Annotated in this window: 104 protein-coding genes, 3 pseudogenes and 1 riboswitch (1 of these 108 running past the window's edge); of the genes and pseudogenes, 57 read left to right on the top strand and 50 right to left on the bottom strand. The window is 71.9% G+C overall.

Going from position 1 to position 110,318, the window contains the following annotated elements:
- The 4 genes from ACGFMP_RS16035 to ACGFMP_RS16020 form a co-directional block, all read right to left on the bottom strand.
- On the bottom strand, positions 1-33 hold the start of the coding sequence (locus ACGFMP_RS16035) for an urease subunit alpha (protein ID WP_393672946.1). It extends 1,689 nt beyond the left edge of the window; the window shows 33 of its 1,722 coding nt (coding positions 1-33); its start codon is at positions 31-33; the stop codon falls past the left edge of the window.
- On the bottom strand, positions 26-337 hold the full coding sequence (locus ACGFMP_RS16030; protein ID WP_393672945.1) for an urease subunit beta: 312 nt from the start codon (positions 335-337) through the stop codon (positions 26-28). The genes ACGFMP_RS16035 and ACGFMP_RS16030 overlap by 8 nt, the downstream gene beginning before the upstream one ends.
- A 9-nt stretch (positions 338-346) precedes the next feature.
- On the bottom strand, positions 347-649 hold the full coding sequence (locus tag ACGFMP_RS16025) for an urease subunit gamma (protein ID WP_327292840.1): 303 nt from the start codon (positions 647-649) through the stop codon (positions 347-349).
- A gap of 71 nt (positions 650-720) precedes the next feature.
- Complete coding sequence (locus ACGFMP_RS16020) at positions 721-1,011, bottom strand: type II toxin-antitoxin system Phd/YefM family antitoxin (protein ID WP_393672944.1); 291 nt, start codon at positions 1,009-1,011, stop codon at positions 721-723.
- Between the two features lie 58 nt (positions 1,012-1,069).
- On the opposite strand from ACGFMP_RS16020, the gene ACGFMP_RS16015 reads away from it, so the two are divergent.
- The 3 genes from ACGFMP_RS16015 (at position 1,070) to ACGFMP_RS16005 (ending at position 3,084) form a co-directional block, all read left to right on the top strand.
- Positions 1,070-1,705 (top strand): ATP-dependent Clp protease proteolytic subunit, encoded by a 636-nt coding sequence (locus tag ACGFMP_RS16015; RefSeq protein ID WP_393672943.1) that lies wholly within the window; start codon positions 1,070-1,072, stop codon positions 1,703-1,705.
- A gap of 6 nt (positions 1,706-1,711) precedes the next feature.
- Positions 1,712-2,029 carry a hypothetical protein gene (locus ACGFMP_RS16010; protein ID WP_393672942.1) on the top strand — a complete coding sequence of 106 codons (318 nt, stop codon included), beginning with the start codon at positions 1,712-1,714 and terminating at the stop codon, positions 2,027-2,029.
- 398 nt (positions 2,030-2,427) lie between these two features.
- A riboswitch (cyclic di-AMP (ydaO/yuaA leader) is annotated at positions 2,428-2,601 on the top strand.
- Positions 2,602-2,604: 3 nt separating this feature from the next.
- On the top strand, positions 2,605-3,084 hold the full coding sequence (locus tag ACGFMP_RS16005; RefSeq protein WP_393672940.1) for a C40 family peptidase: 480 nt from the start codon (positions 2,605-2,607) through the stop codon (positions 3,082-3,084).
- A gap of 121 nt (positions 3,085-3,205) precedes the next feature.
- On the opposite strand, the gene ACGFMP_RS16000 is transcribed toward ACGFMP_RS16005, so the two are convergent.
- On the bottom strand, positions 3,206-3,973 hold the full coding sequence (locus ACGFMP_RS16000; RefSeq protein WP_393672939.1) for an ABC transporter permease: 768 nt from the start codon (positions 3,971-3,973) through the stop codon (positions 3,206-3,208).
- Complete coding sequence (locus ACGFMP_RS15995; RefSeq protein ID WP_393672938.1) at positions 3,963-4,877, bottom strand: ABC transporter ATP-binding protein; 915 nt, start codon at positions 4,875-4,877, stop codon at positions 3,963-3,965. Before ACGFMP_RS15995 ends, ACGFMP_RS16000 begins: the two co-directional genes overlap by 11 nt.
- Before the next feature lie 49 nt (positions 4,878-4,926).
- On the opposite strand from ACGFMP_RS15995, the gene ACGFMP_RS15990 reads away from it, so the two are divergent.
- Positions 4,927-5,568: a TetR/AcrR family transcriptional regulator gene (locus ACGFMP_RS15990; protein WP_393672937.1), complete on the top strand. Its 642-nt coding sequence runs from the start codon at positions 4,927-4,929 to the stop codon at positions 5,566-5,568.
- Positions 5,569-5,716: 148 nt separating this feature from the next.
- Here the strand turns inward: ACGFMP_RS15990 and ACGFMP_RS15985 are convergent, their stop codons facing one another.
- Together ACGFMP_RS15985 and ACGFMP_RS15980 are read right to left on the bottom strand one after the other, a co-directional pair.
- Positions 5,717-6,835 (bottom strand): DUF1996 domain-containing protein, encoded by a 1,119-nt coding sequence (locus ACGFMP_RS15985; protein WP_393672936.1) that lies wholly within the window; start codon positions 6,833-6,835, stop codon positions 5,717-5,719.
- Positions 6,836-7,118: 283 nt separating this feature from the next.
- Positions 7,119-7,547 (bottom strand): ATP-binding protein, encoded by a 429-nt coding sequence (locus ACGFMP_RS15980; protein WP_393672935.1) that lies wholly within the window; start codon positions 7,545-7,547, stop codon positions 7,119-7,121.
- 277 nt (positions 7,548-7,824) lie between these two features.
- On the opposite strand from ACGFMP_RS15980, the gene ACGFMP_RS15975 reads away from it, so the two are divergent.
- A complete protein-coding gene (locus ACGFMP_RS15975) occupies positions 7,825-8,709 on the top strand; it encodes a helix-turn-helix domain-containing protein (protein WP_393672933.1) in 885 nt (294 codons plus the stop codon).
- Positions 8,706-8,951, top strand: a complete 246-nt coding sequence (locus tag ACGFMP_RS15970; protein WP_393672932.1) for a DUF397 domain-containing protein — start codon at positions 8,706-8,708, stop codon at positions 8,949-8,951. The genes ACGFMP_RS15975 and ACGFMP_RS15970 overlap by 4 nt, the downstream gene beginning before the upstream one ends.
- Positions 8,952-9,026: 75 nt before the next feature.
- On the opposite strand, the gene ACGFMP_RS15965 is transcribed toward ACGFMP_RS15970, so the two are convergent.
- Complete coding sequence (locus ACGFMP_RS15965) at positions 9,027-10,193, bottom strand: 8-amino-7-oxononanoate synthase (RefSeq protein ID WP_393672931.1); 1,167 nt, start codon at positions 10,191-10,193, stop codon at positions 9,027-9,029.
- A gap of 182 nt (positions 10,194-10,375) precedes the next feature.
- Here ACGFMP_RS15965 and bioB point away from each other — a divergent pair, with 182 nt between their 5' ends.
- The 3 genes from bioB to bioD all read left to right on the top strand — a co-directional run bounded on the left by bioB (position 10,376) and on the right by bioD (position 13,686).
- Entirely contained in the window at positions 10,376-11,551 is a 1,176-nt protein-coding gene (gene bioB / locus ACGFMP_RS15960) for a biotin synthase BioB (RefSeq protein ID WP_393672929.1), read from the top strand.
- Positions 11,544-12,866: an adenosylmethionine--8-amino-7-oxononanoate transaminase gene (locus ACGFMP_RS15955; RefSeq protein ID WP_393672928.1), complete on the top strand. Its 1,323-nt coding sequence runs from the start codon at positions 11,544-11,546 to the stop codon at positions 12,864-12,866. Before bioB ends, ACGFMP_RS15955 begins: the two co-directional genes overlap by 8 nt.
- 88 nt (positions 12,867-12,954) lie before the next feature.
- On the top strand, positions 12,955-13,686 hold the full coding sequence (bioD, locus tag ACGFMP_RS15950) for a dethiobiotin synthase (RefSeq protein WP_393672926.1): 732 nt from the start codon (positions 12,955-12,957) through the stop codon (positions 13,684-13,686).
- Between the two features lie 52 nt (positions 13,687-13,738).
- Here the strand turns inward: bioD and ACGFMP_RS15945 are convergent, their stop codons facing one another.
- Together ACGFMP_RS15945 and ACGFMP_RS15940 are read right to left on the bottom strand one after the other, a co-directional pair.
- Positions 13,739-14,116 (bottom strand): fic family toxin-antitoxin system, toxin component, encoded by a 378-nt coding sequence (locus tag ACGFMP_RS15945; RefSeq protein WP_393672925.1) that lies wholly within the window; start codon positions 14,114-14,116, stop codon positions 13,739-13,741.
- Positions 14,113-14,364, bottom strand: a complete 252-nt coding sequence (locus ACGFMP_RS15940) for an antitoxin (protein ID WP_393672924.1) — start codon at positions 14,362-14,364, stop codon at positions 14,113-14,115. The genes ACGFMP_RS15945 and ACGFMP_RS15940 overlap by 4 nt, the downstream gene beginning before the upstream one ends.
- A gap of 100 nt (positions 14,365-14,464) precedes the next feature.
- On the opposite strand from ACGFMP_RS15940, the gene ACGFMP_RS15935 reads away from it, so the two are divergent.
- The 3 genes from ACGFMP_RS15935 (at position 14,465) to ACGFMP_RS15925 (ending at position 17,339) form a co-directional block, all read left to right on the top strand.
- Positions 14,465-14,902 carry a GNAT family N-acetyltransferase gene (locus tag ACGFMP_RS15935; RefSeq protein ID WP_393672923.1) on the top strand — a complete coding sequence of 146 codons (438 nt, stop codon included), beginning with the start codon at positions 14,465-14,467 and terminating at the stop codon, positions 14,900-14,902.
- Positions 14,903-14,994: 92 nt separating this feature from the next.
- Complete coding sequence (locus tag ACGFMP_RS15930; RefSeq protein WP_393672922.1) at positions 14,995-16,326, top strand: hemolysin family protein; 1,332 nt, start codon at positions 14,995-14,997, stop codon at positions 16,324-16,326.
- Positions 16,323-17,339: a hemolysin family protein gene (locus ACGFMP_RS15925; protein ID WP_393672921.1), complete on the top strand. Its 1,017-nt coding sequence runs from the start codon at positions 16,323-16,325 to the stop codon at positions 17,337-17,339. Before ACGFMP_RS15930 ends, ACGFMP_RS15925 begins: the two co-directional genes overlap by 4 nt.
- Before the next feature lie 39 nt (positions 17,340-17,378).
- On the opposite strand, the gene ACGFMP_RS15920 is transcribed toward ACGFMP_RS15925, so the two are convergent.
- Complete coding sequence (locus ACGFMP_RS15920; RefSeq protein WP_393672920.1) at positions 17,379-18,089, bottom strand: SDR family NAD(P)-dependent oxidoreductase; 711 nt, start codon at positions 18,087-18,089, stop codon at positions 17,379-17,381.
- 104 nt (positions 18,090-18,193) lie between these two features.
- On the opposite strand from ACGFMP_RS15920, the gene ACGFMP_RS15915 reads away from it, so the two are divergent.
- Positions 18,194-19,024 (top strand): helix-turn-helix transcriptional regulator, encoded by an 831-nt coding sequence (locus ACGFMP_RS15915; RefSeq protein WP_393672919.1) that lies wholly within the window; start codon positions 18,194-18,196, stop codon positions 19,022-19,024.
- Positions 19,025-19,073: 49 nt separating this feature from the next.
- Positions 19,074-19,910, top strand: a complete 837-nt coding sequence (locus ACGFMP_RS15910; protein ID WP_393672918.1) for a GDSL-type esterase/lipase family protein — start codon at positions 19,074-19,076, stop codon at positions 19,908-19,910.
- 62 nt (positions 19,911-19,972) lie between these two features.
- Here ACGFMP_RS15910 and ACGFMP_RS15905 read toward each other — a convergent pair whose 3' ends face one another.
- Entirely contained in the window at positions 19,973-20,161 is a 189-nt protein-coding gene (locus tag ACGFMP_RS15905) for a hypothetical protein (RefSeq protein ID WP_393672917.1), read from the bottom strand.
- Between the two features lie 172 nt (positions 20,162-20,333).
- Here ACGFMP_RS15905 and purB point away from each other — a divergent pair, with 172 nt between their 5' ends.
- The 3 genes from purB (at position 20,334) to ACGFMP_RS15890 (ending at position 23,615) form a co-directional block, all read left to right on the top strand.
- The gene (gene purB, locus ACGFMP_RS15900; protein WP_393672916.1) at positions 20,334-21,767 is read left to right on the top strand and encodes an adenylosuccinate lyase; all 1,434 of its coding nucleotides are present in this window, start codon (positions 20,334-20,336) and stop codon (positions 21,765-21,767) included.
- Positions 21,764-22,318, top strand: a complete 555-nt coding sequence (gene mug / locus ACGFMP_RS15895) for a G/U mismatch-specific DNA glycosylase (protein ID WP_393673332.1) — start codon at positions 21,764-21,766, stop codon at positions 22,316-22,318. Before purB ends, mug begins: the two co-directional genes overlap by 4 nt.
- 139 nt (positions 22,319-22,457) lie before the next feature.
- Positions 22,458-23,615 (top strand): ROK family protein, encoded by a 1,158-nt coding sequence (locus tag ACGFMP_RS15890; protein WP_393672914.1) that lies wholly within the window; start codon positions 22,458-22,460, stop codon positions 23,613-23,615.
- A gap of 79 nt (positions 23,616-23,694) precedes the next feature.
- Here ACGFMP_RS15890 and ACGFMP_RS15885 read toward each other — a convergent pair whose 3' ends face one another.
- Positions 23,695-24,456 carry a GntR family transcriptional regulator gene (locus ACGFMP_RS15885; protein ID WP_393672912.1) on the bottom strand — a complete coding sequence of 254 codons (762 nt, stop codon included), beginning with the start codon at positions 24,454-24,456 and terminating at the stop codon, positions 23,695-23,697.
- A 262-nt stretch (positions 24,457-24,718) separates the two neighbouring features.
- Here ACGFMP_RS15885 and ACGFMP_RS15880 point away from each other — a divergent pair, with 262 nt between their 5' ends.
- A complete protein-coding gene (locus ACGFMP_RS15880; protein WP_393672911.1) occupies positions 24,719-25,465 on the top strand; it encodes an SDR family NAD(P)-dependent oxidoreductase in 747 nt (248 codons plus the stop codon).
- 53 nt (positions 25,466-25,518) lie between these two features.
- Here the strand turns inward: ACGFMP_RS15880 and sigJ are convergent, their stop codons facing one another.
- Entirely contained in the window at positions 25,519-26,319 is an 801-nt protein-coding gene (sigJ, locus tag ACGFMP_RS15875; RefSeq protein WP_393673331.1) for an RNA polymerase sigma factor SigJ, read from the bottom strand.
- Between the two features lie 364 nt (positions 26,320-26,683).
- Here sigJ and ACGFMP_RS15870 point away from each other — a divergent pair, with 364 nt between their 5' ends.
- The gene (locus tag ACGFMP_RS15870; protein ID WP_393672910.1) at positions 26,684-28,144 is read left to right on the top strand and encodes an NCS2 family permease; all 1,461 of its coding nucleotides are present in this window, start codon (positions 26,684-26,686) and stop codon (positions 28,142-28,144) included.
- A 246-nt stretch (positions 28,145-28,390) separates the two neighbouring features.
- Here the strand turns inward: ACGFMP_RS15870 and ACGFMP_RS15865 are convergent, their stop codons facing one another.
- Both ACGFMP_RS15865 and ACGFMP_RS15860 read right to left on the bottom strand, forming a co-directional pair.
- Entirely contained in the window at positions 28,391-29,347 is a 957-nt protein-coding gene (locus ACGFMP_RS15865; RefSeq protein ID WP_393672909.1) for an EamA family transporter, read from the bottom strand.
- Positions 29,348-29,457: 110 nt separating this feature from the next.
- On the bottom strand, positions 29,458-29,736 hold the full coding sequence (locus tag ACGFMP_RS15860; protein WP_393672908.1) for a hypothetical protein: 279 nt from the start codon (positions 29,734-29,736) through the stop codon (positions 29,458-29,460).
- Between the two features lie 117 nt (positions 29,737-29,853).
- Here ACGFMP_RS15860 and ACGFMP_RS15855 point away from each other — a divergent pair, with 117 nt between their 5' ends.
- Both ACGFMP_RS15855 and ACGFMP_RS15850 read left to right on the top strand, forming a co-directional pair.
- On the top strand, positions 29,854-31,398 hold the full coding sequence (locus ACGFMP_RS15855) for a PLP-dependent aminotransferase family protein (RefSeq protein WP_393672907.1): 1,545 nt from the start codon (positions 29,854-29,856) through the stop codon (positions 31,396-31,398).
- Positions 31,395-31,949 carry a GNAT family N-acetyltransferase gene (locus ACGFMP_RS15850; protein ID WP_393672906.1) on the top strand — a complete coding sequence of 185 codons (555 nt, stop codon included), beginning with the start codon at positions 31,395-31,397 and terminating at the stop codon, positions 31,947-31,949. The genes ACGFMP_RS15855 and ACGFMP_RS15850 overlap by 4 nt, the downstream gene beginning before the upstream one ends.
- Positions 31,950-31,958: 9 nt before the next feature.
- Here ACGFMP_RS15850 and ACGFMP_RS15845 read toward each other — a convergent pair whose 3' ends face one another.
- Together ACGFMP_RS15845 and ACGFMP_RS15840 are read right to left on the bottom strand one after the other, a co-directional pair.
- Positions 31,959-34,931 (bottom strand): tetratricopeptide repeat protein, encoded by a 2,973-nt coding sequence (locus ACGFMP_RS15845; protein ID WP_393672905.1) that lies wholly within the window; start codon positions 34,929-34,931, stop codon positions 31,959-31,961.
- Positions 34,928-36,766, bottom strand: a complete 1,839-nt coding sequence (locus ACGFMP_RS15840; protein WP_393672904.1) for an HSP90 family protein — start codon at positions 36,764-36,766, stop codon at positions 34,928-34,930. The genes ACGFMP_RS15845 and ACGFMP_RS15840 overlap by 4 nt, the downstream gene beginning before the upstream one ends.
- A gap of 280 nt (positions 36,767-37,046) precedes the next feature.
- On the opposite strand from ACGFMP_RS15840, the gene ACGFMP_RS15835 reads away from it, so the two are divergent.
- Positions 37,047-38,399 (top strand): GNAT family N-acetyltransferase, encoded by a 1,353-nt coding sequence (locus tag ACGFMP_RS15835; RefSeq protein WP_393672903.1) that lies wholly within the window; start codon positions 37,047-37,049, stop codon positions 38,397-38,399.
- Positions 38,400-38,568: 169 nt separating this feature from the next.
- Here the strand turns inward: ACGFMP_RS15835 and ACGFMP_RS15830 are convergent, their stop codons facing one another.
- A complete protein-coding gene (locus ACGFMP_RS15830) occupies positions 38,569-39,720 on the bottom strand; it encodes a trans-sulfuration enzyme family protein (RefSeq protein ID WP_393672902.1) in 1,152 nt (383 codons plus the stop codon).
- A 59-nt stretch (positions 39,721-39,779) separates the two neighbouring features.
- On the opposite strand from ACGFMP_RS15830, the gene ACGFMP_RS15825 reads away from it, so the two are divergent.
- The 3 genes from ACGFMP_RS15825 (at position 39,780) to ACGFMP_RS15815 (ending at position 42,645) form a co-directional block, all read left to right on the top strand.
- Positions 39,780-40,253, top strand: coding sequence for an Lrp/AsnC family transcriptional regulator (locus tag ACGFMP_RS15825; RefSeq protein WP_393672901.1), 474 nt, complete (start codon positions 39,780-39,782; stop codon positions 40,251-40,253).
- 105 nt (positions 40,254-40,358) lie between these two features.
- Positions 40,359-42,047, top strand: coding sequence for a DUF885 domain-containing protein (locus tag ACGFMP_RS15820; protein ID WP_393672900.1), 1,689 nt, complete (start codon positions 40,359-40,361; stop codon positions 42,045-42,047).
- Positions 42,048-42,120: 73 nt separating this feature from the next.
- Positions 42,121-42,645, top strand: coding sequence for a GNAT family N-acetyltransferase (locus ACGFMP_RS15815; RefSeq protein ID WP_393672899.1), 525 nt, complete (start codon positions 42,121-42,123; stop codon positions 42,643-42,645).
- Positions 42,646-42,751: 106 nt separating this feature from the next.
- Here ACGFMP_RS15815 and ACGFMP_RS15810 read toward each other — a convergent pair whose 3' ends face one another.
- A complete protein-coding gene (locus ACGFMP_RS15810) occupies positions 42,752-43,165 on the bottom strand; it encodes a hypothetical protein (RefSeq protein ID WP_393672898.1) in 414 nt (137 codons plus the stop codon).
- A gap of 138 nt (positions 43,166-43,303) precedes the next feature.
- The gene (locus ACGFMP_RS15805; protein WP_393672897.1) at positions 43,304-43,819 is read right to left on the bottom strand and encodes a rhodanese-like domain-containing protein; all 516 of its coding nucleotides are present in this window, start codon (positions 43,817-43,819) and stop codon (positions 43,304-43,306) included.
- 94 nt (positions 43,820-43,913) lie between these two features.
- On the opposite strand from ACGFMP_RS15805, the gene ACGFMP_RS15800 reads away from it, so the two are divergent.
- Positions 43,914-44,360: an Lrp/AsnC family transcriptional regulator gene (locus ACGFMP_RS15800; protein ID WP_393672896.1), complete on the top strand. Its 447-nt coding sequence runs from the start codon at positions 43,914-43,916 to the stop codon at positions 44,358-44,360.
- A 30-nt stretch (positions 44,361-44,390) separates the two neighbouring features.
- Here the strand turns inward: ACGFMP_RS15800 and ACGFMP_RS15795 are convergent, their stop codons facing one another.
- On the bottom strand, positions 44,391-47,909 hold the full coding sequence (locus ACGFMP_RS15795) for an AAA family ATPase (protein WP_393672895.1): 3,519 nt from the start codon (positions 47,907-47,909) through the stop codon (positions 44,391-44,393).
- Positions 47,909-49,069 carry an exonuclease SbcCD subunit D gene (locus ACGFMP_RS15790; protein ID WP_393672894.1) on the bottom strand — a complete coding sequence of 387 codons (1,161 nt, stop codon included), beginning with the start codon at positions 49,067-49,069 and terminating at the stop codon, positions 47,909-47,911. The genes ACGFMP_RS15795 and ACGFMP_RS15790 overlap by 1 nt, the downstream gene beginning before the upstream one ends.
- A 338-nt stretch (positions 49,070-49,407) precedes the next feature.
- Here ACGFMP_RS15790 and ACGFMP_RS15785 point away from each other — a divergent pair, with 338 nt between their 5' ends.
- The gene (locus tag ACGFMP_RS15785) at positions 49,408-50,385 is read left to right on the top strand and encodes a 5-dehydro-4-deoxyglucarate dehydratase (RefSeq protein ID WP_393672893.1); all 978 of its coding nucleotides are present in this window, start codon (positions 49,408-49,410) and stop codon (positions 50,383-50,385) included.
- Positions 50,382-51,650, top strand: a complete 1,269-nt coding sequence (locus tag ACGFMP_RS15780) for a glucarate dehydratase family protein (RefSeq protein ID WP_393672892.1) — start codon at positions 50,382-50,384, stop codon at positions 51,648-51,650. The genes ACGFMP_RS15785 and ACGFMP_RS15780 overlap by 4 nt, the downstream gene beginning before the upstream one ends.
- Before the next feature lie 15 nt (positions 51,651-51,665).
- Here ACGFMP_RS15780 and ACGFMP_RS15775 read toward each other — a convergent pair whose 3' ends face one another.
- The gene (locus ACGFMP_RS15775; protein WP_393672890.1) at positions 51,666-52,292 is read right to left on the bottom strand and encodes a YigZ family protein; all 627 of its coding nucleotides are present in this window, start codon (positions 52,290-52,292) and stop codon (positions 51,666-51,668) included.
- 96 nt (positions 52,293-52,388) lie between these two features.
- Between ACGFMP_RS15775 and ACGFMP_RS15770 the strand changes: the two genes are divergently transcribed.
- Positions 52,389-52,796, top strand: a complete 408-nt coding sequence (locus ACGFMP_RS15770; protein ID WP_393672889.1) for a CoA-binding protein — start codon at positions 52,389-52,391, stop codon at positions 52,794-52,796.
- Positions 52,797-52,863: 67 nt separating this feature from the next.
- Here the strand turns inward: ACGFMP_RS15770 and ACGFMP_RS15765 are convergent, their stop codons facing one another.
- Entirely contained in the window at positions 52,864-53,394 is a 531-nt protein-coding gene (locus ACGFMP_RS15765) for a YbaK/EbsC family protein (RefSeq protein ID WP_393672888.1), read from the bottom strand.
- Positions 53,395-53,437: 43 nt separating this feature from the next.
- A complete protein-coding gene (locus ACGFMP_RS15760; RefSeq protein WP_393672887.1) occupies positions 53,438-54,241 on the bottom strand; it encodes an acyltransferase in 804 nt (267 codons plus the stop codon).
- Positions 54,242-54,300: 59 nt separating this feature from the next.
- Between ACGFMP_RS15760 and ACGFMP_RS15755 the strand changes: the two genes are divergently transcribed.
- A complete protein-coding gene (locus tag ACGFMP_RS15755) occupies positions 54,301-54,867 on the top strand; it encodes a gamma carbonic anhydrase family protein (RefSeq protein WP_393672886.1) in 567 nt (188 codons plus the stop codon).
- Between the two features lie 84 nt (positions 54,868-54,951).
- Here the strand turns inward: ACGFMP_RS15755 and ACGFMP_RS15750 are convergent, their stop codons facing one another.
- Positions 54,952-55,614: a DedA family protein gene (locus tag ACGFMP_RS15750; RefSeq protein ID WP_393672885.1), complete on the bottom strand. Its 663-nt coding sequence runs from the start codon at positions 55,612-55,614 to the stop codon at positions 54,952-54,954.
- A gap of 112 nt (positions 55,615-55,726) precedes the next feature.
- The gene (locus tag ACGFMP_RS15745; protein ID WP_393672884.1) at positions 55,727-56,179 is read right to left on the bottom strand and encodes a DUF4442 domain-containing protein; all 453 of its coding nucleotides are present in this window, start codon (positions 56,177-56,179) and stop codon (positions 55,727-55,729) included.
- Between the two features lie 72 nt (positions 56,180-56,251).
- On the opposite strand from ACGFMP_RS15745, the gene ACGFMP_RS15740 reads away from it, so the two are divergent.
- Positions 56,252-57,412, top strand: a complete 1,161-nt coding sequence (locus ACGFMP_RS15740) for a hypothetical protein (protein ID WP_393672883.1) — start codon at positions 56,252-56,254, stop codon at positions 57,410-57,412.
- Positions 57,413-57,491: 79 nt separating this feature from the next.
- A complete protein-coding gene (locus ACGFMP_RS15735) occupies positions 57,492-58,796 on the top strand; it encodes an MFS transporter (protein WP_393672882.1) in 1,305 nt (434 codons plus the stop codon).
- A 39-nt stretch (positions 58,797-58,835) separates the two neighbouring features.
- On the opposite strand, the gene ACGFMP_RS15730 is transcribed toward ACGFMP_RS15735, so the two are convergent.
- Both ACGFMP_RS15730 and tuf read right to left on the bottom strand, forming a co-directional pair.
- Entirely contained in the window at positions 58,836-59,747 is a 912-nt protein-coding gene (locus ACGFMP_RS15730; protein WP_393673330.1) for a spermidine synthase, read from the bottom strand.
- A 130-nt stretch (positions 59,748-59,877) separates the two neighbouring features.
- Positions 59,878-61,056 (bottom strand): elongation factor Tu, encoded by a 1,179-nt coding sequence (gene tuf, locus ACGFMP_RS15725; RefSeq protein ID WP_393672881.1) that lies wholly within the window; start codon positions 61,054-61,056, stop codon positions 59,878-59,880.
- A 532-nt stretch (positions 61,057-61,588) separates the two neighbouring features.
- On the opposite strand from tuf, the gene ACGFMP_RS15720 reads away from it, so the two are divergent.
- Positions 61,589-62,824: an MFS transporter gene (locus tag ACGFMP_RS15720; RefSeq protein WP_393672880.1), complete on the top strand. Its 1,236-nt coding sequence runs from the start codon at positions 61,589-61,591 to the stop codon at positions 62,822-62,824.
- A 151-nt stretch (positions 62,825-62,975) separates the two neighbouring features.
- Positions 62,976-63,770 carry a TVP38/TMEM64 family protein gene (locus ACGFMP_RS15715; protein ID WP_393672878.1) on the top strand — a complete coding sequence of 265 codons (795 nt, stop codon included), beginning with the start codon at positions 62,976-62,978 and terminating at the stop codon, positions 63,768-63,770.
- Here ACGFMP_RS15715 and ACGFMP_RS15710 read toward each other — a convergent pair.
- From ACGFMP_RS15710 to ACGFMP_RS15700, 3 genes and pseudogenes are all read right to left on the bottom strand, one after another.
- On the bottom strand, positions 63,724-64,338 hold the full coding sequence (locus tag ACGFMP_RS15710; RefSeq protein ID WP_393672876.1) for a flavin reductase family protein: 615 nt from the start codon (positions 64,336-64,338) through the stop codon (positions 63,724-63,726). The two genes, ACGFMP_RS15715 and ACGFMP_RS15710, sit on opposite strands and share 47 nt — an antisense overlap.
- A gap of 435 nt (positions 64,339-64,773) precedes the next feature.
- Positions 64,774-64,878, bottom strand: a pseudogene (locus ACGFMP_RS15705) (phosphatase PAP2 family protein); the annotation flags it as partial.
- Between the two features lie 30 nt (positions 64,879-64,908).
- On the bottom strand, positions 64,909-65,397 hold the full coding sequence (locus ACGFMP_RS15700) for a carboxymuconolactone decarboxylase family protein (RefSeq protein WP_393672875.1): 489 nt from the start codon (positions 65,395-65,397) through the stop codon (positions 64,909-64,911).
- Between the two features lie 120 nt (positions 65,398-65,517).
- Here ACGFMP_RS15700 and ACGFMP_RS15695 point away from each other — a divergent pair.
- From ACGFMP_RS15695 to ACGFMP_RS15650, 10 genes and pseudogenes are all read left to right on the top strand, one after another.
- Positions 65,518-66,495, top strand: a pseudogene (locus tag ACGFMP_RS15695) (pirin family protein); the annotation flags it as partial.
- Between the two features lie 27 nt (positions 66,496-66,522).
- Positions 66,523-66,858 (top strand): GNAT family N-acetyltransferase, encoded by a 336-nt coding sequence (locus ACGFMP_RS15690; RefSeq protein ID WP_393673329.1) that lies wholly within the window; start codon positions 66,523-66,525, stop codon positions 66,856-66,858.
- 380 nt (positions 66,859-67,238) lie between these two features.
- Positions 67,239-67,649, top strand: coding sequence for a Fic family protein (locus tag ACGFMP_RS15685; protein ID WP_393672874.1), 411 nt, complete (start codon positions 67,239-67,241; stop codon positions 67,647-67,649).
- A gap of 1,244 nt (positions 67,650-68,893) precedes the next feature.
- A complete protein-coding gene (locus tag ACGFMP_RS15680) occupies positions 68,894-69,226 on the top strand; it encodes a MerR family transcriptional regulator (protein ID WP_393672873.1) in 333 nt (110 codons plus the stop codon).
- Between the two features lie 60 nt (positions 69,227-69,286).
- A complete protein-coding gene (locus ACGFMP_RS15675; protein ID WP_393672872.1) occupies positions 69,287-70,090 on the top strand; it encodes a hemolysin III family protein in 804 nt (267 codons plus the stop codon).
- A 1,171-nt stretch (positions 70,091-71,261) separates the two neighbouring features.
- Complete coding sequence (locus ACGFMP_RS15670; protein ID WP_033176054.1) at positions 71,262-71,465, top strand: cold-shock protein; 204 nt, start codon at positions 71,262-71,264, stop codon at positions 71,463-71,465.
- Positions 71,466-71,718: 253 nt separating this feature from the next.
- On the top strand, positions 71,719-73,236 hold the full coding sequence (locus ACGFMP_RS15665) for a DEAD/DEAH box helicase (RefSeq protein WP_393672870.1): 1,518 nt from the start codon (positions 71,719-71,721) through the stop codon (positions 73,234-73,236).
- A 66-nt stretch (positions 73,237-73,302) separates the two neighbouring features.
- Complete coding sequence (locus ACGFMP_RS15660; RefSeq protein WP_393672869.1) at positions 73,303-73,593, top strand: SCO5918 family protein; 291 nt, start codon at positions 73,303-73,305, stop codon at positions 73,591-73,593.
- Positions 73,594-73,801: 208 nt separating this feature from the next.
- On the top strand, positions 73,802-74,005 hold the full coding sequence (locus ACGFMP_RS15655; protein WP_393672867.1) for a cold-shock protein: 204 nt from the start codon (positions 73,802-73,804) through the stop codon (positions 74,003-74,005).
- A gap of 452 nt (positions 74,006-74,457) precedes the next feature.
- Positions 74,458-74,673, top strand: coding sequence for a DUF5133 domain-containing protein (locus ACGFMP_RS15650; RefSeq protein WP_393672866.1), 216 nt, complete (start codon positions 74,458-74,460; stop codon positions 74,671-74,673).
- A gap of 299 nt (positions 74,674-74,972) precedes the next feature.
- Here the strand turns inward: ACGFMP_RS15650 and ACGFMP_RS15645 are convergent, their stop codons facing one another.
- Entirely contained in the window at positions 74,973-75,404 is a 432-nt protein-coding gene (locus ACGFMP_RS15645) for an ASCH domain-containing protein (RefSeq protein WP_393672865.1), read from the bottom strand.
- A 287-nt stretch (positions 75,405-75,691) separates the two neighbouring features.
- On the opposite strand from ACGFMP_RS15645, the gene ACGFMP_RS15640 reads away from it, so the two are divergent.
- Both ACGFMP_RS15640 and hisS read left to right on the top strand, forming a co-directional pair.
- Positions 75,692-76,414, top strand: coding sequence for an aminoglycoside phosphotransferase (locus tag ACGFMP_RS15640; protein WP_393672863.1), 723 nt, complete (start codon positions 75,692-75,694; stop codon positions 76,412-76,414).
- A gap of 15 nt (positions 76,415-76,429) precedes the next feature.
- Positions 76,430-77,758 (top strand): histidine--tRNA ligase, encoded by a 1,329-nt coding sequence (gene hisS / locus ACGFMP_RS15635; RefSeq protein ID WP_393672862.1) that lies wholly within the window; start codon positions 76,430-76,432, stop codon positions 77,756-77,758.
- 23 nt (positions 77,759-77,781) lie between these two features.
- Here hisS and ACGFMP_RS15630 read toward each other — a convergent pair whose 3' ends face one another.
- Positions 77,782-78,423, bottom strand: coding sequence for a maleylpyruvate isomerase N-terminal domain-containing protein (locus ACGFMP_RS15630; protein WP_393672861.1), 642 nt, complete (start codon positions 78,421-78,423; stop codon positions 77,782-77,784).
- Between the two features lie 53 nt (positions 78,424-78,476).
- Positions 78,477-78,995: a LuxR C-terminal-related transcriptional regulator gene (locus ACGFMP_RS15625; protein WP_393673328.1), complete on the bottom strand. Its 519-nt coding sequence runs from the start codon at positions 78,993-78,995 to the stop codon at positions 78,477-78,479.
- Positions 78,996-79,148: 153 nt separating this feature from the next.
- Between ACGFMP_RS15625 and ACGFMP_RS15620 the strand changes: the two genes are divergently transcribed.
- Positions 79,149-79,838 carry a carbon-nitrogen hydrolase family protein gene (locus ACGFMP_RS15620; protein ID WP_393672859.1) on the top strand — a complete coding sequence of 230 codons (690 nt, stop codon included), beginning with the start codon at positions 79,149-79,151 and terminating at the stop codon, positions 79,836-79,838.
- Positions 79,751-80,218, top strand: coding sequence for a TetR family transcriptional regulator C-terminal domain-containing protein (locus ACGFMP_RS15615; protein WP_393673327.1), 468 nt, complete (start codon positions 79,751-79,753; stop codon positions 80,216-80,218). Before ACGFMP_RS15620 ends, ACGFMP_RS15615 begins: the two co-directional genes overlap by 88 nt.
- 961 nt (positions 80,219-81,179) lie before the next feature.
- On the opposite strand, the gene ACGFMP_RS15610 is transcribed toward ACGFMP_RS15615, so the two are convergent.
- Positions 81,180-81,626, bottom strand: coding sequence for a DUF4240 domain-containing protein (locus ACGFMP_RS15610; RefSeq protein WP_393672858.1), 447 nt, complete (start codon positions 81,624-81,626; stop codon positions 81,180-81,182).
- 313 nt (positions 81,627-81,939) lie between these two features.
- On the opposite strand from ACGFMP_RS15610, the gene ACGFMP_RS15605 reads away from it, so the two are divergent.
- Positions 81,940-82,920, top strand: a complete 981-nt coding sequence (locus ACGFMP_RS15605) for a TDT family transporter (RefSeq protein ID WP_393672857.1) — start codon at positions 81,940-81,942, stop codon at positions 82,918-82,920.
- A gap of 29 nt (positions 82,921-82,949) precedes the next feature.
- Here ACGFMP_RS15605 and ACGFMP_RS15600 read toward each other — a convergent pair whose 3' ends face one another.
- On the bottom strand, positions 82,950-83,459 hold the full coding sequence (locus tag ACGFMP_RS15600; protein ID WP_393672856.1) for a winged helix-turn-helix transcriptional regulator: 510 nt from the start codon (positions 83,457-83,459) through the stop codon (positions 82,950-82,952).
- Positions 83,460-83,593: 134 nt separating this feature from the next.
- Here ACGFMP_RS15600 and ACGFMP_RS15595 point away from each other — a divergent pair, with 134 nt between their 5' ends.
- From ACGFMP_RS15595 to ACGFMP_RS15575, 5 genes are all read left to right on the top strand, one after another.
- Positions 83,594-84,370 (top strand): SDR family oxidoreductase, encoded by a 777-nt coding sequence (locus ACGFMP_RS15595; protein ID WP_393673326.1) that lies wholly within the window; start codon positions 83,594-83,596, stop codon positions 84,368-84,370.
- 31 nt (positions 84,371-84,401) lie between these two features.
- Positions 84,402-84,758: a nuclear transport factor 2 family protein gene (locus ACGFMP_RS15590; protein WP_393672855.1), complete on the top strand. Its 357-nt coding sequence runs from the start codon at positions 84,402-84,404 to the stop codon at positions 84,756-84,758.
- Positions 84,759-85,144: 386 nt separating this feature from the next.
- Positions 85,145-85,729 carry a TetR/AcrR family transcriptional regulator gene (locus ACGFMP_RS15585; protein WP_393672854.1) on the top strand — a complete coding sequence of 195 codons (585 nt, stop codon included), beginning with the start codon at positions 85,145-85,147 and terminating at the stop codon, positions 85,727-85,729.
- A gap of 252 nt (positions 85,730-85,981) precedes the next feature.
- A complete protein-coding gene (locus ACGFMP_RS15580) occupies positions 85,982-86,968 on the top strand; it encodes a zinc-dependent alcohol dehydrogenase family protein (RefSeq protein WP_393672853.1) in 987 nt (328 codons plus the stop codon).
- A gap of 161 nt (positions 86,969-87,129) precedes the next feature.
- Entirely contained in the window at positions 87,130-87,996 is an 867-nt protein-coding gene (locus tag ACGFMP_RS15575) for an alpha/beta fold hydrolase (protein WP_393672852.1), read from the top strand.
- A 245-nt stretch (positions 87,997-88,241) separates the two neighbouring features.
- Here the strand turns inward: ACGFMP_RS15575 and ACGFMP_RS15570 are convergent.
- Positions 88,242-88,370 (bottom strand): annotated as a pseudogene (locus tag ACGFMP_RS15570) (potassium-transporting ATPase subunit KdpA); the annotation flags it as partial.
- 322 nt (positions 88,371-88,692) lie between these two features.
- Between ACGFMP_RS15570 and ACGFMP_RS15565 the strand changes: the two are divergent.
- Positions 88,693-89,901, top strand: coding sequence for a PP2C family protein-serine/threonine phosphatase (locus tag ACGFMP_RS15565; RefSeq protein WP_393672851.1), 1,209 nt, complete (start codon positions 88,693-88,695; stop codon positions 89,899-89,901).
- A gap of 34 nt (positions 89,902-89,935) precedes the next feature.
- Here the strand turns inward: ACGFMP_RS15565 and ACGFMP_RS15560 are convergent, their stop codons facing one another.
- The 4 genes from ACGFMP_RS15560 to ACGFMP_RS15545 all read right to left on the bottom strand — a co-directional run bounded on the left by ACGFMP_RS15560 (position 89,936) and on the right by ACGFMP_RS15545 (position 97,226).
- Positions 89,936-90,487 (bottom strand): NADPH-dependent FMN reductase, encoded by a 552-nt coding sequence (locus ACGFMP_RS15560; protein WP_393672850.1) that lies wholly within the window; start codon positions 90,485-90,487, stop codon positions 89,936-89,938.
- A 245-nt stretch (positions 90,488-90,732) separates the two neighbouring features.
- The gene (locus ACGFMP_RS15555) at positions 90,733-92,469 is read right to left on the bottom strand and encodes an RICIN domain-containing protein (protein ID WP_393672849.1); all 1,737 of its coding nucleotides are present in this window, start codon (positions 92,467-92,469) and stop codon (positions 90,733-90,735) included.
- Positions 92,470-92,768: 299 nt separating this feature from the next.
- Positions 92,769-94,751: an alpha-L-fucosidase gene (locus ACGFMP_RS15550; RefSeq protein ID WP_393672848.1), complete on the bottom strand. Its 1,983-nt coding sequence runs from the start codon at positions 94,749-94,751 to the stop codon at positions 92,769-92,771.
- A 69-nt stretch (positions 94,752-94,820) separates the two neighbouring features.
- Entirely contained in the window at positions 94,821-97,226 is a 2,406-nt protein-coding gene (locus ACGFMP_RS15545) for a ricin-type beta-trefoil lectin domain protein (RefSeq protein ID WP_393672847.1), read from the bottom strand.
- Positions 97,227-97,835: 609 nt separating this feature from the next.
- Here ACGFMP_RS15545 and ACGFMP_RS15540 point away from each other — a divergent pair.
- Positions 97,836-99,191, top strand: a complete 1,356-nt coding sequence (locus tag ACGFMP_RS15540) for a ricin-type beta-trefoil lectin domain protein (protein WP_393672845.1) — start codon at positions 97,836-97,838, stop codon at positions 99,189-99,191.
- A 211-nt stretch (positions 99,192-99,402) separates the two neighbouring features.
- Here ACGFMP_RS15540 and ACGFMP_RS15535 read toward each other — a convergent pair whose 3' ends face one another.
- From ACGFMP_RS15535 to ACGFMP_RS15510, 6 genes are all read right to left on the bottom strand, one after another.
- Positions 99,403-100,113: a FadR/GntR family transcriptional regulator gene (locus tag ACGFMP_RS15535; RefSeq protein ID WP_393672844.1), complete on the bottom strand. Its 711-nt coding sequence runs from the start codon at positions 100,111-100,113 to the stop codon at positions 99,403-99,405.
- Between the two features lie 158 nt (positions 100,114-100,271).
- Entirely contained in the window at positions 100,272-101,702 is a 1,431-nt protein-coding gene (locus tag ACGFMP_RS15530) for an arabinofuranosidase catalytic domain-containing protein (RefSeq protein WP_393673324.1), read from the bottom strand.
- Between the two features lie 170 nt (positions 101,703-101,872).
- On the bottom strand, positions 101,873-103,360 hold the full coding sequence (locus ACGFMP_RS15525) for an endo-1,4-beta-xylanase (RefSeq protein WP_393672843.1): 1,488 nt from the start codon (positions 103,358-103,360) through the stop codon (positions 101,873-101,875).
- A 49-nt stretch (positions 103,361-103,409) separates the two neighbouring features.
- Positions 103,410-105,821, bottom strand: a complete 2,412-nt coding sequence (locus tag ACGFMP_RS15520) for a ricin-type beta-trefoil lectin domain protein (protein ID WP_393672842.1) — start codon at positions 105,819-105,821, stop codon at positions 103,410-103,412.
- Between the two features lie 369 nt (positions 105,822-106,190).
- A complete protein-coding gene (locus tag ACGFMP_RS15515) occupies positions 106,191-107,465 on the bottom strand; it encodes a cellulose binding domain-containing protein (protein WP_393672841.1) in 1,275 nt (424 codons plus the stop codon).
- A 684-nt stretch (positions 107,466-108,149) separates the two neighbouring features.
- Positions 108,150-109,352, bottom strand: a complete 1,203-nt coding sequence (locus tag ACGFMP_RS15510) for a cellulose binding domain-containing protein (RefSeq protein WP_393672840.1) — start codon at positions 109,350-109,352, stop codon at positions 108,150-108,152.
- A gap of 675 nt (positions 109,353-110,027) precedes the next feature.
- On the opposite strand from ACGFMP_RS15510, the gene ACGFMP_RS15505 reads away from it, so the two are divergent.
- Positions 110,028-110,318, top strand: a 291-nt coding sequence (locus tag ACGFMP_RS15505; RefSeq protein WP_393672839.1) for an endo-1,4-beta-xylanase, incomplete at its 3' end; no start/stop codon positions are given.

Below are 110,318 nucleotides of genomic sequence, written 5' to 3'. Positions count from 1 at the left end.
GTCGGCGTAGACGGGCCGGGTGAGTTCAGGCATCGAGGGCTCCTCCGGTCTCGCCGCGCAGGCCCGCGACCACCCGGGCGCCGGCGATCGGCACCAGTTCGACCTCGGCGGGGATGCCGGGCTCGAAGCGCACCGCGGTGCCCGCGGCGATGTTCAGCCGCAGGCCGCGGGCGGCGGCGCGGTCGAAGCTCAGGCCCGGATTGGCCTCGGCGAAGTGGTAGTGCGAACCGACCTGCACCGGGCGGTCGGCGGTGTTGAGCACCGCGATCCGGGTGACGGGGCGGCCGGGGTTGAGTACGACCGGCGCGCCGGCGTGGATGATCTCTCCTGGAATCACGCCGCCCCCTCAGACGATCGGCTCATGGACGGTGACGAGCTTGGTGCCGTCGGGGAAGGTCGCCTCGACCTGCACGTCGTGGATCATCTCGGGGATGCCGTCCATGACGTCGTCGCGGGTCAGGACGCCGCGGCCGGACTCCATGAGCTCGGCGACGCTGCGCCCGTCGCGTGCGCCCTCCAGGATGTGGGAGGTGATCAGCGCGACGGCCTCGGGGTGGTTCAGCCGCAGGCCGCGGGCACGCCGCCGCTCGGCCACGTCGGCCGCGACATGGATGAGCAGGCGTTCCTGCTCATGGGGGGTCAACCGCACAGCCGCACCTCACAGTCTCTCGCCTGGCCCGTGAGATTAGTTCGGCGGCGTTTCACCCGCGTTAACGGCTGTTACGGGCGCCGGTCCCCCGTGCCGGGACCGCGGTGCTCGGCCGCGATGCCGAACCTCCGGCGTTCGCCCGTGGCGGACGCCCCGGGCCCCACGGTGGACACCGTACTGATCACCTGCTCCTCCGGCTGCTCGTCGAGATCACGGAGTCGTTGCAGGTCAGCGGCTGAGACCAGGGCGACCAGCGGCTTGCCGTGCCGGGTCAGCACCACCTGCTCACCGCCGTAGACCACGCGGTTGATGAGGTCGGCGAGCTGCGCACGCGCTTGTGTCACCGGGACGTCGTAGGTCATGCTCCCCATCATAACGAGATGTACGTCCTGTACATTTTGACCTGAGGAGGGTGCCCGCATGTTCCGACCCACCGCCCGCTACGTGCTGCCGGAGTTCACCGAGCGCAGCAGCACCGGCGTCCGCACCATGGACCCCTACTCCAAGCTGCTCCAGGAGCGGATCGTCTTCCTGGGCACCCAGATCGACGACACCTCGGCGAACGACGTGATGGCCCAGCTCATCCATCTGGAGAGCGCTTCCCCGGATCAGGACATCCACCTCTACATCAACTCGCCGGGCGGCTCCTTCTCCGCCATGACCGCGATCTACGACACGATGCAGTTCGTCACCTGCGACGTGGCCACGGTCTGCATCGGGCAGGCGGCCTCGGCGGCCGCGGTGCTGCTGACGGCCGGCGCACCGGGCAAGCGCATGATCACCCCGGGGGCGCGGATCCTGGTCCACCAGCCGTCGCTGGGCGACGTGGTGCAGGGCGACGTGTCGGACCTGGAGATCCAGGCGAGGGAACTGCTCCGCACCCGCGAGCGGTTGGAGACGCTGCTGGCCCGGCACACCGGCCAGGACATCGAGCGGATCCGCACCGACATCGAGCGGGACAAGGTCTTCGACGCCGAAGCCGCCGTCGCCTACGGCCTGGTGGACCGGCTGACCACCAGCCGCAAGGCCAACAGTCCCTCCTACGGCCTGCGGTGAGGCCCCGTGGTGCCGGAACTGCCGCCGCTGCCGGCGCTGACCCGCTCCGAGGGCGAGCTGATCGACTGCTACCTCGAGGTCGTCGACCTGCTCGGCAGGATCAACCCCGCGCGCACCGCGGACACCTACTCGGCGCTGCGCGCGGCCCAGGCGCTGGTGGGTCGCGCGGTGGCGCTGCGCGAGGCGCTGACGGTGATGCACCTGCGCGGCGAGACGGAGATGCATCACGCCACGCTGGGGCGGGCGCTGCGGGTCCTGGACGGCGAACGCCGGTCGTCGCTCGCCGCGGTGCCGCCCGAGCAGCGCACGCCGCCGCCCGGCTGACGGTCGCGCGCCGGACAGGCCGCCGGCCCCAAGCAGGGCGGGCGGGGGCGGACTGAGGGATCGTCGGCCGTGATCGTCACTCAGCGGCACGGCCGACCCCGGTTCGGCCGAACACCGGCTCAGCCCATTGGCGGATCGGCGACCCCGGCGCGGACCGGGGGCGCGGTTGCGCGCCCGCCTGCCGACGCTCGGCAAGCGCGCAGGTCACACAGGCCGGCGAAAGCGCGGACCACCCGAAGGGCCCAGCGTCGGCACTCGGGCAGCGGCGCTGTGACGAGAATCACATCGGGCGTTTCCCGCCCGGTGCCGACGTGCCGGGTGCGTCACGATCCGTAGTGACGACAAGCCCCCGCCGCCGTGGCGGGGCGGTCCGCACGGACGCCGAGTCCCGCCGGCGTGTGGATGCCAGGTCGACACGAGTGCAACGGCGGGAGCGGAGGACCCAGGCACGACGGGGCCGGCCCGGAGCACGTACGGGCCACCTCTTGGGGTGAAGCCGCTGCATGCGGCCGGGCATCTTCGCCTGCCCGAACCCGACAGGTCATCCTTCGCAGGCTGACGACGAAGGGTTGCGCATGACCGCGCCTCACGTCCTGTCCGCACGGCTGTCACGGATCGGGGCCGCGTCCCTGTTCACGGCCGCGGCAGTCGCCGTACCCGCGCTGCTGCCGGGTGCGGCACAGCAGGCGGGCGCCGCCACGATGGCCGTGAAGGCCCTCGGCGTGGCGGCCTCCAAGCAGGGCTCGCCCTACCAGTGGGGCGCCACCGGCCCCAGCCGCTTCGACTGCTCGGGCCTGACGCTGTACTCGTTCAAGCAGGCGGGCAAGAAGCTGCCGCGCACCGCGGCGGCGCAGTACCGCAGCACCAGGCACGTCTCCGCCTCCGCGCGCCGCGCGGGCGACCTGGTGTTCTTCCACGCCGGTTCCGCGGCGTCGTCCGTCTACCACGTCGGGATCTACGCAGGCGGTGGCGAGATCTGGCACGCGCCCAAGACCGGCGCGCGGGTCCGGCTGGAACACATCTGGACCAGGAGCGTGTGGTACGGCCGGGTGTGACGTCCGCCCGGCGTGTCGGGCATGCTGCGCAACGCGCCCGCGACGGCGCCCAACGCGCGCCCGGCGCACCCCGGACCGCGGTGGGCACCCGCCCGGCACGCCCGCGGCGGGCCCTGACCGGTCACACGGTCGCGGCCCGGCCCCACCCGCGTGTGATGCGCAGGGCGGCGACCGCGCCTGCCGCCGACGCCACACCGAGCAGCACCGCGACCGCGGCGAGGGTACCCGCGGTGTCGCCGGCAGCGGCGGCACGCAGCGCGTGCGCGGCCCAATACCCCGGCGAGGCGGGCGCGATGGCACGGGCCCAGCCCGGCAGTTCGGCCACCGGCACCAGCGCGCCGCCCAACGTGGTGAGCACCAGCGCGCCGATGTCGTGCAGGGCCGCCAACTGGCCGGGGCTGCGGGCGAGTACGCCGAGCGCGGTGCCGAGGCCGAGCAGCGCGAGCCCCCAGGCGGCACACGCCGCCAGCAGCAGCAGCGGCGCTGCGACCGGCATCCCCAGCACGGCCACGCCGAAGCCGAGCACCACCGCCTGCTGGGCGGCGAGCACGCAGAAGACCGGCACCGCCTTGCCGAGCAGGAGTTCGGCCGCCCCCGCGGGGGTCGTCCGCAGCCGGTCCCAGGTCCGCCAGGTCCGCTCGGACAGGATCGAGGTGCCCACGATCGACAGCGCGAGCAGCGAGAACGTCACCAGCGACCCGATCACCGCCTGCGCGGTCCCGTCCGCCGCCCCCTGCGCCGCCTCGTAGAGCGGGCGCAGCGCGAGCAGCACCACCACCGGCATGACGATCCTGCCGAGCAGCGGGCCCGGTTCACGCAGCAGCACGGTCGTGTTGAGCCGGACCAGCACTCCGGTGCGCAGCAGGAAGCCGCGGGTGTCAGGCCGCATACGGAGCCTCCTCGGCGAGCGCCCGGTAGAGGTCGTCCAGGTCCGGGCTGCGTACGTCGACGGTCAGCGGTGCGCAGCCCGCGGCGAGCAGCGCGGCCAGGTCGGCGGGCGGGTCGGCGCTGCTGATCCGCAGTACCCCGTCGGGATCGGTGCGGCTCCTGGAGCGCAGCTCCTGGGGCAGGCCGGAGCGTAGGGAAGGCGCCGCCGGATCGAGGGTGACCCGGATCTCGCCCGGGAGCCCGGCGGTGAGGGCGGCGCGCTCGCCGCGTGCGACCACCCGGCCGGCCCGTGCGACCGCGAGGGTCGCGTCCAGGTCGACCAATTCCGGCAGGTAGTGGGTGGTGTAGACGACCGCGGCGCCGGCGGCGGCCCTGGACCGTACGGCCGAGAGGAGCGCCTGCCGGGTCTGCGGGTCGGCCCCCGCCGTCGGCTCGTCGAGCAGCAGCACCCGCGGAGCGCCGACCATCGCGGCGGCTGCCTGGGTCCTGCGCCGCTGGCCGCCGGAGAGTGCCGCGCAGGGCCGGTCGAGCACGTCGGTGAGCAGCAGTTCCTCGGCGATCCGCCCGGCGGCGCGGCCGGCGGCGGCGCGCCGCAGTCCGGCCAGGCCGGCGAACAGCCGCAGCTGCTCGCGGACGGTGAGCCTCGGGTAGAGGGCGATGTCCTGCGGGGCGACGCCGAGTACGGCGCGGGCGGCCCGGGGCGCGGCCGTCGCGTCGACACCGCAGACCGCCACCCGGCCCGTGTCCGGTCGGACCAGACCGGTCACCACCTCCACGAACGTGGTCTTGCCCGCCCCGTTGTGCCCGATGAGCCCGGCGATCTCGCCGGGCCGCACGGTGAGCGAGAAGCCGTCCAGCGCGCGCCGGCTCCCGTAGCTCTTGACCAGTCCCTCCACTGCGAGCACATCGCCTCCCGTAAGTGATCTACAGTGTATAGATCTACAGTGTAGAGCCATGAGTGGGAAACGGGAAGAAATCCTGGACGCCGCCGAGGCGATCGCCGACGAGCGCGGCCTCGAGGGGCTGTCGATGCGGGCGGTCGCACAGGCCGTCGGCCTGACGCCGATGGCCCTCTACCCGCACGTCAAGGACAAGGGCGGCCTGCTCGACGCCCTGGTGGGGCGGATGCTGGGGCGGCTGTACGAGGCGGCGCCGGGCGCGGCCTCGCAGGAGAGCGAGTGGCGCGAGCGGCTGCGGCTGTTCGCCCGCACCGCCCGCACCCTCTCGCTGGGGCACCCGTGGGCGGCCGGTCTGCTGTTCTCGCGGCCCGCCGTCGCGCCGGACGCCGTGCGCACCGTCGACCTGCTCTACACCGTCCTGCTCGACGCGGGGATTTCGCCGGCCGAAGTCCCGCGGCTGGAGCGGCTGGTGAGCACGTTCGTCCTCGGCTGGATCGCCTCCGAGGCCGGTGGCCGGTTCGGACCCGGCAGCCTCGATCCGCGGGGGCGGCGCGGGCAGTTGCCGACCGGCACGCTGCCAGGGCATGGCGCGCTGGCCGGCCATCTGGACCAGCCGGTCGACTGGGAGGCGGAGTTCGAAGCGGACCTGACCGATCTGGTGGCCATGGTCGAGGCGGCCGTCGCACGGAAGCCCTGAGGCACGGACCGGCGTTCGCGGGGGCCACGTCCGCCCATGGGCGCGGAATGCATGCCGCGTCGGGGTCGGGCCGGGTGCCCGATGATTTTGGAGAGCGCTCTCCCGGAGGGGTGGGGAAAACCCGCCCGGGAGAGCGCGTCCGGACGGGTCAGTGGATGAGCCGGTAGTTGCTGTCGAGGACGGCGCCCTTGCCGGGCTGGGACTGGTCGTAGCCGTGTGCGTCGCACTGCAGGCCGCCGTTGATGCAGTGGGCGACCATGGCGGACTGGGTGGCGGTGTCCCAGTCGGCGAAGAAGTCGTAGTGGAAGGAGTAGCCCGCGCCGCTGGCCAGGCGCACCTGCGACATGTCGCCGTTGACGGGCCAGGCCATCTTGAACTCGATCATCGGCAGCGCGACGGGGTGGTCGGCGGGGCACACGTTCTGGTTCGCGCCCCAGGCCACCGGATAGGCCATGTGGCTCTTGTGGTCAGGGGTGTCGAGGTGGATGCCGTCCCAGCAACTGGGCGCCTGCAGCCGGATGTTCAGCTGGGCGTCCTGGGTGCTGGGGCAGCTCGCCGGGAAGTTCCAGTTGTGGTAGCTCTGCCCGCACTCCCAGCCCTCGACCGTGCCCTTGAGGTTCTTGAACTCGTCCTGGGACTGCATCGGGTTGCCCACCACGAACCGCAGCCCCTTGGGGAAGGGCCGCACCGAGGTGTAGTCGTTGACCGACGACTTGTAGTAGATCGTCTGCGGCCCGACCGGCAGGATCTTCTGGGTGCCCTTGAAGAGGGACGGCATCCAGTACGCCGACTTGTCCCCGGGCGCCAGGCACGCCGTGCCGCCCGCCGCGTCCAGCGACGCCGTCGTGGAGTTGCCGTTCGTGCTGGTGTTGCCCATGAAGGTGTGGTCGTGGGACTTGCCCGGCTGCCCGGGGTAGACGATCGGGTCGTCGGGTGCGGTGTGGTCGGGCGCGCACTTGGCCTGGAACTCGTGGAAGTACGCGTGCGGCGGGTCGTACGTCGACGGAGTCACGCCGGTCACCGGCGGGTTGGCCATGATGTAGCCGTCGCCGTCCGGGTCGTCGCCCGACGTCTGGTCGGACACCGCCATGCCCGGCATCTCGGGCATCGCGCCGGCGGCCGCACCGTGGGCCGCGGCGGGCGAACCCGCCGACGACGCGGCCGGTTCGCCGGCAGCCGAGTTCGCGGTGAGCAGCGCGCCGCCGCCGGCTGTGACCAGCGCGAGGGCGACGAGCAGCCCGGGAATCCTTCTCGGCCTCCGTGCCATGGAAACCTCCTTGTGCGCAGTGATGGGGGGATGTTGTGGGCATGACAGTCCACACTCGCCGGGAGAGGCGCGGCACCGGCGATCCTGGGTTCTGGGAGAGCGCTCTCCCAGCGCTTGGGAATGTTCCGCCCCCAGTACGGATGTGTCAACAGTTGGTGAAGTGGCATGAACAGCCGCCGCACCGCGGCCGGCCGCCCGAACACCGGCCGACCTGGGCGGCGTTGGAATAGTGAGGGTTTTGTGAAGACTTCCTGTTTCCGAGTACGGGTCGCCGGCCTGCCCTTCAGGCGACCGGCACCGCCCACGGGAGCGTGATCCACACGGTCTTGCCCCCGTCGTCGGTCGGGGTGACTCGGAGACTGCCGCCGGACTCCGCGGCGAGGTGGCGGACGATCACCATTCCTCGGCCGCTGTCCTGTTGCAGGGCCGCGGCCGACTGCCGGGGCCAGCGCGGGTGACTGTCGGTGACGCCGATGCTCAGCTGCTCGGAACGCTCGAGACGCACATCGACGGTGAAGGTCGGCGACAGCCCCGAGGTGTGCAGCACCGCGTTGGTGGCCAGCTCCGACACGATCAGGCGTACGGCGTCGACGGCGGGGGACTCCGCGGGGAGCCCCCAATCGGCCAGCACACCGCACACGTAGCGCCTGGCCGTCGTCACCGACGCCGGGTCGCTCGACAGGGTGACGGATGCTTCCTGAAGATCTGCCATGGCGACGCTTCCCTTTCCCGCCGTGACCTGGCTCCGGTGCGCACCTGCGCCGAAGCACGGCGCCCGGGAATCGGGTCGCCTCGCATACGTCGGGTTCGCGCCAGAATGACACTCATCGTGCCGCCCTTGCGGACGTTCCACAGGTGTCTGCATATATCTGTCGCTCAAAACGGTGAACTCTGCTACGTGAGAACGCATTTGGTCGGCAGACTGTCGTATCGGGTGAATAGGGCGGCGTGCAGGGCGGCATGCCGTATACCGAGGAGGCGCGAAAACGATGGAAAGAGTGCCCGCCGTACGCCGGCGCAGACTCGGCGCGGAGCTGCGACGGCTGCGCGACCTCGCAGGGCTCACCAGTGGCGAGGCGGCCGACCTCGCGGGGTGGCACCAGTCGAAGGTCAGCAGGATCGAGACCGGCCGCAGCAGCGTGCGCGCGGAGGACGTGAACCTGCTGCTGGACATCTACGCGGTACGCGACCGGGACGTCCGCGACCTGCTGTGCACGCTGGCCGGCTACGGCCACCAGCGCGGCTGGTGGCACGACTTCCGCGAGGTCCTGCCGGTCGAGTACCGCGACTTCATCAGCCTGGAGACCGGGGCGAGCCGGGCCAGGTCGATGGAGACCAGTGTGGTGCCCGGACTGCTCCAGACCCCCGCCTACGCGCATGCGCTGACCGGGGACGTCATGCCGCAGCTCGGGCCGCGCGAGGTGACCGCGCTGGTGGAGGTGCGGATCGCCCGGCAGGCGGTGCTGCATCAGGACCCCCCGCTGGAGCTGACCGCGGTGCTGGACGAGGCGGTGCTGCGCCGCGAGGTCGGCGGCCCGGAGGTGATGGCGGGTCAGCTGCGGAGCCTCGCGGAGGCGGCGGAGCTGCCGCAGGTGTCCTTGCATGTGCTGCCATTTGCCGCGGGCGGGCACATAGGGGTGACAGGGTCTTTCGTCATCTTCTCCTTTCCGCGCATTGCTGATCTGGATGTGGTTGTTCTCGACCATCTGACGAGTAGTCTCTGTGTCGATCGGAAAGAGGACATCACCGCTTACGCCGCCGCGTTCGCCCGATTGCGTGATCGCGCGCTTCCCTGTGCGGAATCGGCTGCGATGATCACCCGAATCGGTTCCGAGTTCACGCGGATGCCGCGGCCCACGAAGGAGGCACCATGACCGCGCTGTCCCCGTCACCGTCCCGGCACGTTTCCGCCAGTACGGCGCTCGTCGGCGCGGCCTGGCGGCGCAGCAGTCACAGTACGGCGGCGAACAACTGCGTCGAGGCTGCGGCGTTGCCGACCGGACGGGTCGCGGTCCGCGACTCCAAGGACGTCGCGGGGCCCGCACTCGTCTTCCCTTCGGGTGCGTGGGCGGCCTTCGTCGAGGCGGTCGCGTCCGAGACGATGCGTTCCGCGTAGGCCCCAGGGGTACGCGGCCGCCGTCCGCGTTCGCGGCCCCGGCAGGAGCCGGCCCCTCCCCCGGCGTGCGGCTTGTCAGGCACCCGGGGGCGCGGCCGCCACGATGGCGGCCGCCGCCGCGGCGATCTGCGCGTCGGTCAGGTCGGCCGCGGCCGTGAGCCGGAGGCGTGAGACGCCGTCGGGCACGGACGGCGGCCGGAAGCAGCCGACGGACAGGCCGGCGGCGCGGCACGCGGCGGCCCAGGCGGTGGCGGCGGCGGGCGAGGGCGCGCGGACCGACACGACGCAGGCGTCCGGCGCCGTGGCGTCGAGTCCGGCCCCGGTGAGCAGCCGGTGGAAGGTGCGGGCCGCCGCGAGGGCGCGGACCGCCCGGTCGGGCTCGCGGCGCAGCAGCCGCAGCGCGCCGAGCGCCGCGCCCGCGGCGGCCGGGGCCAGGCCAGTGTCGAAGATGAAGGTGCGGGCCGCGTTGACCAGGTGGTCGATGACGGCGGCGGGGCCGAGCACGACACCCCCCTGCGCGCCCAGCGCCTTCGACAAGGTCGCCGTGCAGACCACGTCGGGCGCCCCGGCGAGACCGGCCGCGTGGACGGCGCCGCGGCCGCCGTCACCGAGGACGCCGAGGCCGTGGGCGTCGTCCACCAGCAGTGCGGCCCCGTGTTCGCGGGCGGCCGCCGCGTGTGCGGCCAGCGGTGCCGCGTCACCGTCCACGGAGAAGACCGAGTCGGTCACGACGATCGCCCGCCCGGTGTGCCCGGCGAGCGCTTTGCGCACGGCGTCGCTGTCGGCGTGCGGGACGACCTCGGTGCGGGCCCTGGACAGCCGGCAGCCGTCGATCAGCGAGGCGTGGTTGGCGGCGTCGGAGACCAGCAGGGTGCCGGCGTCGGTGAGCGCGGTGACCGCGGCCAGGTTGGCGGCGTAGCCGGAGGCCATCACCAGGGCGGCTTCGAAGCCGGTGAAGTCGGCGATCTCCGCTTCGAGTTCCGCGTGCAGCGCGGTGCTGCCGGTGACCAGCCGGGAGCCGGTGGCGCCCGCGCCCCAGCGCAGGCAAGCGTCGGCGCCTGCCCTGGTGACCTCGGGGTGGCGGCTCAGGCCGAGGTAGTCGTTGCCCGCGAGGTCGAGCAGCGGCGAGTCGGCGGCCCTCGGCCGCAGTTCGCGGCGCAGGCCCGCGGCGGCGCGGACGGCGGCCTGCTCCTCGATCCAGCCGAAGGGGCCGTGCGGCGCGCCGGGCGGTGTGCTGTTCACTGCTGTCCCCTGGTTCGGATCGGCGGACGGTCGAGCGGCCCGGCCGGCCGGCCGGATCGCGTCCACCTGCAACGTACTGGCCCGCAATCGTGCACAGGGTGTGGTGATGCACACACCGCGGGCCACGGGTGTTGTGCGGTCCGTCATTGGCCGCGGGCCGTCCGGTAGGCGAGGATCCCCTCATGGATCTGCTGACCGCACTGGTGGACAAGGGGCTGCGACGCGAGCTGCCCACCCGGGACGAGGCGCTTGCCGTCCTCGCGACCTCCGACGACGACCTGCTGGATGTGGTGGCCGCGGCGGGCCGGGTGCGCCGCCAGTGGTTCGGCCGCAGAGTGAAGCTGAACTACCTGGTCAACCTCAAGTCCGGGCTGTGCCCCGAGGACTGCTCGTACTGCTCGCAGCGGCTCGGCTCGAAGGCCGATGTCCTCAAGTACACCTGGCTGAAGCCGGACGAGGCGGCCGCCGCGGCGAGCGCGGGAGTGGCGGGCGGCGCCAAGCGGGTGTGCCTGGTGGCGAGCGGGCGCGGCCCGACGGACCGGGACGTGGACCGGGTCTCGCAGACGATCGCGGCGATCAAGGACCAGAACGAGGGCGTCGAGGTGTGCGCCTGCCTGGGCCTGCTGTCCGGCGGCCAGGCCGACCGGCTGCGGGAGGCGGGCGCCGACGCGTACAACCACAACCTCAACACCTCGGAGGGGACCTACGGGTCCATCACCACCACCCACACCTACGCCGACCGCGTCGACACCGTGCAGAAGGCGCAGGCCGCGGGCTTGTCGGCGTGCTCGGGGCTGATCGCGGGAATGGGCGAGACCGACGCGGACCTGGTGGACGTGGTGTTCGGGCTGCGCGAGCTCGACCCCGACTCCGTCCCGGTGAACTTCCTGATCCCCTTCGAGGGCACCCCGCTGGCGAAGGAGTGGAATCTCACCCCGCAGCGCTGCCTGCGGATCCTGGCGATGGTCAGGTTCGTCTGCCCGGATGTGGAGGTACGCCTCGCGGGCGGCCGCGAGGTGCACCTGCGGACGATGCAGCCGCTGGCGCTGCACCTGGTCAACTCCATCTTCCTGGGCGACTACCTGACCAGCGAGGGCCAGGCAGGCCAGGCCGACCTCGACATGATCGCGGACGCGGGCTTCGAGGTGGAGGGCGCGGACACCGTGACGCTGCCCAAGCACCGGGCGGCCGGGGTGTGCGGCCCGGCCGACGGCGGCTGCGGGGGCGGCGGTTGCGGTGAGGGGCACGAAGGCGGCTGCCACGACAGCGCCGCCGTGGAGACCGTACCGGCGGCGCGCACGGATCTGGTCGCCGTACGCCGCCGGGGCGCGGGGACGGATCTGCCGCCCAATGCCTGAGCCGTACGCGGCGGCGGGTCCGCTGCCGCCCGAGGTGCTGCTGCACCTGGACCGGGAGCACGTGTGGCATCCCTACGGCCCGATGCCGGGACGCCAGGAACCGCTGGTGGTCGCCTCGGCGTCGGGGGTGCGGCTGCGGCTGGCCGCGCCGGCCGAGGGGCAGGACGAGCTGGTCGACGGGATGTCGTCGTGGTGGTCGGCGATCCACGGCTACCGGCACCCGGTGCTGGACGCGGCGGTGCGCGACCAGCTGGGCCGGATGAGCCATGTGATGTTCGGCGGGCTCACGCACGAGCCCGCGGTGCGCCTGGCCGCGCGGCTGGTGGAGATCACGCCTGAGCCGCTGCGGCACGTCTTCCTGGCCGACTCCGGCTCGGTGTCGGTCGAGGTCGCGGTGAAGATGTGCCTCCAGTACTGGCGTTCGCTCGGCCGCCCGGCCAAGCAGCGGCTGCTGACCTGGCGCGGCGGCTACCACGGCGACACCTGGCAGCCGATGTCGGTCTGCGACCCGGACGGCGGTATGCACCGGCTGTGGTCGGGTGTCCTGCCCGAGCAGGTCTTTGCCGACGCGCCGCCGCCGGGCTTCGACGCCGAGCCGGACCCGCGGTACGCGGCGCACCTGCGGGAGCTGATCGGGCGCCATGCCGCGGAGCTGGCCGCGGTGGTCGTCGAGCCGGTGGTCCAGGGCGCGGGCGGTATGGCCTTCCACTCCCCCGGCTACCTGCGGGTGCTGCGGGAGGCGTGCGACGAGCACGACGTGCTGCTGGTCCTCGACGAGATCGCCACCGGCTTCGGGCGGACCGGTGAGCTCTTCGCGGCAGGCCACGCCGGGATCAGCCCGGATGTGATGTGCGTCGGCAAGGCGCTGACCGGCGGTTACCTGACGATGGCGGCGGCGCTGTGCACCAGCCGGGTGGCGGAGGGCATCTCACGGGGCGAGGTGCCGGTGCTCGCGCACGGCCCGACCTTCATGGGCAACCCGCTGGCCGCGGCCGTCGCCAACGCCTCGCTCGACGTGCTGCTCGGACAGGACTGGGCGCAGCAGGTCAAGCGGATCGAGGCCGGGCTGCGCGAGGGCCTGGCGGAGGTGGCCGGGCTGCCGGGGGTGCGCGACGTGCGGGTGCTCGGCGCGATCGGGGTGGTCCAGCTCGACCACCCGGTGGACATGGCGGCGGCGACCAGGGCCGCGGTGCGGGCCGGGGTGTGGCTGCGGCCCTTCCGCGACCTGGTCTACACGATGCCGCCGTACGTGACGGGGGACGAGGACGTGGCGCGCATCTGCGCGGGCGTGAGGGATGCCGCGCTGGCTGCGTGAGCACGGCACGGATGGGCAGGGTCCCCTGGGCGCCCTTCACGGCGACCGGGGGCGGGCAGGCACGACGACGAGGAACGGAGCGACACCCATGGCCATCGTGGTCATCACCGGTACGGGCACCGAGGTCGGCAAGACGATGGCGACCGCAGCGGTGGCCGCCGCGTCCCTGGCCCAGGGGCTGAGCGTGGCCGTGCTCAAACCCGCGCAGACCGGGGTCGCGGAGGGCGAGCCGGGTGACGCCGCGGAGGTGGCCCGGCTGGCCGGGGCGGTGACGGCGGTGGAGCTCGCCCGCTATCCCGAGCCGCTGGCGCCCGCCACCGCGGCCGCGCGGTCGGGGCTGCCCACCATCGGTCCCGACGAGATCGCCGAGGCCGCGGCGAAGCTCGCCGCGGTCCACGACGTGGTGCTGGTGGAGGGCGCGGGCGGACTGCTGGTGCGCTACGACGCGGAGGGCTCGACGCTCGCCGACGCGGCCCGGATGCTGCGCGCCAGGGTGCTGCTGGTGACGCCGCCGGGACTCGGCACCCTCAACGCGGCGGCGCTGAGCGCGGAGGCGCTGAGCAGCCGCAAGATCAGCTGCGCCGGGGTGATCTTCGGCAGCTGGCGCGGTGACCCCGATCTGGCCGAGTGCTGCAACATCACCGACCTTCCCCAGGTGGCGGGCGCGCCGCTGCTCGGCGCGCTGCCGCAGGCCGTGGCGGCTCTGTCGCCTGCCGCCTTCCGGGCCGCCGCGCCGGACTGGCTGGCACCGCAGCTCGGCGGTACGTGGGACGCGGAGGCCTTCGCGAAGGCCTACGCACCGCCGGCGTTCGGCGGCTAGCGGGCGCGGGTCGTCCTGTCGGCGGGCCGCGGCCGGCCGCCGGGCCGGCACGTCAGACGGTGACGGTCCAGGCCCGCAGCTCGTCGGCGATGCGGTGGACGCCGGCGGAGCCGTCCTTGACCAGCCGGGCCAGGTCGCGGACCTGCTCGGGGGTGGTGGTGACGTGCAGGCCGCCGGCGACCAGGTAGGCGTAGGCGACCGCGGTGGCGAACAGCGCGTTGGACCGTTCCAGGGCGGGGACGTGCAGCAGCAGCTGGAGCAGCGCGGCGGCGCGGGTGTGGTCGTCGGGGTAGACGGGCAGCCCGAATATCTCGGCGTCGTGCCTTCCGACCGCGGCCACCAGCGCGCCCCAGTCGGTGACCTGGGGGTCGCCGGGGGTGTTGTGCTCGGCGACCATGAGCAGCCAGGCCAGATCGATGCGCAGGCTCAACGGGGGCCTTCACCCCGGCCCTCGCCCGGGGCGTCGTCCCGGCTGCCGAACTCCTCCGCGAAGACCTGCTCGTACTGCTTCATGAAGTCGGCCGCCGCCTGGACGAAGGCCCTGCCGTTCTCGCCCTCGTCCCGCTGGACCAGTTCCTCGATGTAGCGGTTCACGCTGATGCCGCGCTGCGAGGCGCGTTCCCGCGCGGTCTCGGCGGTGGTCTCGTCCACCCGCACGTTCAACTGGGTCTTCGCCATGCCTCCAAGCTAGCGCTGATCCGCTAGTAGCGGCAAGGGCGCTGCCCGCGGCCGTCCGTATCGCGGAATTGCGGGCGGCGGGCGGCGGGCCGGTGGTGGGATGGCGGACATGATCACTCCCTGTGTCAGACCCGCGGGGCGCGCGGACTGCGGCGCCGTCCTGGCCTTCTGGCGGGTGGCCGCCGAGGGCACCAGCATCAGCGACGACGAGGCCGGCTTCCGCAGGCTGGTCGACACCGACCCCGGCGCCCTGCTGCTCGCCGAGCGGGACGGCGTCCTGGTGGGCACGGTGATCGCCGGCTTCGACGGCTGGCGGTGCCATCTGTACCGGCTGGCCGTCCACCCGGACGCCCGCCGCCAGGGTGTCGCGCGGGTGCTGCTCGACGCGGCCGAGGCGAGGTTCACCGCGCTGGGCGGACGCCGCGGCGACGCCATGGTCCTGGAGCGCAACGAGCGCGCCCAGTACGCCTGGCGGGCCGCGGGTTACGCGCCGGAGCCGCAGTGGCGGCGCTGGACGAAGCCGCTGCGCAGCGCCTGAGCGGGCCGCCGTCCGCGGCGCGGGCGCCGGCGGCGGGTGCGCACTGGGTGCGGCCGGGCGGCGGCTGACCGATCATGGGACCGAGGTGTCCGATGACCGAAGCGCTGCTCCTGCTCCTGGCCCTGCTCCTCAGTCTCGCCTGCGGTGTGTTCGTCGCGGCGGAGTTCTCGCTGACCACCATCGAGCGCGGCGTGCTGGAACGGGCCGCGCAGCGCGGTGAGCGCGGGGCCGCCGCGGCGCTGGCCGGCGTGCGCTCGCTGACGGTGCAGCTGTCGGGGGCCCAGCTCGGCATCACGGTGACCGGGCTGATCATCGGCATGCTGTCCCGCGGTTCGATCGCGGAGCTGCTGCGCGGGCCGCTGCGCTCGGCCGGTGTGCCCGAATCCACCGCTTCACCGCTCGCACTGGTGCTGGGCACCGGGCTGTCCACGGTCGTGCTGATGGTGGTCGGCGAGCTGGTGCCGAAGAACTGGGCGATCTCCCGGCCGCTGCCGGTCGCGAAGGCCGTCGCCGCGCCGCAGCGCACCTTCACCGCGGCCTTCGGGCCGCTGATCCACCATCTGAACAACACGGCCAACCGGGTGCTGCGGCGGATGGGCCTTGAGCCGGCCGAGGAACTGGCCTCGGCTCGCGGGCCGCAGGAGCTCAAGGCGCTGGCCCGGCATTCGGCGCAGGCGGGTGCGCTGGAGCCGGACACGGCGGAGCTGTTCGTCCGCACGCTGGGCCTGGCCGATCTGACCGCGGAGAACGTGATGACGCCCAGGGTCCAGGTCACCGCGCTGGAAGCGCTGGCGACCGCGGCGGACGTCGCGAACGCCACCCGCGCCACCGGCCTGTCGCGTTTCCCCGTCTACCACGGCACTCTCGACTCGGTGATCGGCACCGTGCACATCAAGGACGTCCTCGCCGTGCCGGCCGCGCGGCGGGCCAGGACCCCGGTGACGGAGCTGCTCAGGGACGCGCTGCTGGTGCCCGAGTCGCTGACCGTGGACAGGCTGCTCGACCGGCTGTCGGAATCCCGCTCGATGGCGGTGGTCATCGACGAGTACGGCGGTACGGCGGGGGTGGCCACGCTGGAGGACATCATCGAGGAGGTGGTCGGCGAGGTCACCGACGAGCACGACCCGGAGCAGCCGCCCGACCTGCTCTTCGTCCGCGAGGAAGCCGACGGACGGCGGATCTACGAGGCGGACGGCGCCACACGCACCGAGGACCAGCTGCGGCGGATCGGCCTGCGGGTGCCCGACGGGCCGTACGAGACGCTGGCCGGGCTGATCGCGCAGCGGCTGGGGCGGATCCCGGTGCGCGGCGACTCGGTACGGCTCGCGGGCTGGCTGATCGAGGTCGGCGACGCGTCCGGGCACCGGGCGGCGCGGGTGCGGCTGGTGTCACCGCCGGCCGGACGGCAGGGGCCGTACGCATGACCGTGGTCGAGTTGCTCGTGGGCCTGCTCACCCTGGTGGTGAACGCCTTCTTCGTCGGCGCCGAGTTCGCGATGATCACGGTGCGGCGCGGGCAGGTCGAGTCGGGGGCCGAGGCGGGCGGCCGGCGGGAGGGCCGGGTGCTGTGGGGTCTCGAGCACCTGGCGCCGCTGCTGGCCGCGGCCCAGCTCGGCATCACCGCCTGCACCCTGGTGCTCGGCATCGTCGCGGAGCCGGCCATCGCGCATCTGCTGGAGCCGGTGCTGCACGGGGCGGGCGTGCCGGACGGCGCGATCCACGCGATCGCCTTCGCGGTGTCACTGGCGCTGGCCACGTATCTGCACATGCTCTTCGGCGAGATGGTGCCCAAGAACATCGCGCTGGCCGACCCGGTGCGGTCCGCGCTGCTGCTGGGGCCGCCGCTGGTGGCGTTCACCCGGGCGCTGCGTCCGGTGATCTTCGGGATCAACGCGGTGGCGAACGGGCTGCTGCGGCTGCTGCGGGTGGAGCCGCGCTCCGAGGTGGCCTCGGTCTTCTCCGATGACGAGCTGGCCAGGATGGTGGGGGACGCGGGCGCCGCGGGCCTGCTCGACGAGCGGTCGGCCGAGCGGCTGCGGGACGCGCTCGAACTGGGCCGGCGGCCGGTCGGGGAGATCGTCCGGCCGGCCGACCGGGTGGTGCGCGCCCCTCTCGGCGTCACCCCCGAGGGCCTGGAGGCGCTGGCGGCGCGCTCCGGCTTCTCGCGTTTCCCGGTCGCCGACGAGGACGGGCGGGTGCTGGGGTACCTCCATGTGAAGGACGCCCTGGACGCCGAGCCCCGGGAGGCGGCCTTCCCCCGCTCCGCGCTGCGCCGGATCACCCGGGTCGGCGCAGCGGCCCCACTCGACGACGTCCTGACCGCGATGCGGGCGGCGAGCGCGCACCTGGCCGCGGTGGTGGACGAGGACGGGCGCGGCGTCGGCCTGGTGACGATGGAGGACGTGCTCAAGGAGCTCGTCGGCCCCGATCCCTTCTAGACCGGGTCCTCGAGGTCCTGTCCCGGCCGGCGCCGCGGATCACCAGGGCAGCGTGCCGTGCGCGTCGAAGTAACCCCCGGTGGGTCCCTCGGGGCCCAGCTGGGCCATCCGCACGATGATCTCGGCCCCCTCCTCGACGGTCTGCTGGCCGGTGTTGGCGTTCAGGTCGGTCCTGGTGAAGCCGGGTTCCACCGCGTTGATCCGCATCTCGGGAAAGGCCTTGGCGTACTGCACGGTGAGCATGTTGACCGCCGTCTTGGACGCCGGGTAGGCCATGCCCGGGTAGGCGTAGGCGTGGGTGCCCGGATCGGTGAGGCGGGTCAGCGAGGCCAGGGCGCTGCTCACGTTGACCACGACGGGGGCCGCCGAGCGCCGGAGCAGCGGCAGGAAGGCGCGGGTCACGCGCACCAGGCCGAAGACATTGGTCTCGAAGGTCGTGCGCATCATGTCCGCGGTCAGCTCCGCGGCGCCGGCCACGGCCCCGTCGCCGTCCATCTCGCACTGGATGCCGGCGTTGTTGACCAGGACGTCGAGGCCGCCGGCCGCCTCGACGGTCCTGACCGCGGCCGCCACCGACGCGTCGTCGGTGACGTCCAGCAGGACCGCGCGGGCGCCCAGCCGCTCGGCCGCGCTGCGGCCGCGTTCGGCGTCGCGGCTGCCGAGGTGGACGGTGTGGCCAGCGGCGACGAGGCGGCGGGCGGTCTCGAAGCCGAGGCCCTTGTTGGCTCCGGTGATCAGTATCGCTGTCATGCCCGCCACGGTGCGGCGGAGCCACCGGGTCGCACCAGATGTCCCGTCTTCCTGGGACCACCAGTACCAGGACGTCCCCGGTCGGGGCGGTGCACAGTGGTGTCATGGCGACAACGGAGTTCGGGCACACGCTGCGGCGCTGGCGGGACCGGGTGTCCCCGGAGACGGCGGGGCTGCCCGCCGGCGGGCAGCGGCGCGCGGCCGGGCTGCGCCGCGAGGAGCTCGCGCTGCTCGCCGGGATCTCGGTCGACTACGTCACCCGGCTCGAACAGGGCAGGGCGGCCAACCCGTCGGAGCAGGTCGTCGAGGCCCTGGGGCGGGCGCTGCGGGTGTCGGCCGCGGAACGCGACCACCTCTTCCATGTCGCGGGACTGGTGCCACCGGGGCAGGGCACGGTGCCCGCGTACATCCCGGCGAGCGTGCAGCGGCTGCTGGACCGGCTCACCGGGACGCCGGTGGCGGTGTCCGACGCGACCTGGACGCTGCTGCTCGCCAACCCGATGTACACGGCGCTGATGGGCGAGCGGTACGGCAAGGACCGCAACGCGGTCTGGCGCACCTTCCTCGGCTCGGGCAGCCAGGTGCGCCACAGCCCGGACTCGCTGCGCAAGCTGGAGGCCGGACAGGTCGCCGGGCTGCGCGCGACGGCGAACCGCTATCCGGCCGATCTGCGGCTGCGGCGGCTGATCGCGGAACTGCGCGCGGGCAGCGAGCGCTTCGCCGAGCTGTGGGACTCCGGCACCGCGGAACGGCACGACGTGTCCCGCAAGACGGTCGACCACCCCGTGGTGGGCACGCTGACGCTGGACTGCGACCTGCTCAGCGTGGAGGGCTGCGATCTGCGGATCATGGTCTACACGGCCGAGCCGGGCACCGAGGACGCCGAACGTCTGGCGCTGCTCGGCGTGCTCGGCACCCAGTCGCTCGTCGGGTAGTCCCGCCCTCGCCGCGGTGCTCCCGGCGCTGCCGATAGGATCACCGGCGATGCGGAACGACCTCACCTACACCAGTTTCGTCGCCGTCGGCGACTCCTTCACCGAGGGAATGTCGGACCTCCTGCCCGACGGCGACTACCGCGGGTGGGCCGATCTGCTCGCCGCCCGGCTGGCGGCCCTCCCGCACGCGGCCGACGGCGACGGCTTCAGGTACGCGAACCTGGCGGTGCGCGGCAAGCTGATCCGGCAGATCGCCGAGAGCCAGGTGGACGCCGCCGCGGCGATGGACGCGGACCTGGTGACCCTGGTCGGCGGGCTCAACGACGTACTGCGCCCCGGCTGCGATGTGGACGCCGTCTGCGGGCACCTGGAGAGCGCGGTGCGGCGGCTCGCGCCGTCCTGCGGGCAGCTGGTGCTGATGCGCAGCCCGGCGCGCCGCGGACCTGTCGCCACCCGGTTCCTGCCGCGGATGGAGCAGCTGTTCGCCTTCATCGACGAGCTGGCCGCCGAGCACGGTGCGATCGTGGTGGACCTCTACGGCGCGGAGGTGCTGGGCGACCCGCGGATGTGGGCCGACGACCGGCTGCACCTGACCGCAGAGGGCCACGAGCGGGTCGCGGAGGCCGTCTGGCAGGCACTCGGCCTGCCCGCGCAGTCCGACTGGACGCTCCTGCTGCCGCCCGCGGTGCGCCCCGGCTGGGCCGCCCGCCGCGGCGCCGACCTGCGCTTCACCCGCCGGCACCTGCTGCCGTGGATCGGCCGCCGGCTGACCGGCCGCTCCTCGGGCGACGGCCGCCCGGCCAAGCGGCCCGAGCTGCTGCCGTACCTGCCGCGGCCGGCGTCGGAGCCGGAGTCGGAGTCGGTGCGCCACGAGGTCGGCGGCTGACAGGACACGGACCAGGCACGGCGGCGGGCGCCCACCCCGGAGGGTGAGCGCCCGGCCGCGGGTCACTTCCTGTCGTCGCGCCTGATCGACTCCATGGGGCCGTTCCTGCCCGCGTCGTCGGCCTGCTCCCTGGCCGCCTGCCTGGCGGCCTCGGTCTTGCCTGCCTCGGCCCGCTTGCGCTTCTCGGAGCCGACGTCCATGGCGTCCTTCGCCTTCTTCTTGGCCTTGCCCATCTTGTTGTCGCGAACCATGTCCACTCCTCGGTGTCGCGGGGGCCCACCCAGCCAACGTAAGACCGTTGGCCGCCGGGCGCGCGGTGGGGCGCCGGCCGGCCGCGGCCGCTTCGGCGGTGCCCTGACCAGGGCCTGCGTGACCAGGCCGAACGAGGCTTGATGCCATCGGCAGCCGGTATGCTCTTGCCACGTGACAGCCAAGCCGCGTATCCCGAACGTCCTCGCCGGCCGCTATGCCTCCACGGAGCTGGCCGCCCTGTGGTCCCCCGAGCAGAAGGTCGTGCTGGAGCGCCGGCTGTGGCTGGCGGTGCTGCGGGCGCAGAAGGACCTGGGCATCGAGGTGCCCGAGCAGGCCGTCGCCGACTACGAGCGGGTGCTCGACCAGGTCGACCTGGGGTCGATCGCGGAGCGCGAGAAGGTCACCCGGCACGATGTGAAGGCCCGGATCGAGGAGTTCAACGCACTCGCCGGGCACGAGCAGATCCACAAGGGCATGACGTCCCGCGATCTGACCGAGAACGTCGAGCAGTTGCAGATCCGGCTGTCGCTCGACCACGTGCGGGACCGCACGGTGGCGGTGCTGGCCCGTCTGGGGCAGCTGGCGGGGCAGTACGCGGAGCTGGTGATGGCGGGGCGCTCGCACAACGTGGCGGCGCAGGCCACCACGCTGGGCAAGCGGTTCGCGACGGCGGCCGACGAGCTGCTCGTGGCCTACGAGCGGGTCGAGGACCTGCTGGGCCGCTATCCGCTGCGCGGCATCAAGGGCCCGGTCGGCACCGCGCAGGACATGCTGGACCTGCTCGGCGGCGACAGCGCCAAGCTCGCGGAGCTGGAGCAGCGGATCGCCGCGCACCTGGGCTTCTCGCGCGCCTTCACCTCGGTCGGCCAGGTCTATCCGCGCTCGCTCGACTACGACGTGGTGACCGCGCTGGTGCAGCTGGCGGCGGCGCCGTCGTCGCTGGCGAAGACCATCCGGCTGATGGCGGGGCACGAGCTGGTCACCGAGGGCTTCAAGCCGGGCCAGGTCGGCTCGTCGGCGATGCCGCACAAGATGAACACCAGGTCCTGCGAGCGGGTCAACGGGCTGATGGTGATCCTGCGCGGCTACGCCTCGATGACCGGCGAGCTGTCGGGCGACCAGTGGAACGAGGGCGACGTGTCGTGCTCGGTGGTGCGCAGGGTCGCGCTGCCCGACGCGTTCTTCGCCTTCGACGGGCTGCTGGAGACGTTCCTGACGGTGCTCGACGAGTTCGGCGCCTTCCCCGCCGTCGTCGCCCGTGAACTGGACCGCTACCTGCCGTTCCTGGCCACGACGAAGGTGCTGATGGGCGCGGTGCGCGCCGGTGTCGGCCGGGAGATCGCGCACGAGGCGATCAAGGAGAACGCGGTGGCGTCCGCGCTGGCGATGCGCGAGCAGGGCACCGAGCGCAACGAACTGCTCGACCGGCTCGCGGCCGACGAGCGGATCCCGCTGGACCGTGCGCAGCTGGACGCGCTGATGGCCGACCGGCTGTCCTTCACCGGCGCCGCGGCCGGCCAGGTCGCCGAGGTGGTCCGCCGGATCGAGGACGTCGTCAAGGCGCACCCGCAGGCGGCGGCGTACCGCCCCGGGGCGATCCTCTGACCCCGGAGCAGTCGGCGGCGGCCCGCGAACGTACGCTGGACGACCTGCTGGCGGACGGCTTGCGGGTGCTCTTCTGCGGCATCAACCCCGGGCTGATGTCGGCGTACACGGGTCACCACTTCGCCCGTCCCGGCAACCGGTTCTGGCCCGCGCTGCACGCCTCGGGTTTCACCCCGAGGCGGTTCGCGCCCGCCGAGCAGGGGCAGCTGCCGGGGCTCGGCCTCGGGGTGACCAACGTGGCCGCGCGTGCCACCGCCCGCGCGGACGAGCTGAGCACGCAGGAGCTGGTCGAGGGCGGCCGGCTGCTCACCGCGAAGGTCGACCGGCACCGGCCGGCGTGGCTCGCGGTGCTCGGTGTGACCGCCTACCGGGTCGCCTTCGCGGACCGGCACGCGCAGATCGGACCGCAGCCGCGTACGCTCGGGCCGACCAGGATCTGGGTGCTGCCCAGTCCCAGCGGCCTCAACGCGCACTGGTCTCCCGCCGCGCTGGCCGAGGAGTTCGGCAGGCTGCGGTCCGCCGCGTTCCGCCTGCCATGGCAGAGCGGCTGACGGTCCGTCGGCACCGCCCGCGGCGGCCGGTCCGCTCAGGCGCGGCAGGCGGCTCACAAACGTAACGGGACCGCACTCGCCGCGCGGCTCCCGGCCGGGTACGATCCGCCACACACAGGCACAGTCTGGGAGGACATACGTGGGGCGACTCACCGGCGGGGACCCGTCCCTGCTCAGGCGGATCAACTCCGCGGTCGTCCTCGATGCCCTGCGCGGGGCGCAGACTCCCACCCTCACCGAGCTGGTCCACAGCACCGGCCTGTCCCGGCCCACCGTCGAGGGCGTCATCGAGGGCCTGACCGAGTCCGACCTGGTCGTGGAGGTGGGCCCGGAGGCCGGTGACGCGCGCAAGCAGGGCAGGCCCGCCCGCCGCTTCCGCTTCCACGCCGAGGCCGGGCACCTGCTGGGCATCGAGATCGGCGCGCACCAGGTGCGGGTGGTGCTGTCCGACCTGAGCGGCCAGCTGCTGGGCTCGCACGGGCGCGACGTCGACGAGGCTGCGTCCGCCGACGACCGGCTCGAACGGGTCCGCGGCACGGTCGCGGAGCTGCTGCGCAGGGCCGGGGTGGCCCGCAGCACGCTGTGGGCGGTCGGGGTGGGCAGTCCCGGCATCGTGGAGGCGCACGGCGAGGTGCGGCTGAGCACGGCGCTTCCGGGCTGGACCGGCCTGCCGCTGGGCGAGCGGCTGCAGCGTTCCTTCCGCTGCCCCGTGCTGGTGGAGAACGACGCCAATGTCGCGGCGGTGGCCGAGCACTGGAAGGGTGTCGCGGTCGGCACCGACGACGTGGTCTTCGTCCTGGCCGGGCTCAGCCCCGGTGCCGGGTCGCTGATCGGCGGGCGGCTGCACCGCGGCTTCGGCGGCGCCGCGGGGGAGATCGGCGCCCTGCACCTGCTGGGCCGCGAGGTCACCCCTGAGTACCTGCTGTCGACCACGGGCGAGCCGCTGCACCCGCTGGACGAACCCGCCGTGGAGCGGGTCTTCGCGCTGGCCAAGCAGGGCGACGTGCAGGCCAAGGATGCCGTCGAGCGCTTCCTGCGTCGGCTGGTGCACGACGTGGCGGCCCTGGTGCTGGCGATCGACCCGGAGCTGGTGGTGATCGGCGGCTGGGCGGCGGGCCTCGACGGTGTCCTGGAGCCGCTGCGGGCCGAGCTGACCCGCTACTGCCTGCGCCCGCCGAAGGTGACGCTGTCGGCGCTGGGCCAGGAGGCCATCGCCACCGGTGCGCTGCGGCTGGCGCTCGACCACGTCGAGGAGCAGCTCTTCGCGGTGGAGCAGACCTCGATGGCGCGCCGCTGAGCCAGCAGGTGCCTGTGCGTGAGGCCCGCCCCGGGGAAGGGGCGGGCCTCACGCACAGGTGCGGTGCGGGGGTGCCGGCTCAGGAGGCCCGGCGGGTGTCCTGCTGGTGGTGGGTGACCTCGAACGCGCCCGCGTCGCCGAAGGTCAGCCGGCAGGTGTCGGCGCGGTAGGTGGCGACCGACACGGCGGCCACCCGGCCGCCGGCGAAGTAGCGCGAGGTCACGACGAGGACGGGCGCCCCCGGCAGCCGGTCCAGCTGCTTGGCGTCGTCCGCGCGGGCCGAGCCCAGCTCGACGGCCCGGTCCTCGCCGGCCAGCTCCAGGGCGTGCAGCTCGCGCAGCACAGCGGGCGCGTGCTCGGCAGGCGACAGGTCGCCCGGCAGTCCGGGTACGGACGCCGGCGGTACGTACAGCAGTTCGGCCGCGACCGGCTGGCCGCGCATGACGCGGGCCCTGCGGACGGTGTGCACGGCCTGGTCGGGGCCGGTGCCGAGCAGGGTGGCCACCGCCGCGGGGGCGACGGCCTCGACGCAGCCGACGGTGTCCCAGGAGTCGGGTCCCGCGCCGGGCCACGCGTTGGCCGAAGGACCGACGGACACGCCCATGCGCGGCGGTGCCACGGTGGTGCCGACACCGCGGCGGCGCTGGAGCCTTCCTTCGAGTTCCAGCTGCTCCAGTGCCTGACGGAGCGTCGCGCGCGCGACGCCGAAGCGGGCGGCGAGGTCCCGCTCGTTCGGCAGGATCTCACCGACCTCGAACTCCGAGTCGAGGGCGTCGTTCAGCACGGTCTTGAGGTGCCAGTACTTCGGCTCAGGCACCGATTCGAGCTGCGTGGTCCCCACCCTGTCCTCACAATCAGCTCAAGGCTTGTTCAGCCTTGTTTCCTAACCAGTCTTTATTAAAGGTCCTTGCACTACTAGGGACGATAGAGCCGGGCGGCGAACTTGGTCAAGACCAATCCTCGAACCGGCACAGGCCCACAGGAAGCGGGTATGTGTACCGTTCACGCGATGTTGACAGTGCGCTGCGATAGCGTTCGTGATCATCGGGGAGCCGCCGCGGACGGTCGCGTCGGGCGGCACTGCACGAAGGAGCGGATGGCAGATGGGCGAGGTCACACTGGTCACCGGCGGCAGTCGCGGCATCGGAGCGGCGGTGGCCCTGCGGCTGGCCGGCGCGGGACACCGGGTCGGCATCGGCTACGAGCGTGCGAAGGACGCCGCCGAGGACGTGGCCCGGCGGATCGGCGAACAGGGCGGCGAGTGCCTGCTCTTCCAGCTCGACACCAGCGAGGCGGACCAGGTCGACGCCTTCTTCGACGCCGCCAAGGAGCAACTGGGCCCCATCACCGGGCTGGTGAACAACGCCGGGATCACCGGGCCGCTCGGGCGCTTCACCGAGACGCCGGTCGAGGTGATGCGCCGGGTGGTGGACGTCAACCTGATGGGCGCCCTGCTGTGCGCGCGGCGGGCGGCGCTGGAGATGTCCACCCGCTACGGCGGCGACGGCGGCGCGATCGTGAACATCTCCTCCGGCGGCGCCACCTTGGGCAGCCCCGGTGAGTACGTGCACTACGCGGCGAGCAAGTCGGCGGTGGACGCGCTGACGGTGGGGCTGTCCAAGGAGCTGGGCCCCGACGGGGTGCGGGTCAACTCGGTGCAGCCGGGGATGGTGGTCACCGACATCCACGCGTCGATGGGCGACCCGCAGCGGCCGTGGCGCAATCCCGAGCGGGTGCCCATGCGGCGCCCGGGGCAGCCCGAGGAGATCGCGGGCGCGGTGGCCTGGCTGCTGTCGGCGGAGGCGTCGTACACCACGGGTGCGGTGCTGCGGATCGCCGGCGGGCTGTAGGGGCAGGGCGCCCCGCGGTCAGCGGGTGCCGGTCACGCGGGCGTCGGTGCCGGTCATCTGATGCCGGTGAGCTTCCCGGGGTTGGCCAGCAGGTAGACGCGCACGACCAGGCCGTCCCTGGTCTCCAGGGACACCACGGTGTGCGGCTTTCCGTACGAGGTGATGACGATCGCGGGCGCGCCGTTGACCTCGCGGAAGGCGATGCCCACGGCTGGTGGGAGGTCGTCGGAGATGGCGTACATGAAGCGGCCGACGTGGGAGGCGGTCGACACGATGCGGCGCGGCGCCTTCTGCACTCCCCCGCCGTCGCCGATCAGCCGGACGTCGGGGGCCAGCAGCGCGAGCAGGGCGTCGAGGTCGCCACCGGTGCAGGCCGCCAGGAAGCGCTCGGTGATTTCGGCGCCGACCGCGCGGTCGGCGTCGAAGCGCTGTTCGCGGGCCTCCACATGGCGCCTGGCCCGCCCGGCGAGCTGCCGGACCGCGGGCTCCGCGCGGTCCAGGACCGCGGCGATCTCGGCGTGGCTGTAGCCGAAGGCCTCGCGCAGCACGAAGACCGCGCGTTCCAGCGGTGAGAGGGACTCGAGCAGGACCAGCATCGCGAGGGAGACGGTTTCGGCCAGCAGGACGTGCTCCTCGGCCCCGGCGCCGGTGTCGGTGGTCAGCGGTTCCGGCAGCCACTCGCCGATGTACGTCTCGCGCCGCGACTGGACGTGCCGCAGCCGGTCGATGGCCAGCCGGGTGGTGGTGCGGACCAGGAAGGCGCGGGGCTCGCGCACCCGGGTGCGGTCGGTGTCGGCCCAGCGCAGCCAGGCCTCCTGGACCACGTCCTCGGCGTCGGCGAATCGGCCGAGCATGCGGTAGGCGACGCCGGTCAGTATCGGCCGGTGCCGCTCGAAGTCCTCGGCGGCGCCCGTCCCGACGGGGGCCGCCGCGGTGGCGGCCGGCCGGGGCCGGGTGCGGCTGTCGTCGCTCACCCGCCCATCCCACCGGAGGCCGGGGGCGCTGTCCAGCCGCCGGGCAGGGGGCGGCCGCCGCCGAACCCCACCGGCCGGTCGTGTCGCAGGTGTTGACCTGAGCATGGCCGAAACCCGACGGTGATACCGGGTAACGCCGCGGAAACCCGTTCAGGCCCGCATGCGGGGACAATCCGTGTGCCCCGCCTGCCGGACACGTACCCGGCAGCACCCCGGCACCGGTTCGCAAATCCAGAGGAGCACCATGCCAGGACCCGTCGTGGACACCGTGAAGCCGGTGTCCGCACCCCCGCCCGGAGGCAACGCGCTGGACCGCTACTTCCGTATATCGGAGCGCGGTTCGACGCCCGGACGGGAGATACGCGGAGGTCTCGCCACCTTCTTCACGATGGCGTACATCCTCGTGCTCAACCCGATCATCCTGTCCGGGGCGACGGACAAGTTCGGGCACCACCTGTCGACCACCCAACTGGTCACCGCGACCGCGCTGGTGGCCGCGGTGATGACCGCGATCATGGGCGTCGGCGGCAATCTCCCGCTGGCGGTGGCGGCCGGCCTCGGCCTGAACGCCGTGGTCGCCTTCCAGCTCGCGCCCAAGATGAGCTGGCCGGACGCGATGGGCCTGGTGGTGCTCGAAGGCCTGCTGATCTGCGTCCTGGTCGCCACCGGCCTGCGCGAGGCGATCATGAACGCCATCCCGCTGCCGATCAAGCAGGCCATCAGCGTCGGCATCGGCCTGTTCATCGCCTTCATCGGCTTCATCGACGCCGGGTTCGCCAGCCGCATCCCGGACGCGGCCAAGACCACCGTGCCGGTGCAGCTCGGCGGCACCGGCACGCTCACCGGCTGGCCCGTGCTGGTGTTCTGCCTGGGCGTGCTGCTGACCGTGGCACTGGTCGCCCGCAGGGTCAAGGGCGCGATCCTGATCAGCATCGTGGTGATGACCATCGTGGCGATCATCGTCAACAAGGTCGCCGACCTGCCGGACGGCGCATGGGGACTGACCGCCCCCAAGGTGCCGCACGACGTGGTGGCATCCCCCGACTTCGGGCTGATCGGCCACTTCAGCCTCTTCGGCGGCTTCTCCGAGGCGGGCGTGGTGACCGCGTCGCTGTTCGTCTTCACCCTGGTGCTGTCCGACTTCTTCGACGCCATGGGCACGATCGTCGGCATCTCCAGCGAGGCCGGGCTGCTGGACGAGCAGGGCAGGGTGCCGAACATCGGCCGGGTGCTCTTCATCGACGGCGCCGCGGCCGTCGCGGGCGGCGCGGCGTCCGCGTCCTCCAACACCGCCTACGTCGAGTCGGCGGCGGGCGTCGGCGAGGGGGCGCGCACCGGTCTCGCCAGCGTGGTGACCGGGGCGCTCTTCGCGGTGGCGCTCTTCCTGTCGCCGCTCGCGGCGGTCGTGCCCTCGCAGGCGGCGGCTCCCGCGCTGGTCGCGGTCGGCTTCCTGCTGATGGCGCAGGTGCGCAACATCGACTGGACGCAGTACGACGTCGCGATCCCGGCCTTCCTCACCATCGCCGCGATGCCCTTCACCTACAGCATCACCAACGGCATCGGGGCGGGCTTCCTGTCCTTCGTCGCCATCAAGCTTGCGCTCGGCAAGGTCAGGGAGATCCACCCGCTGGTGTGGGGCGTGTCCGTCTGCTTCCTGGCCTACTTCGCCATCGACCCGCTCCAGCAGCTGCTGGGCGTGAAGTAGCGGCGCACCCGCCGCCTTTAGGCGTCCCCGGCCGGCTCGCCCGTACGTCCCGTGCCGCCCGAGGAGGGCGGACAGGGGACGGCGCCCCGACCGGGACGGGGGCGCCCGGTCGGGGCAGTTGGCCGGGCCGGTGCCGCGCACCGGCCCGTACTGACACAACTCCCCCCATCCCGCCGGAGTTCCCGCCGCCGGACAATTCCCCCGGGGGGATTCGGCACGGCTGCCCATCCCCCCGCGGCCGCCCGCTCAGCCCCTGCGGCCGGCGGCCGCGGGCGGCCGGGCCGCCCGCCCGGCCGGCCGCGTCCCGCCCGGGAGCCGCCCCCGCTCCCGGCCGGTACGGCGGCCCGCACCGGCCGCCACCCCTGCCGCGACCAGTGCGCTGCCGGTGAGTTGGGCGACGCCGAAGGTGCCGAGCGCCACCAGCGGGGCGGTCAGCGCCGCCGACACCGGGATCAGGCCGGAGAAGAGCGTGGCGCGCTCCGCGCCGAGCCGCTGCATGCCGGCGTACCAGCACACGAAGCCGATGACGGTGGCCACGACCGCCTGCCAGCCGAGCGCGGCCGCCTCCGCACCGGTCGGCACGCGCAGCGCCGCACGGCCGTCCAGGGCCAGTCCGAGCACGGCGGCCTCGGCCGAGGCCAGCCCGCACACGCACGCGGACAGCGCCAGCGGTCCCAGCGGGGCCACCAAAGGCGCGGCGAGCAGTGCGAATCCGACCTCGCCGCCGAGCGCCGCCACCGACCAGAGCAGCCCCGGCCCGTCCGTACCTCCCCAGCCCTGGACCACGAAGGCGCCGGCCGCCACCAGCAGGGCCCCCGCGGTCCCTGCCGGGGTCGGCCTGCGCCCGGCGGCGAGCGGGACGAGCACCGCCACCACCAGCGGCGCGCAGCCGACGAGCACGCCGGGCACGGCGGGCTGGGCCGTGCGCTCGGCCGCCAGCACCGACAGGTTGAAGCCGACCATGCCGACGCCGGCGACCGCAGCCGCCAGCGCCCAGCGCCGTGCCCCCAGCGCGGCGAGCCGCGCCCTTCCCCCGGCCCGCCCCGCCGGCCACGCCAGCAGCGCGCACGCGGCCCCGTAGCGGAGGGCCTGGCCGCCGGCGTGCGGGTAGCCGACGAGCGCGCCGCCCGCGGTGAAGGACGCGCCCACCAGGACGCAGGCGAGGGCCGCGAGGAGCATGCCGACACGAGGGGAGGAGGTCATGCGGCAACGCTAGGGAGGCCGACTGGTCCGGTTTAAGGTCCAATCGGCATCGTGTTTTGCGGACCAGTGCACCTCATTGCGACCCGGGCACGCGGAGCCGGCCAGCGCGGTCAGCCGAGCCATTCGTGCCAGCGGGCGTGCGCGGGGTCGCACCCGCGTACGGCAGTGGGCTGCCGGGAGCCTCCTGCTGGCCGCTGCCCGCCCGTTCCGTCCTTCCCGCTGCCGTGGGAGGTGCTGAGCTCTCCGAGACCGGTGTAGCGGCCGCTGAAGACGACGACTCCGCAGGGCGGGCGCACGGACTGTGTGGCATACCAGCAGAACGAGACCGCGGCGGCGGCGCAGATGCCGAGGAGGAGCAGCGACCGACCGCGGGTCAGGTGGCGGATCATCGGCAGATCGTATGCGAAGCCGGCCTCTCCGCCTTCGGCCAGGGAGATGCCGGGCCCGCGAATCGCCCGCGGAAGGCCGGTGCGGTGACCGGGACTTCGGACCCTAGGGTCAGGTCCATGGAAGCGGACGAGACCACCCCCGCGGGCGGGGCGACAGCCGGTGCCGCGGACGCCGCGAGGCGGGGGCAGCTGGGGGGACCGGCGTGGGAAGTGCTGGTGGTGGAGGAAACGGGTTCCCGCCGCGGGCGGGGCAGGGCCTTGCAGGCCGCGCTGCGGGAGGCCGTACGCGCCGGGCGGCTCGGCCCCGGGACGCAGCTGCCGTCGAGCCGCGAACTGGCCGCCGACCTGGGGGTGTCCAGGGGTCTGGTCACCGACGCGTACGCGCAGCTCACCGCCGAGGGCTATCTGGCCGGCCGGCAGGGCGCGGGCACCTGGGTGGCCGCGGCGGGGCAGGAGCCCGAGCCGCGGCCCGCCGCGGTGTTCGCCGCCGACGACCGCGGCGGCCCTGACGACCTGCGGCCGGGACTCCCCGACCTCGCGCTCTTCCCGCGCGCCGCGTGGTCCGCCGCCCACCGCCGGGTGATGACCGCGCTTCCGCACCGCGCCTTCGGCTACCCCGATCCCCGCGGGCTGCCCGAGCTGCGGGCGGCACTCGCGGCGCTGCTGGGCAGGCGGCGGGGGGTGGCCGCCGACGCCGACCAGGTGGTGGTCACCTCGGGAGTGGCCCAGGCGCACACCCTGCTCGGGCTGGTGCTGCACGCCCGCGGGCAGCGCGCGACCGCCGTCGAGGACCCCGGCAGCCCCGAGCACGCGGTGCTGCTCGGCGCGACCGGCCTGACAGCGGTGCCGGTCCCGGTGGACGCGGAGGGCCTGTCCGTCGCGGCGCTGGCCGCCAGCGGCGTACGGTCCGCGGTGGTCACGCCGTGCCACCAGTTCCCGTCGGGCGTCGCCTACTCCGCCGCCCGCAGGGCCGCGCTCGCCGACTGGGCGCGGGAGTGCGGCGGTGTCGTCGTCGAGGACGACTACGACGGCGACTTCCGCTACGACCGGCAGCCGGTGGGCGCGCTCCAGGGGCTCGCCCCCGGGCATGTCGTCTACACCGGCTCGGCCAGCAAGTCCCTCGCCCCCGGGCTGCGGCTGGGCTGGCTTGTGGGTCCACGGGACCTCGTCGCGGAGGTCGCGGAGCGCAAGCGGACGATGGACCTCGGCCACCCGGTCACCGAGCAGGCCGTGCTCGCCGACTTCCTCACCTCCGGCGGGTACGACCGCCAGCTGCGACGCTGCCAGCGGCTCTACCGGGCCCGCAGGGACGCTCTGGTCGCCGCGCTGGCCGAGTACGCGCCCGGCGCCGAGGTGAGCGGCATCGCGGCCGGGCTGCACGCGATCGTCACGCTGCCCGCACACCACGGGCCCGAGCCGCGCTTCCTCGCCGCGGCGGCCAGGGCGGGCGTCGCCGTCAGGCCGCTGTCGGACTACCGCGCGGCCGCCGGGCGGCCCGCGGACGGCGACGGCGAGGGCGACGGCGACGGGCGGGTCAGGCTGGTGGTCGGCTACGCCCACCTGGCCCCGGAGGCGATCGCCCGCGCGGTACGCCTCCTGGTGGACCGGCCGGTGCACCGTGCACGTAGATTGTCGGGGGAGACAGGGGAGGCCTGGGGATGACCGTCGAGCTCACCGTGCCCGCGCAGGCGGGAAGGCCGGGGTTGCTGCTGCGCCCGTGGCGGGCGCAGGACGCGGAGGCGCTGGCCGCCGCGCACCGGGACGCCGGCATGAAGCGGTGGCTGATGACGTCGCTCGACGGCACCGAGGCGGCCAGGCGGTGGATCGACGAGCAGACCGCGGCCTGGGCGGAGGGGATGCGGTTCAGCTTCGCGGTGGTCGGGCAGGACACCGCGCTCCCGGTCGGGCACGTGGCGGTGAAGCGCAAGACGGCTGGCGCGCCGTCGGCGGAGATCGGCTACTGGACGTCGGCGCAGGTACGCGGCCGGGGCATCGCGCCCCTCGCGGTGGACGCGGTGGCCCGCTGGGCGCTGGGCGGGGACCGGGGCCCGTCGCTGACCCGGCTGGAACTCCTGCACGACGTCGACAACACGGCGTCCTGCCGGGTGGCGGTGAAGTGCGGCTTCCCGCTGCGCGGCGAGCTCGCCCCGCACCCGCCGAAGTTCCCCGTGGCGGGCCACATCCACGCACTCGAACCGGGCGGGAGCGCGTAGCGCCGGCGCTCAGCCCGCCGGCTCGCCAGGAGGTCCGGCCGCGGATTCCAGCAGCGAGGCCGCCTCCTCGCGGCGCTGGTCGGGGACCGCACCCTGGGTGTCGGCGTATTCGGCCGCGACCTCCCGGGCGCGGGTGGCGGCCGACGCGGCACGGGACAGGTCCAGGTCGAGCCAGCCTGCCAGCAGATTGGCGCCGGTGCGCGCGTCGCGGGCGGCGGCGCCCAGCGGGGCCAGGGTCTCGGCGGCGAGGTCGGCGAGCACCACCGCCTCCTCGTAGGCGGGGGCGGCCGACGGGTCCTCGCCGGGTGACCCGTCGCAGGCCCTGACGAGGAGCTCCGCGGTCTGCCGGTAGCTGTCGGAGAGGTCGAACCGCAGGCGGGCCGCCGTGTCACTGCCGGCGGGCGCGGCCGCGAGCGCGCCGGCCGCGGTCTCGACCGCGGCGTCCATCAGCGGGCGCGCCGCGGCCGCCCCGCCGCGCCCCTCGCGCAGTTCCAGCCAGCCGCGGGCCCGCAGCGTACGGACGGCGGCACGCGGGTCGCCGATCGCGCGCCACAGCTCCTCGGCGCGGGCGTACGCGCTGACCGCCTCGTCGGTCAGCCCCGGCGCGCGGCCGAGGGCCTCGGCGGCGAGGTTGGCGAGCATGGCGTGGTCGTGCGGCTCCTCCCAGCCCTCCGCGATCCTGGCCGCGAGCAGGAACTGCTCGGCGGCCTCACGGGCCTCGCCGAGGTCGAGTTGGCATTCGGCGAGCCACCACCTGGCCTGGACGACCGCGCCCTCACCGTGGCCGCGCTCCCGGTCGGGCAGCACCGACTCCAGGACCGCGCCGCTCTCCGCGGTGCGGCCGAGGCGGCGCAGCGCACCGCCGAGCATCAGCCGGGCATTCGCGCCGCCGCCTTCGCTGTCGCCCGCCTCGTCGGCCCACTGGCTCGCGTCGAGGGCGTGGTCGGCCGCCGCGTCGTCCTCGCCGAGGTTGGCGTGCGCCTGGGCGACCACCATGTGCAGATGCGCGCGGTGCGCGGGCTCCAGCAGGTCACCGCCGTGGTCGAGGGCGGCAAGCCCGTGGCGGACGGCCGCGGCGTCGTCGCCGTGCCGCAGGGACAGCTCGGCCAGCGCGCTCTCCGGCTCGGCGGCGTACCAGGAGTGGTCGGCCTCGTGGTGCAGGTCGGCGGCCCGGCTGAGCAGGGCGATCGCCGCGTCGTGGTCGCCGCGTCCCAGCGCGAGCCGCCCGAGCAGGGCGGTGGCGTCGGCCAGCCTGGCGGCCGACGCGGTCTCGTCCGGGTGCCGTTCGCACCACCCGACGACCTCCGCGGCCTGCTCCTCGGCCAGGGACAGTGCCAGGTCCTGGTCGTCGGCGTCCGCCACCGACTGCACCAGGATGCGGCAGCGCAGCAGCAGCGCGCCGGTCAACTGGCGTACGGTGGCCCGTCCTTCGCCCTGGAGGGTGCGCAGCAGGGCGCTCTGCTCCCCGACACCGGTGAGGCCGCGCGCGACCCGGCCGGCCAGCATGTCCGCGTAGGCGCCACGGGCACGGCAGGCGGAGGCCTCCGCGATGTCGCCGGCTTCCTCGAAGAGCGCGGCCCCGAGGGCGAACAGCTCGATGGCCCTGTCGGGTTCGTCGAACGCGGCCATCCCCGCGTGGTCGGCGACCTCGGCGCGGGTCCTGGCGTCGAGCGGGGCACCGGTGCGCTGGGCGGCGCTCCCGACCGCCGCCCACGCCTCGCGGGCGTGCGGCAGGCCGTTCTCGGTGAGCCGCCGCGCCTCCGCGACCAGCGCGGCGATGTCGGGCTGCTCCGCGTCGACGGGCCTGCCCTGCCCGGCGGCCGGGGCGGCGGTATCGCCGGCGGTCGGCGGCGCCGCCAGCCGGGGGGCGCGGACGCCGAGCGGGAGGCGGTCCACCAGCGGGCCGCGGGACATCCGGGCGCGGACTGCAGTGGAGACGGCGTCGGTGCCGTTGCGCCGGTCGAACTGCCCCGCGAGGTCGAGCGCCCGGCTCTTCGCGTGGTCGTGCAGTGCGGAGGCGGTCCACGCGGTGCCCTCGGGGCCCGGGACCTGCTGCTCGGCGTGGCCGAGCGCGCACAGCCGGGCGGTGAGCAGGGCGGTGACGGACAGGTGGTCCATCAGGCTGTCGGGGTCGCCCGTGGTGGTGAAGTGCGCGGGGTGCTGGGCGAGGATCTCCAGGCCGCGGGCCTCGTTGCCGCTGAGCGCGCAGAACTCGATGTGCTGCGCCACGGAGGCGCGCATGCTCTCCATGGTGCGCACCATGCGGTAGCCGCGCAGGTGGTGCGCGCGGGCCTCGTCGGTGCGCCCGAGCCGCAGCAGCGGCAGCAGCGAGCCGGCGAGCACCGCGTGCGGTTCGTGGGCGCAGTGCAACTCGCCGCCGAGCACCGGCTGCCAGCTCTCCAGTGCCGCCTCGTCCTGGCCGAGGTGTGCCTGCCAGGCGCCCTGGAGGTGGAGTTCGCAGGCGTGGCAGTCGCTCATCCGGTCCCGGTCGGCGGACTGCCAGGCCGCGTAGGCCCCTTCGGCCCGCTCCCGGTCCCCGATGTGCCGGGCGATGCGGAATTCGCCCTGCCGCACGGCCCGTTCCGAGTAGCCGGCGAGGCGGTAGCGGTGCGCCATCTCGCCCTGCCACTTCTCGATGGCGGCGAGCGGGATGTGCGGCTGGTCGAGCATGCCGCTGGAGACCCACTTGAAGTACCAGTGCAGGCTGTGTGCGGCGAACTCGTCGAAGTCCGCCGGGTCCTCGTCCCACATCCTCAGCACCCGGGCGAAGGGCACGAACTTCTTGTCGGCCTCGGCGCTGTAGTTGTACGCGATCAGCAGGTTGAACAGCGCGTCCACCAGCAGCGGGCGGTCGCCGGTGAGTTCGGCCTCCTCGGCGAGGCGTTCCGCGCGGGCGTTGCGGGCGGCGCCCTCGGGCTCGGCACGGTTCTCACCGAGCGCCTGGCGTATGGCGTCGGCACTGCGCGGGGTCCCGGTGGTCACCGGCCGTCCTCCCGTTTCCCGTCGCGGTTTCCGTCCTGGTCCGCGGATTGGTCGGTCGCCCACTGCAGCAGGTCGAGGAAGGCCCGGTTCAGCAGGGCGGTGTCGGCCGGGCGCAGCGGGCGCTGCGACATGAGCAGTGCCTGGCCGTAGAGCGCCTGGACGGCGGTGCCGGCCAGCTCGCCGGAGGCGAGCGCCCCGATCCTGCGGACCAGCGGGTTCAGGTGGTTGAGCACGAGGCGGGCGCGGGGGGCGCCGCCGCGCAGCGAGCCGAGGATGTCGGCCCACAGGTCGTCGGCCTGCTCCTGGGCCTCCTCGCGGGCGCGTTCGTGCCGGGCCGCGCGGTCGTCGAGGTGCAGCGCGGGCACGGTGAGCGGGTGGAAGGACCGCAGGACGACGTCGCAGCCGAGCGGGTCGAGAGCGGCGCGGGCGGCGGCGAGGAAGCCGGCCAGCGCGAGTTCCTGGGCCGGGTCGACCGAGTCGAGGTGCGCGGTGACGGTGTCGGCGTCCAGCTCGGCCACCTGGGTGCCGGTCCTGACCAGCGGCAGCATCTCGATCAGGTCGGCGTCGTAGGTGTAGCCGCCGTTGACCACGCCGATCCCCTGTGCGGCGGCGATCCCGGCGACCTGGCGGAATTCCTCGACGGTGCGCGTGAAGTGCACGATCGGGTGGCGTCCTGCGAACTCGTCGAGCGGGACCCGGCCTTCGGTGGTCTCGAACGGGAGCCAGGGCAGCATCACCCGGAGCAGGTCGGGGTCGTGCCGGGCGAGCGTCTTGACGCCGAGGTGGTGCACGGACAGGAAGTGGCCGAGCCGTTCCGGCTCACCGGCGGCGAGTGCCGTCATCCACTCCTTGATCCGGTCGCCGAGCGCGTCGCGCACGGTGGCCAGCGTCTCGTCGGCGTAGAGGTGTTCGCGGGAGGCGGTGGGGCGCAGGCTGTCGGTGTCGATGACGCAGCGGACGAAGAAGGCCCATTCCGGCAGGAGTTCGGCGGCCTGGTCGGTGAGCAGCATGCCCTTGAGGTGCACCCGGTGGCCGGCCCGCTGGGCGGGGCTGACCGCGGAGGGGAGGACGTACGCGACGCCGCGCAGGCCCGCGAGCGGCACGTCGAGTTCGATGCAGTCCAGTGGCAGGAAGCCGAACTGCCGCTGGCAGTGGCGGGCCAGCTCGGTGCGGCGGGCGGCGGGGCCGGCGTGGTGGCGGTCCCACACCGGTGGGCGCTCGGCGACGGCGACGCCGTCGACCCGGACGTCGTAGGGCAGCAACGCGCCGAAGTCCCTGGCCAGTTCGGTGACGCGTGCGGCGTCGAACCACTCGCCGGATCCGGCCCGCGCGGTGAGGTGCACGGTGGTGCCCGCCTCCGGCCGGGCATCGTCGGGCAGGGTGCGTACGGTGTACGAGCCGTCGTCGCGCGCGGTCCACTCGACCGGCGGCGCGTCGGGGGTGCGGGCGGAGCGGCTGACCACCCGGATGGAGTCGGCGACCACGAAGCAGGCAAGCAGGCCGATGCCGAACTGGCCGAGGAAGTCGGCCCTCGCGGACTCCAGGCCGTCGCGCTTGGAGCTGCGGCCGATCGTGGCGAGCAGGTTGTGCACGTCGGCCTCGGTCAGGCCGATACCGGAGTCCTCCACCCGCAGACCGCCGTCGCCGGTGTGCAGCAGGACCTGCCCGGGAGGTGCGGCCGGGTCCTCGGCGCGGCGGGCGGTGACGGCGTCGACGCCGTTCTGCAGCAGTTCGCGCAGGTAGACCCTGGGGCTGGAGTAGAGGTGGTGGGACAGCAGGTCCACCAGGCCGCGGAGATCGACCTGGAAAGTGTGCGGTGTCTGTTCGGCAGTCATCGTCGCAGCGCCGGTGGGGGTGTTGCGGCGCGGGTAGGGCGGCTCAGGTCCGCGGAGGGCGAGGTCGGGCCATCGTAGGGGGTGGGGGCCGTGGTTGACCATGGCGCGGCTGCCCGTGCGGACGGCCGGCGGTGGGGCCGCGGGTCCCGTCCGGTCGGTTTCGTACCGGCAACGGACGGCAAAGACGTTGAAAAGGTAAGTTAACCGAGAAGATCCGCCCTTTACCGTCTGGTCACGGCATGTTCGTGATCACGCAACACGGGTTCGCCATTGTAGGCGTATGCCTCATACGACTCCTGTGCCTCCTGTTCGGGCCGCAACCCGGCGCCGACACTGGGGCCGCGACCTCACCGAAGTGGCCGCGCTCTTCGCCGCGATGGCCACCGCCGACCTCATCGCCGACCTGGTCAACCACGGACCGGACGGCGTACTGCTGCTCATGACCTCGGCCGCGGCGCTGCTCGCCGCGGCCGCCGCGCACGTGTGGTGGGCCCGCCGCTCCGGCCGCTCCGCGGCAGCGGCCGTCCCTGCCGGGAACTCCGGGGGCGCCGACGCCCGGGAGGCCGCCGAGCCCGCGCTGTGGCGGCTGCGCACCACCGTCCGGGACACCCCGGGGAGCCTGGGAGCGGTGTGCACGGCGCTGGCCGGCAGCCGGGTGGACATCGTCACGCTCCAGACGCACCCGCTGGCCGAGGGCACCGTCGACGAATTCCTGCTGCGGGCGCCCGCGGGGCTGACGGCCGCCGCTCTGGTGCTGACCGTCGCCGACGCGGGCGGCACCGCCATCTGGCTGGAGCGGGCCGACGCCCACGACCTGGTCGACACCCCGACCAGAATGCTCACCCTGGCCACCCGTACCGCCCTGGACCCAGCCGAACTGCCGCTGGCGCTGCGGCAGTTGTTCGGACGCTGCACCATCGGGTCCACTCCTGGCGCCGACGGCGGCGGCGAGCCGCCGCAGGACGCGCTGCTCGACACGGTGATGCGGCTGCGGGACCCCTCGGGCGGCACGATCACGGTGCGGCGCGACCATCTGCCCTTCACCCCGACCGAGTTCGCCAGGGCCCGCGCGCTGGTCGAGCTCGACGCCAGGCTGGGGGTGCGGATGCCCGACAGCCGGCATGTCGTGACGCTGCCCGAGGGCAACGAGCTGACCGTGCGGCGGGTGGGCCCCGAGGACCGTGCCGCGGCGCTGGCCATGCACGAGCGCTGCTCGCCGGGGACGCTGGCGCTGCGCTACCACGGCCCCGTCGAGGACGCCGACGGCTACCTCGGCCACCTGCTCAGCCCGCGCTTCGGCCGGTCGCTCGCCGTCGAGACCGCGTCGGGCCGCCTGGTGGCGCTCGGCCACCTGCTCTGGGACGGCGACGAGAACGAGGTCGCGCTGCTGGTCGAGGACGGGTGGCAGCGCCGCGGCGTCGGCGCGCTGCTGCTGCGCAAGCTGGTCGAACTGGCGGCGGAGGCGGGCCGCGAGAGCGTGTACGCCGTGACCCGCGCGACCAACACCGGCATGGTGGCGACGATGCGGGAGCTGGGACTCCCGCTGGACTACCAGGTCGAGGACGGCACGCTCGTCGTCACCGCGACCCTGCCCTCGGCGGCGCCCCTCCCCTGGGCCGCGGCCCGGCGCTGAACCCCCGCGCGGACCGGCAGGTCGCGCGCCGCACCCGCTGCCGCGCGGGGCCGGTCGCACGGTTCCCCGCACACCGGCGGCCTGCCCTTCCGCCGCGGAGGGCGGCAGTTCCGGCGATACGGGGACGTGCGCGACCGGCTGCGGCGCCGCAGGCCGGGACGCCTGCCGGTCAGACGGCCGCGAGGGCCTTGTCGAGGTCGGCCCACAGGTCGTCGGGGTCCTCGAGGCCGACCGACATCCGCAGCAGGCGCTCGCCGACGCCGCCGCTCTCCCGGTCGTCAGCGGCGACCACGCGATGGCTGATCGACGCCGGGTGCTGGATGAGGGTGTCGACGCTGCCCAGGCTGACCGCAGGAGTGATCAGGCGCACCGCGGCGATCACCGCGTGCGGGTCGCCGCACACCTCGAAGGAGACCATCGCGCCGCCGATCCGCGGGTAGTACACCGCGCTCACCCGGGGGTCCTCGGCCAGCCGGGCGGCGAGCAGCGCGGCGGTCGCGGACGCGGCACGCACCCTCACCGGCAGCGTGGCGAGGCCGCGCAGCAGCAGGTAGCCGGCCAGCGGGTGCAGCACCGCGCCGGTGGCGAAGCGCACCTGCCGCAGCACCCCGGCGAACTCCTCGTCGCAGGCGACGACACCGCCGAGCACGTCCCCGTGTCCGCCCAGGTACTTCGTGGCGCTGTGCAGCACGATCCGCGCGCCGGACTGCGCCGGCCGCTGGAGCACAGGCGTGGCGAAGGTGTTGTCGACCAGCAGCGGCACGCGGCCGCAGTCGCGTGCCACGGCCCGCAGGTCGACCTCGGCCAGGGTGGGGTTCGCCGGGGTCTCGACCAGCACCAGGCCGGTGTCCGGCCGGATCGCCGCCGCGATGCCCGCCGGGTCGGTCCACGTCACCTCGGTGCCGAGCAGCCCGCTGCCGAGCAGGTGGTCGCTCGACCCGTACAGCGGGCGTACCGCGACGACGTGCCGCAGCCCGGCCGCCGACCTGGCCAGCAGGCAGGCGCTGAGCGCGGCCATGCCGCTGGCGAAGGCGACCGCGGTCTGCGTGCCTTCGAGGCGGGCGAGTGCCGTCTCGAAGCGGGCGGTGGTCGGGTTGTCCAGCCGGGCGTAGACCGGCGGTCCTTCGAGGCGCGCCCCGGTCGCGGCGAACGCGTCGATGCGCTCGGCCTCGCCCCGGCTGTCGTGGGAGGGGTAGGTGGTGGACAGGTCGATCGGGGCCGCGTGCACCCCGAGCGCCGCGAGGTCGTCGCGGCCGGCGTGCACCGCTTCCGTGGCCAGCGCCCTCGCAGCCGGCGGGGTCACATCCCGTGTGGTCTCCATGCGCCGAGACTGAACGCCCGGCGGCCTGTCGGGGCATCGTCCCGTGCTACGTTCGGCCGATGTCCGATTCCGTCGCACTCGATCCGGTGGACCTCCACATACTCCGGCTGCTCCAGAACGATGCCCGGACCACCTACCGCGACCTGGCGGCCGCGGTCGGCGTGGCGCCCTCGACGTGCCTCGACCGGGTGGCCAGGCTGCGCCGCAGCGGGGTCGTCCTGGGGCAGCAGCTGCGGCTCGACCCGGCGAAGCTGGGCCGCGGCCTGGAGGCGCTGCTGCTGGTGCAGGTGCGCCCGCACCGCAGGGACCTCATCGACCCCTTCGTCGAACGGATCCGCGGGCTGCCCGAGACCCGTGCGCTCTTCCATCTGACCGGCCCCGACGACTTCCTGGTGCAGGTCGCCGTGACCGGGACCGGCGATCTCCAGCGGCTGGTCGTCGACGAATTCACCGCGCGGCCCGAGGTCGCCCGGGTGGAGACCCGGCTGATCTTCCAGCAGTGGGACTGCGGCCCGCTGCTGCCGCCCGCCTGAGCGCGGCGGCGCCCGACCGACCGGACGCCGTCCGACACACCCGTGTCAGGTCCGAACGTCACAATGATGGTGACGCGGCACCCGGTCTCGTACGAGGATGGCGGCATGTCCAATCTCACCAGTTCATCGCTCCCCCGCCAGGTCGCCGACGCGTACGTCGACGACCTCATCGAACTCGACCCGGCGCTCGGCACGTATCTCGGCGTCGCCGCCGCAGCCCGGCGGCTGCCCGACTTCTCGCCGGCCGGAGCCGACGCGCTGGCCGCGCTGGCCCGCCGCACCCTGGACAGGCTCACCGAGGCCGAGGCCGTGCCCGGGGCGGACAGCGACATCGAGCGCCGCTGCGGACGGCTGCTGCGCGAACGGCTCACGGCCGAGCTCGCGGTGCACGCGGCGGACGAGCACCTGCGCGCGGTGAGCAACCTCAACTCCCCCGCGCACCACATCCGCGAAGCGTTCACGCTGATGCCGACCGAGACCGCGGAGCAGTTCGCCGACATCGCCGCCCGGCTGCGCGCCGTGCCGGCCGCGCTGGCCGGCTACCGCGCCTCGCTCACCGAGGGACTGGAGCGCAAGCTGCCCGGCGGACCGCGGCAGGTCGAGACGATGGTCGAGCAGTTCGGTGAGTGGACCGGCAACGGCGAATCCGAGAGCTGGTTCGCCGGGCTCGTCGCGGACGGCCCGCAGGAGATGCGCGAGGAGCTGGACGCGGCCGCCGCCACGGCCACCGCCGCCTTCGTCGAGCTGCGCGACTGGCTGCGCGACAGCTACGGCCCGGCGATCGCGGGCGCGTCCGACACCGTGGGCCGCGAGCGGTACGCGACCTGGTCGCGGATGTGGAACGGCACCGACCTCGACCTGGACGAGGCGTACGCGTACGGCTGGTCCGAATACCACCGGCTGCACGCCGAGATGGTCAACGAGGCGGCGAAGATCCTGCCCGGCAAGGACCCCTGGGAGGTGCTGGCGCACCTGGACGAGCACGGGCAGGCCGTCGAGGGTGTCGACGAGGTCCGCGCGTGGCTCCAGTCCCTGATGGACGAGGCCATCGACGCGCTGGACGGCACCCACTTCGACCTGGCCGACCGGGTCAAGGAGGTCGAGGCGCGGATCGCGCCGCCCGGGGGTGCGGCGGCGCCCTACTACACCGCGCCCTCAGAGGACTTCACCCGGCCCGGACGCACCTGGCTGCCGACCATGGGCCGCACCCGCTTCCCGATCTTCGACCTGGTGTCCACCTGGTACCACGAGGGCGTGCCCGGCCACCACCTCCAGCTCGCCCAGTGGACGCACGTCGCGGGCGACCTGTCCCGCTACCAGGCCAGTGTCGGCATGGTCAGCGCCAACGCCGAAGGCTGGGCACTGTACGCCGAGCGGCTGATGGACGAGCTGGGATTCCTCACCGACCCGGAGCGGCGGCTCGGCTACCTGGACGCGCAGATGATGCGCGCGGTGCGGGTCATCGTCGACATCGGCATGCACGCCGGCTTCGACATCCCGGCCGACTCGCCCTTCCACCCCGGCGAGGCCTGGACGCCCGAGCTGGCCAGGGAGTTCTTCGGGCAGCACAGCGGGCGGCAGCCGGAGTTCATCGACAGCGAGATCGTCCGCTACCTGGGCATGCCGGCCCAGGCCATCGGCTACAAGCTGGGCGAGCGCGCCTGGCTGGCCGGCCGGGAGGCCGCGCGGTCCGCGCACGGCGACGCCTTCGACGCGAAGGCGTGGCACATGGCGGCGCTTTCGCAGGGCTCGCTCGGTCTCGACGACCTGGTCGCGGAGCTCTCCGCGCTGTAACCCGTGCCGCGCACCCGGCACCCCGTCCACCCCGCGACCCCAGTGACACCCAGGACAAGGCGGTAAAGGCCAGATGACCCTGCACGCTTCCCTCGACGGCGGCCGGCTGGTCCTGATCCAGGGCCGGCTGACGCTGCGCGAGCAGCTGCCGAAGGACGCCGCGCAACTGGCCGACGGCAAGCCCGCGGGGTTGGCATGGATCGACGGGGTGCCGGGCGAGGGCACGATCGGTGCGGCCTCGATGACGGTCGCGGCAGCCGTGGCCGGGCTCTACCGGCCCGGCTGGGGCGTCTTCGCCATCCAGCGCACCGTCGACGGCGTGGCGCTGGGCGGCGCCGGATTCCACGGGCCGCCGGACGGCGGGGCGGTCGAGATCGGCTACGACCTGTCCGCGTCCGGCCGCGGCGCCGGCTGGGCGACGGACGCGGCGCGCGCGCTGTGCCAGTGGGCGCTCGGCCAGCCGGAGGTCGACCTCGTGCAGGCCACGACGGAACCCGCGAACGCGGCGTCCCAGGCGGTCCTGACCCGGATCGGCTTCCATCGGGTCGCCGACCGCGGCGAGCTGTGCGCGTACGAGCTGCGCCGGCTGCCGGACTGACCCCCCGATCGGACGCGGGCCACCCACCTTCCCGGCCCTCGCCGGGGTGCGGCGCGGGCAGGCCTGGGCCATCTTCCCGGCCCTCACCGAGGTGCGGTGCGGGCGGTCACGCCGGGGGCCGGGCGGGCATCCAGCGCCAGCAGCGGACCTGGAGTACGCAGGCCGCCACCGACAGGGCGGCCACCGCCGCGGCCGCGGCCGCCGCCGCAGCAGCCGGCCAGACGGCGAAGGCGGCCGCGCGGGCGGCAACGGGCTGGAGCCGTTCGAGTGCGATGGCCGGCCGGGCGGTGGCCGGGACCGGGCCGGGCTGCTTCTTGGCCGCCGGCACGCCGAACACCGTGGGCAGGCCGATCAGCAGGACGTCGGCCAGCACGGCGAGCCGCGCCGAATGGCTCCACAGGGCCCAGGGCGCCGCCACCCAGGCGATGATCCCGACCGGGAACCGGGGCGCGGACGCGCTCAGCGGGTCCTCGGCCCGGTCCGTTCGCCCCCGGCTGCGGGCGGTCTGCGTCCGGGCCACCGCGCCTCCCCCTCGTGTGCCGCGCACGGCGGCGCGGCGGCTGCCGGGCGCCCCGCGAGATGATCAGTGCACCGGATCGGGCCACGGCGGGTCCAGCGGGTTCCCGGGCCGCGGCCGGGGCGCCTGGGCAGCCCGGCCTCAGCAGCCGCAGGCCCCGGAGCCGAGCGGCGCGGTCAGCGCGTCGGGGTCGCGCCGGACCGGGCCCGACGCCGTCTCGTAGCCGAAGCCCTCGCGGATCCAGTACTCGATCCCGCCGAGCATTTCCTTGACCTGGTAGCCGCGGGAGGCCAGCGCGAAGGCGGCGCGCTGCGCGCCGTTGCAGCCGGGGCCCCAGCAGTGGACGACGACGGGGACCGCACGGTCGAGGAAGGCGTCGGCGAGCTGCGGGATCTGCCCGGTGGGGAGGTGGACGGCGCCGGGGATGTGTCCCTGGTCCCATGCCTCGGTGCTGCGGGTGTCCACCAGGACGAAACCGGGGTCGCCACCGGTCTCGCGGTCTTCGAGTGCGGCGGCGACGTCCGAGACGTCGGTGTGGAAAGCCAGGCTCGCGGCGAAGTACGCCGCGGCTTGCGCGGGGGCGGCGGGCGGCACCCGCAGTACGGCGTTGGGGCTGGTCACGGCGGGTGCGGCGGCGGTGAGGCTGTCTGCTGTCATGCCGGAAAATCTACGGTCCGCACCGGATGCCAGGAAGTGGGGTTCCCTGGGCTTGAGCTTGATCCGCCGGGCTTTCCCCTGGTATCCCTCCGGGATGACCGCTTATTCCCTGGACGCCACCGACTGGCGGCTGCTGGAAGCCCTGCAACGCGACGGCAGGGCCAGCTACGCCGAGCTGGCGCGGAGCGTCGCGATGTCGCCGAGCGCCGTCACGGAGCGGGTGCGCCGGCTGGAGGAGGCCGGGGTGATCACCGGCTACTCGGCGGTGATCGACCACGAACGCATCGGCCTGCCGATCCTCGCCCTGGTCAGGCTGCGCTACCCGACCGGCAACTACCGTCCCTTCCACGACCTGCTGGCGAGCACGCCCGAGGTCCTGGAGGCGCATCACGTCACCGGGGACGACTGCTTCGTGATGAAGGTGGCCGCGCGTTCCATGCGGCACCTGGAGGAGACCACGGGCCGGATCTCCGGCCTCGGCGCCGTCACCACCAGCATCGTCTACTCCTCGCCGCTGGAGCGCCGCCCCCTGGTCCTGTGAAGGCGGCAGGCGGCGCGGCCCGGCGGGCGGTCAGCGCGTGCGCAGCCGGAGGGTGGAGCCCTCCCGGCCCTTGGCGACGTGCAGTTGGGCCGGGATGCGGTCCCGCAGGTCCGCCACGTGGCTCACGATGCCGACCGTGCGGTCGCGTTCACGCAGCCCGTCCAGGACGTCGAGGACGTCGTCCAGGGTCTGCTCGTCGAGGCTGCCGAAGCCCTCGTCGATGAAGAGGGTGTCCAGGCGCATCCCGCCGGCCTCGTCGGTCACCACGTCGGCCAGGCCGAGGGCGAGGGCGAGCGAGGCGAAGAAGGTCTCGCCGCCGGACAGCGTCGAGGTGTCGCGCTCGGTGCCGGTCCAGGCGTCGACCACCACCAGGCCGAGGCCGGACTTGGTCCTGCCGCCGCCGCGGGCGTCGCTGTGGACGAGGGTGTAGCGACCGGCCGACATGCGCTGGAGGCGTGCGCCGGCCGCCGCGGCGACCTGCTCCAGACGCGCGGCAAGGACGTAGGTCTCCAGCTCCATGCGGTAGCGGTTCTCGGCCGAGGTCGCGGAGGCCAGGTCCGACAGCCGGGCGACACTGTCGTACTCCGCGCGCGCCGGGGCGAGTTCGCGTACGGCGGACGTCGCCTCCGCGCCCAGCCGGTCGAGTTCCGCACGGCGGGTGGCGGCGGCGGACTCCGCGGCCGACGCCTGCCGCAGGCGGAGGTTGGCGGCGTCGAGCACGGACTGCGCGGCGGCCGGATCCGCGGCGGGCAGGGCAGCGGCAGCCGCGGGCCGCGCCTCGGCCAGGTCCGCCTCGGCCGCCGCCTCCTCCCTGTCCCACGCCGCTGCGGTGCGCTCGGCCTCCCACAGCCGCGGCGGTGGCAGCAGGGCTGCGGCGGCCTCGGCGGGCGAGCCGAAACCGGCACGGGCCGCGGCTTGCGCGAGCGCCGACTCGGCCTCCGCGAGGCGCTGCCCGCTCTCGGTACGCTCCCTGACCGCGTGGGCCGCGCGGTCCAGCATCGCCACGGTCGCGGCCAGCCGGTCCCTGCGGGCGGTGACGCTGGGGTGGCCGTCGCGGGCCCGGACCAGCTCCTCGCTCAACCGCTCGTGCTGCTCGTCCAGTTCCTCGCGGCGCGAGGTGCGGGCGGCGGCGCGGTTCAGCGCGTCCTGCCGGTGTGTGCTGCGCCGGTCGCGCTCGTCCTCCGCCCGGGCGAGCGCGTCCCTGGCCTCCGGCACGGCGGACGCCGCGCGCGCCGCCTCGGCGTGTTCCGCCTCCGCCAGGGCGTGGGCGGCGTCGATCTCCGACCTCGCGGTCCCGCCCGCGGCCGCGGTGGCCGCGTCGAGTCCCGCGCGCAGCCTGGCGACCTCCTCGCGTGCCGCGTCGTGGTCGGCGGACCTGCGCTGGAAGGCCGCGTAGGCGGCGTCCTCGTCGGCGCGGGTGACGCGCCGGCCGGCGGGACGGGCGGGGGCGGGGTGCGCGGCGGACCCGCAGACCCGGCACGGCTCGCCGTCGGCGAGGTCGGCCGCCAGTTCGGCGGCGATGCCGGAGATCCGGCTCTCCCTGAGGTCCTGCCAGGCTTCGCGCGCGTCGCCCGCGCGGTCCCGCGCGTCCCGTGCGTTCTGCTCGGCGCGGGCCGACTCCGCGGCCAGCGCATCCCGTTCGACGGCCGCGTCGCGGCGCCGTCGGGCGGCGGCCAGCTCGCCCGCCAGGTCCCCGGCGCGCGCGGCCGCCTCCAGCGCGGTGTCAAGGCGCGCCTGGAGCCCGGCCCTCAGCTCCGGCCACTCGGCCAGCCAGCCGTACGCGTCCCGCACGGCCTCCTCGTCCGCCCGCTCCTCGCGCTCCAGCCGCTCCCTGCGGGCCGCGACCTCCAGGACCCGCGCCTCGACCTCCCCGGACGCGGCCAGCCCCCCGATCAGCTCCCGCAACTCCCCCGCCCGCCGCGCCAGCGCCTCAGCCCGCAGCCCGGCCCCGTCGCCGTCCCCGCCCACGGCCTCCGGCCCGGCCACGTCACCGCCCGCACCGGCTCCCCGCACCGGGAAAGTCCGGCTCGCGCCATCGGCACCGCCCCCCTGCGCCGATACGTCCCCGCCCGCGGCCCCCGGCCCGGCCACATCACCGGCACCGCCCGCACCGGCTCCCCGCACCGCGAAAGTCCGGCTCGCGCCATCGGCACCGCCCCCCTGCGCCGATACGTCCCCGCCCGCGGCCCCCGGACCAGCCACATCACCGGCACCGCCCGCATCGGCTCCCCGCACCGGGAAAGTCCGGCTCGCGCCATCGGGACCCGTGGGAGCCTCGCCCGGCGCCGAGGCGGGCGACGTCGCGGCAGCGGATCCGACCGTGCCCGCAGACGGCTGGCCCGGCACGGACCCGGCCACCGCAGCCGGCCCCACCGGAGCCTCGACGTCACCCGTGCCGCCGCCTCGCACCGAAGCCGGCCACGCGGCGGCGCCCTGGCCTTCCGCCTCTGCCAGGGGCGCCCGGCTCTGGCGGGGGGCGGGAACACCCGGCGGGGCGGGCTCGCCCGCAGCGGCGAGGGCGGCTGCGGCCTCGCGTTCGAATGACAGTGCCTCGGCGTGCCGGGCCGCGGCCTTGTCGCGGTGGGTCAGTGCCGGGTCGACCGTCATGGCGCGCTGGGCCCGGGCCAGCGCGGTGCGGGCGGCGGTCCGGGCGGGGCGCTGCTCGGCGAGTGCGGCGGCGCGCCGCCTCGCCTGCTCGTGGCGCTGCTGGAGCGCGTACAGCTCGCGGGCCTGCGCCGCGGCGGCCGCCGCGGCCGTGTGGGACAGCTCGGCGTGGCCGAGGGCGACGCTCGCGATGTCGTACTGCTCTCGGGCGTCGCAGCGCAGCACCGCGGCGTACCCGAGGAATTCCGCGGCCTGTGCGGGCTCGCCGTCCGTGCCGGCGTCGCCGGCCGCCTGACGCATACGGGCGGCGAGCCCGGCGAGCACCCGGTCGCCCTCGACGAGCCGCTGCGCGGCCTCGTGCTTGCGGTCCTTCAGCCGCTGTTCCACGGCCCTGAAGCGGCGGGTGTCGAAGAGCCGGCCGAGCAGCGCGGCCCGCTCGGTGGCGCTCGCCCGCAGGAAGGTGGCGAACTCGCCCTGCGGCAGCAGCACCACCTGGCAGAACTGCTCGCAGCTCATACCGACCAGCTGCCTGATCTCCTCACCGATCTCCTGGTGGGACTTCGACAGGGCGTGCCACTGCCCGTCCCGCCGCTCCCGCAGCAGGGTGACGGCCTTGTCCGTGGTCACCCCGCTGCCGCGTTTCTTGGCCCGGGGCTGCTCGGGGCGCCTGGTGATCTCCAGCCGCCGCCCGGCGAGGGTGAGTTCGAGCACCACCTCGGTCGCCGTGCCCGGCGCCGCGTGGTCGCTGCGCAGCCTGGTCGCGGGCCGGGCGCCGGGCACCTGGCCGTAGAGGGCGAAGCAGACCGCGTCGAGGACGGAGGTCTTGCCGCCGCCGGTGGGGCCGTGCAGCAGGAAGAGGCCGGCGGCGGACAGCTCGTCGAAGTCGACGCTCTGCTCGGCGGCGAAGGGGCCGAAGGCGGTGAGGCCGAGTCTGTGCAGTCGCATCAGTCGCGCTCCGTGGTGGCTGCGGCGGCCCGCACGGTGTCGAGGGCGTCGCGCAGCACGAGGCGTTCGCGCGGGTCGGGCGCGCTCCCGCGGACGTGGGCGACGAAGTCCTCGGTGATCTGCCGGTCGCTGCGGCCGGCGAGCCGGCGGGCGTAGGAGGCGGCGGGGTCCTCGTCGCGGTCCTCGGGCTCGAAGGCGAGGCTGAGGATGTGCGGGAAGCGCTTGGCGAGTGCGGCCATCGGCTCGTGCGGGCGCGCCGGATCGGTGAGGGTGGCCTCGACCCAGGCGTCGGTGTGCGCTTCGTGGGCGGGGTCGGCGAGCAGCGCGTCGAGCCGGCCGCGCAGCCGCGCGAGGCGGCGCGGTACGGGCGTGTCGATGCGTTCTGCGGCGATCTCGCCGTGGGGTCCGAGGTCGACCAGCCACATGCTCTTGCGCTGGTGCTCCTCGGAGAAGGAGTAGGCGAGGGGCGAACCCGAGTAGCGGATCCGCTCGGTGACGGCCTGGCAGCCGTGCAGGTGACCGAGTGCGGTGTAGTCGATGCCGTCGAAGAGCGCCGCGGGCACCGAGCCGACGCCGCCCGCGGTGATGTCGCGCTCGCTGTCCGAGGGCGCGGCGCCGGTGACGAAGGCGTGGGCCATGACGACGCTGCGGGTGCCGGCGGGCCGGGTCGCCAGGTCGGCGCGCACCCGGTCGGCCGCGGCGCCGAGCACCGCGGTGTGGTCGGCCCGTGCGGCGCCGAACTCCTCGCGCACCAGGGCGGGTTCGAGGTAGGGCAGCCCGTAGACGGCGATGTCGCCGTGCGTGTCGCGCAGGACGACGGGCCGGTCGCAGGTCGCCGGGTCGGTGCGCAGGTGGATGCCGGCCCGGCCCATCAGGCCCGCGCCGACGCCGAGCCGGCGCGCCGAGTCGTGGTTGCCGGAGATCATCACGGTGGGCACGTCCAGTGCCGCGAGCGCGTGCAGCGCGCTGTCGTAGAGCTCGACCGCGGCCAGTGGCGGTACGGCCCGGTCGTAGATGTCGCCTGCGACGAGCACGGCGTCGACGTGCTCGTCGCGGACGGTGGCGACGAGGTGGTCGAGGAAGGCCCGCTGGGCGTCCAGCAGGCTCACCCGGTGGAAGGACCGGCCCAGGTGCCAGTCCGACGTGTGCAGCAGTCTCACTCGGCCGCCCCGACCCGCACGCTCACCCTCGCCGTTCCTCGATGTCCGCAGTGATCCGGATTCTAGGCGGTGGCGGCGCCCCCGCGTCGCCCGCCCGACAGGACCGCATCATCGAACCTTTCGTCGGACGTATCGAAAACTACCGTCGAGGATCGCCACCAACTCCCGTCGCGTTTCCGGCAAATGGGAGATAAGGAAAGACCGTCACCGCCCGTCGCTCCGATGTCCCGCGGCCGCCCGGGCCGACGGGCCCGCGGGACGGCCGCCCGGGACGGCAGCAGCCGCGGGGACGGATCGAGCCTGGCCATTGACCGGTTCGCGGGGGCGGCCTACAGTCCATGGATATTCGCATTCATGATGAGCGTTCATGTACATGGACAAGTGAGGCTTCAGTGCTCGACGGCGTGCTCTTCTTCCCGGTGACCCCGTTCACCCAAGAAGATTCGGTTGATATTCCGATTCTTTCGGAACACGTACAGCAGGGAGTCGCCGCCGGCGCCGGCGGCGTCTTCGTCGCGTGCGGCACCGGTGAATTCCACGCGCTGGAGCCGCAGGAGTACGCCGACGTGGTGCGCACCGCCGTCGCCGCGACGGGCGGCCGGGTACCGGTCTTCGCGGGAGCCGGCGGCTCGCTGCCGCTCGCCAGGGGTTTCGCACGCGCCGCCGCCGAGGCCGGCGCCGACGGGCTGCTCCTCATGCCGCCCTACCTGGTGCAGGGACCTCCGGCAGGCCTGGTCGCGTACGTGGCGCAGGTGGCCGCCGCCACCGAGCTGCCGGTCATCGTCTACCAGCGCGGCGGCGCCCGCTTCGACGTGGCCTCGGCACTCGAGGTGGCCCGGCTGCCGCGGGTCGTCGGCTTCAAGGACGGCCTCGGGGACCTCGACCTGCTGTCGCGGATCGTCACCGCGGTCCGGGCCGACACCGCGGCCGCGGGCAAGGACTTCCGCTTCTTCAACGGCATGCCCACCGCCGAGGGGACGGTGCCCGCCTACCGCGGCATCGGGGTGGAGCTCTACTCCTCCGCGGTCTTCTGCTTCGCGCCCGAGATCTCCCTCGCCTTCCACCGGGCGGTGACCACCGGCGACGACGCGACCGTGCAGCGGCTGCTGGCCGGCTTCTTCCACCCGCTGATCGCACTGCGGGAGCGCACCCCCGGCTACGCGGTCGCGCTGGTCAAGGCGGCGGTGCGGATGGGCGGCCTCGACGTCGGCGGGGTGCGGCCGCCGCTGACCGACCCGACACCCGACGATCTCGCGGAGCTGGCCAGGATCATCGAGGCGGGGCGGGCGATCTGCGCGACGGAGGCCACCCGATGAGCGGCGGGATCCGGATCACCGGGGTGGACATCACCCCGGTCGCCTTCCACGACCCGGCACTGCTGAACGCCGTCGGCGTGCACGAGCCGTACGCGCTGCGGGCGATCGTCGAGGTGCACACCGACCAGGGCATCACCGGTCTCGGCGAGACCTACGCCGACGACGGGCACCTGCGGCGGTTGCGCGCGGCGGTCGAGGTGATCACCGGCATGGACGTGCACACGCTTGGCGGGATGCACCGCAGGATCTCCGAGGCGCTCGGCGGCGACACCGGCTCCGACGGGCACGGGCTGACCGGGATGATCACCAGCAGCAGCACCGCCGACCGGGTCTTCGCCCCCTTCGAGGTCGCCTGCCTGGACATCCAGGGCAAGGCAGGCGGGCTGCCGGTCAGCGACCTGCTCGGCGGCGCGGTGCGCGAGACGGTGCCCTTCAGCGCGTACCTGTTCTACAAGTGGGCGGGCCACCCCGGCGCGGAACCCGACGGGTGGGGCGAGGCGCTCGACCCGGACGGCATCGTCGCGCAGGCGCGGCGGATGACCGAGGAGTACGGCTTCGGCGCGATCAAGCTCAAAGGCGGTGTGATGCCGCCGGAGGAGGAGGTCGAGGCGGTACGGGCGCTGCACAAGGCATTCCCCGGGGTTCCGCTGCGGCTGGACCCGAACGCGGCCTGGACGGTGGAGACCTCGGTCCGGGTCGCGGGCGAGCTCGACGGCGTACTGGAGTACCTGGAGGACCCCACACCCGGCCAGCAGGGCATGGCGGAGGTGGCGCGCCGGGCTCCGATGCCGCTGGCGACCAACATGTGCGTGGTCGCCTTCGACGAGCTGTCGTCCGCGGTGGCCCGCGAGTCGGTGCAGGTCGTGCTGTCCGACCACCACTACTGGGGCGGCCTCCAGCGCTCCCTGCTGCTGGCCGGCATCTGCCGGACCTTCGACCTCGGCCTGTCCATGCACTCCAACTCCCATCTCGGCATCAGCCTGGCCGCGATGACCCATCTGGCCGCCGCCACCCCGAACCTCACCTACGCCTGCGACACGCACTGGCCGTGGAAGTCCGAGGAGGTCGTGGTGCCCGGCGCGCTGGAGTTCGCCGGGGGCGCGGTGCGGGTGCCGACCACGCCGGGCCTCGGCGTGGAGCTGGACCGCGACGCACTGGCCCGGCTGCACGAGCAGTACCTGCGCTGCGGTCTGCGTGAGCGGGACGACACCGGGTACATGCAGCGGATCGACCCGTCGTACGAGCGGAAGTCCCCGCGCTGGTGACGCGGCCGCCTCGAGTCACACCTGCACGTACGCGCTGCCCTCGGCCTCGCAGGCCGCCGCGCCCGAGGTCACATCGGCCAGCCAGGACCTGAAGGCGGCCACCTCGCTCTCGGGCACCCCGAGGGCGAGGACCACCTCGGCACCGTAGCGGACGTCGCGCAGGGTGTGGCCGGCGGAGCGCAGATCGTTCTCCAGCCGTCCGGCGCGCGCGTGGTCGACGGTGACGGTGAGCAGCGCAAGGCGGCGGCGTTCGACCGTGCCGATCTCGTCCAGCGCGGCCGAGACCGCGCCGCCGTAGGCGCGGGCGAGGCCGCCCGCACCGAGCTGGATCCCGCCGTAGTACCGGGTGACCACCGCGACGGTGTCGCGGACCTCGCGGCCGAGCAGTACCTGGAGCATCGGGGTGCCCGCGGTGCCGCCGGGCTCGCCGTCGTCGCTCGCCCGGTGCAGCCGCCCGTCGGGGCCGATGACGTACGCGAAGCAGTTGTGGCTCGCGGTCGGATGCGCCTTGCGGACATCGCGGATCACGGCCTGCGCCGCCTCCTCGTCGGCGGCCGGCGCGAGGGCGCACAGGAAACGGGAGCGCTTGATCTCGCTCTCGTGCACGCCCGCGCGCGCCACCGTCAGATACCGCTCCGCCATCCCTCCACCCTAAGGGCTGTCCCGGAGCCCGGAGCCCGGGAATGGCGGGCCGTTCCCGCGGGTTCCAGCAGGTAGGACGAGAGTGCGGAGGACGGCGTGTACGGCGACGCGGCGACGGTAGGGAAGATCCTCAGGGAGAGCGGCGACACCTGGGCGGTGGTCGGTCTTTCGAACAACACCGCGCGGGCGGCGTACGGCGTCGCGGCGGTGCTCAAGCGCTTCGGCAAGCGGGTGGTGCCGGTGCATCCGAAGGCCGAGCCGGTGCACGGCGAACAGGGGTACGCCTCGCTGGCCGACATCCCGTTCCCCGTGGACGTGGTGGACGTCTTCGTCAACTCCGACCTGGCGGGCCCGGTCGCGGACGAGGCCGTCGCGATCGGCGCGAAGGCGGTGTGGTTCCAGCTCGGGGTGGTCGACGAGGCGGCGTACGAGCGCACCACGGCCGCCGGGCTCGACATGGTGATGGACCGCTGCCCCGCGATCGAGATTCCGCAGCTGGCCTGACGCGGGCGGAGGTGCCCGGCGGCCGGGACGCGCCGATGCGGTCCTGGCCGATCCGGGCTCCGGGAGGTCAGACCCCGAGGGCTTCGATGACCACCGCGCCCGGCAGTGCCGCGAGCGTCTTGCCCGGCACGATGAGCTTGCCGCGACGGGCCCCGCTGCCGACCAGCACCCACGGGGTGTCCGCGACCGCCGCGTCGATCAGCAGCGGCCAGTCGGCGGGCAGGCCGACCGGGGTGATGCCGCCGTACTCCATCCCCGTACCGCCGACCGCGGCGTCCATCGAGGCGAAGGACGCCTTGCGGGCGCCGAGATGGCGGCGCACCGCGCCGTTGACGTCGACCCGGGTGGTGGACAGCACCAGGCAGGCGGCGAGCGTGACGTCCTGGCCGCGCTTGCCTGCCACGACCACGCAGTTCGCGGAGTGCTCGAGCAGGTCCTCGCCGTAGGTGGCGACGAAGACGGCGGTGTCGGCCTTCTCCGGGTCGGTGTCCACATGGATCATCTCGGCGGTGACGGCCGCCGCCACCGGCGGGGGCAGCAGTTCACGGCGCTCGGTGGCGGGCAGGGCGTCGTCGAAGTCTCCGATGGGGGCGCGCATGGGGCGAATCTAACAAACCGCGCCGGTGGCCATCGGCAAGGCCTCAGGCCTGCTGCTCCAACTCCCCGGTGTCCAGCAGCTGTTCCGGGGCGACATCGAGCGGGAAGGGGGTGGGCGCCGGGGTGCGCAGCGGCGGCTGCCAGTTGGCGGTGCCCGCGTCCCAGCGGCGGACGATCCTGGCCGGAGCGCCGGCGACGACCGCGAAGTCCGGCACCTCACCGCGCACGACGGCGCCGGCCGCGACCACCACGTTCCGGCCCAGCCGGGCCCCGGGAAGGATCACGCAGCCCGCGCCGAGCCAGCTGCCCGCACCGATCTCGACCGGAGCGGTGCGCGGCCACTGCTCGCCGATCGGGCGGCCGATGTCGTCGTAGGAGTGGTTGATGCTGGTCAGATAGACGTACGGCCCGCAGTAGACCTTCTCGCCGAGGGTGATGGGGGCGAGCGCCACGACATGGCTGCCGCGGCCGAGCACCACCCCGTCGCCCAGTCGCAGCACCGGGTCGGGGCCGAACCCCGTGCCGGGATCGCCGCCGGGGACGGCGTCGGTGGGCATCAGGCCGACGGTGAGGGTGACCTGCTCGCCGATGATGCAGTGGTCGCCGAGGTGGATCCAGCGCTCGCCGAAGACGGTGCCCAGTGGGTGCGCGAGCCGGGTGCCGGGGCCGATCCGGCCGAAGTGCAGCAGTCCGGGCCGCTCCGCGGTGACCGCGCCGGCGTTCTGCGCCCAGCGCCGGGCGCGGTGCAGCAGACGGGACGCCAGCCGGCGCCGCCAGGCGACGACGGCGGCCGCGGCCGTGGTCACCGCCCCGGTCGCGGAAAGGAACACGTTCTCATTCCTGGGCACGGATTCACCGTATACGGTGCCGGAGGACAGCGGCGGACCGGCATGGAGGACGTCAACCGATGACAGACCGTACGGGTGAGCGGCACACGGCACCGGGCGCGCTGGTCGCGGGCATCCTCGGCGCGCGGCCGGAGATCGACCCGGCGGCGTATGTCGCGCCCACGTCGGTGGTGCTCGGCAGGGTGTCGCTCGGCGCCGGGGCGAGCACCTGGTACCACGCGGTGCTGCGCGGCGACTGCGAGTCGATCGCGATCGGGGCCGGCTCCAACATCCAGGACAACTGCTCGGTGCACGCCGACCTGGGCTTCCCCGTGGTCGTCGGTGAGGGCGTGTCCGTCGGGCACAACGCGGTGCTGCACGGCTGCGTGATCGAGGACGGGGTGCTGGTCGGGATGGGTGCGACGGTGCTGAACGGCGCCCGCGTCGGGACGGGTTCCCTGGTGGCCGCGCAGGCACTGGTGCCGCAGGGGATGCAGGTGCCGCCTGGCTCGCTGGTCGCCGGGGTCCCTGCCCGGGTGCGGCGGGAACTGACCGAGGAGGAGCGTGCGGTGGTCCGGCTCAACGCCGAGCACTACGTGGCGCTGGCCGAGGTGCACCGGGACGCGGTCGGCGACGGCCGGGGCTGACGGCGCACGCGGTCCGGGCGACGAGCGGCGCCCGCGGGTCCTGCGCGGCTACGGTGAGCGGGCGCGGCCCGGGTGCGGCGCGGCTCACTCGCCGGGCTGTGCGACCGCCACTTCGACGTCCTGTTCCGGCGCCGTTTCCAGCTCGGCCTGCACCTTGGCCGCCCGGCGCTTGACGAAGACCAGCGAGCCGATGCCGAAGAGCACCGCGATGCCGAGCCCGACGTAGCCGAACCGCTTGAGCCACGGCTCCGCGACCTGGCCGACGTAGTAGATGACGGCGGTGATGCCGCCGGCCCAGACGATGCCGCCCAGCGCGTTGGCGATCAGGAACCGGCCGTACGGCATCTTCAGCACTCCGGCCAGTGGGCCCGCGAAGATCCGCAGCAGCGCCACGAAGCGGCCGAAGAACACCGCCCACATGCCCCAGCGCTGGAAGGAGCGCTCGGCGGTGGCCACATGGCCAGGTGAGAAGTGCGAGGGAAAGCGCTTGCCGAGCCGGTCGAGCAAGGGCTTGCCGCCCCTGTGACCGATGGCATAGCCGATGGAGTCGCCGCCGACGGCGCCGATGATCGCGCTCGTGGCCACCAGCCACGGGTTGGCGTGTCCCTGCGACGACATCAGGGCCGCCGTCATCAGCACGATCTCGCCAGGCAGCGGAATGCCCAGGCTCTCCAGCCCGACCACCAGACCCACCATCAGGTACACGGCGACCGGTGGGATGTCGTTGAGCCAGTCCTGGACGTGCACTGCCGGTCCCTCCCCACGACAACGGTCGGACGGTGCGCGCACAGCGCGCACCCAGGAAGACTAACCGACGGGCAGGCCGCAGCATTCCGGCCTCGGGAGCCGCTCCGCCCCGTCAGCCGTTGGGGCGCAGGGTCCAGACAATCGTCATGTGCGAGGTCTCCGCGCCGTCCGCACGCTGCACCGACACCTCGACGGGGAATTCCGGCCGGGTGCCCGCGTTCAGCTCCGCGACGACCTCGGAGACGGGGCGGCCGAGTACGGCGGTGGCGGTGAGCCGGCCTCTGGCCAGTTTCGTCCAGCCGATCTCGGCACGCACCGGCAGCGGCACCGCCCTGCCGAGCTGGTCGCCGAAGGCGGCGAGCACGACGGCACCGCTCGCCGACTCGGCGAGGGTGAACATCGCGCCGGCATGCGGCCCGGCGACGTGGTTGTGGTAGTCGGGGTCGTCGGGCAGTGCGAGCACCGCGCGCTCCGCGGTGGTCTCCAGGTATTCGAGGCGGAGCGTGCGGACCATCGGCACGGTGGCCGTGAGGAGTTCGCCGATCGAGGGCAAGGTGTCGGACATGCCCGCATGTTACCAGCCGGTAGGCCAGTCCGGCATGGAACCACCGGCCCCGCTCCCCTAGTGTTTCCAGCCATGTGGCCAGGAGACCAGCAGCCCGGTGGACAATCCGGCGGACAGCAGAACCCACCGGGCAATCCGCCCCAGCAACCGCAGGGACCGTACGGGCAGCCGCCTGATCCCTACGCCCGGCCCGGGTACCAGCAGCCGGGCCACCCCCAGTCCGGACAGCAGCCCCCCGCGCAGCCGTACGGTCCGCCGCCGGCCCAGCAGCCGTACCCGCCCGCGCAGCCGTACGGGACCCCTTCCCCCTACGGGCAGCCCGGCTACCAGGCACCCCCGCCGCCCGGCGGCTACCCCACTCCGCAGGCCTGGGGTCCCCCGGTGCCCGGCGGCCCCGACGGCAGGCCGCCGTCCGGCGGCCGGAGCAAGGCGACCATCGGTATCGCCGTCGGCGTGGCCCTCGCGGTGATCGCCGCGGTGGTGGTCACGGTGGCCGTCGTCTCCGGCGGCGACAAGAAGACCGACGCGCGGGACACCACCACGCCGCCCGCCCCGACCACCTCCTCCGCTCCCCCCACGCCCACGCCGACCGCCACCCAGGACACGGGATCCACCGGCGGCGACGACCCGCGCGGCCCGGCGGGCGAGTACGACGTGTCGGCGGTCATCCCCGGCTGGCAGCCGGTCAAGCGCCAGGAGCGCAACTCCGTCTTCGACGTGCCGCCTGACTGGACGCTGGGCAGCGAGAGCATGACCATCGGTTTCGCGGACGACTCCGGCAAGCTCCAGGTCGCGGTGGGCGCGCCCGCGTACTACAAGGAGACCGCCTGCAAGGTCGGCAACAACGAGGTCGCCGACGCCGGCTCCGGCACCAAGGGCGGCGCCGGAGCGTCCAGCCTCCAGGCGGCCGCCGAGAACGAGGCGAGGGCCTGGGCGAAGTGGGCCTTCCAGGAGAAGGGCAAGGGAACCGTCTCCAAGGCGCTGAACAGCAAGGCCTTCCACAACGCCTACGGGATCACGGGCTGGCAGGCACAAGCCACCATGACCTCGGTGCCCAAGACCGACAAGTGCGCCTCGGACGGCATCGCCTACGCCGTGTCCTGGCTCGACCCGGCGCAGGCGAAGCCGACCCCTGTGGTGTGGGTGCTGTGGGCCCGGCAGGGCGTGCCCGACCAGATCACGCAGTCGGTGATCGACAAGATCAAGAGCTCCATCCGGCCGATGAAGAAGTGATCCGCGCGGCGGCCGACGACGAGCGGCCGCCGCCGGTTAATGGGTTGGCAGTCCACCGGGGGTCGGCGATAGTCCCCTGATGGCAGAACACGACGGCGGGCTCCGGCCGCGCTTCCCGCCCTGGGCCGGGCGGAACTTCCGGCTGCTGGTCGGCGCGTCGTTCGTCACCAGCACCGGCAACTCGGGAGCCACGATCGCCGCGGCCTTCGCGGTCATCGAGTCCGGCGGCAGCGCCACGGACGTCGGCCTCGTGGCCGCCGCCCGCACCCTGGCGATGGTGGTGCTGCTGCTGGTCGGCGGGGCGGTCGCGGACCGGCTGCCACGGCAGCGGGTGATGGCGGTGGCCAACGTCGTCAACGCCTGCTCGCAGGCCCTGTTCGCCGCCCTGGTGCTGACCGGGCACGCCACGCTGTGGCAGATGGCCGCGCTGACCGCGGTCGGCGGCGGCGCCGTGGCGTTCTTCACCCCCGCCTCCGAGGGCATGGTGCTCTCCACCGTCGAACCGGCGCACGCCTCCCAGGCCTTCTCCGTCTACCGGCTGGCCACCAACGCCGCCGGGATCGGCGGCGCCGCGCTGGGCGGTGCGCTGGTCGCCGCCTTCGGCGCGGGCTGGGTGCTCGCGGTCGACGCGGTGGGCTTCGCCGTGGCCGCGGCGATGCGGGCCCGTATCGACGTCGCGCACACCGCGAGGGCCGCGCAGTCCGGCGGCATGCTCCGCGAGCTGCGCGAGGGCTGGCACGTGGTGGCGTCCCGTATGTGGCTGTGGGGCATCGTGCTGCAGTTCTCCGTCGTCAACGGCATGGTGAACGCCGTCGAGGCGGTCTACGGCCCGCTGGTGTCGAGGGAACGCCTCGGCGGCGCGGGCCCCTGGGGCCTGGCGCTCGCCGCCGGCGGGGTGGGGACGGCCTGCGGCGCCTTGCTGATGATGCGCTGGCGCCCGCGGCGGATGCTGGTCGCGGGTTCGCTCGGCGTCCTCCCGCTGGCCCTGCCCGCGGTCGCGCTGGCGCTCGGCCTGCCGGCCTGGGCACTGGCCGCGGTGATGTTCACCGGCGGGGTGGCGATCGAGGTCTTCGCGGTCAACTGGATGCTCGCGCTGCACCAGGAGATCCCCGGGGACCTGATGTCCCGGGTGTCGGCCTACGACTGGATGGGCTCGGTGGCGCTGACCCCGCTTGCGGTGGCCCTGGCGGGGCCGTCGGCCTCGCTCTTCGGGCGCACGGCGGCGCTGTGGGGGTCGGCCGCGCTGATCGTCCTGCTGACCGTGCTGATCCTCTTCGTGCCCGAGGTCCGCCGGATGGAGCGCAGGCCGCACCTGCCGGACGCCGTCCCCGAACCCGCGCCCGCGCCCGCGATGGACGGCACGGTGAAGGGACCTGCACGGTGACAGCGTCCGCGGCCCGTGAGGCTCCGGCCGGCGGCGGGGTCAGCCGACGGTGAACGCGCCTTCCGGCGGCCGGGGCGAGGCCGTCGCCGAGGCGTCGTCCACCGGGTGCGCGCCACCGGTCAGCCGGGCCAGGGCGGCCCCGTGCACGACGCGGGCCGGAAAGGCGTCCGCGGCGCAGAGCCGGGACAGCGCCTCGACCGGCAGCGGGCGGCGGCTCGCGACCAGGACGGCGTTGCCGAAGCGGCGGCCGCGCAGCACACCGGGCTCCGCCAGCAGGCACAGGTCGCCGCCGGACGCACCTCCGCCCGCACTGTCGGACGCACCTCCGTCCGCACCGACGTCCGCCAGCGCGGCCCGCACGGTGGCCAGTTGCGAACGCAGGAAGGCGAAGGGCGCGGCGTCCGCGACGTTCGCCAGGTAGACGCCGCCGGGGCGCAGGACGCGCAGCGCGTCCCGTACGAACTCCACCGACGTCAGCGCCGCGGGCACCCGGGAGCCGCCGAAGACGTCGGCCACCACGAGGTCCGCCGACGCGGTGCCCGCCTGCGCCAGCCAGGCCCGCGCGTCGGCGACGTCCACGGTCACCGAGGGGTCGGACAGCGGCAGGACCTCCGCGACCAGCGCCGCCAGCCCACGGTCCGCCTCGACCACGTGCTGGCGCGAGCCCGGCCGTTCGAGGGGGAGCCAGCGCGCCAGCGTCATCGCCCCGCCGCCGAGGTGCACCGCGTCGAGCGGCTCGCCCTCGGCGAAGCCGGCCTGCACGGCGTACGCGATACGCCGCACGTATTCGAACTCCAGATGCGCCGGGTCGTCCAGGTCGACGTACGACTGCGGTGCCTCGTCCACGGTGAGCAGCCAGGCCCGTGCGCGGTCGATGTCCGGCAGCAGCCTGGCGGTGCCGAAGTCCACCGCCCGCACCACCGGCACGGGCTCGGGCCCGGTACCCGCCACCGGCTCGGATGCGGGGTCCGGGGCGTGCTCCGGCCGGTCGTTGTCCTGATCCACCCGGCCATTGTCCCGCCTCTCGCGCGCACGCCTGCCGCTGCCCGGTACGTGACAACGTACCGGGCAGCGGCAGGGCTCAGAGCAGCGCGGTCACCGTCCCCGCGCCGACCGTGCGGCCGCCCTCGCGGATGGCGAAGCCGAGCCCGGGCTCCAGCGGCAGCGCGCGGCCGAGGTCCACGGTGACCTCGGCGGTGTCGCCGGGCATCGCCATCGTGGCCGGGCCGAGGTCGACGTCCCCGACCACGTCCGCGGTGCGGATGTAGAACTGCGGCCGGTAGCCGGTGACGACCGGGGTGTGCCGGCCGCCCTCCGCCGCGGGCACGATGTAGACGCGCGCGGTGAAGCGGCGGTGCGGCACCACGCTGTCCGGCGCCGCGACGATGTCGCCGCGCCGCACCTGGCCGCGCTGCACTCCGCGCAGCAGCAGCGCCACATTGTCACCGGCCTGCGCCGAGTCCATCGGCCTGCCGAAGGTCTCGAGACCGGTGACCACGCTGGTCAGCACCTCGCCCGTGGCCGTGTGCAGCTGCACCCGGTCGCCGGGCGCCACGCGCCCGCGCTCCACCGCACCGGTCACCACGGTGCCGCGCCCGGTGATGGTGAGGACGTTCTCCACCGACACCAGGAACGGCGCGTCGGTGTAGCGCACCGGCACCGGCACGTAGGCGTCGACCGCGTCCAGCAGTTCGCCGATCGCCGCCGTCCAGCGCGGGTCGCCGTCCAGCGCGCGCAGCCCGGAGACCCGCACCACCGGCAGCTCCTCGCCGGGGTAGCCGTGGGTGCCGAGCAGCTCGCGCACCTCCAGCTCCACCAGGTCGGTCAGCTCCGGGTCGCCGGCGTCCGCCTTGTTCAGCGCCACGACGATGTGCCGCACACCGATCTGCCGGGCCAGCAGCACATGCTCCGCGGTCTGCGGCATCACCCCGTCGAGGGCCGACACCACCAGGATCGCGCCGTCGAGCTGGGCCGCGCCGGTGATCATGTTCTTGACGTAGTCGGCGTGGCCCGGCATGTCCACGTGGGCGTAGTGCCGGGTCGCGGTCTCGTACTCGACGTGCGCGATGCTGATGGTGATGCCGCGGGCCGCCTCCTCCGGCGCCCGGTCGATCCGGTCGAACGGCACGAAGGTGCCGGTCCCGCGGTCGGCGAGGACCTTGGTGATGGCCGCGGTGAGGGTGGTCTTGCCGTGGTCGACATGGCCCATGGTGCCGATGTTCAGATGCGGCTTGGTGCGTACGTACGCCTGCTTGGACATGACGGTGTCTCCTCCTGGGACGCCGGTCGGTCTGAGGACCCCGGGGCCTGGCCGACCCTCCCCGTGCGGGGTCCCACCGGACGTCGGTCCGGGGAGGGTCAGCGTCGGGCGCCGTCGAAGGATGCGTTCCGGACGGCCGGGGCATCGGATGCGCCCCGTGCTTCGCAGGCAGCCTTCGACGCGACCGCTGCTGCGGTGGCGTCTGCGAGGAAGGCGGGCCGGAACATGTCCCCGATCATGGCGGGCGGGACGTCCCGCGTCGAAGGGTTTTACACGGGGTGCCACCGCCCCGCCGGAGTTTCCGACGTTCCGCCCGCCCCCGCCGGAGGTTCCGACGCGCCGGTTCCGCCCGCCGGCACCCGGGGGCCGTCAGCGCGGAAGCGCCTGTGCGTCCCGCCGACACCGGGGCGTCGGCGGGACGTCACCCGTGGGTGACGTGGGAGGACCGGCGGGGTGAGAGAATTTGTTCCGCTGCTGAACTTAGGGTGCCCGACCGGCGACCCACCGTCCCCACCAGTTCGAAGGAAGCTCCATGCCCCTGGCCATCCTCGCCCTCGCGGTGAGCGCCTTCGGAATCGGCACCACGGAATTCATGATGATGGGCCTGCTGCCCGACGTCGCGGACGACCTGGGCACCTCCGTGCCCACCGCGGGTTACCTCGTCTCGGCCTACGCGCTCGGCGTGGTCGTCGGTGCGCCGCTGCTCACCGGGCTCGGCGCCCGGATCCCCCGCAAGCGCATGCTCCTGCTGCTGATGGCGCTGTTCACCGTCGGCAACGCCGCCTCCGCCGTGGCCCCCGGCTACGGCACGCTGCTCGCCGGGCGCTTCCTGGCCGGACTGCCGCATGGCGCCTTCTTCGGCGTCGGCGCGGTCGTGGCGGCCAGACTGGTCAAGGAGGACCGCAGGGCGCGGGCGGTCGCCGCGATGTTCCTCGGTCTGACGATCGCGAACATCGTCGGCGTGCCCGCCGCCACCCTGCTCGGCCAGAACCTGGGCTGGCGGGCCACCTTCCTGGTGGTGACCGTGATCGGCCTGCTGTCGATGGCCGCGCTCGCCGTCCTGGTGCCCCGGCTGCCGCCCGAGGAGCACACCGGAGTCGGCCAGGAACTGCGCGCGCTGCGCGAACCGCAGGTGCTGCTCGGACTGCTCACCGCGGTGTTCGGCTTCGCCGGCGTCTTCGCCGTCTACAGCTATCTCGCCTCGATGATGACCGAGGTCACCGGTTACGCCGACGCCACCGTGACGATCCTGCTGGCACTCTTCGGCATCGGCATGACGCTCGGCGCCCTCGCCGCCGGCCCGCTCACCGACCGCGCCCTGCGTCCCACCCTCTACGGTTCGCTGGCCGCGCTCGCCGTCGTCCTCGTCGGCTTCCACTACGCCGCCCAGTCCAAGGCGACCGCCCCCGTCGCCGTCCTGGTGCTGGGCGCGGTCGGCTTCATGACCACCACGCCGCTGCAGATGCTGGTCATGAACAAGGCCCGCCGCGCCCCCACCCTCGCCTCGGCCTCCAACCACTCCGCCTTCAACCTCGCCAACGCGGGCGGCGCGTGGCTGGGCGGCGCCGCCATCGCCGCCGGCTGGGGCTGGACCTCGCCCGCGCTCGTCGGAGCGGTGCTGACCGTGGTCGGCCTGGCCGTCGCGATCGTCGCGGGCGTCCTGGACCGCGGTACGCCCGCCACGCCCTCGATCGTCGCCGCCACAGCGCCGGGCGCCACCGTCGCGGCACCGGGCGAGCGCCGGGAGTCGGCGACGGAGCGGGCGTAGCGGCGGGGGCGTTGCGGCGGCGGGTGGGACGTTGCCACGAGCGGACGTTGCCGATGCAGCCGGCCGACGGGACGGTCCACGGCCGAGGCAGTCACCGCACAGGCGGTCCTTTCGCCCGCAGGCCGGCGGCCGGAGCGGTTAGGCTCGCGGAGTGCCGTCACGTGTCCGTCTCGCCGCCCGCTGCTCACGCGTACTGCTGTCACCGTGGGCCAGGTTCGCGGTGCTCGTGCTGCTCCTCGCCGCGGCCGGCGCCGCCGTGCTGGCCTGGCACCCGCAGCGGCTGATGACCGCGCACGGCTGGCAGCCGCACACCTCGGGCGGCACGGCGGTGCTGCTCTTCGCCGTCGCGTACGGCCTGTGCACCGTCGCCTTCGTGCCCCGCCCCCTGCTCAACGCCGCCGCCGGCGCCCTCTACGGCATCCACGCCGGGCTGCCCGCGGCGATCGGCGGGACGGTGCTGGGCGCCGGCCTCGCCTTCCTGCTCGGGCGCTTCCTCGGCAGGGACGCGGTACGCCCGCTGCTGCGCGGCAGGGTCGCACTGTCGCTCGACCGGCAGCTGAGCAGGCACGGCTTCCGCAGCACGCTCGCGCTGCGGCTCTTCCCGGGCGTGCCCTTCGCGGCCGCGAACTACGCCGCCGCGATCTCCCGTATCCGGCTGCTGCCCTTCCTCACCGCGACAGCCGCCGGCTGCGCCGCCAACACCGCCGCCTACGTGGTGGCCGGCAGCCGTGCCGCCTCCCCCACCTCACCGGTCTTCCTGCTGGCCCTCGGTTTCCTCGCCGTCACCGGGGTGGCGGCCGCGCTCATCGCCCGCGGCGCCCGGGGCCGTTCCCGTACCGCGGGCGAGGCGCCGCCCGACGTGACGGCACCGGCCGACGCGCGTACCGAGGCCGCCGCGGTCAGCGACGCTGCCCCTCCTGCCACCGCTGGAGCGAAATCCGCTTGATCTCCATCACGTCGCCGAGCGTGGCCCACTCCTCCTTGCCGAGCCGGGCCAGCGGGCGGAGCTTGTGCACATCCGGGTGACCGTCGGTCAGCATCGCCTCGGACACCGCGGCGTGGACGACCCGCCCGAAGACCACGGTGGAGTCCCCCAGCCTGACGGTGCTGTGCAGCTCGCACTCCAGGGCGACAGGTGACGCCGCCACCCGCGGGGGCTTCACCCGCAGGCTCGGCTCCCGGGCGATCCCGACCTCGTCGAACTCGCTCACCCCGTGCGGGAACTCGGTCCCGGTCGCGTTGATCTCCTCGACCAGGTGCTCGGGCGCCAGGTTGACCACGAACTGCCCGGTCTCCTCGACGTTACGCAGCGAGTCCTTCCGGCCCACCGAGGTGAACTGCACCACGGGAGGGCTCACGCAGGACACCGAGAAGAAGCTGTGCGGGGCGAGGTTGTCCGTCCCTGCCGCCGATGTGGTGGACACCCAGGCGATCGGCCGCGGCACGACCGTCGCGGTGAGCAGCCGGTAGAAGGTGTTGCGGTCCAGCTCGCTGGGATCGAAGTCGATGCGCATGGCAGCCAGTATCCACGCGGGGGCGACGGATCCCGGCGGCGGACGGCGGCGCCGCCGAACCCCGTGTCCCACGGAAAGCGCCCGGTGCCGAACGGCACGAGTACCCGGAGCCGAGCCGAGCACGATCCTTTTCCCCGTGGGACGACCCCAGGGTCCCGCCGCAGGCGCGCGGCCGCGGCATCACCCTCAACCTGTTCGACCAGCTGTCCGCTTACGTGCCGACGCGGCCCGGCGCGTACCTGCGGATCTCCTCCGACCGCTTCGGCCTGGAGGCGGGCGTCGACCGGCAGTACGACGACGCCGAGGACACCCGGCACCGCCTGCACTGGGGATCGTTCGCGAAGGTCTACCGGGAGAACGACACCTCGGCGCTCAAGAAGCGCAAGGTCGTCCGCCCCGACGGCTCGATCGACTGGGTCGTCATCCGCCGTCAGCGGGGCAGAGCACGCCGAGTGCGCGGACCGGCCGGCGGCGGCAGTAACGGATGAGCACGATGCCGCACCACAGCGACCAGCCCACGTGGAGACTGGGCATCGCCGCGGGATCGATGATGTCGTACCCGCCCCCCGTTTACGCCACGGGATGCGGGCGCACGGGGTGTTTGCTCAGGATGGACACCCGGTTGAAGGCGTTGATGGTGATCGCCACCCAGATGACCGCCGAGATCTCGTCGTCGGTCAGGGCCTCGCGCGCGGTCTCGTAGGCGTCCTCCTGCCCGGCGGCGTCCGCGGGACTGGTGGTCGCCTCCGCGAGTGCGAGTGCCGCGCGTTCCCGCGGGGTGAAGAGCTCGGTGTCGCGCCACGCCGGCAGCACGCCCAGACGCCGCCCGTCCTCGCCGGCCTGCAATGCCGCCCTGCTGTGCGTGGACAGGCAGTAGGCGCAGCCGTTGATCTGCGACACGCGCAGGTTGATCAGTTCCACGAGTATCCGGTCCAGCCCGGCGTCCGCGGCAACGGCACGGACCACGCCGGCGCTCTCCCGGAAGGAGCGGTAGGCCTGCGGGCTCTGCTTGTCGATGAAGACCCGCTGCCGCGCCCGTTTGTGGTCCACGTCACTCACCTGAACTCCTTCGGCGATCCCCTGCCGGCCCCGCTCCTCGGAGCCCCGCGCGGTCCGCCGGCATGTCTTATGGTGGCATGGTAGTTGAATCTGCAATTGTTTTGAGGGAGGCGTCATAGCGTGGGCAGCACCGAGAGCGACCCCGCCGAGCTGCGCTGTGGTGGCGGAGGAGACGAGGGCTGGGCACGTCCGGGGACACGGGTGGAGGTCCTGTCCGCGCGCGATGTCCCCCTGGGCGGTCCACGGGCGATGACGGTGCGGCGCACGCTGCCGCAGCGGGACCGGACAACGATCGGCGCCTGGTGCTTCGCCGATCACTACGGCCCCGACGACGTCGCCGAGTCGGGCGGGATGGACGTCGCGCCGCATCCGCACATCGGTCTGCAGACGGTGAGCTGGCTGTTCAGCGGGGAGATCGAGCACCGGGACAGTCTGGGTACGCACGCGTACGTGCGGCCGGGCGAGCTGAACCTCATGACCGGCGGCCACGGCATCTGCCACTCGGAGGTCTCCACCGCCGCAACCAGCGTCCTGCACGGCGTGCAACTGTGGGTCGCGCTGCCCGCGGACCATCGCGACGCCCCCCGGAACTTCCAGCACCACGTTCCCCACCCGGTCCCGATCGACGGTGGCGAAGCCAGGGTGTTCCTCGGCTCCCTCGCCGGAGACACCTCACCGGTAGCCACGTTCTCCCCCCTCTTGGGCGCCGAGATCACCTTGGCCCCGGGCGCGACCACGACCCTCGCGGTCAGCCCTGACTTCGAGCACGGCCTCCTCGTCGACAGCGGGAACGTCAGCATGGCCGGAGCGCCGCTGCTCCCCGCCGAACTGGGCTATCGCGCTTCCGGAACCGAGACGCTGACCCTCGCCAACACCGGCGACAGCCCGGCCCGCACCATCCTGCTCGGCGGGGCGCCCTTCGACGAGCGCATCGTGATGTGGTGGAACTTCGTCGGCCGCAGCCACGAAGAGATCGCCGAGGCCCGTGAGGCGTGGCAGCAGGCCTCGATCAGGTTCGGCAGCGTCGAGGGCTACGAGGGCGACCGCATCCCCGCCCCCGCCCTGCCCAACGCCACCCTGACCGCGCGCCGGAACCCGGAGCGCCGCATCCCCGAAAGGCAGCCGATGACGTCTCCGACCGCCCCCACCGTCGAACTCGCGGATCTCCGGCACCGCTACGAGATCCTGGTCGACGGCCGGCTCGCCGGTTTCACCGAATACCGTGACCGGGACATGCAGCGCGTGTTCTTTCACACCGAGACAGATGAGGCCTTCACCGGACAGGGCCTCGCCTCGGTGCTCGTCCGGCAGGCCCTGAACGACGTGCGGAGATCGGGCATGCGCATCGTGCCTGTCTGCCCCTACGTGGCGAAGTTCCTGCGGAAGCACGACGAGTTCGCCGACATCACCGACGTGGTGACGCCGGAGATCCGGCACTGGCTCCGCACCGAACTCGGCTGACCGGCGGGCGCGTCCGGCGGATGCCTCAGCGGAGCCGTGGCCGCCATATGGAGCGGCGAGGTCGAGGGCGAGTTTCCGCCGGCCAGGAAGTGCGAGACCGCGCCAAGTCTCTGGCGACCGAGGTCCCCGTCGCGACTCCCCACCGTGAACGGTGCCGCGCTCGCCGCATGGCGCCAGGGTTCGAGAGCAGGTCGACTGGGTGCGGGCCGCCCCCGCCACCCGCCCGGGGCCGATCTGCGAACGGCGGGACGGCGTGGCAGCGTACGCAGAAGCAAGAGAGATACGCGCGCAGTGCCGTACCCGCCGACCGGCTGCTCACCGCGTACCCACTGACGCGTGCAGATGCTCCACATGCAGGTGCGACCCTGGACTTCGAGCTGATGCAACGCTGGCAGCGCACCGTCCTCGGCGCCCTGACGCACCTGCCAGGGGACGCCTACGCCAAGGGCGGTCGCGAGCGATACGCGCTGAAATCCGAGACACCGGCAAATTTCGACCGCCGTTTGGCGCAAAGCGTCGAGGTCGCAGTGCCGTTGTCCGAACGCGCGGCCCGGACTTACCTGAGCGTCGCCTTCTTCCACCCCTTCGTCGGCGGCAACGGCAGGGCGGCCCTGCCGGTGCTCACCTTCGTCCTCGCTCGCGCCGCCGTGACGTTGGACGAGGTCAGCCCGCTGCACTTCCCCCGCTACGCCGACGCGTTGCCGGGCGGGTTCGATGCGTGCCACGGCCACGGCGGCGCCTCGTGTTCCGGGCAGGGCGTCGTGGATGTCCTTGATGACTTCTACGGGTGATCCTCGCCCGCCGGCCGGGAAGACCCGGGCAGCGACCTGAGCAGCGAATACGGCGAGCGCGCCGTGGCCGAGCCCGTCGCAGAGAATCACCAGCAGCCCGGGACCCAGGCTGAGCGTTACAGGTGAGGAGCCATCAGCGGGCCTGCTTTGCCGAGGTACGGATCGGTCGGATGCACCGCCGGGGGTCCGGCACCAGGCCGAGGAGGCGTGGCCCCGGCGGGGGTGTTCCGGGGTCTGCCCACCCGGCCGCCAGCCGTCCCCGCACTCCCGTCCTCCGCTGATGGGCCGGGTCACCGCGCCCACCGGTCCGCGGTCCACGGCGAGGAATCCGACGCCTGGCTGCCGCGCCGCGCGCACCACGATCGCCCCGTCGAGGGCGTGCTTGACCAGGTTCGAGGCGGCCTCGGACACCGCCAGGGCGACCTCGGCGGCCCGGTGCCCGCTCAGCCCGGTCCGCCCCGCCAGCCCTGGGCGAAAGATTCCGCCTCCGACCGGCGCTGGATACCTCTCCCTCGGCCGCCGACAAATCTATGGTGACTGAAGTAGACATTGGGCGGAGGTGTGGCTATGGTTTCTCTCGTAGCCGAGATCAGCAAAACTCGCAGAGATGAACTGCGGGCAGCAGTACAGGAAGATGCAGTGCGCAGGACGGTGCGGTGGTGGAGTTCCGAAGCCGAAGCGGTTGCCCGATGGCGACGGGACTGACTACCGGACCGGGTGGCCCGCAGTGGTCAGGGGCCGCCGCGAGCAGGACCCAGCAGCGAAGTCAGGTGAGCAGTACCTCGGTAAAGGCGCCGGCTGCGGGCGCGCGTACCGGGAGGTTCGGCAGTGGGGTTCCAAGCCAGGCAGGACGCAAGGCAGGCGACGGGGCTGGCTGCCGAAGAGTGGCGCTTCCCCAGGCCATCAGCACTACGCATCACGGCAGTACAGGCAGTACACAACACCGGCCGGACGCAGTTCATGTTCGGCAGGTGGTGATCCCGAGGGAAGAACGGAGGAGCCGAGCGCCATCAGGATCGCCCGGGCGGAATGACGTTGAGCCCGGGTACCGCAGGACATCGATAGTGAGGTGGTCTCCGGTCAAGCAATCGCGATCCCCGCGCCCCCGGCAGCAGTCCGGTCGGGTCCGCGGAAACAGAAGGCCGGCGCATTACCAGGGTCGGCAGATGGTGTAGTAGTTCCTTCGGGGCCTTGGTGCCATACGGCACCAAGGCCCCTCCACGCGCGTTCCGCAGAGAGGCGAGATGACAGCAGGCGACTCGTACAACCGGCTCGAAGACGACGACTACCCCGCCTACACCATGGGCCGGGCAGCCGAACTGCTGGGCACGACCCAGAACTTCCTGCGCGCCATCGGCGAAGCCCGCCTGATCACCCCGCTGCGCTCGCAAGGGGGCCACCGCCGCTACTCCCGCTACCAGCTGCGCATCGCCGCCCGCGCCCGCGAGCTCGTCGACCGCGGCACGTCGATCGAGTCCGCCTGCCGCATCGTCATCCTCGAGGACCAGCTCGAAGAAGCCCAGCGCATCAACGAGGAACTGCGCGCCTCCGCTTCCCATGACCCGGCTGGCGCCTGACCGGCACCCCCCGGCACGGCCGATTGTCATCGTATGCGCTGATTCTCATACTATGTTTCCATGATCGCTGAAGACGCCCAGCCGCCGGTCCATGGACGGGAGCCCCACCATCCCTCCGACACCGCATCCGGCGCCCTGAGCGCTCCGGTAGTCACTCCGGCTGCCGGCGTGACCGGCCGGCCGGTCACCCGCCGGCCCACTGGGGTCGCGGAAAGCGGGGCGCAGCGGGCGGCGGCCGTGGTGAAGCCGCGGATGCGTGGCTGGCTGCATGCCGGGATGTTCCCGCTCGCTCTGGCCGGTGGCATCGTCCTGGTCGTCCTGGCGCATTCTGCGGCGGCAGTGGCTGCCTGCTCGGTGTACGCAGCATCGGCGCTGCTGCTGTTCGGCACGAGCGCGGTCTACCACCGCGGCAACTGGGGCTCGCGCGGAGAGGCGGTCCTGCGCCGCCTGGACCACGCGAACATCTTCCTGATCATCGCCGGCACCTACACCCCACTGGCGGTACTGCTCCTGCCCGGGCACCAGCAGGTGGTGCTGCTGTCCCTGGTGTGGTCCGGCGCCGTGGCCGGCATCGCCTTCCGGATCTGGTGGATTCGGGCACCGCGCTGGCTGTACACCCTGTGCTATATCGCCTTGGGCTGGGCCGCGGTGTTCTACCTGCCCGCATTCGCACGCGCCGGCGGCACCGCGGTCATCGTGCTCGTCGCCGTCGGCGGCCTGCTCTACACCGCCGGCGCCGTGGTCTACGGTCTGAAACGCCCTGACCCCTGGCCGCGCTGGTTCGGCTTCCACGAGGTCTTCCACGCCCTCACCATCTCCGCCTTCACCGCCCACTACACCGCCATCGCCCTGGCAGCCACCTGACCGGCGCTCGGGTGAGGAGTAGCGGGTGCCGGGAGGCAGGCCCTGGCCGCAGGCGTCTTGGGAGAGTCGGCGGCCGGGGCAGATCTGGTACGCGGTCCCGGCAGGAGGTCCACTGCAACATGATGTCCGGTAGCGGCCTTCGCACCGGTACGGGACGGAGTCCTGGGCGCCATCGAGCACTGAGGAAGCGTCGTGGCCGCAACGGACCGGACAGCCATGGGCAGACCGCCCGTGTTCCCGGGGACAGAACCCGCCGGAGCACGGCGATGACGCTGGCAGGAGTGCTGGAGGCAGCGGAGGCAGCCGCGCCGGTGGAGTCGCTCGATGTGGTCGCTCGCTCAAGGACCACCTCGGGGCCACATCGGTGTCCTTCCTGATCACCGACTTCACCGGCAGTTCGGTCGTGCGGCTGGGAGCTGCGGGCTGCGGGCAGTGTCGAGACCGATGAGCCCGCCCGTCGCATCGGAGACGTCCAGGCTGCGCTCCTTGCCACCCTGGTCGTGGGCGCCCTCGCCGGGCACGGCGGGCCGGCGCCGGTCTCCTGGAGCACGCCCGCGAAGCCGACCAGGCGATGCGGGACCACGGCCACGAAGGCTGTGTCACCGGTCAGCTGCTGCGGATCAGCTTGCTCGACGGCCACACGCAGTTCATCAATTGGTGATGCTGACGGACGGCACGGCGCAGGCCACGTTCGGCGTGACGCCGCCACCGGGGCCGACCTCACCGACGCCTCCCGAACCATGCCGGCGCACCGTCGCAGTGCTGTGCGGCCGAATTTCCCCGGACCTCTCCGACTGTTCCGCAGGCAATTCCCGGCTCGAGGAGCAGGAGGCCGCCGGGCACGTGCATGGACCGGCGCCGCCCTCAGGCGGCTGAACACTGACGGCAGGCAGAAATCTGATGCCGCGAGGACAGAAATACCGGCACGTCACCCGGAGCCTTTTACGCTCCTGGCGGCACTGAAATCAACAGGACCGCGCAATCCGGTGACGTATGCTAAGGTCTTTACCAGTTGCAGTTGTGGTTCCCAAAGACTTCAAGTGCCCTCACCGTCACGCACGGTGGGAGCGCTTTTGTATTTCCGGCATTCTTCCGGATGGGGTAATCATCGCGGCGACGCGGCTTCCGCACATTGCGGATTCCGGGCACTGCCCCTGAAGGAGATTTTGATATGGCATCTGGCACCGTGAAGTGGTTCAACGCGGAAAAGGGTTTCGGCTTCATCGAGCAGGATGGTGGCGGGGCTGACGTCTTCGCTCACTACTCGAACATCGCCGCCTCCGGCTTCCGCGAGCTGCAGGAGGGCCAGAAGGTGAACTTCGACGTCACTCAGGGCCAGAAGGGCCCGCAGGCGGAGAACATCGTTCCCGCCTGACGTCGACACGCAGAGCAGGCCGGGGCCCGCACCTTGGGGTGCGGGCCCCGGCCTGCTGCTTTCTCCAGGCAGTCTTCCTGGCCGCACCCGGGCGCACCGTGACAGCCGCCCAGCGCATCGGGCATTTTCCCGGGGCCTTTCGGACGTCGGCCCGCTTCGTACCCGCACTTTCACCGGTTCGTACTTGTGCTCCCAGTCGCGGCCTGCTGCCGCCCGGGATTCCTCGACGTACCGCATCGAGGAAAGGTTCCCCTTGAACCGCACTTACCGCACGACGGACCGCTCTTCCCGCAACCGCTCCTCCGGCTCCTCCGGCTCCCAGCGTGGTGGCTACCGCGGCCAGGTCACGTCCCGCTCCGGCAACTACGGAGGTGGCCGCCGACCCTCGCCGCCGCAGGGCGAATTCGCCCTGCCCGTCACCCTCACCCCGGCGCTGCCCCCAGTGGAGGCCTTCGCCGAACTGGACCTGCCGTCCGTACTACTGACGTCCCTGGCCAGGCAGGGGATGGCCCTGCCGTTTCCCATCCAGGCCGCCACGCTCCCCAACTCCCTGGCCGGACGCGACGTGCTGGGCCGCGGTCGCACCGGCTCCGGCAAAACCCTGGCATTCGGCCTGGCGCTGCTCGCCCGCACCGCAGGACAGCGCGCCGAGCCGGGACAACCGCTGGCCCTGGTCCTGGTCCCTACGCGGGAGCTGGCCCAGCAGGTCACCGACGCTCTCACCCCGTACGCCCGCGACCTGCGGCTGAGGCTGACGACTGTCGTCGGCGGCATGTCCATCGGCCGCCAGGTCAGTGCCCTGCGCGGGGGCGCCGAGGTCGTCGTGGCGACTCCCGGAAGGCTCAAGGACCTCATCGACCGCGGTGCGTGCCGGCTGGACCGGGTCGCCGTCACCGTGCTGGACGAGGCCGACCAGATGGCCGACATGGGGTTCATGCCACAGGTCACCGCCCTGCTGGACCAGGTGCGCCCGGGCGGCCAGCGGATGCTGTTCTCCGCCACTCTGGACCGCAACATCGACCTGCTGGTGCGCCGATACCTGACCGACCCGGTCGTCCACTCCGTCGATCCCTCCGCTGGCGCGGTCACGACAATGGAGCACCACGTCCTGCACGTGCAGACCACGGACAAGCAGGCCACGACAACCGAGATCGCGGCCCGCGACGGCCGGGTACTGATGTTCCTGGACACCAAGCACGCCGTGGACAAACTCACCGCACACCTGCTCCACAACGGCGTACGGGCCGCGGCGCTGCACGGCGGCAAATCGCAGCCGCAGCGTACCCGCACGCTCGCGCAGTTCAAGACCGGCCACGTGACCGTACTGGTGGCCACCAACGTGGCAGCCCGCGGCATCCACGTCGACGACCTCGACCTGGTCGTCAACGTCGACCCGCCCAGCGACCACAAGGATTACCTGCACCGCGGCGGACGCACCGCGCGGGCCGGTGAGTCCGGGCGCGTGGTCACCCTGGTCCTGCCCAAGCAGCGCCGGGAGATGGACCGGCTGATGACCACCGCCGGCATCACCCCGCAGAGCGCACAGACCCACTCCGGACACGCCGAACTGGCGCGCATCACCGGCGCCCGCACCCCATCCGGCGTGCCGGTCACCATCACAGAACCGGTTGCAGAACGCGCCAGGCGCAGCACACCGACCTCCTCGCGTGGCCGGCGCAACCGCCCGTCACATGCCCGACGCTCCACCCGGCCCGCCCTGGCGCCGACGGGAACCCCACAGCGCGGCTCCTCCCTCAGCCCGGCGGCATGAACCCCGCCGGTACCGCCCTCCAGGCGTACCGGCTTCTGCCCTGTTCCCACATCTGCGAGGTCCCCCATGCGCTGCATCATCGCCCGCTTCCCCTTCAACTTGACCAAAAGCGAGGTGCAGGCGTCGATGAAAGGCATCAAGCCCGAGTTCATCACAGGTGAGTCCGTGATCATCAGCCGGCGCCACTACCCCGTCAAGCAGGTGGGAGAAGTCATCACCCGTCAAGACCGGCGCGACTTCAGCGCCGCCGAGATGACCCGTGCCCTCCTCGGCCTCGGTTTCACCTGTCGCAGCGCCACCCAACCCGTTCCCGCCGCTGCCCTCGGCCCGCTGCAGACGGCACACCGCCTCGGCTGAAGCACCCCCGTTCCCAGCTTCGGCCGAGATGCCGAATCCACGCGCCCGCACTTGCCCCGCCCGCACACGGCACCCTCGACGGAATTCAGGACCACAGGGACGGAATTGGCACGCTGTCAAGAGAGCTTTCCTGTACGCATGCGGGAAGGACGCCGATGCCCGTGCCCCGCGAATTCCTTACCGCACCATGCACACAGGAAGGCACAACGTGGCTTCAGGAACAGTGAAGTGGTTCAATTCGGCCAGAGGATTCGGCTTCATCGAGCAGTCGGGCGCTGACGCCGACGTCTTTGCGCACTACTCAAACTTCGTCGACCGCGATCTTCCTGGGCTGATCGAAGGCCAAAGGGTGACTTTCGATGTCACGCAGAACCCGAAGGGTCTCCTCGCAGAGAACATCGTTTGCGGCTGATGCCGTGTGCCACAGGATCGTCGGGACCGCGCGGTGGGGCACTCAGGCGGAACCACGCCGGACCGACTCGACCACCCGGCATCGGGCCTGCTCTCCCTACAGTTGCCCTCTCTGCCGTGGCCTGCCGGCAACCTGCCACGGCGCCGACGAAAAACCTGTCGTGAGAGCAGTAGACTTTCACCATCAGCGCCAGCTAGTCTGAGCTCCAAGGCGGTGCGCTCAGAGGCGACGGGCTGGGTCGACGTGGACCCCAACCAGGCCTTGTCACCACACGCTTCGGGTCCCACAGCGTCGTAGGGCATCCGACATGCACCTCCGTTGATGCGCGACTCGCATACGCCCGCGGATCGTTGGAACGCGGCGGCTTTGCTTGACTGCACCGACGCCAACGAACTCTTCTCTCAGGACAGGGGTTCGATGAACGCAACTCCGGCGCTGAAGGAGACACCGACATGCTGATGCCTCACCCCGCCACCCTGCAGTCGCTGATCCGCCGCTACGAACATCTGCAGGACGAGATCGGCGCGGCCGACCGCCCTGAAGCGCGCAGACAACTCGAGGACACCGCTTACACCCTGTGCGTTTCCACCGGCACACGGGATGTCGACGCAGCGCTGCGGTTCGCACAGCTGCACTACGAGCGCCCATTGGCCACGAGCCGGGCCTGACTCCCCGACCCGAGTGTCAGCGTGACCGTCCCAGGGCCCCACCGTCCGATAGTCATCGACGTCGATGACAGGCTTGCTCTCCCCGGGGGGTGTAGGCACGAGGACGCCTCGGGCATGAAAGCAGCCAGGCGAACGCCCTGAGCGAGATTCACGAGCCCCACCCGAGGGACCGGCCGATTCCGCACTGCGGAATGCCCGGTTCCTCGCGGCCGGTCGCCCCGCCGAGTCCGCAGCCGTCCCAACACCCACAAGGCCCGTCCGGCTGATCCTCCCGGAATGTCATCGAGTCGGCGGGCCGGTCACTGACCACCCGAGCCGTCGGGCTCAACCACTCGGAAGCGTTCCGCAACGACGAGAGTGTCGTCATCGATGACCGGAGTGCGTCCCAGGTACTCGCTCACGCCGTCGCCCCGGAAGAACTCTTCGTGGGCTGCTCGCCACTCGGCCACATCGGAGTAACCGCGTCCCTCGGCCCGCGCGAAGTCGTCGTCGATCTCCTTCATGGGAACGACGCGCACGTCGACGAACTCGATCGTGACGGCCGGACGACCTTCGGAATCGACCACCGAGAATCGCTGACCACTCACCGGTACTGCCTCTCCGGCGTGCTCGTGGATCTCCAGGAGACCCGTGAGCGCGGTCTTCTGACCGCTCAGGACGGCCGACACACCACGGTCCCGTTCCGGCCCCGGGAAGGCGAGTTCAAGGGTCGGGAGGTCGTCATGTCCCATCGAGCGATGGTATGAAGCCCGGCCCCGCTGATCAAGACCCACGGCTCCGCTCGCTCCCGGCGCTGCGTCAACGAGTGCGACCTTGTCTGCACTTCACCCGAAGGGATGGAGTGGAGGCGTGGGCAGGTCTCCCGAAACGCGGGTGCGTGAGGCCGTGCCGGTCCTGAAGGATGCACGGTGTGACTCCTGCGACTGACACAGCCCTCCCGCCGCCGTCCGTTCTGAAGGCGTTCCAGCTCGCTGGACGGCCTGAGCCGCTCGAAGGGGGCCAGGGCCAGAGTGTGCGAGTGGGCGATGTCGTGCTGAAGCCGGCCGGCGACAGCGTGGACGTCGAGTGGACGGCGAGGCTGATGGACGGGCTGCAGGGGCGACGGGGCTTTCGTGTCCCGCGTTGTCTGCGCTCCGTGCACGGGGGATACGTCGTCGAGGGCTGGGCGGCGACCCGATTCGTGAGGGGCGAGCCGGGGCCTGCCGGCAGATGGGATTCCCTGTTGGCTGCCGGCAGAGCCTTCCACGAGGCTCTGCGGGACGAGCCGCGGCCTGATCGACTGGACGTGCACCAGCACCCGTGGGCGGTGGCTGATCGAGTTGCCTGGGGCGAGACGACAACGGAAGTACCCGCGCGGGTGGAGCGGTTGGTCACCAGGCTGCAGGCGTTCCGCGAACCCGTGGACGCGCGTGCTCAGCTCATTCACGGCGACCTGACAGGAAACGTTCTCTTCGCGCCTGGCCACGCCCCCGCGATCATCGACTTCTCGCCGTACTGGCGACCGGTTGCCTATGCGGATGCGATCGTGGTGGTCGATGGCCTGCTCCATCACCAGGTTGGAGCCCGCTTGGTGGACTCGGCGGTCCCCGGTGCCGAGGGCGCTCAGATGCTCTTGCGGGCGTTGATCTTCCGCTTGGTCGCCCTGGGCGTACTGGTGGGACACGGAGGTGCGCCGGCTGAAGAGGAGTTGATCGGGTTCACTCGCGTGTCCCAGTTCGTCGAAAACCGGATCGGCGGGTAGCAGACGATGACACGCATGTCCTCAACGAAGCAGTTCGAGCCCGCGTCAGGCACACGGGACTTCCTCGCCCCCGAGTACGAGAAGCGCGAGCGCGCCTTCGCAACGATTCGCGAGGTCTTCGCCCGGTACGGCTTCCAGCCGCTCCAGACGCCGGCGTTCGAACGATTGGACGTCCTTACCGGCAAGTACGGCGATGAGGGCGACAAACTGATCTTCAAGATCCTCCGGCGTGGCGACCGCGAAGCCACCGGCGAAGCAGACCTCGCTCTGCGCTACGACCTCACCGTGCCGCTGGCCCGCGCCGCGGCGGCATACGGCAGCCGGCTTCCCGCACCGTACAAGCGGTACGCCATCGCCCCCGTGTGGAGGGCCGACCGGCCCGGCAAGGGACGTTTCCGCGAGTTCGTGCAGTGCGACCTCGACATCGTCGGCTCCTCCTCCCCGCTTTCCGACGCCGAGATCGTTCTCGCCCTGCACGACGCGCTCGACTCCCTCGGCGTACCGGACTTCCGCTTCCTGCTCAACTCCCGCCACGTTCTGTTCGGGCTGCTGGAGGCGTACGACGTCCCGGCAGACCTCGGACCCGGCGTCCTGATCACCCTGGACAAGCTGGACAAGCTCACGCCCGAGGCGGTCATCGGTGAACTCGTCTCCAACCGCGGTCTGGCTCACGACGTGGCCCGGGGCCTGCTGGACGACCTCACCGCACCGGACGCCGCCGACCGGATCAGGGAGAAGCTGAAAGCCGGCCAGACCGGCCGGACCGGCCTGGCAGAGGTCGACCACCTCCTCGCCCTCACCGAGGGCACGATCCCCTCCGACCGCATCGGCTTCACCCCCAACCTGGTCCGGGGCCTGGATTACTACACGGGCGTCATCTTCGAAGTGGTCGCTCCCGGCGTACCAGGCTCGATCGCCTCCGGCGGCCGTTACGACGGCCTCATCAAGCGCCTCGGCGGCAAGGACTCTCCCGCCTGCGGAGGCTCGCTGGGCATCGAACGCATCCTGCCCCTGCTCGGCGAGGGCGAGGAAGCAACCTGTGCACAGATCGACGTGGCCGTCACCGTCATGGATGAGGACCTGGCCCCCGACAGTTTCCGGCTGGCCGCCGGCATCCGCCGAGCCGGAGTCCGCACCGGTGTCTACCTCGGCGCAAGCCGGAAGCTCGCCAGCCAGATGAAGTGGGCGAGCACGCAGGGCGCGCGCTTCTGCGTCATCCACGGCGCCGCAGAACGCGCGAAGGACGTCGTCACCGTTCGCGACATGACCACCGGCGAACAGACCGAGGTCCCCTTCCGTGACGCCACCGCGGAACTCGCGCGGCGGTGCGCACCCGCGACCTGATCATCAGCGGGTGTCAGCAGGGCCTACAGCACGCGCAGGGCCTGATCGACGTCACGTTCGCGTCTGGCCAGCGCGTGCATGACGGCCTGATCGCCATGTCGTTCCCTGGCAGCCGCGATGAGCACATCGACCGCGATGGCCAGGACGGCTTCGGGCGCCGAGCGACGAACGCCCACGCTCAGTGCCAAATCGTCCAGGTGAACTGCCAGTTCGACACAGCGGGTCTGGAGGTAGCCGTCGAGCAGCATCTCCTCTCCTGGCCGGTGAAGGATGGCCACTCGCCGATCGGTCGGCTCCTTGTCCAGCCTGACTGCCAGCCGTCGCCACGCAGCCTCCGCCTGCTCGGCGACAGCGGCTGGGCCGGCTGCTGCGGTCTCCTCGCTCCGCGCCCGCACGCCGACGTTCAGCGCGGAGTCGGGAAGGGACGTGTCCACGAGCCTGGCGTAGTAGTGCACCGGAGACACCGGTTCCGTGCCGACCACCTGGCCGTCGAGGAACCACTCGACTTGCAGAACGCTGCGTGCAAGGTGGCCGGCCAGTCCGCCGACCGACATCCCTGGCAGCACTGACTCCCTCTCCCAGCGATGTGCCAACTCTTCGGTGGCCAGGAGCTGCACGGCCCGTTCGGCAGCCAGTAGGTACGCCCCGCGGATCTCCGTAGTCATGCGGGCACCTTGCCCGTACGCTGATCGCGGCCACCTGAGTGCCCATGATTTGGTCATTCCGTCCAGCATATGGATGACCGCTTGAGGAAGACGTTGCCGATGTGCTTGCTCACGGCGCGGTCCGTCACCGTGAGAGCGCGCGCGATCTCCGCGTTGTCGCGTCCCTCGGCCATGAGCTTGAGTACCTCCTTCTCCCGGGGGGTCAGCGAGTCGATCGGAGCGTCGTGGAGTCGGGTCAGCAACTGGCCGACGACTTCCGGGTCCGGGGCGGTGGCACGCCGCCGCGTTCCGGCGAGTCCGGAGCCGGCCGGGGTGGGATCGGACTGCTCGGGGAATCGCCCCCCGCCGCGGCCGTCGTCGCGGACCTGGACATGGACTCCGGTGGCGGCGGGGGTCAGGGTGACGGCGGCGTGGCTGCCGCCGCTGTGTTTGGCAGCGTTGGTGAGCGCTTCGGCGACCACGAGGCAGGCGGCGGCTTCGACCGCCGCGGGCACGGCGGCCACCGCGTCGGCGCGTGTCGCGGTGAGTTGCCGGATACGGCCGGTGAGCCGGGCCTTCGCGGGCTCCGACAGGGTGCGGGCGGCTGTTGTGGCGGCGGATCGCCCAGGCAGAATGAGGGCGTGGACGGTGGTGGTTGCCCGGCGCCCGCATTTTCAGCAGCGACTCGGTCCGGCGGCCGCTGGTTCGGGTGATCTTCAACGAGAGGTGTCGGGGTGGAGCGGCGGTTGAGCATCGCGGTGGCGCAACCGCGGTGTGTGGCATACGACGTGACGGCCAACGCGATGGCGCACGCGAAGGCGGTTCGGGCGGCGGAAGCGCGGGTGGTCGTCTTCCCGGAGATGTCGCTGACGGGCTACGAACTGGATGCTGCTCCGGTCTCCCCGGACGATGAACGGCTGGCTCCGATCGTCGCGGCGTGCGCCGAGACCGGGACCCTCGCCCTGGTCGGTGCACCCGTGCCGGGCCCGCGTATCGGCGTCCTGGCCGTGGACGGAGAAGGCGCGTGCGTGGCCTACGGGAAGGTCTGCCTCCATGACAGCGAGGCCGCCCGCTTCGTGCCCGGGGAACCGGCCGTGATCGAAGTGGACGGGTGGCGGCTGGGGCTCGCCATCTGCCGTGACACCGGCATTCCCGAGCATGCCGCGAAAACGGCGGCGTTGGGTATCGACGGCTATGCAGCCGGGGTTGTCCACGCCGATGACGAGGCCGGCCTTCATGGCGAGCGCGCCCTGCGAGTCGCCGCGGATCATGCTGTGTGGGTTGCCACGGCAGCCTTCGCGGGCCCGACAGGCGGCGGTTTCGACCGCACGTCTGGCCGCTCGGGAATCTGGTCGGCCGGCGGAGAGCTGATCGCCGAGGCGAGCGGGGAACCGGACGATGTCGTGCGGGCCGTCTTCAGCAAGCCTTCGCCCTGAGCCCCCGAGGAGTCGCCTCGGGGAAGGGGCTTGCCGCCGTCAGGGACGCCCTGCTGGACATCCTGCCGCTGTCCCCCGAGGCCACCGACAGCAACCGCATCTGGGTCTCGTCATGGGACACCGCACTGTCCGACCCCGACCTGAGCACCGGATACGCCCGTAAGTACGCGCAAGGCCGGGACCGGCTGACCCGGCGAGTGGCCGCAGCCCAGGAACTCGGCGAGCTGCCTCCCGGCAGCCCCGCCGACATCGCGGCCGCGGCGCAGTCCTTCGTCCTCGGCCTCGTGGTCCAGGTCCTGTTCGACCAGGCGGCCTTCCCGCCTCAGCGTCAAGTCAAGCTCCTGGACGACTACCTGGCCGCACTGACCGCCTCACCCTGATCGACGCCCGACGCCGCTCCTCGACTTCCTTCAGGCCCCACCTCGCTGCCGGGTTGTTTGCCTCTCTCCGGCGGAGCTGGGCGCCTAGGGCCTGTTATTAGTTAGCCCAACGGGCTCGACGGCGCGACGCCCTATCGCTCGCCCGGCGCCCGGCGCCCAGCGCCCGCGCGATGGCAGAGCCATCGGCCTCCGGGGGCGGCTGGAGGGTCGGACTCCGGGGGCGGTTTCGGGTCGCATTGCCGCCCCGGTGGTGGCCTGCGGTCTTTGCGTTGCCCTGACCGTCGGGGGGTTGGCCGGCCCGGTCGGCTGCGAAACGAAGGAACGGCCTCTGGCCGGAACTGGCTGACATGGGATAGGTGTTCGGGGGAATGGCCGCGCGGCCCCTGTTCGCCGGGTGACAGGTTGTGGGCCTTCCCGGGGCCGCCGGAGCTGCCGGGATGTCATTTGGTGGGGGGAGTTGAAGATCGCGCAGGGTCCGCTTTCGCGTGCCCGCCAACGCGTACGGATGACCATCGCCGCAGCCGGGACGGTGCCGGCCGTCGCCGCTGGTGGCGCCGCCTACCGGTCAGGGGCAGGCGCCCTGGCACCAGTTGTCCGACACCCGTCTGACGGACGCGCTGGTGGCCCGGGCGACCTGTCCAGCGGCGACCTCCTGCCGACCGGGACCGACTTCGACATCACCGGGGCGCCAACGAGCCGAGAGCCACAAGGCTCTGACGACAAAATAGCCAACGGAGATGTGGGCCATGAATAATGCGGTCAAAAATATGCGAGTGTTCGTCGCGATTCTTTTCCTGGGCTCCGTTGGCGGTTGCATTGCGGGAGCATTCACCGGGGATTCATTCCCTGTCGTACTCGGAGCAATAGGAATCGCCTGCGCCTCGATCCTGGCGGCTTTCACTTTTCTCGCACACAGAAAAATGCAAAATTAGCTGCGCTGCGGCCGAGCCGGTGAGGCGGGTCAGTCCGGGTACAGGGCTGTGAGCCGGGGCAGCAGCGCAGTCATTCGCTCGCGGTCATCGAAGTCGACCTCCGGATCGGCTTCGGGGTGGGCAAGGGTGACGACGTCCTCGGGTAGCTCGGCGCCGGTCGCCCTCTCGTAGGCATCCTGGGCGATGCCAAGGATCTCCTCGCCGTCGGGTTCGATCCCCTCAGGTGCCGCCATCTGGATCTCCGGAAGCTCGGCCAGCCGATCGGCGTCGGCGACGACGCCTTCGAAGACCCCGCGGCCTTCGGCGATCAGCCATCCGCGGAAGTAGTCGAAGCCCTCGTCGGAGCAGGGACCGCCGCTGATGACCCGGGCAGCGGCCCGAAGGGGAAGCCGGTCGGACGCGGCCATCAACTCCTGCAGGATCCGCGCGACGTCAAGGATGTCCTGGGGGGGCGTACATGGGCCAGAGCATGACACCCGGGTCGGACTTTCCGGTCACAGGCACTGTGTTCACTCGCCGCCCGGACGGGGCGCCGCCGGCCCGCGCTGCCCCCGGCCTGCGTACCTGCGGATCTCCTCCGGCCGCTTCGGCCCGGAGGCGGGCGTCGGCCAGCGGAGCGAGGGGTTCCGCGGGATGAGCCGGTCCCAGCCCCGCGACCATGGCGGGCGCGTACGTCGTCAGCGGTTGCGGCGCGCTGCGAGTGGTTGTCGGATGGCGGGACGGGGCTCACATCCCGGGCGCCTGCCCACGTGTGCCTCGTCCGGAGGCGTACGTGAGAGAGGGGGCAGCGTGACGGCACCGGCACCGGCAGGCGTCCGGCTGACGCCCAACCTCTTCGGCATCGGCTTCGGCCTCGCAGGCCTGGCCCAGGCGTGGACTGTCGCGACGGACACCGTGGACGTGCCGGCCTGGCCCTCGTATGTCCTGTGGATCCTCGCCGCGACGATCTGGCTGGTCACCCTGGTCGCCTACATCCGCAACGTCACCGCTCAGGGACGGCTGCGCACCGAACTCCCGGATCCGGTCATGGGACCGTTCACCGCGCTGATCGCGATCGTGCCCATGCTCCTGGGCATCGCGCTCGCCCCGCACGCCAGGACCGCGGGTGAGGTGGTCTACGTGGTGAGCCTGGTCCTCACCGTCCTTCTCGGCGGGTGGCTCACCGGGCTGTGGATCCGCGTCGACACGCGGCTGGAGCAATGGCACCCCGGCTATTTCCTTCCCACCGTCGCCGGCGGCCTGATCGCGGCGAACTGCGCCGCCCTCCTGGGATGGACGACGCTGTCGCACGTGATGTTCGGCTACGGCCTGATCTGCTGGTTCGTGCTCGGCTCGATCCTGCTGGTCCGACTGTTCACCCAGCCGATGCTGCCGCCGCCTCTGCTGCCGACGATCGCCATCGAGATCGCACCGCCGGTCGTCGCGGGCAACGCCTTTTTCACCATCAACGGCGGCCGGCTCGACCTCGGCGCGGAGATCCTCGGCGGCTACGCGCTGCTGATGGTCCTGGTGCAGATCACCATGGCCGGCACGTACCGCCGTGCGCCTTTCGGCCCCGGCTACTGGGCCTTCGCCTTCTCCTACGCCGCGGCCTTCACCAACGGCATCAACTGGCTGGACGTCGAACACGTCCACGGCCGGGAGGGGCTGACGTACCTGCTGCTCGGGATCGCAACCCTGGCGCTGGCCGCGCTGGGCGCACGCACCCTCCTCGGCCTGCGGAACCGCACCTTCCTCCCCCGGGCTCCGGCGCCGGCCGCCGCCCGATGACGGCGACCGGCGCCAGGGCCGGGCCGACCCTACGGCGCCGCGCCGGGAACGGGGGTCCTGCCGTCGTACCGTTCACGCATGGCCGGGCTCGCCGCGGGTCCGGCGGTGAAGACGTATGCGGCGCTGTCGTCGAGCCGGCGTCCGGTCCTGGCGTCGACCACCACGGGCTCGACCTCCTCGCCCGTTCCGGCGTCGACCAGGATCATGCTGCGCTCCTCAGGCCTCAGCCGGGAGTTGCCCCAGGCCGCGAGAGCGACCATCACCGGGCGCAGCGACCGCCCCAGCTCGGTGAGGACGTACTCGTGCCGTACAGGATGGGTCTGGTAGGGCCGCCGCTCCAGCAGACCGTCGTCGACGAGCGTCCGCAGCCGCGTCGTCAGCATGCTCGACGAGATGCCCAGACTCTGCTGGAACTGGTCGAAGCGCGTGTAGCCGTCGAAGGCGTCGTGCAGGAGGAGCAAGGTCCACCACTCGCCCACATGCTCCGCTGTCGACGACAGCGGGCACTCACGGTCCTCCTGCCTGATCCGGCTGGCCATCGCGGCACCCCTTCCAGTCACTGCTAGAGTAGAAGTCACTAACTTCTATTTTAGCACCTACTGCGTACCGGGATCGCGTCTCCTACGCGATGTCCCCCGGACGCAGCACCTGAAAGGAACCTGTCGTGACCAGCATCGTGAGCGATTCCCTCGAAGGCCGTCGCGCCCTGGTGACCGGCGGCACCAAGGGCGCCGGGGCCGCCATCGCCCGCCGGCTGACAGAAGCAGGGGCATCCGTCCTGGTGACCGCCCGCAGGTGCCCGGAAACGCCGGGGCCGGAGGACTACGTCACCGCCGATCTCTCCACTGCCGAGGGCACCTCGACCGTGGTCTCCGAGGCGCGGAGCCGCATGGGCGGGGTCGACATCCTGGTGAACGTCCTCGGTGGCTCCGAGGCACCCTCGGGCGGCTTCGCCGCTCTGGGCGAGGAGGACTGGGCGCGCGAGCTGAACACCAACCTGCTGGCCGCCGTCCGCCTGGACCGCGGCCTGCTGCCCGGCATGATCGAGGCAGGCAAGGGCGTCATCGTGCACGTCTCGTCCATCCAGCGCCGCATGCCGCTGTGGAACGGAACACTGGCCTACGCCGCCGCGAAGGCCGCACTGACCACCTACAGCAAGGGCCTGTCCAACGAGGTCGCTCCGCACGGGGTGAGGGTCAACACCGTCTCACCCGGCTTCGTGCAGACCACCGCCGCGGACGATCTCGTCGCCCGAATCGCCGACAACGCCGGAATCAGCCAGGACGAGGCACTCGACAAGCTCATGGCCTCTCTCGGCGGCATCCCGCTGGGCCGGCCCAACCAGCCCTCCGAGGTGGCCGAACTGGTGGCCTTCCTCGTCTCCGACCGCGCCTCGTCCATCGTCGGCGCCGAGTACGTCATCGACGGCGGCACCACCCCCACCGTCTGAAAAACCCCTTCCGAGACCCCCGAGGACAGCCATGAGCACAAGCCCCGCATCCGCCCGGCCCGGCGATCTGCCCACCGCCGTGACCCGTTACCTGGAGGCACACCGGGCGCACGACACCGCGACCGCGATCTCCGCCTTCAGCGGCGACGCCACCGTGACCGACGACGGCAGGACGTACGAGGGCACCGCCGCCATCGAGGCGTGGCTGGCGCGGTCTTCCGTCGAGTACACCTACACCACCACCCTCACCGGCGCCGAGCGCGTCGACGAGACACACTGGACGGCCACCAATCGTCTGGAGGGGGACTTCCCGGGCGGTGTGGTGGATCTGAACTACCGTTTCACGCTCACCGACGGCCTGATCGAACGACTGGTCATCGAGCCCTGACAGCGTCTCCGCCACCCGGGTCCCCGGTCCCGTCCGGGGACCCAGGGACCCGGGGCCGGGCGAACATTCACCCACTCGGCACACTGCGCATGCCCCGGGGCCGCCATGGCGGCCCGCACGGCCCAGTCGGCGTCGCGGGCCGGCCCGCCACGGCGTGCACCGCCGTGCGGCACGCCACGAGCGACATCGCCACCGAGTCTCGCGCCGGACGCCCCGGACCCGCCACCGCAGTATCCGTCGGATGACCACCTCGTGACCGAGGACCGGCGCTCACTCGCGGGCGCATGCCGGGCAGGCCCGCAGTCCGCACTTCGATCGGACAGATCTGTCCGGCCGGAGTGGTACGCTTTTCAACAAGCTCACGTTGTTCGATGGAGGCACCGGCCATGACCGCGGAAACCCTGCGCCCACCCCCGCGCGAGCGCATTCTGGCGACGGCGTCGGCACTCTTCTCGGCTCACGGCCTGCGCGGCGTGGGCGTGGACCGCATCATCGCCGAGTCCGCCGTCGCCAAGTCGACGATGTACGCGCACTTCCCTTCGAAGGACGACCTGGCAGCCGCGTACCTCAGGCGCACGGACACCTCATGGCGTACGAAGCTCCGGGCGGCCGCGGAAGCCGCGGGCGAGGACCCCGCAGACCAGCTGGTCGGCCTGTTCGACGCCGTGGCCACGGCCTTCACGCAGCACGGTTTCCACGGCTGCCCGTTCATCAACGCGGCGGCGGAGAGCGAAGCGGGGAGCGCGCCGCACGCCGTGACCGTGGCACACAAGCAGGCGGTCCGGGCCTGGGTGCGGGACCTCGCCACCGCGGCAGGGGCGAGCGACCCCGAACGGCTGGCCCTTCAGCTGACGCTTCTTGTCGACGGCACGCTCGCCGCCGGGAAGCTGGAGCAGGACCCGGCCATGCCGGCGGGCGCCCGCGCGGCAGCCGAAGCCCTGGTCGAACGCGCCTGCCTCACACACCGCTGAGACCTGCGTCCGGAACACACCCCCTGGCGACCCGGGCTTGCCCGGGAAGCCGTTCGGCGGCCTGGCAGCCGCCGAACCTCGCCTGCATCAGACAGACCTGTCTGTAGTCCTCTGGGCTGCCCGGCAGAGCGACGTCGGCCGCGCCCGAGGTGAAACCGGGAGGCGCGAGGACGACAGTGGAACCCGGCGCCGCCGACGGGTTCCCCTTTCCGCACACCGGCGGTCACATCACGGAGAACCCGAGGAGTCACCATGCGAGCACTCGTCCTCAACCGGTACGACACGCCGATGGAGCTGACCGAGATCGAGACCCCTGTGGCCGCGCCGGGCCAGGTCCTGGTGAAAGTGCACGCCAGCGGTGTGAACCCGCTGGACACGAAGATCCGGGCCGGAAAGGCGGCCCACGCCGAGCGGGTGCTTCCCGCCGTACTGGGCCTCGACCTCGCGGGCGTGGTCGAGGCAGTGGGCGACGGCGTACAGGGCTTCGCTCCTGGTGACGAGGTCTACGGCCTCACCGGCGGCGTCGGGGACCTCCAGGGGTCGCTGGCCCAGTACGCGGCCGTGGACGCCCGGCTCCTGGCGCACAAGCCGGCCTCGCTGACCATGCGCGAGGCCGCGGCGCTCCCCTTGGTCACCATCACCGCCTGGGAAGGCCTGGTCGACCGTGCAGGGGTGAAGGCCGGCGACCGGGTCCTCGTGCACGGTGGCGCCGGGGGCATCGGCCACGTGGCGATCCAGATCGCACGCGCCCGCGGCGCCGAGGTCTTCGCCACCGGTTCACCGGAAAGCCTGGAGAGGATCCAGAAGCTGGGCGCCATACCCATCGACTACACCAGCACGGACGTCTCGGATTACGTGGCGGAGCACACCGGCGGCCAGGGCTTCGACGTCGTGTTCGACACCGTCGGCGGAAAGACCCTCGACGCGTCCTTCGCCGCCGCCCGGATCCACACCGGCCATGTGGTGAGCGCCCTGGGATGGGGCACCCACAGCATCGCCCCACTGTCCTTCCGCGGCGCCACCTACTCCGGCGTCTTCACCCTGCTGCCCATGCTCACGGGCGACGGCAGGGAGCACCACGGCGAGATCATGGGGAACGCGGCCGCACTCGCCGACAGCGGTCGGCTCAAGCCGCTCGTGGACCCCCGCAGGTTCACCCTGGAGACCGTCGCCGACGCACACGCCGCGGTGGAGACCGGGACCACCGCGGGCAAGGTCGTCGTCGACGTCGCCGAGTGAGCGGCCGCCTTCGCCGACGTCACGCGGTACCCGGATCCCGGCGATCGTGCGGACCGGTTGCGGCGCAGGCCGGCCGGTAGTCGCATGGAGGCAGCCGGCTGCAACCCGGCGGAGCCGGGCCGTTGCACGCCCCCCACCATTCTTCGCCACAGGAGCAGCTCGTGACCGCAGTCCACCACCGCACGACCGAGGTCGACGGCCTCGATGTCTTCTACCGCGAGGCTGGCGACCCCGCCCACCCGCACGTCGTGCTGCTGCACGGGGCGCCGGCCAGTTCGTTCATGTTCCGCGATCTGCTGCCGCGACTGGCCGAGGACCACCATGTCGTCGCGCCGGACCTCATCGGCTTCGGCCTCAGCGCCACACCCGGCGTGGCGGACTTCGCGTACACCTTCGACCACCTCACCGACGTCGTGGACGCCTTCCTGGAACAGCAGGGCATCGACTCCTATGCGCTGTACGTCCAGGACTACGGCGCCCCCACCGGCTGGCGGCTGGCCCTGCGGCACCCCGAGCGCGTCACGGCGTTCATCACGCAGAACGGCAACGCCTACGAGGAGGGGTTCGTCGACTCCTTCTGGGCACCGCTGTGGCGGTACGCAGCGGACCGCACTGCGCAGAACGCCGCTCCGCTCCTGGAGGCACTCGGCCTGGACGCGATCCGCTGGCAGTACACGCACGGCGTCCCCGACCCGAGCCTCGTCAGCCCGGACGCCTGGCTCCACGACCACGCCGCCGTCAACCGCCCGGGCAACAACGAGATCCAGCTCGCGCTCTTCGCCGATTATCCGTCCAACGTCGCCCTCTATCCGTCGGTGCAGCAGTACTTCCGCGAGTCGCACGTGCCACTGCTGGCCGTCTGGGGGAAGAACGACGAGATCTTCGGACCGGCCGGCGCCGAGGCCTTCGTCCGGGACCTTCCGGACGCGGAGATCCATCTGCTGGACGGTGGGCACTTCCTGCTCGAATCCCACCTGGATGAAGTGGCCCCGCTGATCCGCGCTTTCCTCGCCCGCGTCGGGGCCTGACTGGTCGTCGCCCGCCCGGGTTGCCCTGTCCGGCGGAGCCGGCGGGAACCTGCCGCCTGCCAGTGGACCGCGGAGCAGATCCGGGCTGACGCCAAGAGGCCGGCGATGAGGTGGGCCCGCCCGCGGAGGTGCCTCATCCGGCGGCGGGCGGATCAGCCTGGGCAGCGGGTGCGCAGCAGCCCTTGCCCTCCCAGGCATCACGGCCTTCCTTGACCGCGACGAAGTTCCCGATCGTCGCCGAACCCTTGCGCGAACCCGCGTACCAGCGCGATCACCACTGCCATTCCCACCGAGGGGGAAAGGAAGTTCTGCACCGCCGGCGAACCCGTCCGCGACAGACAGGACATGGTGGTCTCACCGGGATACGACTGCCACCATCCGGCAGGGGGGCGGCGCCTGGTGCGAAGCACGGCGTCAGCGCGAGAGGGGACGACGCGGAAATTGCCGCTACGAGGCGGCCAGGCCGTTTCGTCCGTATCACCGTGCGGACCGGGTGTCCGGCTCGCTACGCCGTCAGGATGATTCACTCCCGGGAGACGCCGTCCGGAGACGTTGCGCCAGACGTATGCGGCGATGATCAGGTCATGGAAACGCCCGCCGGGCGGGACGGCCCCGGGTGTCTCGCAAGAACGATCAGCTTCCGGTCCGGGGACCTCACGGGGCGTGGCCGTGCCAGGAGGTGAACGATTGTTGGCGGTGGACCGGTCGGAGGGGTTCGGCGAGCGGCTGCTGGGACGGCTACTGGACCGGGCACACGAGATGCCGCCGCAGCTGATCGCTCCGCTCATCGCGGACGAAGTCGCCCGCGTCGGTGGCCGGGAGGTCTCGATCCTCTTGCAGGATTACGCACGAGAGCTGCTGGTGCCGCTGCCCGGCCGCGGGCTGCGGGTCTGCAACCCGCAGGACATCGGCGGCTCCCCCGCCGGCAGGGCGTTCCTGACTGCCTCCTGTGTCGAGGTCGAACGCACCGGCGGCGTACGGATGTACCTGCCGCTGCTGGACGGCAGCGACGAGGTGGGGGTGATGGCCCTGACCCTGGACACCGTCGATGACGACGACCGGCGGCTGCTGCGGCGCGTCGCCGCTCTGGTCGCCGACATGCTGATCACCAAGCACGCCTATACCGACCAGTTCTTCCAGGCCCGTCGCCGCGAGGAGATGAGCGTGGCCGCGGAGATGCAATGGTCTCTGCTGCCGCCGCTGACGATGTCGGTGCCCCAGGTGGCGGTGGGGGGGGCCGTCGAGCCCGCTTACGACATCGCCGGCGACAGCTTCGACTACGCCCTCAACGACGACATCCTGCACGCGGCCGTGATCGACGCGATGGGCCACGGCCTGGATGCGGCAACCATGGCGACCGTCGCCATCGGCGCCTACCGGCACGCCAGGCGCGCCGGCATCAGCCTCGCCGAGAAGTACGCCTTCCTCGACCAGGCCATCGCAGAGCAGTTCGGGCCCGACCACTTCGTCACCGCGCAGATGATGCACCTGGACACCACCAGAGGGCTGTTCACCTGGGTCAACGCAGGCCACCCCACGCCCTTGCTGATCCGTGAGCAGCAGGTGATCCAGCGCCTGGAAGGCCCGACCACCCTGCCGGTGGGCCTCGGCGGCGAGCGACCCTCGATCAGCGAGATCCAGCTCAAACCCGGTGACCGGGTGCTGTGCTACACCGACGGCGTCATCGAGGAGCGGGACAGCGGCGGGGAGTCCTTCGGAGAGCAGAGGCTCATCGACTGCGTCAATCGGTTCGGACGCGTCAAGAGTGGGATGCGAGCCAGCGCGCTCCAGCTCTCACACATCCTGAAACAGCAACGCGGGGGACGCACCAGCGATGACGCGACTCTCTTCCTGATCGAGTGGCGCGGCAGCAGCACCAGTCACCTCGCCCTCCAGCCCGGATGACAGCCAGGACTGCCGACCGCTCCCCCGGCCCGAGTCACGCCTGGCCGGCCGCTGCGGCCCGCTCGGCGGCCGCCGCCAGCAGACCCAGCGCCTCGCCGATCTGCCTGCGGACCTCCTCGTCGTCGATGAGCCCGCCCTCGCCGACCGTCCCCCGGTCCACCGGGGCCTTCACACAGGCCGGTTCGACGATGTCGGCGCCGGTGTAGCCCAGGACCGTAAGCAGGGTGGCCTCCGCGCCGTGACCGCGGCCGGGCGCCGCCGCGCTGATCCAGGCCGTCGGCTTGTCGCAGATCTCGGTGCCGCCCACTGTCCAGTCCAGCAGGTTCTTGAACGAACCCGGCAGGGTACCGGCGTACTCCGGGGTGCAGATCAGGATGCCGGACGCCCGGTCGATCGCCTCCCGCAGCGCGGCCACAGGCGGCGGCAACGGGTCGGTGTCGTCGTCGGGGTTGAAATGCGGAAGCCCCGCCAGCCCGTCGTACAAGAAGGTGCGCACCTTCACCGACGGCGCCACGACCTCCGCGGTACGCAGCACGGCCTCGTTGGTGGAACCGGCACGCAGGCTCCCGGACAGCAACAGAATCACCGGTGTATCGGACACCCGCTCAACCTACCCCTCCGGCGTGAGCGCGGAGATGGACGGCCCGATGGCGACCTGGGCGATGTACGCGGCAGAGGCCGTCGAGTTGCCGTTCCCTGTGCGAAAGTCCAGGCAAACCTTTTCTTCCGGGACAGTCCGTGCGACCGCAGAGGCGGACCGGGGGCACTGGTTGCCGCACCGGGGTGCGGCGGGGCGGCAACCAGTGGTGTCCTCCGGCCGGAGGACGCGGGTCAGCGCGGGTTGAGCTTCCAGAGATGGTCGGCCGTGCCGTTGTCCTCCCATTGCAGGACCTGGGCGCCGCTGGCAGTGCTCATGTTCTGCACACCGAGCAGCCGCCCGCTGTTGCTGTTGGCGATCTTGTAGTAGCCGGTGCCGTCCGGGCTCAGCCGCCAGAGGTGGTCGGCGGTGCCGCTGTCGCCCCAGATGAGGGCGGTGCCCCCGTTGGAGGTACTCATGTTGCTGATGCCGAGCACGAGCCCGCTCGCCTGGTTGCGGATCTTGTACAGGCCCGAGCCGGCGGACACCAGTGTCCATTTCTGCGTGGCCGAGCTGTTGGCCGTGGCCTGGTCGACCAGCGTGCCCTGTCCCGTGGCCTCGTTCTGCGTGTCCAGCGCCAGGCCGCTGTTCTTGTTGGCGATCTGGTAGGTGCCGTCGAGCGTGGAGCCGCTGCTCGCCGGGGTGATCACGAGGTGGTAGGCGTAGGCGCTGTTCGCGGAGACGGGAACGGTGAGGGTGCCGTTGCTCACCGCGTAGTCGCCCTCCGAGACGGTGGTGGGTCCCGACACCGCGACCGTGCGTCCGGGGGCGGGTGTGTACTCGACCTTCACGTGAACCGTCGCGCCGAAGGCGGACAGTGCGTTCAGGCCGTTGACGGTGACGGCCGAGTCGCCGGAGCTGCCGCCGAAGACCACGTCGACCTCGTTGCCCGCGCTGTTGCGCGAGGCCGCGCCGTCGATGCCGGTCTGTGCGGGAGGCGTGGTGACGAGCATGGAGCCGCTCATGTCCGCGTACCACTTGTAGAGCCAGTAGGCCCCGTTGGGGCTGCCGCCCTGGCCGGTGAGCAGGTCGCCCAGCGCACCGGACTGGTTCCAGAAGGCGAGTTCCGCGTCGTGGACACCCAGCCGCTCGAACTTGGCGATGTAGCCCACCAGCGCACCGGGGACGCCGACTTCGGAGGGAGCGGCATACTCCTCGATGGCGATCGGCCGCGGGCTGATGCCGTACTTGCTCTCGAGCGCGGTGACGGTGGCGACATCTCCGGCGATCTTCGACGAGCGTGACAGCTCGTGCCAGGCGATGATGTCCGGCACGGTGTTGGTGGCGACCGCGTTCCGCAGGAAGTTGTCCATGTCGCTGATGTTGTCCGAGAAGCTCGGGCCCTGGATCGGCGTCGTGGAGTCCTTGGCGCGGATCTCACGGTACGTCCGGGTCCAGAAGTCCTCGAAGGTCCCGTTGGAGGACAGCCAGGTGTTGTCGGACTCGTTCCACGGTGCGTACGCGGCCAGGTTGGTGATGCCCGACGCCTTCGTCTGCGCAATCTGGTCGTCGACCACGGACAGCCAGTTGCTCCAGCTGAACTGGTACGGCCAGCCCGCGTAGTAGTCGGACAGCCGGTTGACGACCTTCGCGCCGGCGCGCGCTGCTTTCGGTGCCACCGTCAGGATGTCGCCGGTGCCCTGCTGACGGCCGCCCTGGGGTTTCTGGACGAAGGTGTTCGGCTTGATCGCCTGGACCAGGCTGTCAGCCGGGGTGGAGGCGTTCGCCAGGCCGTACAGGCTGCCCGTGGCGACATGAGTGACCGGTCGCAGCACTTGGTTAGCGCTAACAACCAAGGTGGTGGAGGCTGGCGCCGCCGCGTGTGCGGGCGGGCCGGCGAACGCGGCGGCGCCGACGGCCAGCACCGCGGCGCCGAGGCCGATCGTGCCGGTCAGCCGCCGGCCGGGTCGATGGTGCGCGAATGCACGCATGGGAGGGACACCTTTCCAGAAGTGGGGGGAGCGCCAAGGCCGCCGCGAAGGCCGCCGGCAGCGGAGCCGCCCGTCCGACGGCTCCGGGTCGACTGGGCGCGCTCCGGACTGCCGTGCTGAGCAATGGATTGCTCAGCGCACAACGTAGGAGGGTTGCGTCGACTGGTCAAGGGAGCGTGCAGGGTCCGCCCTGGCGCAACTGCCCGGGATCGTCCCGTCCCCGGTCGGCGGGGCGCCGGCCGGGGACGGGACGGGAGGTGGTGAGGGCAGGCCCCAGGCACGGCCCTCACCTGCGGAGATCACACCCCGGTGATGGTCCACTCGTTGTTGGTGCTCGAGTTCGGCGACCACATCACCGCGGTGGAGCCGGACGTGGTGCTGCCGGATCCGTCAAGTGCGGTGCCGGTCCCGCGGTTGACGATCTGGTAGCGGTTGTTGCCCAGACTCGTGAGGGTCCACTGCTGGTTGTTCCCGCCGTTCCAAGCCGACTGCCGTGCCGGGGCTCCGTTGGCGGTGTTGCCCCAGCTGTCGGCGACCATCCCGTTGGTGCGGTTGACGATGCGGTAGTAGTTGCTGCCGAGGTCCACCAGTTGCCACTGGAGGTTGCTGCTCCCGTCGTAGGTCCACTGCTTGAGGTTGGAGCCGGAGGCGACGTTGCCGCCGCTGTCGAGCGCCAGACCGCTGGTCACGTTGGCGATCTTGACGTACCCGGTCCCCGTCCCGCCGCCGCCCAGCGACGGGATCTGGCCGGAGAAGGTGAGCTTGACGGTGTACGCCAGGGCACTGAACGGCGCGCCGGAGGAGGGCATGGACAGGTGCAGGCCGGAACCGTCCTGGGTCGGCGCGGGCAGGTTGGTGTAACTGCCCGCGGAGTTGTTCAGCAGCTGGGCGCCGGTCAGGCTGCTGATGTTGAACTGGTTGGAGTTGAGGGAGGTGATGGTCATGGTGCCGCCCTGCCAGCCGAGCGCGGTGGCGTAGAGCACCTTGTTGTCCTGGCTGCGCGTGAACCGGACGTCCTTGGCGACACCGGCCTTGGGGCCGCTGAAGGAGCCGCCGCCCATCTGGGTGGGTCCCTCACCGTAGGCGGCCCAGGCGCGGGTTCCGTAGATCGCCTCCCCGAAGCGGCCGAGCCAGTCCCCCACGCCGCGCAGGATCGTCTGCTGCCCTGAGGGAATCGTGCCGTCGGCCATGGGGGCGATGTTCAGCAGCATGGTGCCGCCCTTGCTGGTCCGGTCGATCAGCGCGTGCAGCAGGGCCTGCGTCGTGTAGTAGCCGATGCCCGCGGTGTAGCACCAGCTGGACGAGGAGATGCTGTCGTCCGTCAGCCAGTACGGTGTGAGCAGACCGGACGGGCCGCCGCGTTCGAAGTCGAAGACCTCGCCCTTGTTGTCCAGGCCGTCCTTGTAGGTGGCGGCCACGTCCTTGTTCCACGCGACGGCCTTGTTGTAGTAGTACGCCAGGAACTGGAGCCGGTAGCTCTCCTGGACCAGGCCCAGATCGAAGTCCTGCCAGATCAGGTCGGGTTGGTAGCCGTCGATGACCTCGATCAGCTTGTTGTACCAGAGCTGGTTCTCGGTGGCCGTGCCCTGCTGGCCGAACAGGATGCGCAGTGTCGCGTCGGACTGGTAGGGCACGTGGTCGTAGTAGCCGTTGAAGTGGTACGCGTGGTGCAGCGAGGCCATGAACTTCAGCCCCTGACCGCGGATGGCCTGGGCGTGCTGCGCCACCAGGTCGAGCTTGGGACCGTGCCGTACCGAGTTCCACGGGTTGGCGGTGCTGTTCCACATGGAGAACCCGTCGTGGTGCTCGGCCACCGGGCCGGCGAACCTCGCACCCGCGGCCTTGAACAACTGCGCCCAGGCGGTCGGATCGAAGTTGCCGCCCTGCGAGGCCAGCTTGGGGGCGAACTGAACGACGTTGCCCGCCTTGTCGCGAGCACCGTCGATGAAGTTGTTGTACGGCCACACCGAGGGGTCGCCGTAGGTGGCGATGTGGTGCTGGTTCTCGGCCGAGCCGCCGATGTACATGTTGCGCGGGTACCACTCGTTCCCGAAGGCGGGAACACTGAAGGCGCCCCAGTGGTAGTAGATGCCGAATTTGGCGTCCTGGAACCAGGCCGGGGCCGGGGGGTGCTGGTCCACGGACGACCAGCTCGCGGTGTAGCTCCCGGGGCCGTCGGTCGCGGCCGCCTCGGGGGCGAACCGCAGCAGCCCGAAAGCCGTGGCCGCACCGGCTGCCGTCAGCAGGCCGCGCCGGCTGATCGGCACGGAAGAGGAAGACATGCTCGAGCCTTTCAGGTTGGTTGACGAGGTGGTGTCGCTGATCGGGAAGCGGTCTGCCCGAGTCGGAGATCAGCCGCGTGTCCACTTCTGGTTTCCGGCGCCGTTGCACGTCCACAGTTCCAGCAGGGTGCCGTTGGCGGTTCCGTTGCCCGTGGCGTCAAGGCACAGGCCGGACTGCACACCGGTGATGGTGCCGTTGGCATTGACCGTCCACTGCTGGTTGCTGCCGCCGTTGCAGGTCCAGATGTCCACCTTGGTGCCGGGAGCGGTGCCTCCGCCGGACGCGTCCAGGCAGTCGCCGCCGTAGACCCGCAGCTCATGACCCGAGGTGCTGGTCCACTGCTGGTTGCTGCCGCCGTTGCAGTCCCACAACTCCACCTGGGTACCGGCCGTCTGCGACTGGTTCGGCACGTCCACGCACCTGCCGGAGGCGACACCGGTGATCGTGGATGTGGTGCCGCCGCTCCCACCGCTGCCGGGGGTGATGGACAGGTTGTCGAACTGGGCTGTCTCGGTCTGTGCGGTCTGGTAGCCGATCTGGCCGCCGGCAAAGGCGTAGTCGTTCACGGAGCCGACCGCAGCACCGTCGATCGCGGCGGAGATCGTCGAGCCGGAGAAGGTGAGGGCCAGGGTGTGCCACCGGTTGGTGCCCAGCGCCGACACCGTGCCGTGGGCCAGGGTGGAGACGCTTCCGTTGGTGCTCGAGCTCAGGATCGACCACGCCCCCGTGTCACTCACCCGCAGGTGGTAGGCGTTCAGGCCGCCGGTGGTGGTGTAGTCCTGCGAGTTGGCGCGGCCGAGCAGGTCGGCGTATCCGGACTGTTCCAGCAGGACGTCGGAGGAGACCGTGTAGTTGCTCCACCCCACGTCACCGAGCAGGGCGTGCGGATCGGACAGCGCGTCCCAGGTGATCGGCTTCTGCGGGCTCATCTGGCGCACGCACATCCCGCTGCGGCTGCCCCCGCAGGTGGTCGCCTCGAAGGCGCCCTGCCAGTCCATGAGGTACTTCGCCTCGCTGCCGGCGGCGTAGCTGTCGAAGGAGTCGCTGTACGGCAGGCCCAACGCACCCTGGCTCGGTCCGGTGGCGGTGCCCTTGCCCTGGCCGGTCGTGGTGGTGACGGTGTAGACGCGACCGGGCTGCACGGTGAGGCTGAAGCTGCCGTTCGACGGGGTGATGTCCGAGGAGTGCACGAAGTAGTCGGCCGAGTTGCCGGAGTTGACGTTGGTCGACCACACGTGGACGGCTCCGGTCGACAGCCCGCCGGTGACGTTGAAGTTCAGCGTCTGGGCGCTCCCGGCGTCCATGGTCTCGATGACCGTGGAGTAGTCCGAGTTGCTGCCGGACTTGAGCGATACATAGCTGCCGTTGCTGCGGTTGCCGCCGATGTACCCGCTCGATGAGTCGAGGTACCGCCAGCCCGGGGCGGTGAACTGGCTGGTCTGCGCCATCACCCAGGCGTTCTTGCCGATCGCGTAGGAGCCGGACCACGGCTGCGAGGCCAGGGCGAGTCCCATGGTCGGATACGGCAGGTTCGGAGTGACCGCGGCGACGACGGGCCAGTTGAGGTAGGCCGTCATCTTCCCGTCGATGTAGCCGCGGTTGATGCCTCGCGCCATCGCCTGGGCGCCGCCGTTGTAGTCGTCGGAGCCGTTCTCGCTCGCCCACAGGGGCTTGCCGGTCGATATGGCGGCCGCCGGCACGCTGCAGTTGGTCTGGGCGGACCGGTACCCGCAGGGGTAGTGCGTTCCGATGACGCTCACCGAGGAGGCGAACGCCGAATTGGAGTTGACGTCGTTGGCGATGGACCAGTCGGAGTCGGCTCCGACGATCTTGATGGCGCCGTAGCCGTTGCTGTTGAGCGCGCTGCGCAGCTGCTCGTACCACGCGACGTTGTAGCCCCGCTCGTTCCAGCCGCCGAGGTAGTCGATGGTCAGCCCGTGCTGCTTGGCGCAGCCCAGCCAGGAGACCAGGTAGTTGACCATGTCGGTGGACCAGAAGTTGCCGTTGCCGATCCAGCCGGGCGCGCCCCAGGCGAGGCCGTACAGTTTGATGTTGGGGTTGCGGGCCTTGGCCTGCTCCATCAGCCACCATTCGTAGCCGCGGTTGCAGTTCAGGTCGGACCGGGTGTGCTGGTGGCTCGGCTCCGCACCCGAGGTGGAGTTGGTGTCACCCCCGATCTCCGCTTTGAGGATCTGCAGCGAGGCGCCGTAGCCGGGGCGGAACAGGTAGTCGAGGATCTGGCCGCGCTGCGGCTCGGGGTAGTCGGCCAGGAGTCTGCTGTTGCCGCCGCCGCCGCTGATCGCGCCGACGCCGTCGAAGGTCCGGCCACCGGATGCGCCGTTGATCGTGATGGAGGTCGCGGCATGGGCCGGCGACGCGCCGGTCCCCACGATGCCGCCGACGGCGAGGAGAAGGCCTGACAGCACGATCGTCGACGCTCGCAATCGCCGGAACAACAGGCTGAGTGCTGACACAGTGGATTCCTTTCGCAGGGTGGAGGTCTCCCGCGGCCGGAGGGGGAGATCCGACCAGCGGGACCCGCTGACGTGGTGGTTGTGGTGACCCCTGGCGCGTTAGCGCTCACATCTGGAGAGTGGCCGGAAAGTACGGTCCGAAGTGGGATTGCCGAGAGGTTTCGGGGTCAGACGGTGCTCTCGACTCCGCCGGTCTGTCAAGGGCACGAAGTCCGGTTCCGAACACGCCACTTGATGGGTGCGCCCGTGGGCGGCCGCTTCGTCGCACCCCCGGCGCCACCCTGATATTCCGGGTCGAAGCCGGTCGTGGCGGCAGCCGCCGGGCGAAGGCACGCGCGGTCGTCGCGCCGTCTGTGACAAGGGTTGACAGCGCGCGCAGGGGTGATGCAAGCTGCCGCCGTTGCTCAAAAAGACATCCCATCTCCTTCTCGGGGCGCGATTTTTCGCAACAACCGTATGTTAGCGCTCACGGTCACTGGCGAACCGGACCCGCAGGCGTGGCAAGCGGGTTCGCGTCCCATGCGAATCGTTTCGACCGGCTATGGCTTGCCGAGGGCCCGACAGCCGGCGCACCGCGGCTTCTGTCCCCCCACAGCGAAGGAAGCGCCCATGAGACGCAGATCCTTACTCACGCCGGTTCTGGCCGCATTGGCTCTGGTCCTGGCGGTCGCCGGCACGGCACTGAGCGTCGGGGCGAGTGCCTCGCCCGCAGCCGCCGGAGCCGCTGCGGCCACCGCCGGGTGCGGCCAGGCTCCGACGCTGGCGAGCGGTACGCATACGATCCAGAGCAGCGGCCAGAACCGCAGTTACATCCTGAGAGTCCCGGCCGGCTACGACAACACGCGCCCCTACCGGCTGGTCTTCGGATTCCACTGGGTGGGCGGCACGATGAACGACGTCGACTCGGGCGGGACCGACGGGTACAACTGGTCCTACTACGGGCTCAGACGGCTGGCCGACAACGCGGGCAACGGCACCATCTTCGTCGCGCCCCAGGGCATCAACAACGGCTGGGCCAACACCAATGGGCAGGACGTCACCTTCGTCGACGACATGGTCCGGCAGATCGAGTCCGGCCTGTGCGTCGACACCACGCAGCTGTTCTCGTCCGGGTTCAGCTACGGCGGGGCGATGACCTACGCACTCGCCTGCGCCCGCCCGGCGGTCTTCCGCGCGGTCGCGGTCTATTCCGGGGCGAACCTCAGCGGTTGCAGCGGCGGCACCCAGCCCGTCGCGTACATGGGACTGCACGGCATCAGGGACAACGTCCTGCCCATCGCTTCCGGTCGCGCACTGCGGGACACCTTCGTCAGAAACAACGGCTGCACCTCGCAGAACCCGCCGGAGCCCGCTTACGGAAGCCTGACGCACATCATCACCGCGTACTCCGGGTGCAAGTCCGGGTACCCGGTCGTATGGGCGGCCTTCGACGGAGCAGGCCACGACCCGGGCCCCATCGACGGGTCCACCGGGGACGGCTGGCACACCTGGACCTCGGCAGAGGTGTGGAAGTTCTTCACACAGTTCGACTCGTCCACTCCACCCACCAGCCAGCCCCCCACCAGCCAGCCGCCCGCGAATCAGCAGATCGTGGGCCGGCAGTCGGGCCGCTGCATCGACATCGGCAACTCCACGACGGCCAACGGCACTCAGGCACAGCTGTGGGACTGCAACGGCGGTGCCAACCAGCGGTGGACCTACACCTCAGGCAAGCAGCTCATGGTCTACGGCAACAAGTGCCTTGACGCCTCAGGCCAGGGCACCGCCAACGGCACCGCAGCGGTGATCTGGGACTGCAACGGCCAGCCGAACCAGCAGTGGAACATCAACTCGGCCGGCACGATCACCGGTGTGCAATCGGGGCTGTGCCTCGACGCCGGCGGAGCGGGCACCGCCAACGGCACGAAGATCCAACTGTGGAACTGCACGGGCGGATCCAATCAGCAGTGGAGCCTGCGGAGCTGAGCAGGGCTCCGATGCCGGGCACCCTGCACGCAGTCGGAACATCCGACGCGGAGTCCTGCGGCGACGGTCCTGGAGCGCCTGGAACGCCTTGTCCGGGTGGACTGTCGCCGCATACGGGCCACCCTCGACCGGTGGGGGTCGAGGGTGGCTCTCCGCGTCGCTCGTGAGCCAGGCGGTACGACTCGCCCTCTCGTCATTCCGACCCCGGCGGTCACAGGCGGCCCGCGCCGCTCTGCGGTCCCTCCTGGTCGAAGTGCTCGCGCAGCCACTGCTCGGTCGTACTCACATGGATCAGCGCCGCCGCCTCGGCCAGGGCACGGTTCCGTGCCACCAGGGCGCGGTAGATCTCGCGGTGTTCCGCGACGGTCCGGCCGCCGGCCTCGTCATCGACCAGGCCGCGCCACACCCGGGCGCGCACCGTGCGGCTGGAGATGCCTTCGAGGAGTGTGGCCAGCGTGCTGTTTCCCGCAGAGGCGATCACCGCACGGTGAAAAGCGGCGTCGTGTCTGTTGAGCAGTTCGACGTCGTCGCCTGCCTGCGTCATCGCGTCCAGGTGGTGCTTGATCCCGGCCAGGTCGTCCTCGGTGATCCGTTCGGCTGCCAGACCCGTCGCGATCGGTTCGAAGAGTCTGCGGACCTCGGTCAGCTCCAGCAGTTTGTCACCTCGCAGCAACTCCACCGCGGACCCGAGGCCTTCCAGCAGCAGCGCGGGCTCCAGGCTGGTCACATAGGTGCCGTCCCCTCGCCGGATCTCCAGGACCCGTGCGACGACGAGCGCTTTGACCGCCTCGCGCATCAGGTTGCGGGAAAGCCCGAGGTCCGATGCCAGCTGCTGCTCCGGAGGCAGTTTCGCCCCGGGGAGAAGGTCTCCGCACTGGATGAGCTCCCTGATCCGGGCGATGGCCTTGTCGGTCAGTGACATCGGTTGACCCCCCACTCCCCTGCAGCCGCCGTCAGAGACTAGCAAGTCATGCCAGCGGGGCCTGGTGGAAACCGCCTGTGCCGACCCCGGTCCGGGGGCGGCACAGGCGGTCCGTGCGACGCGACTCACGGCTTCGGAGCCGATCGGCGCCTCCTGGGTCAGCGGTAGCCGGCGGCAGTGATGTTCGCCTGCACCGCGGCGTCGGTGGCATCCGACGGGTAGCCGGCGACCATGGCCCCTTCGTAGAAGGTCCCCGCGCTGAGGTTCGCTCCCCCACCGGGCTTGCAGCAGTCACCGCCGCTGCCCAGGACGATCGCGCCCTGCTTCTTCATGGGGCTGTATCCGCCTGGCAGGGCGCCGTCCCACAGCGTGGTCAGAGAACCGGACTGGGCGTTGGCGCCCTTCAGCGCGAACCGCGACGTCCCGTTGTTCTTCAGCATCGCTGTGACGAACTTGCTGGTGAATGCCCGCTGGTTGGAGTTCCAGGACTGGCTTCCGCCGGGGTACAGGCCCCATTCGAGGTCCGCCTGCACCCACGGGCCGGAGCCCGAGCAGCCGCCGAACCAGCACTGGGTGCCGAAGTTGATCGCGTCCATCGCTCCGGCGGCGTCCGCCTTCCGGGTCGTCTCGCTGTTGCCGTAGTCGAAGCAGCAGCCGTTGTTCACATGGGTTCCGCTGGTCACCATGTACGCGCCCTCCGGCGCGCTGCCGGTCGGGACGCCCGTGAGGTGGCCGTCCCGCCAGTAGCTGTTGCCCGGGTTGATGTACAGCGAGTACGCCTTGTTGCCCCCGGCCGTCAGGGACTCGGAGGTCGCCTTCGCAGGACTGCTCTGGCTCGATCCCGGGACCTGGGACGACCCCTGGTACCACAGGTCGTTGCCCCGGCCGGACTGGTCGTAGACGACCGTGATCACGCAGGAGGTGTTCGCGCAGAACGATTCCTGCGCGGCGGCGTTGGCGAAGCCGCCCTTGGCGAGCACCCCGATGTCCCTGGTCGTGCTGTCGGACGTGCGCCTCACCTGGTAGAGGCTGCCGCTGTACGAGCCGTAGAGCGCACGCACCGTACTGTGGGCGGCGACGCACGGGGTGCCGCCCGCGCTGTAGATGTCACACGGTCCCGAGCCGCTCGGGGGCGGGGTCGTCGAGGTGGTCCACTTCTGGTTGCTCTGGCCGTTGCAGGTCCACAGGATGACGGCGGTGCCGTTCGCCGTGGCCGCGCCGTTCACGTCGAGGCACAGACCCGATTGCACACCGGTGATCGAGCCGTCGGAATTCTGCCGCCACTGCTGGTTCGACTGCCCGTTGCACGACCAGATGATCACCTGGGTCCCCGGCGCTGTCCCCTGGCCGTTGGCGTCCGCGCAGCGCGTGCCGTTCAGCGTCCGCAGCTCGCCGGCCGAGGTGAATTCGAAAGCCTGGCCGCTCTGGCCGCCGCAGTCCCAGATGTCCAGCGCCGTGCCCAGCGTGTCGACGTTGCCCTTCACGTCGAGACACCGGCCTGATGCCGCACCGACCACGGGCGCTGTGGCGGCTGACGCGGGCACCGACATGCCGAATGCCGCGGCGAGCAAGGTGGCCAGGAGCGCCAGCACGGACGCCACGACGAAGGACGGCCGAGCCCGTCTGCGCGTGTGGCGGCCTGGAGAGGCGTTTGCGTGCAGCATTTTCTACTCCTCGGGGGGGAAGGCACGGGGGAATCGACCGTGCCGGAAATGGAGCGCCCCTGCCGGCTCTCACCGGCAGGGGCGTGGTGCAGGGATCAGCTCAGCGTCCATTGCTGGTTGCCGGCGCCGTTGCAGGTCCACAGTTCGGCCAGGGCGCCGTTGGCGGTGGAGGCGCCGGTGACGTCGAGGCACAGGCCGGATTGGGTTCCGGTCACGGTGCCGTTGGAGTTGAGGGTCCATTGCTGGTTGGTGCCGCCGTTGCAGGTCCAGGTCTCGACCTTGGTGCCCGCGGTGGTCTGGTGGTTGTAGGCGTCAAGGCACAGCTGGCTGCCACCGGAGAAGACCGTGAGCTGGCCCGAGGCGGTACGCGTCCAGCTCTGGTTGGCCTGGCCGTTGCAGTCCCAGATCTGCAGCTGCGTACCCGGCGTGGTCGAGGAGTTCGGCACATCGAGGCACTTGCCCGCACCCACCGCGTGCAGCGCACCGCCGCCGCTGGGCGGCGGGGTGGTGGTCGAGCTCCCGCCGAGGGCGGTCACGGTGGAGTAGTAGGCCGATTTGGGCTGGAAGCTGCGGTCGTACATGGTGGCGGCTCCATACCCGGGGAAGGTGCCGTCGATCCAGGAGTTGGCGTCGTCGACGCCCCACTGGGAGATGCCCACGCACCGGGAGACGGCCAGGCAGGCCTTGGTGATGTTGCCGTAGTCGGTCGCCTGCTGCTGGAGTCCGGAGCCGGAGGCGGGCAGTTGCATGCGGTCGTCGAGCTCGGTGACCGCCACGTCCAGGCCGAGGTCGGCGAAGCGCTGCATGTTGGCCCGGAAGTCGGAGGGGACCTGCCCGACGATGAAGTGGCTCTCGAAGCCGATGCCGCCGAGGGGGACGCCCTGGGACAGCAGGGACTTGGCCAGGTTGTACAGGGCGTTGCTCTTGGCGTTCTGACCCTCGATGTTGTAGTCGTTGATGTAGAGCTTGGCGCTGGGGTCGGCTGTGTGGGCAGTGCGCAGGGCCTCGGCGAAGTAGTTGGAGCCCATCGCCCTGTAGAAGACGTCGTTGACGAAGGAGCCGTCGCCGTTGAAGGGCTCGTTGACCACGTCCCAGGCGTAGATCTGCCCCTTGTAGTGGTTGACCTCCGTGGAGATGTGGGCATCCATGGCGCCCTGCACCTGGTTCAGCGGCAGGTTGCTGACCCAGGAGGGCAACTGGGCGTGCCAGACCAGGTTGTGGCCGCGGACGCGCATGTTGTGGGACTTGGCATACGAGTTGATCTGGTCGCCGGGGCCGAAGTTGAACCGGCCGCTGCTCGGCTCCGTGGTGTCCCACTTCATCTCGTTGCCGGGGGTGACCATGTCGAACTGGGCGTTGGCGATGGTGGTCTCGCCGGTGTTGCTGAGATCGGAGACGGTCAGCGCGGTGCCGAAATAGCGTCCCTGGGACTCCGCCAGGGTGCGCAGGGAGGTGGCGGCCTGGGCGGACGAGGCGGCCCCGAGTGCGAGAAGGGACGTGCCGGCCACCGTGACGGCCAGCGCGGCGGCAAGAGCGCAGAACCGGGAACGCCGCGGGCGCAGCCGGGGGGATCGCGGGGTCATGAGACCTCCTGCAGTGAGTGACGGCAATGACCTGACGGGTGTGCGTGCATCACTGGCCGAGCGTCCACTGCTGGTTGCTCTGGCCGTTGCAGGTCCACAACTCGACGAGGGCGCCGTTGCTCGTGGACGAGCCGGTGACATCCAGGCACAGTCCCGACTGCACTCCGGTGACCGTGCCGTTCGCATTGAACGTCCACTGCTGGTTGCTCTGGCCGTTGCAGGTCCAGATGGCGACCTTGGTGCCCGGGGTGGTGCCCTGGCCGCTGGCGTCCAGGCACATCGGGCTGCTGCCGCCGTAGACCGTCAGCTGCCCCGAGGATGTGCGGGTGAAGGTCTGGTTGGACGCGCCGTTGCAGTCCCGGATCTGGGTCTGTGTGCCAGGTGTGGTGGTGGCGTTCGGCACATCGAGGCACTTGCCGGCGCCCACGGCGTGCAGCGCCCCTGTGCTTCCCGTGCCGGTGCCGCTCCCCACCCCTGCCTGGGCGATGACCTGCTGCGCCCCGGACGGCCAGCTGGTGCCGCTGACCTGGACGTTGCCGGTCAGGACGTTGTTGTGGGGGGAGCCGGTGGCCACCTGGGTGGCACCCGAGTTGTACCAGTTGGTGTCGAAGGTGCTGTCGTTGGTGTTGTTGCTGCCGCCGGCGTTGGTGAAGGCCCAGACGCCGGAGTCCTGGATGACGTTGTTCTTGAGGGAGACGTAGCGGGAGCCCTCGTCCAGGTAGAGACCCACGCTGTGCTGGTTGTCGTAGATGTAGTTGTGGTCGATGCTCGTGCCGGGGTTGGCGGACAGGTTGTAGATGCTGCCGCCGTCGTGGAAGACCTTCTTCGTGCCGTGTACGGCGTTGTAGCTGACCACGGTGTTCTTCAGCGTCGTGGGTGTGGTGTAGACCGGCTGGTAGTTGTACAGGCCGCGGTTGCGGTAGTCCTGGCTGCCGCCGACGTCGTTGGCACCCCAGCCCCAGCCGACGTCGATGCCGTCATAGGCGAGGTTCGAGACCTCGTTGTGGGTGATGACCGCGTGGGTGACGTAGGTGGACAGGATGCCCGCCATGTCCTTGTAGTCCTTGGCCACGCCGGTGATCCGGTTGCCCTGGATGGTGATGTCCTGGTTGGTCATCGCCGTGTTGGACGGGTGGTGCGCGTCGGGCTGCACCCCGCCGACCACGATGCCGGCACCGGAGTCGTCGGTGAAGGTGCTGCCGGACACGGTGACGGAGGATGCGCCGAGCCCCACACCCGAAGCGTGGGCATTGGCGTCGTTGCCGATGCCGAGGCCCACCTGGCCCAGGTGCGCGAAGGTGTCGCCGCTGAAAGTGATGCCGCGGGCGGCGGAGACCTGCACGGCCGCCGGCACCTGGCTCCAGCCGTTGCGGGCCGCCTCGAACAGCGGGCAGCCGGACTGGCAGGACGTCATGAAGTCCGAGGGTTGGGTGAAGGTGCGTCCCAGGAAGGCACCGCTCTGCTGGTCGGCGTAGCCGGTGGAGGTGCTGGGCTGCAGCCAGGTGGTGTGCTGGAAGGCGATGCCATTGACGGTGATGTCGTGGGCAGGGTTGCTGTAGCTCCCGCCGATCTGGAGCAGGGAGGTCAGGCGCGGCAGTTCGACATCATGGGATGTGGGCGACCAGTTGCTGGGCGCTTTGTAGTAGAGCTGTCCGGCCTGGGGGTCGAGATACCACTGACCTGCGGTCTTGAGGAAGCTGTAGGAGTTCTCCAACTGGAGGCTGCCGCCTGCGAAGGGGCTGGCGAGGGTGTCGTAGCCCCAGTTGTTGTTGTTCCAGGCGGGCTGCTGCATGGTGATCGTGCTGCCGCTGATGGACTGGACCGGCGCGTAGCGGTCCGTGAAGGAGTTCTGGCTCTCGAGCTCGATCCGGCTCTGCTGAGGCAGCGTGGACAGGTAGTTCAACGCGGAATTGACGATGGTCATCCCACTGGCGGTGATCTTGACGTCGCTGCGGGCGATGGAGATCGCCGCTCGCGGCGCGAGGGCGCCGTCGACGTACAACTGCCGTGAATCGGCTCCTGCGGGCACCGACGCGACATAGATGTTGCTCGACGCGTCCTTCAGCGACCACCCCGTCACCTGCTGCCCACCCGACAGCACCGGCTGCTGACCAGGGGCCGCCTGCCAGATGACCTGGTGGCCGTTGCTGCCGGAGTCCGCGCTTCCCAGCACCAGCGGGGACGACATGCGGTATGTACCGCCGGCCAGTTGCACCACGATGTCACCGCTCATGTTCCCGTCGACGGCCTCGACCGAGGATTTCACCTGGGTCAGGGAGCAAGGCGCCGACGCTGAGCACGCGGTGCCGCTGCCGGAAGGAGAGGCGTAGAGGGTGGTCATGGTGGCGGCGTGCGACGTCACGGCCGGTGCGGCGATGACGGCACCGACGGCGAGAGCCGCGACAAGAGCCGCCCTCGGTGGTCGACCACGGCTCGGGCGCGCGCGGAAGGGGGAGATCATGGTCCGCTCTCTTTCTGCGTGGGGGGACGGCCGGTTCGCGCGGCCGGGACGAGCTCACTACCGACCTGGGCTCCTCAGCCTGGGCGACGAACTGTCGTATCCATGTCATCCCTTCGGTGAGCGATGTATCAGTCTCTTTCTGGGACTGGTCGCACATCGCAGCTCTCGGAACGGCTGGGTGCCTTCAGATGGCGCCAGCCTGAGGGAAGAAACGGACGCGCGCGCGTTCGGGGCGCAGGAGTCTGGCAGGAAGACCTGGAGCAGTGAGCGCCGAAATGAGACTGACACATTCCGGCGCCGAAGCTCAAGAGGTCTGTCACACGGGGCTTTCGCGCTCTCAGCCGGTCGTCACCGCTTCGTGAGCACGGGTCACCGACTGGTGCAGCTCAACGACACGTCGGTGGGCGTCCCGGTACCGAGGAACCCGAACGTGGTCGACGCCGACGGCTGCAGCGAGCCGTTGTAAGAAGCATTCCGCACCGACACATCGGAGCCGCTGCCACTGATCTCGCCGTTCCACACCTGGGTGACGGTCTGGCCGCTGCCCAGGGTCCACCGCGCCGTCCAGCCGCTGATCGCTTGGCCCCCTGCCGTGACCTTGACCTCTCCCTGGAAGCCGCCGGACCACGTGTTGACGGTCGTGTAGGTCGCCGTGCAGGCGCCTCCTGAGCCGCCACCCGAAGTGCCGCCGGTGGTCGTCCCACCCGTGGTCGTCCCGCCGGTGGTCGTCCCGCCGGTGGTCGTCCCACCCGTGGTCGTCCCACCCGTGGTCGTCCCACCCGTGGTCGTCCCGCCTGGGGGGACGTACGGGCACTTGCCGTGGTAGATCGAAATGCCGCTGGGGTCGGCCGGCGACGGGCAGAGGAACTGCGTGTAGCGGGTGTCGTCGTCGACGAAGATCTTGAGCCAGGGGATCAGGAGGCGCATCTCGGTGCTCTGCGGATGCGTGTACCAGACGTGGTCCGCGCCGGCGATCTGCACGAAGTCGCTCTGAGTGGACGCCGGCATCGTTGCGTACAGGCCGTCGAGGTAGGAGGGAGTGACCACGGTGTCGTTCTGCCCGGCCATGACCATGGTCGGCACCTGGTCGGTGGACATGTTCTGCGAAGGCGAGAAGGGTGCGAGGGCGACCGCGGCCTTGAGCGAAGGACGGTGCTCGGAGGCGTACACGACACCGCCGCCTCCCATGGAGTGACCGATCACGGAGAGCCGGCTGGTGTCGACGCGGTCGCGTACCGGACTCCGCTGGGTGAGATAGTCCAGCGCTGCCAGCAGCTGGGTTCCCCGAGCGGCGTCGTAGTCGGTGCGGCTGTTGGTCTCGATGCCGATCACGACGAACCCGAAGGAGGACAGCCAGGGTCCCATCCAGGCTTCCTCGTCGGCGAACAGGGCGGTGTAGCCGGGGACGATCGCCACCGCGCCCCAGGTGCCCGAGCTGCTGTCGGTGGGGTAGTAGATCGTGCCGCCGTTGAAGCCGTTCCCCGGCGCGACGCTCACTTGGGCCGTGGTGAAAGGCCCCCTGGAAGCGGCCACGCCGGCCAGGGTGGGATCGGGTCCCCGCTGGTACGGATTGCTCGCGGCCACGGCCGGCTGGAAGGCCGGCGTCGCCGCGATCAGGCCTGCGACGGCCACCAGCGCGGCCACGATCATCCTGATCGACCGGTGCCGTAAACCCCGACCTGTGGTCCTTCTTCGACCGCCCCTCAGGGCTTCCCGCGTTACGTGTCGCACGGCATGTCTCCCTTCCGGACAGCAGTCACTTCGAACACCGGCTGCTGGTCGTCACATGTCTGTTGGCAGGGTGGAGGAGAAGGGACCTCGGCGCCGCCGCACGGTCCGCCTTCCGGGAGGCAGAAAACGCGCGGCGTCGGCGGCGCGCGCCGAGGTCCCGTCCCCGGCGGCTCGGGCCGGCACGAGGCCGACCCGCGGTGTGACGCGCCGGGGGATCAGGTGGGAGGCAGCGGCAGGCGGTTCCCTTGGGTTCGCCTCACCCTGCGGAAACACAGCTCTGCGACGAGCCGTGACATCACGAATCGCCCTCCTTGCATGTGGGGGGATGTCCACGCATCGGCCGAGACGGTGGTCACCGGCTCAATGCGAGCGCGCACTCATCCCGCACGGCAGGTCTTGTCCGGGTTGAGTGCTGTCGGTTACGGCAAGGTGTCACGTGACCACCTCCAGCTCTGTTAGCGCTAACTACAGAACTACTTCCGTATACATGGGATGTCCAGGATTAAGACGCTCCACCATTCAGCCCTCCGTGTCAAGGCTGCTGCCGCACCACCCGCTTCGTCTGCGCCGCCCCAGGAGAGGCGGCGCAGACGAGGGTCAGGAGCAGGACGTGCCGTTGAGCGTGAACCCGGTGGGTTGACCGTAGGTGCCGGAGTATGTGCCCTGGAAGCCGAAGGACTGTGAACCGCCGGCGGGGATCTGGGCGTTGTAGGAGAGACTGGAAGCGGTGACGGCGCCTGAGGAGGGACTGACGGTCGCGTTCCAGGCGCTGGTGACGGTCTGGCCGGAGGGGAGGGTGAAGCCGACCTTCCAGCCGTTGACGGCGCTCGACCCGGTGTTCGCCACCGTGACGTTGGCGGTGTAGCCGCCCGTCCAGGTCTGCGGGGTGACGGTGACCTTGCAGGTCGACGAACCGGTGCCGCCCGAGCTCGAACCGCCGCTGGTCGAACCACCCGTGGTCGAGCCGCCGCTCGTCGAGCCACCCGTGCTGGAACCGCCGCTGGTCGAGCCACCGCCGATGTTCACCGAGGACGAGAAGGACGTCACCGCAAGGCCGGCTCCGTTCTGCCAGGGCTCGAAGCCCGCCTGGACGCTGGTGAGGTACCAGGAGCTCTGGGCCATGCCCCGGGCGATCGTCTCGTTGGCGAACGCCTTGACGTCGAAGTTCCAGCTGCTTATCGCCGAGGGGGCGACGAAGGAGATCACGTCGTTCGAGCCGTTGTTGCCGGTCCACACGTCCCAACTCCGGCCGCCCACGTTCGCGGTGCCGACACGGGAACCGACAGGCTGGACCGGGCTGGTCTGGTGGTACCAGACCATGATCTCGGTCTTGTTGACGCCGTCCTTCCTGGGCGTGGGGTCGAGCCAGATGTCGTATGCGGCGTCGTAGACGGCGTTGCCGACATAGTTGAACGAGACACTGGTCGGCGCGCTGCTGATGGCGCTGAGCTGCGCGGGCAGGTTGGTGCCCGGTGAGCAGTTGGTGTAGTGGCAGCCGTAGAAGACCGACGGGTACGACTTGGGGCCGCCGTTGGTGGCGGTGCCGTCCGCCTGGGTGATCTGGAAGCCGGTGCCGGTGACGTTGATGCACTGGGTGGCGGTGGTGCCCCAGCGGTTGTTCTGGACCACATAACGGCCCTGGATCGTGGTCGAGCCGTACTGGTCGCAGATCTGGGTGTCGGCGTGGGCGGCCGGAGCGGTGGTCAGGGCGATGAGACCGCTGACGGCGACGCCGAACGCCACGACGGCTGACAGAACAGCCGTGCGAGTGGAGCGGAAAGCTCGCTGAAGTGTCGACATGCATGTCCCTTCGACAGGCACGGAAAGTGGGGGGATCAGCAGCGCGGAACGTCATCCACCAGGACGGTGGTGAGAGCGCTCCCAAACAACTTTCGGGCACCAGCGCGGATTCTGAGCGAACCCCCGTTCAAGTGACGGCGGCTCGACAGGAGTCACGATCCACGCCCAGTGTGCGAAACGTTGCCAAGTGTGCACGCGTGGGCCTCGAAACGTCAACGCTCGGAATTCGAAAATTTCGACACCGCACCTGCCCACCAAGAACGGGAGGAATCACTCTCCGAGCCGATCGACCCTGGTGAAAGCGCGGGTGGCAGCACGGGTGGGCCTTCACCTCCGCTCACAGACACGCTCCGGACGGACGGAACCGCGGTGCGGGATGTATTGACGCGTTCCGATGGGCGCCCTAAGGTGCCGCGAAACGATCGTAGGGATCTCGAAAATTTCGTTGACCCCAGACGACGTTCGGCGGGCCGCTCGAGGAACTCCGGTTCCTGCGACGCGTCTTGTCGTGGCATCCGCGATGCAGGCTCTACCTGCATCGCCCCACAGGTGAGAGGTAGCCAGATGTTAGCGCTCACCCGTAGAGGGTGCCCCAACAGGAAGTACGCCGATGGCAGCCGGGCAACGACTTCCGGTCGATGTCCTCTCCCCCCACCGTAAGGAGCACCAACCGACATGTCTTGGCTCACCAGACATCGAAGCGTTCACAGGAAAGCGGTGGCAGCAGCCACCGGAGTGGCGGTCAGCGCCTCCCTGGCGGTCGTCGCGCTGGCGACGTCGGCGCCCCATGCCGCGGCGGCGGGTTCGCTGGGTTCGGCCGCGGCCCAGTCGGGGCGGTACTTCGGTACGGCGGTGGCTGCGGGGAAGTTGGGCAATTCGACGTACTCGACGATTCTCGACCGGGAATTCAACATGATCACCCCGGAGAACGAGATGAAGTGGGACACCACGGAGCCGTCTCGTGGG

Origin of the sequence: Streptomyces sp. NPDC049040 (genome assembly GCF_043197715.1) — a bacterium.
GTDB lineage: Bacteria > Actinomycetota > Actinomycetes > Streptomycetales > Streptomycetaceae > Actinacidiphila.
The sequence above is the reverse complement of the archived record's forward strand: the minus strand, read 5'-3'. Positions and strand labels throughout refer to the sequence as shown.

What these genes read in the sequence shown, in the direction of transcription:
- hisS (WP_393672862.1), top strand. Translation starts at nt 76,430, where the DNA reads ATGTCCTCAACGAAGCAGTTCGAGCCCGCGTCAGGCACACGGGACTTC.
- ACGFMP_RS15650 (WP_393672866.1), top strand. Translation starts at nt 74,458, where the DNA reads ATGCTGATGCCTCACCCCGCCACCCTGCAGTCGCTGATCCGCCGCTAC.
- ACGFMP_RS15835 (WP_393672903.1), top strand. Translation starts at nt 37,047, where the DNA reads ATGCCTCATACGACTCCTGTGCCTCCTGTTCGGGCCGCAACCCGGCGC.
- ACGFMP_RS15815 (WP_393672899.1), top strand. Translation starts at nt 42,121, where the DNA reads ATGACCCTGCACGCTTCCCTCGACGGCGGCCGGCTGGTCCTGATCCAG.
- ACGFMP_RS15825 (WP_393672901.1), top strand. Translation starts at nt 39,780, where the DNA reads ATGTCCGATTCCGTCGCACTCGATCCGGTGGACCTCCACATACTCCGG.
- ACGFMP_RS15720 (WP_393672880.1), top strand. Translation starts at nt 61,589, where the DNA reads ATGCCCCTGGCCATCCTCGCCCTCGCGGTGAGCGCCTTCGGAATCGGC.
- ACGFMP_RS15755 (WP_393672886.1), top strand. Translation starts at nt 54,301, where the DNA reads ATGACAGACCGTACGGGTGAGCGGCACACGGCACCGGGCGCGCTGGTC.
- ACGFMP_RS15685 (WP_393672874.1), top strand. Translation starts at nt 67,239, where the DNA reads ATGCAACGCTGGCAGCGCACCGTCCTCGGCGCCCTGACGCACCTGCCA.
- ACGFMP_RS15660 (WP_393672869.1), top strand. Translation starts at nt 73,303, where the DNA reads ATGCGCTGCATCATCGCCCGCTTCCCCTTCAACTTGACCAAAAGCGAG.
- ACGFMP_RS15915 (WP_393672919.1), top strand. Translation starts at nt 18,194, where the DNA reads ATGGCGACAACGGAGTTCGGGCACACGCTGCGGCGCTGGCGGGACCGG.
- bioD (WP_393672926.1), top strand. Translation starts at nt 12,955, where the DNA reads ATGGCCATCGTGGTCATCACCGGTACGGGCACCGAGGTCGGCAAGACG.
- ACGFMP_RS15710 (WP_393672876.1), bottom strand. Translation starts at nt 64,338, where the DNA reads ATGCGCATCGACTTCGATCCCAGCGAGCTGGACCGCAACACCTTCTAC.
- ACGFMP_RS15870 (WP_393672910.1), top strand. Translation starts at nt 26,684, where the DNA reads ATGCCAGGACCCGTCGTGGACACCGTGAAGCCGGTGTCCGCACCCCCG.
- ACGFMP_RS15985 (WP_393672936.1), bottom strand. Translation starts at nt 6,835, where the DNA reads ATGGCACGGAGGCCGAGAAGGATTCCCGGGCTGCTCGTCGCCCTCGCG.
- ACGFMP_RS16020 (WP_393672944.1), bottom strand. Translation starts at nt 1,011, where the DNA reads ATGACCTACGACGTCCCGGTGACACAAGCGCGTGCGCAGCTCGCCGAC.
- ACGFMP_RS15600 (WP_393672856.1), bottom strand. Translation starts at nt 83,459, where the DNA reads ATGGCCAGCCGGATCAGGCAGGAGGACCGTGAGTGCCCGCTGTCGTCG.
- ACGFMP_RS15745 (WP_393672884.1), bottom strand. Translation starts at nt 56,179, where the DNA reads ATGTCCGACACCTTGCCCTCGATCGGCGAACTCCTCACGGCCACCGTG.
- ACGFMP_RS15680 (WP_393672873.1), top strand. Translation starts at nt 68,894, where the DNA reads ATGACAGCAGGCGACTCGTACAACCGGCTCGAAGACGACGACTACCCC.
- ACGFMP_RS15860 (WP_393672908.1), bottom strand. Translation starts at nt 29,736, where the DNA reads ATGATCCGCCACCTGACCCGCGGTCGGTCGCTGCTCCTCCTCGGCATC.
- ACGFMP_RS15675 (WP_393672872.1), top strand. Translation starts at nt 69,287, where the DNA reads ATGATCGCTGAAGACGCCCAGCCGCCGGTCCATGGACGGGAGCCCCAC.
- ACGFMP_RS15630 (WP_393672861.1), bottom strand. Translation starts at nt 78,423, where the DNA reads ATGACTACGGAGATCCGCGGGGCGTACCTACTGGCTGCCGAACGGGCC.
- ACGFMP_RS15970 (WP_393672932.1), top strand. Translation starts at nt 8,706, where the DNA reads ATGACCGCGCTGTCCCCGTCACCGTCCCGGCACGTTTCCGCCAGTACG.
- ACGFMP_RS15670 (WP_033176054.1), top strand. Translation starts at nt 71,262, where the DNA reads ATGGCATCTGGCACCGTGAAGTGGTTCAACGCGGAAAAGGGTTTCGGC.
- ACGFMP_RS15580 (WP_393672853.1), top strand. Translation starts at nt 85,982, where the DNA reads ATGCGAGCACTCGTCCTCAACCGGTACGACACGCCGATGGAGCTGACC.
- ACGFMP_RS15540 (WP_393672845.1), top strand. Translation starts at nt 97,836, where the DNA reads ATGAGACGCAGATCCTTACTCACGCCGGTTCTGGCCGCATTGGCTCTG.
- ACGFMP_RS15735 (WP_393672882.1), top strand. Translation starts at nt 57,492, where the DNA reads ATGGCAGAACACGACGGCGGGCTCCGGCCGCGCTTCCCGCCCTGGGCC.
- ACGFMP_RS15780 (WP_393672892.1), top strand. Translation starts at nt 50,382, where the DNA reads ATGAGCGGCGGGATCCGGATCACCGGGGTGGACATCACCCCGGTCGCC.
- ACGFMP_RS15740 (WP_393672883.1), top strand. Translation starts at nt 56,252, where the DNA reads ATGTGGCCAGGAGACCAGCAGCCCGGTGGACAATCCGGCGGACAGCAG.
- ACGFMP_RS15785 (WP_393672893.1), top strand. Translation starts at nt 49,408, where the DNA reads ATGGATATTCGCATTCATGATGAGCGTTCATGTACATGGACAAGTGAG.
- ACGFMP_RS15990 (WP_393672937.1), top strand. Translation starts at nt 4,927, where the DNA reads ATGAGTGGGAAACGGGAAGAAATCCTGGACGCCGCCGAGGCGATCGCC.
- ACGFMP_RS15765 (WP_393672888.1), bottom strand. Translation starts at nt 53,394, where the DNA reads ATGCGCGCCCCCATCGGAGACTTCGACGACGCCCTGCCCGCCACCGAG.
- ACGFMP_RS16005 (WP_393672940.1), top strand. Translation starts at nt 2,605, where the DNA reads ATGACCGCGCCTCACGTCCTGTCCGCACGGCTGTCACGGATCGGGGCC.
- ACGFMP_RS15980 (WP_393672935.1), bottom strand. Translation starts at nt 7,547, where the DNA reads ATGGCAGATCTTCAGGAAGCATCCGTCACCCTGTCGAGCGACCCGGCG.
- sigJ (WP_393673331.1), bottom strand. Translation starts at nt 26,319, where the DNA reads ATGCTCGGCCGATTCGCCGACGCCGAGGACGTGGTCCAGGAGGCCTGG.
- ACGFMP_RS15905 (WP_393672917.1), bottom strand. Translation starts at nt 20,161, where the DNA reads ATGGTTCGCGACAACAAGATGGGCAAGGCCAAGAAGAAGGCGAAGGAC.
- ACGFMP_RS15820 (WP_393672900.1), top strand. Translation starts at nt 40,359, where the DNA reads ATGTCCAATCTCACCAGTTCATCGCTCCCCCGCCAGGTCGCCGACGCG.
- ACGFMP_RS15795 (WP_393672895.1), bottom strand. Translation starts at nt 47,909, where the DNA reads ATGCGACTGCACAGACTCGGCCTCACCGCCTTCGGCCCCTTCGCCGCC.
- ACGFMP_RS15930 (WP_393672922.1), top strand. Translation starts at nt 14,995, where the DNA reads ATGACCGAAGCGCTGCTCCTGCTCCTGGCCCTGCTCCTCAGTCTCGCC.
- ACGFMP_RS15865 (WP_393672909.1), bottom strand. Translation starts at nt 29,347, where the DNA reads ATGACCTCCTCCCCTCGTGTCGGCATGCTCCTCGCGGCCCTCGCCTGC.
- ACGFMP_RS15585 (WP_393672854.1), top strand. Translation starts at nt 85,145, where the DNA reads ATGACCGCGGAAACCCTGCGCCCACCCCCGCGCGAGCGCATTCTGGCG.
- ACGFMP_RS15555 (WP_393672849.1), bottom strand. Translation starts at nt 92,469, where the DNA reads ATGCGTGCATTCGCGCACCATCGACCCGGCCGGCGGCTGACCGGCACG.
- ACGFMP_RS15925 (WP_393672921.1), top strand. Translation starts at nt 16,323, where the DNA reads ATGACCGTGGTCGAGTTGCTCGTGGGCCTGCTCACCCTGGTGGTGAAC.
- ACGFMP_RS15830 (WP_393672902.1), bottom strand. Translation starts at nt 39,720, where the DNA reads ATGGAGACCACACGGGATGTGACCCCGCCGGCTGCGAGGGCGCTGGCC.
- ACGFMP_RS15805 (WP_393672897.1), bottom strand. Translation starts at nt 43,819, where the DNA reads ATGACAGCAGACAGCCTCACCGCCGCCGCACCCGCCGTGACCAGCCCC.
- ACGFMP_RS15690 (WP_393673329.1), top strand. Translation starts at nt 66,523, where the DNA reads ATGACGTCTCCGACCGCCCCCACCGTCGAACTCGCGGATCTCCGGCAC.
- ACGFMP_RS15855 (WP_393672907.1), top strand. Translation starts at nt 29,854, where the DNA reads ATGGAAGCGGACGAGACCACCCCCGCGGGCGGGGCGACAGCCGGTGCC.
- ACGFMP_RS15645 (WP_393672865.1), bottom strand. Translation starts at nt 75,404, where the DNA reads ATGGGACATGACGACCTCCCGACCCTTGAACTCGCCTTCCCGGGGCCG.
- ACGFMP_RS15525 (WP_393672843.1), bottom strand. Translation starts at nt 103,360, where the DNA reads ATGACCCCGCGATCCCCCCGGCTGCGCCCGCGGCGTTCCCGGTTCTGC.
- ACGFMP_RS15775 (WP_393672890.1), bottom strand. Translation starts at nt 52,292, where the DNA reads ATGGCGGAGCGGTATCTGACGGTGGCGCGCGCGGGCGTGCACGAGAGC.
- ACGFMP_RS15920 (WP_393672920.1), bottom strand. Translation starts at nt 18,089, where the DNA reads ATGACAGCGATACTGATCACCGGAGCCAACAAGGGCCTCGGCTTCGAG.
- ACGFMP_RS15880 (WP_393672911.1), top strand. Translation starts at nt 24,719, where the DNA reads ATGGGCGAGGTCACACTGGTCACCGGCGGCAGTCGCGGCATCGGAGCG.
- ACGFMP_RS15940 (WP_393672924.1), bottom strand. Translation starts at nt 14,364, where the DNA reads ATGGCGAAGACCCAGTTGAACGTGCGGGTGGACGAGACCACCGCCGAG.
- ACGFMP_RS15935 (WP_393672923.1), top strand. Translation starts at nt 14,465, where the DNA reads ATGGCGGACATGATCACTCCCTGTGTCAGACCCGCGGGGCGCGCGGAC.
- ACGFMP_RS15975 (WP_393672933.1), top strand. Translation starts at nt 7,825, where the DNA reads ATGGAAAGAGTGCCCGCCGTACGCCGGCGCAGACTCGGCGCGGAGCTG.
- ACGFMP_RS15590 (WP_393672855.1), top strand. Translation starts at nt 84,402, where the DNA reads ATGAGCACAAGCCCCGCATCCGCCCGGCCCGGCGATCTGCCCACCGCC.
- ACGFMP_RS16000 (WP_393672939.1), bottom strand. Translation starts at nt 3,973, where the DNA reads ATGCGGCCTGACACCCGCGGCTTCCTGCTGCGCACCGGAGTGCTGGTC.
- ACGFMP_RS15510 (WP_393672840.1), bottom strand. Translation starts at nt 109,352, where the DNA reads ATGTCGACACTTCAGCGAGCTTTCCGCTCCACTCGCACGGCTGTTCTG.
- ACGFMP_RS15520 (WP_393672842.1), bottom strand. Translation starts at nt 105,821, where the DNA reads ATGATCTCCCCCTTCCGCGCGCGCCCGAGCCGTGGTCGACCACCGAGG.
- tuf (WP_393672881.1), bottom strand. Translation starts at nt 61,056, where the DNA reads ATGTCCAAGCAGGCGTACGTACGCACCAAGCCGCATCTGAACATCGGC.
- ACGFMP_RS15535 (WP_393672844.1), bottom strand. Translation starts at nt 100,113, where the DNA reads ATGTCACTGACCGACAAGGCCATCGCCCGGATCAGGGAGCTCATCCAG.
- ACGFMP_RS15840 (WP_393672904.1), bottom strand. Translation starts at nt 36,766, where the DNA reads ATGACTGCCGAACAGACACCGCACACTTTCCAGGTCGATCTCCGCGGC.
- ACGFMP_RS15955 (WP_393672928.1), top strand. Translation starts at nt 11,544, where the DNA reads ATGCCTGAGCCGTACGCGGCGGCGGGTCCGCTGCCGCCCGAGGTGCTG.
- ACGFMP_RS15910 (WP_393672918.1), top strand. Translation starts at nt 19,074, where the DNA reads ATGCGGAACGACCTCACCTACACCAGTTTCGTCGCCGTCGGCGACTCC.
- ACGFMP_RS15850 (WP_393672906.1), top strand. Translation starts at nt 31,395, where the DNA reads ATGACCGTCGAGCTCACCGTGCCCGCGCAGGCGGGAAGGCCGGGGTTG.
- ACGFMP_RS15800 (WP_393672896.1), top strand. Translation starts at nt 43,914, where the DNA reads ATGACCGCTTATTCCCTGGACGCCACCGACTGGCGGCTGCTGGAAGCC.
- ACGFMP_RS15550 (WP_393672848.1), bottom strand. Translation starts at nt 94,751, where the DNA reads ATGTCTTCCTCTTCCGTGCCGATCAGCCGGCGCGGCCTGCTGACGGCA.
- ACGFMP_RS16015 (WP_393672943.1), top strand. Translation starts at nt 1,070, where the DNA reads ATGTTCCGACCCACCGCCCGCTACGTGCTGCCGGAGTTCACCGAGCGC.
- bioB (WP_393672929.1), top strand. Translation starts at nt 10,376, where the DNA reads ATGGATCTGCTGACCGCACTGGTGGACAAGGGGCTGCGACGCGAGCTG.